The organism is Azospirillum halopraeferens DSM 3675, assembly GCF_000429625.1.
Lineage (GTDB): Bacteria > Pseudomonadota > Alphaproteobacteria > Azospirillales > Azospirillaceae > Azospirillum > Azospirillum halopraeferens.
The window spans coordinates 111,837-225,199 of sequence record NZ_AUCF01000004.1 but is presented as its reverse complement, the minus strand read 5'-3'; the positions used below and the strand labels follow the sequence as shown (position 1 = coordinate 225,199).

103 protein-coding genes and 1 pseudogene (2 of these 104 cut by a window edge) are annotated in these 113,363 nt (G+C 70.9%); 51 read left to right on the top strand and 53 right to left on the bottom strand.

The features are described 5' to 3' along the window. The 3 genes in view from G472_RS31285 to G472_RS0104755 are tightly spaced (at most 20 nt apart) and all read left to right on the top strand, a layout consistent with a single transcriptional unit that may run on beyond the window. Positions 1-164 carry the final stretch of an ABC transporter permease gene (locus tag G472_RS31285; protein WP_211100136.1) on the top strand. 676 nt of this gene lie to the left of the window's left edge, so only the last 164 of its 840 coding nucleotides appear in the window; its start codon lies off the left edge, out of view; the stop codon is at positions 162-164. 4 nt (positions 165-168) lie between these two features. Beyond that, positions 169-942, top strand: coding sequence for an ABC transporter ATP-binding protein (locus G472_RS0104760; RefSeq protein ID WP_029007456.1), 774 nt, complete (start codon positions 169-171; stop codon positions 940-942). A 20-nt stretch (positions 943-962) separates the two neighbouring features. Further along, complete coding sequence (locus G472_RS0104755) at positions 963-1,490, top strand: OsmC family protein (RefSeq protein ID WP_029007455.1); 528 nt, start codon at positions 963-965, stop codon at positions 1,488-1,490. Positions 1,491-1,515: 25 nt separating this feature from the next. On the opposite strand, the gene G472_RS0104750 is transcribed toward G472_RS0104755, so the two are convergent. From G472_RS0104750 to G472_RS31280, 3 genes are all read right to left on the bottom strand, one after another. Continuing rightward, the gene (locus G472_RS0104750) at positions 1,516-1,857 is read right to left on the bottom strand and encodes a tRNA-binding protein (RefSeq protein WP_029007454.1); all 342 of its coding nucleotides are present in this window, start codon (positions 1,855-1,857) and stop codon (positions 1,516-1,518) included. A 149-nt stretch (positions 1,858-2,006) separates the two neighbouring features. Beyond that, entirely contained in the window at positions 2,007-2,447 is a 441-nt protein-coding gene (locus G472_RS0104745; protein ID WP_029007453.1) for a phasin family protein, read from the bottom strand. Positions 2,448-2,583: 136 nt separating this feature from the next. Beyond that, positions 2,584-3,231, bottom strand: a complete 648-nt coding sequence (locus G472_RS31280) for a TetR/AcrR family transcriptional regulator (protein ID WP_051340425.1) — start codon at positions 3,229-3,231, stop codon at positions 2,584-2,586. 174 nt (positions 3,232-3,405) lie between these two features. Here G472_RS31280 and G472_RS0104735 point away from each other — a divergent pair, with 174 nt between their 5' ends. The 3 genes from G472_RS0104735 to recJ all read left to right on the top strand — a co-directional run bounded on the left by G472_RS0104735 (position 3,406) and on the right by recJ (position 6,074). Continuing rightward, positions 3,406-3,699 (top strand): hypothetical protein, encoded by a 294-nt coding sequence (locus tag G472_RS0104735; protein WP_029007452.1) that lies wholly within the window; start codon positions 3,406-3,408, stop codon positions 3,697-3,699. After that, positions 3,696-4,202 (top strand): PIN domain-containing protein, encoded by a 507-nt coding sequence (locus G472_RS37915; RefSeq protein ID WP_211100135.1) that lies wholly within the window; start codon positions 3,696-3,698, stop codon positions 4,200-4,202. Before G472_RS0104735 ends, G472_RS37915 begins: the two co-directional genes overlap by 4 nt. Before the next feature lie 81 nt (positions 4,203-4,283). Next, positions 4,284-6,074, top strand: coding sequence for a single-stranded-DNA-specific exonuclease RecJ (gene recJ, locus G472_RS0104725; RefSeq protein ID WP_029007451.1), 1,791 nt, complete (start codon positions 4,284-4,286; stop codon positions 6,072-6,074). Positions 6,075-6,080: 6 nt separating this feature from the next. On the opposite strand, the gene G472_RS0104720 is transcribed toward recJ, so the two are convergent. Continuing rightward, positions 6,081-7,970: an autotransporter assembly complex protein TamA gene (locus G472_RS0104720; RefSeq protein WP_084536445.1), complete on the bottom strand. Its 1,890-nt coding sequence runs from the start codon at positions 7,968-7,970 to the stop codon at positions 6,081-6,083. A gap of 304 nt (positions 7,971-8,274) precedes the next feature. Between G472_RS0104720 and typA the strand changes: the two genes are divergently transcribed. After that, positions 8,275-10,107, top strand: coding sequence for a translational GTPase TypA (typA, locus tag G472_RS0104715; RefSeq protein WP_029007449.1), 1,833 nt, complete (start codon positions 8,275-8,277; stop codon positions 10,105-10,107). A gap of 78 nt (positions 10,108-10,185) precedes the next feature. On the opposite strand, the gene G472_RS0104710 is transcribed toward typA, so the two are convergent. From G472_RS0104710 to G472_RS31270, 3 genes are all read right to left on the bottom strand, one after another. Next, the gene (locus G472_RS0104710; protein WP_029007448.1) at positions 10,186-10,617 is read right to left on the bottom strand and encodes a hemerythrin domain-containing protein; all 432 of its coding nucleotides are present in this window, start codon (positions 10,615-10,617) and stop codon (positions 10,186-10,188) included. Positions 10,618-10,775: 158 nt separating this feature from the next. Beyond that, the gene (locus tag G472_RS0104705; RefSeq protein ID WP_084536482.1) at positions 10,776-10,952 is read right to left on the bottom strand and encodes a CsbD family protein; all 177 of its coding nucleotides are present in this window, start codon (positions 10,950-10,952) and stop codon (positions 10,776-10,778) included. A gap of 60 nt (positions 10,953-11,012) precedes the next feature. Next, positions 11,013-11,429 carry an HIT domain-containing protein gene (locus G472_RS31270; RefSeq protein ID WP_035691068.1) on the bottom strand — a complete coding sequence of 139 codons (417 nt, stop codon included), beginning with the start codon at positions 11,427-11,429 and terminating at the stop codon, positions 11,013-11,015. A gap of 358 nt (positions 11,430-11,787) precedes the next feature. On the opposite strand from G472_RS31270, the gene G472_RS0104695 reads away from it, so the two are divergent. Continuing rightward, complete coding sequence (locus G472_RS0104695; RefSeq protein ID WP_029007446.1) at positions 11,788-14,394, top strand: glycosyltransferase family 2 protein; 2,607 nt, start codon at positions 11,788-11,790, stop codon at positions 14,392-14,394. A 68-nt stretch (positions 14,395-14,462) separates the two neighbouring features. On the opposite strand, the gene G472_RS0104690 is transcribed toward G472_RS0104695, so the two are convergent. Both G472_RS0104690 and G472_RS0104685 read right to left on the bottom strand, forming a co-directional pair. Then, positions 14,463-15,173, bottom strand: coding sequence for a response regulator (locus G472_RS0104690; protein WP_029007445.1), 711 nt, complete (start codon positions 15,171-15,173; stop codon positions 14,463-14,465). A gap of 14 nt (positions 15,174-15,187) precedes the next feature. After that, positions 15,188-17,881, bottom strand: coding sequence for a sensor histidine kinase (locus G472_RS0104685; RefSeq protein ID WP_029007444.1), 2,694 nt, complete (start codon positions 17,879-17,881; stop codon positions 15,188-15,190). 457 nt (positions 17,882-18,338) lie between these two features. Here G472_RS0104685 and kdpF point away from each other — a divergent pair, with 457 nt between their 5' ends. The 9 genes from kdpF to G472_RS0104635 all read left to right on the top strand — a co-directional run bounded on the left by kdpF (position 18,339) and on the right by G472_RS0104635 (position 29,749). Continuing rightward, positions 18,339-18,428: a K(+)-transporting ATPase subunit F gene (gene kdpF / locus G472_RS37910; RefSeq protein ID WP_084536443.1), complete on the top strand. Its 90-nt coding sequence runs from the start codon at positions 18,339-18,341 to the stop codon at positions 18,426-18,428. Between the two features lie 12 nt (positions 18,429-18,440). Beyond that, positions 18,441-20,150 carry a potassium-transporting ATPase subunit KdpA gene (gene kdpA, locus G472_RS0104670; protein WP_029007443.1) on the top strand — a complete coding sequence of 570 codons (1,710 nt, stop codon included), beginning with the start codon at positions 18,441-18,443 and terminating at the stop codon, positions 20,148-20,150. Positions 20,151-20,178: 28 nt separating this feature from the next. Then, complete coding sequence (kdpB, locus tag G472_RS0104665; protein WP_156926997.1) at positions 20,179-22,233, top strand: potassium-transporting ATPase subunit KdpB; 2,055 nt, start codon at positions 20,179-20,181, stop codon at positions 22,231-22,233. 13 nt (positions 22,234-22,246) lie between these two features. Beyond that, complete coding sequence (gene kdpC, locus G472_RS0104660) at positions 22,247-22,828, top strand: potassium-transporting ATPase subunit KdpC (RefSeq protein ID WP_029007441.1); 582 nt, start codon at positions 22,247-22,249, stop codon at positions 22,826-22,828. Positions 22,829-22,945: 117 nt separating this feature from the next. Continuing rightward, positions 22,946-23,533: a hypothetical protein gene (locus G472_RS0104655; protein ID WP_029007440.1), complete on the top strand. Its 588-nt coding sequence runs from the start codon at positions 22,946-22,948 to the stop codon at positions 23,531-23,533. A gap of 128 nt (positions 23,534-23,661) precedes the next feature. After that, positions 23,662-24,960 (top strand): ergothioneine biosynthesis protein EgtB, encoded by a 1,299-nt coding sequence (gene egtB / locus G472_RS0104650; RefSeq protein ID WP_035691065.1) that lies wholly within the window; start codon positions 23,662-23,664, stop codon positions 24,958-24,960. Positions 24,961-25,190: 230 nt separating this feature from the next. Next, positions 25,191-25,988 carry a uroporphyrinogen-III C-methyltransferase gene (cobA, locus tag G472_RS0104645; RefSeq protein ID WP_029007438.1) on the top strand — a complete coding sequence of 266 codons (798 nt, stop codon included), beginning with the start codon at positions 25,191-25,193 and terminating at the stop codon, positions 25,986-25,988. After that, positions 25,981-27,333 carry a cobyrinic acid a,c-diamide synthase CobB gene (locus G472_RS0104640; RefSeq protein ID WP_035691063.1) on the top strand — a complete coding sequence of 451 codons (1,353 nt, stop codon included), beginning with the start codon at positions 25,981-25,983 and terminating at the stop codon, positions 27,331-27,333. The genes cobA and G472_RS0104640 overlap by 8 nt, the downstream gene beginning before the upstream one ends. 121 nt (positions 27,334-27,454) lie before the next feature. Continuing rightward, positions 27,455-29,749, top strand: coding sequence for a hybrid sensor histidine kinase/response regulator (locus tag G472_RS0104635; RefSeq protein ID WP_029007436.1), 2,295 nt, complete (start codon positions 27,455-27,457; stop codon positions 29,747-29,749). Between the two features lie 27 nt (positions 29,750-29,776). Here the strand turns inward: G472_RS0104635 and G472_RS0104630 are convergent, their stop codons facing one another. From G472_RS0104630 to G472_RS31260, 7 genes are all read right to left on the bottom strand, one after another. Beyond that, positions 29,777-31,972, bottom strand: a complete 2,196-nt coding sequence (locus G472_RS0104630; RefSeq protein WP_035691060.1) for a xanthine dehydrogenase family protein molybdopterin-binding subunit — start codon at positions 31,970-31,972, stop codon at positions 29,777-29,779. Between the two features lie 3 nt (positions 31,973-31,975). Continuing rightward, a complete protein-coding gene (locus G472_RS0104625; protein WP_029007434.1) occupies positions 31,976-32,431 on the bottom strand; it encodes a (2Fe-2S)-binding protein in 456 nt (151 codons plus the stop codon). 235 nt (positions 32,432-32,666) lie between these two features. Beyond that, entirely contained in the window at positions 32,667-33,446 is a 780-nt protein-coding gene (locus G472_RS0104620; protein ID WP_029007433.1) for an SDR family oxidoreductase, read from the bottom strand. 1 nt (position 33,447) lies between these two features. Then, the gene (locus G472_RS0104615) at positions 33,448-34,143 is read right to left on the bottom strand and encodes an HdaA/DnaA family protein (RefSeq protein ID WP_342667908.1); all 696 of its coding nucleotides are present in this window, start codon (positions 34,141-34,143) and stop codon (positions 33,448-33,450) included. Positions 34,144-34,148: 5 nt separating this feature from the next. Beyond that, a complete protein-coding gene (locus G472_RS31265) occupies positions 34,149-35,246 on the bottom strand; it encodes an AI-2E family transporter (RefSeq protein WP_051340421.1) in 1,098 nt (365 codons plus the stop codon). Further along, the gene (locus G472_RS0104605; protein WP_029007431.1) at positions 35,243-35,803 is read right to left on the bottom strand and encodes a CDP-alcohol phosphatidyltransferase family protein; all 561 of its coding nucleotides are present in this window, start codon (positions 35,801-35,803) and stop codon (positions 35,243-35,245) included. Before G472_RS0104605 ends, G472_RS31265 begins: the two co-directional genes overlap by 4 nt. A 37-nt stretch (positions 35,804-35,840) precedes the next feature. Next, the gene (locus tag G472_RS31260) at positions 35,841-37,148 is read right to left on the bottom strand and encodes a DUF2066 domain-containing protein (RefSeq protein ID WP_051340419.1); all 1,308 of its coding nucleotides are present in this window, start codon (positions 37,146-37,148) and stop codon (positions 35,841-35,843) included. A 76-nt stretch (positions 37,149-37,224) separates the two neighbouring features. Here G472_RS31260 and purM point away from each other — a divergent pair, with 76 nt between their 5' ends. The 3 genes from purM to G472_RS37905 all read left to right on the top strand — a co-directional run bounded on the left by purM (position 37,225) and on the right by G472_RS37905 (position 39,217). After that, entirely contained in the window at positions 37,225-38,307 is a 1,083-nt protein-coding gene (purM, locus tag G472_RS0104595) for a phosphoribosylformylglycinamidine cyclo-ligase (protein WP_029007430.1), read from the top strand. Continuing rightward, the gene (purN, locus tag G472_RS0104590) at positions 38,295-38,951 is read left to right on the top strand and encodes a phosphoribosylglycinamide formyltransferase (RefSeq protein WP_029007429.1); all 657 of its coding nucleotides are present in this window, start codon (positions 38,295-38,297) and stop codon (positions 38,949-38,951) included. The genes purM and purN overlap by 13 nt, the downstream gene beginning before the upstream one ends. A gap of 101 nt (positions 38,952-39,052) precedes the next feature. Further along, the gene (locus tag G472_RS37905) at positions 39,053-39,217 is read left to right on the top strand and encodes an aa3-type cytochrome c oxidase subunit IV (RefSeq protein ID WP_156927019.1); all 165 of its coding nucleotides are present in this window, start codon (positions 39,053-39,055) and stop codon (positions 39,215-39,217) included. 43 nt (positions 39,218-39,260) lie between these two features. Here the strand turns inward: G472_RS37905 and G472_RS0104580 are convergent, their stop codons facing one another. From G472_RS0104580 to G472_RS0104560, 5 genes are all read right to left on the bottom strand, one after another. Beyond that, positions 39,261-40,112 (bottom strand): CheR family methyltransferase, encoded by an 852-nt coding sequence (locus G472_RS0104580; protein WP_029007428.1) that lies wholly within the window; start codon positions 40,110-40,112, stop codon positions 39,261-39,263. Continuing rightward, positions 40,109-41,296 (bottom strand): protein-glutamate methylesterase/protein-glutamine glutaminase, encoded by a 1,188-nt coding sequence (locus tag G472_RS0104575; protein ID WP_029007427.1) that lies wholly within the window; start codon positions 41,294-41,296, stop codon positions 40,109-40,111. Before G472_RS0104575 ends, G472_RS0104580 begins: the two co-directional genes overlap by 4 nt. A 107-nt stretch (positions 41,297-41,403) precedes the next feature. Continuing rightward, positions 41,404-41,769: a response regulator gene (locus G472_RS0104570; protein ID WP_029007426.1), complete on the bottom strand. Its 366-nt coding sequence runs from the start codon at positions 41,767-41,769 to the stop codon at positions 41,404-41,406. 46 nt (positions 41,770-41,815) lie between these two features. Next, positions 41,816-42,313, bottom strand: a complete 498-nt coding sequence (locus G472_RS0104565) for a chemotaxis protein CheW (protein ID WP_029007425.1) — start codon at positions 42,311-42,313, stop codon at positions 41,816-41,818. Beyond that, positions 42,310-45,060: a hybrid sensor histidine kinase/response regulator gene (locus tag G472_RS0104560; protein WP_029007424.1), complete on the bottom strand. Its 2,751-nt coding sequence runs from the start codon at positions 45,058-45,060 to the stop codon at positions 42,310-42,312. Before G472_RS0104560 ends, G472_RS0104565 begins: the two co-directional genes overlap by 4 nt. Positions 45,061-45,249: 189 nt before the next feature. On the opposite strand from G472_RS0104560, the gene G472_RS39395 reads away from it, so the two are divergent. Next, on the top strand, positions 45,250-45,423 hold the full coding sequence (locus G472_RS39395; protein ID WP_169732778.1) for a hypothetical protein: 174 nt from the start codon (positions 45,250-45,252) through the stop codon (positions 45,421-45,423). Here the strand turns inward: G472_RS39395 and G472_RS31255 are convergent, their stop codons facing one another. From G472_RS31255 to G472_RS0104540, 3 genes are all read right to left on the bottom strand, one after another. Next, positions 45,424-46,227: a nitrilase-related carbon-nitrogen hydrolase gene (locus G472_RS31255; protein ID WP_051340417.1), complete on the bottom strand. Its 804-nt coding sequence runs from the start codon at positions 46,225-46,227 to the stop codon at positions 45,424-45,426. Positions 46,228-46,359: 132 nt separating this feature from the next. Further along, complete coding sequence (locus tag G472_RS0104545) at positions 46,360-47,604, bottom strand: diaminopropionate ammonia-lyase (protein ID WP_245593393.1); 1,245 nt, start codon at positions 47,602-47,604, stop codon at positions 46,360-46,362. Positions 47,605-47,715: 111 nt separating this feature from the next. Beyond that, the gene (locus tag G472_RS0104540) at positions 47,716-48,426 is read right to left on the bottom strand and encodes a Crp/Fnr family transcriptional regulator (RefSeq protein WP_029007422.1); all 711 of its coding nucleotides are present in this window, start codon (positions 48,424-48,426) and stop codon (positions 47,716-47,718) included. Between the two features lie 169 nt (positions 48,427-48,595). On the opposite strand from G472_RS0104540, the gene G472_RS0104535 reads away from it, so the two are divergent. Beyond that, positions 48,596-48,991: a hypothetical protein gene (locus G472_RS0104535; RefSeq protein WP_029007421.1), complete on the top strand. Its 396-nt coding sequence runs from the start codon at positions 48,596-48,598 to the stop codon at positions 48,989-48,991. Here the strand turns inward: G472_RS0104535 and G472_RS0104530 are convergent. Both G472_RS0104530 and G472_RS0104525 read right to left on the bottom strand, forming a co-directional pair. Next, positions 48,963-49,505, bottom strand: coding sequence for an isoprenylcysteine carboxyl methyltransferase family protein (locus tag G472_RS0104530; RefSeq protein ID WP_029007420.1), 543 nt, complete (start codon positions 49,503-49,505; stop codon positions 48,963-48,965). The two genes, G472_RS0104535 and G472_RS0104530, sit on opposite strands and share 29 nt — an antisense overlap. Before the next feature lie 3 nt (positions 49,506-49,508). Continuing rightward, positions 49,509-50,570, bottom strand: a complete 1,062-nt coding sequence (locus tag G472_RS0104525) for a type III polyketide synthase (RefSeq protein ID WP_029007419.1) — start codon at positions 50,568-50,570, stop codon at positions 49,509-49,511. Positions 50,571-50,807: 237 nt separating this feature from the next. On the opposite strand from G472_RS0104525, the gene G472_RS31250 reads away from it, so the two are divergent. Beyond that, entirely contained in the window at positions 50,808-51,458 is a 651-nt protein-coding gene (locus G472_RS31250; protein WP_245593392.1) for a DUF502 domain-containing protein, read from the top strand. 21 nt (positions 51,459-51,479) lie between these two features. Here G472_RS31250 and recG read toward each other — a convergent pair whose 3' ends face one another. Further along, complete coding sequence (gene recG, locus G472_RS0104515) at positions 51,480-53,561, bottom strand: ATP-dependent DNA helicase RecG (RefSeq protein ID WP_029007418.1); 2,082 nt, start codon at positions 53,559-53,561, stop codon at positions 51,480-51,482. Positions 53,562-53,734: 173 nt separating this feature from the next. Here recG and G472_RS31245 point away from each other — a divergent pair, with 173 nt between their 5' ends. Beyond that, positions 53,735-54,322, top strand: a complete 588-nt coding sequence (locus G472_RS31245) for a DUF2061 domain-containing protein (protein WP_035691055.1) — start codon at positions 53,735-53,737, stop codon at positions 54,320-54,322. On the opposite strand, the gene G472_RS36740 is transcribed toward G472_RS31245, so the two are convergent. The 5 genes from G472_RS36740 to G472_RS0104485 form a co-directional block, all read right to left on the bottom strand. Beyond that, the gene (locus G472_RS36740; protein WP_211100133.1) at positions 54,312-55,337 is read right to left on the bottom strand and encodes a YheC/YheD family protein; all 1,026 of its coding nucleotides are present in this window, start codon (positions 55,335-55,337) and stop codon (positions 54,312-54,314) included. The genes G472_RS31245 and G472_RS36740 overlap by 11 nt on opposite strands. Positions 55,338-55,779: 442 nt before the next feature. Next, on the bottom strand, positions 55,780-56,463 hold the full coding sequence (locus G472_RS0104500) for a hypothetical protein (protein ID WP_156926993.1): 684 nt from the start codon (positions 56,461-56,463) through the stop codon (positions 55,780-55,782). 607 nt (positions 56,464-57,070) lie between these two features. Continuing rightward, entirely contained in the window at positions 57,071-57,520 is a 450-nt protein-coding gene (locus tag G472_RS31235) for a septal ring lytic transglycosylase RlpA family protein (RefSeq protein ID WP_084536438.1), read from the bottom strand. 72 nt (positions 57,521-57,592) lie between these two features. Further along, complete coding sequence (locus G472_RS0104490) at positions 57,593-59,011, bottom strand: homospermidine synthase (RefSeq protein ID WP_029007415.1); 1,419 nt, start codon at positions 59,009-59,011, stop codon at positions 57,593-57,595. 211 nt (positions 59,012-59,222) lie between these two features. After that, positions 59,223-60,497 carry a type III PLP-dependent enzyme gene (locus G472_RS0104485; protein WP_029007414.1) on the bottom strand — a complete coding sequence of 425 codons (1,275 nt, stop codon included), beginning with the start codon at positions 60,495-60,497 and terminating at the stop codon, positions 59,223-59,225. A 501-nt stretch (positions 60,498-60,998) separates the two neighbouring features. On the opposite strand from G472_RS0104485, the gene G472_RS36735 reads away from it, so the two are divergent. The 3 genes from G472_RS36735 to G472_RS0104470 all read left to right on the top strand — a co-directional run bounded on the left by G472_RS36735 (position 60,999) and on the right by G472_RS0104470 (position 67,170). After that, positions 60,999-63,362 carry a sensor histidine kinase gene (locus G472_RS36735; RefSeq protein WP_051340413.1) on the top strand — a complete coding sequence of 788 codons (2,364 nt, stop codon included), beginning with the start codon at positions 60,999-61,001 and terminating at the stop codon, positions 63,360-63,362. Then, on the top strand, positions 63,359-65,002 hold the full coding sequence (locus G472_RS0104475; protein WP_245593391.1) for an ABC transporter substrate-binding protein: 1,644 nt from the start codon (positions 63,359-63,361) through the stop codon (positions 65,000-65,002). Before G472_RS36735 ends, G472_RS0104475 begins: the two co-directional genes overlap by 4 nt. A 92-nt stretch (positions 65,003-65,094) precedes the next feature. Beyond that, positions 65,095-67,170 carry a YjbH domain-containing protein gene (locus tag G472_RS0104470; protein WP_029007412.1) on the top strand — a complete coding sequence of 692 codons (2,076 nt, stop codon included), beginning with the start codon at positions 65,095-65,097 and terminating at the stop codon, positions 67,168-67,170. A gap of 76 nt (positions 67,171-67,246) precedes the next feature. Here the strand turns inward: G472_RS0104470 and G472_RS39660 are convergent, their stop codons facing one another. Beyond that, positions 67,247-67,867, bottom strand: a complete 621-nt coding sequence (locus G472_RS39660; protein ID WP_029007411.1) for a hypothetical protein — start codon at positions 67,865-67,867, stop codon at positions 67,247-67,249. 216 nt (positions 67,868-68,083) lie between these two features. On the opposite strand from G472_RS39660, the gene G472_RS37900 reads away from it, so the two are divergent. After that, positions 68,084-68,248: a DUF1328 domain-containing protein gene (locus tag G472_RS37900; protein WP_029007410.1), complete on the top strand. Its 165-nt coding sequence runs from the start codon at positions 68,084-68,086 to the stop codon at positions 68,246-68,248. Positions 68,249-68,402: 154 nt separating this feature from the next. On the opposite strand, the gene G472_RS31225 is transcribed toward G472_RS37900, so the two are convergent. Further along, positions 68,403-69,080 carry a sigma-70 family RNA polymerase sigma factor gene (locus G472_RS31225; protein ID WP_029007409.1) on the bottom strand — a complete coding sequence of 226 codons (678 nt, stop codon included), beginning with the start codon at positions 69,078-69,080 and terminating at the stop codon, positions 68,403-68,405. Positions 69,081-69,764: 684 nt separating this feature from the next. Between G472_RS31225 and G472_RS31220 the strand changes: the two genes are divergently transcribed. Next, positions 69,765-70,727, top strand: coding sequence for a lytic transglycosylase domain-containing protein (locus G472_RS31220; protein WP_051340410.1), 963 nt, complete (start codon positions 69,765-69,767; stop codon positions 70,725-70,727). Here the strand turns inward: G472_RS31220 and G472_RS31215 are convergent. Continuing rightward, the gene (locus tag G472_RS31215) at positions 70,697-71,527 is read right to left on the bottom strand and encodes a protein phosphatase CheZ (protein WP_169732776.1); all 831 of its coding nucleotides are present in this window, start codon (positions 71,525-71,527) and stop codon (positions 70,697-70,699) included. The genes G472_RS31220 and G472_RS31215 overlap by 31 nt on opposite strands. Before the next feature lie 168 nt (positions 71,528-71,695). On the opposite strand from G472_RS31215, the gene G472_RS0104430 reads away from it, so the two are divergent. The 4 genes from G472_RS0104430 (at position 71,696) to G472_RS0104415 (ending at position 75,215) form a co-directional block, all read left to right on the top strand. Continuing rightward, positions 71,696-73,279: a gamma-glutamyltransferase family protein gene (locus G472_RS0104430; protein WP_029007408.1), complete on the top strand. Its 1,584-nt coding sequence runs from the start codon at positions 71,696-71,698 to the stop codon at positions 73,277-73,279. An 81-nt stretch (positions 73,280-73,360) separates the two neighbouring features. Further along, the gene (locus G472_RS31210; RefSeq protein WP_051340406.1) at positions 73,361-74,320 is read left to right on the top strand and encodes an alpha/beta fold hydrolase; all 960 of its coding nucleotides are present in this window, start codon (positions 73,361-73,363) and stop codon (positions 74,318-74,320) included. A gap of 144 nt (positions 74,321-74,464) precedes the next feature. Next, positions 74,465-74,800 carry a hypothetical protein gene (locus G472_RS0104420; RefSeq protein ID WP_029007407.1) on the top strand — a complete coding sequence of 112 codons (336 nt, stop codon included), beginning with the start codon at positions 74,465-74,467 and terminating at the stop codon, positions 74,798-74,800. Between the two features lie 124 nt (positions 74,801-74,924). Beyond that, the gene (locus tag G472_RS0104415) at positions 74,925-75,215 is read left to right on the top strand and encodes a PepSY domain-containing protein (protein WP_084536437.1); all 291 of its coding nucleotides are present in this window, start codon (positions 74,925-74,927) and stop codon (positions 75,213-75,215) included. Between the two features lie 84 nt (positions 75,216-75,299). Here the strand turns inward: G472_RS0104415 and G472_RS38675 are convergent. Together G472_RS38675 and G472_RS0104405 are read right to left on the bottom strand one after the other, a co-directional pair. Next, a pseudogene (locus G472_RS38675) lies at positions 75,300-75,452 on the bottom strand (IS256 family transposase); the annotation flags it as partial. 376 nt (positions 75,453-75,828) lie between these two features. Further along, positions 75,829-76,572, bottom strand: a complete 744-nt coding sequence (locus tag G472_RS0104405) for an SDR family NAD(P)-dependent oxidoreductase (protein ID WP_029007404.1) — start codon at positions 76,570-76,572, stop codon at positions 75,829-75,831. 89 nt (positions 76,573-76,661) lie between these two features. On the opposite strand from G472_RS0104405, the gene G472_RS40490 reads away from it, so the two are divergent. The 3 genes from G472_RS40490 to G472_RS0104390 all read left to right on the top strand — a co-directional run bounded on the left by G472_RS40490 (position 76,662) and on the right by G472_RS0104390 (position 78,685). Then, on the top strand, positions 76,662-77,213 hold the full coding sequence (locus tag G472_RS40490) for a TetR/AcrR family transcriptional regulator (protein ID WP_035691051.1): 552 nt from the start codon (positions 76,662-76,664) through the stop codon (positions 77,211-77,213). Between the two features lie 292 nt (positions 77,214-77,505). Then, positions 77,506-77,817: a hypothetical protein gene (locus G472_RS0104395; RefSeq protein ID WP_029007402.1), complete on the top strand. Its 312-nt coding sequence runs from the start codon at positions 77,506-77,508 to the stop codon at positions 77,815-77,817. Positions 77,818-77,845: 28 nt separating this feature from the next. Further along, positions 77,846-78,685 (top strand): class I SAM-dependent methyltransferase, encoded by an 840-nt coding sequence (locus tag G472_RS0104390; RefSeq protein ID WP_029007401.1) that lies wholly within the window; start codon positions 77,846-77,848, stop codon positions 78,683-78,685. A gap of 26 nt (positions 78,686-78,711) precedes the next feature. Here the strand turns inward: G472_RS0104390 and G472_RS0104385 are convergent, their stop codons facing one another. Then, on the bottom strand, positions 78,712-80,475 hold the full coding sequence (locus tag G472_RS0104385) for a methyl-accepting chemotaxis protein (RefSeq protein WP_029007400.1): 1,764 nt from the start codon (positions 80,473-80,475) through the stop codon (positions 78,712-78,714). Between the two features lie 186 nt (positions 80,476-80,661). On the opposite strand from G472_RS0104385, the gene purU reads away from it, so the two are divergent. After that, positions 80,662-81,528 carry a formyltetrahydrofolate deformylase gene (gene purU, locus G472_RS0104380; RefSeq protein ID WP_029007399.1) on the top strand — a complete coding sequence of 289 codons (867 nt, stop codon included), beginning with the start codon at positions 80,662-80,664 and terminating at the stop codon, positions 81,526-81,528. A gap of 93 nt (positions 81,529-81,621) precedes the next feature. Here purU and G472_RS39390 read toward each other — a convergent pair whose 3' ends face one another. Next, on the bottom strand, positions 81,622-81,792 hold the full coding sequence (locus tag G472_RS39390) for a hypothetical protein (protein ID WP_169732775.1): 171 nt from the start codon (positions 81,790-81,792) through the stop codon (positions 81,622-81,624). A 312-nt stretch (positions 81,793-82,104) separates the two neighbouring features. Here G472_RS39390 and G472_RS0104370 point away from each other — a divergent pair, with 312 nt between their 5' ends. The 6 genes from G472_RS0104370 to G472_RS0104345 all read left to right on the top strand — a co-directional run bounded on the left by G472_RS0104370 (position 82,105) and on the right by G472_RS0104345 (position 88,767). Next, positions 82,105-82,740 (top strand): BON domain-containing protein, encoded by a 636-nt coding sequence (locus G472_RS0104370; protein ID WP_245593390.1) that lies wholly within the window; start codon positions 82,105-82,107, stop codon positions 82,738-82,740. Between the two features lie 43 nt (positions 82,741-82,783). Next, positions 82,784-84,145 (top strand): hypothetical protein, encoded by a 1,362-nt coding sequence (locus tag G472_RS0104365; RefSeq protein WP_029007397.1) that lies wholly within the window; start codon positions 82,784-82,786, stop codon positions 84,143-84,145. Positions 84,146-84,322: 177 nt separating this feature from the next. Then, the gene (locus tag G472_RS0104360) at positions 84,323-84,850 is read left to right on the top strand and encodes a (2Fe-2S)-binding protein (RefSeq protein ID WP_051340404.1); all 528 of its coding nucleotides are present in this window, start codon (positions 84,323-84,325) and stop codon (positions 84,848-84,850) included. Beyond that, positions 84,847-85,836, top strand: coding sequence for an FAD binding domain-containing protein (locus tag G472_RS0104355; RefSeq protein WP_029007395.1), 990 nt, complete (start codon positions 84,847-84,849; stop codon positions 85,834-85,836). Before G472_RS0104360 ends, G472_RS0104355 begins: the two co-directional genes overlap by 4 nt. Next, positions 85,833-88,112: a xanthine dehydrogenase family protein molybdopterin-binding subunit gene (locus G472_RS0104350; RefSeq protein WP_051340402.1), complete on the top strand. Its 2,280-nt coding sequence runs from the start codon at positions 85,833-85,835 to the stop codon at positions 88,110-88,112. The genes G472_RS0104355 and G472_RS0104350 overlap by 4 nt, the downstream gene beginning before the upstream one ends. Positions 88,113-88,221: 109 nt before the next feature. Further along, a complete protein-coding gene (locus G472_RS0104345) occupies positions 88,222-88,767 on the top strand; it encodes an arsenate reductase ArsC (protein ID WP_029007393.1) in 546 nt (181 codons plus the stop codon). Positions 88,768-88,865: 98 nt separating this feature from the next. Here G472_RS0104345 and G472_RS0104340 read toward each other — a convergent pair whose 3' ends face one another. From G472_RS0104340 to G472_RS0104330, 3 genes are all read right to left on the bottom strand, one after another. Then, positions 88,866-89,423, bottom strand: coding sequence for an Hsp20/alpha crystallin family protein (locus G472_RS0104340; RefSeq protein ID WP_029007392.1), 558 nt, complete (start codon positions 89,421-89,423; stop codon positions 88,866-88,868). Between the two features lie 127 nt (positions 89,424-89,550). Further along, positions 89,551-90,564: a TIGR01620 family protein gene (locus G472_RS0104335; RefSeq protein WP_029007391.1), complete on the bottom strand. Its 1,014-nt coding sequence runs from the start codon at positions 90,562-90,564 to the stop codon at positions 89,551-89,553. Beyond that, positions 90,561-91,973 (bottom strand): YcjX family GTP-binding protein, encoded by a 1,413-nt coding sequence (locus G472_RS0104330; protein WP_029007390.1) that lies wholly within the window; start codon positions 91,971-91,973, stop codon positions 90,561-90,563. The genes G472_RS0104335 and G472_RS0104330 overlap by 4 nt, the downstream gene beginning before the upstream one ends. Before the next feature lie 218 nt (positions 91,974-92,191). On the opposite strand from G472_RS0104330, the gene G472_RS31205 reads away from it, so the two are divergent. Next, entirely contained in the window at positions 92,192-95,176 is a 2,985-nt protein-coding gene (locus G472_RS31205) for an EAL domain-containing protein (protein WP_051340400.1), read from the top strand. Positions 95,177-95,199: 23 nt separating this feature from the next. Here G472_RS31205 and G472_RS0104320 read toward each other — a convergent pair whose 3' ends face one another. The 6 genes from G472_RS0104320 to G472_RS0104295 all read right to left on the bottom strand — a co-directional run bounded on the left by G472_RS0104320 (position 95,200) and on the right by G472_RS0104295 (position 99,770). Next, positions 95,200-95,736 (bottom strand): PDZ domain-containing protein, encoded by a 537-nt coding sequence (locus G472_RS0104320; RefSeq protein WP_156926991.1) that lies wholly within the window; start codon positions 95,734-95,736, stop codon positions 95,200-95,202. A gap of 76 nt (positions 95,737-95,812) precedes the next feature. Beyond that, positions 95,813-96,223, bottom strand: a complete 411-nt coding sequence (locus G472_RS0104315; protein ID WP_029007388.1) for a bacteriohemerythrin — start codon at positions 96,221-96,223, stop codon at positions 95,813-95,815. Between the two features lie 318 nt (positions 96,224-96,541). Further along, a complete protein-coding gene (gene fabI, locus G472_RS0104310) occupies positions 96,542-97,315 on the bottom strand; it encodes an enoyl-ACP reductase FabI (protein WP_156926990.1) in 774 nt (257 codons plus the stop codon). Positions 97,316-97,538: 223 nt separating this feature from the next. Then, on the bottom strand, positions 97,539-97,931 hold the full coding sequence (locus G472_RS31200; protein WP_051340398.1) for a YgaP family membrane protein: 393 nt from the start codon (positions 97,929-97,931) through the stop codon (positions 97,539-97,541). A 49-nt stretch (positions 97,932-97,980) separates the two neighbouring features. After that, positions 97,981-98,826 carry a PRC-barrel domain-containing protein gene (locus G472_RS0104300; protein WP_029007386.1) on the bottom strand — a complete coding sequence of 282 codons (846 nt, stop codon included), beginning with the start codon at positions 98,824-98,826 and terminating at the stop codon, positions 97,981-97,983. Positions 98,827-98,912: 86 nt separating this feature from the next. After that, a complete protein-coding gene (locus G472_RS0104295) occupies positions 98,913-99,770 on the bottom strand; it encodes a glutamate racemase (RefSeq protein ID WP_245593389.1) in 858 nt (285 codons plus the stop codon). Positions 99,771-99,960: 190 nt separating this feature from the next. Here G472_RS0104295 and G472_RS31195 point away from each other — a divergent pair, with 190 nt between their 5' ends. From G472_RS31195 to G472_RS0104280, 4 genes are all read left to right on the top strand, one after another. Next, on the top strand, positions 99,961-100,656 hold the full coding sequence (locus G472_RS31195) for a hypothetical protein (RefSeq protein ID WP_156926989.1): 696 nt from the start codon (positions 99,961-99,963) through the stop codon (positions 100,654-100,656). Between the two features lie 14 nt (positions 100,657-100,670). Then, positions 100,671-102,332 (top strand): Na/Pi symporter, encoded by a 1,662-nt coding sequence (locus G472_RS31190; protein WP_051340395.1) that lies wholly within the window; start codon positions 100,671-100,673, stop codon positions 102,330-102,332. A 253-nt stretch (positions 102,333-102,585) separates the two neighbouring features. Next, the gene (locus G472_RS38670; protein WP_156926988.1) at positions 102,586-102,792 is read left to right on the top strand and encodes a hypothetical protein; all 207 of its coding nucleotides are present in this window, start codon (positions 102,586-102,588) and stop codon (positions 102,790-102,792) included. A 229-nt stretch (positions 102,793-103,021) separates the two neighbouring features. After that, positions 103,022-105,067, top strand: coding sequence for a methyl-accepting chemotaxis protein (locus G472_RS0104280; protein ID WP_029007383.1), 2,046 nt, complete (start codon positions 103,022-103,024; stop codon positions 105,065-105,067). A gap of 39 nt (positions 105,068-105,106) precedes the next feature. Here G472_RS0104280 and xdhB read toward each other — a convergent pair whose 3' ends face one another. After that, entirely contained in the window at positions 105,107-107,437 is a 2,331-nt protein-coding gene (gene xdhB, locus G472_RS0104275) for a xanthine dehydrogenase molybdopterin binding subunit (protein WP_029007382.1), read from the bottom strand. Continuing rightward, positions 107,430-108,899 (bottom strand): xanthine dehydrogenase small subunit, encoded by a 1,470-nt coding sequence (gene xdhA, locus G472_RS0104270; protein ID WP_029007381.1) that lies wholly within the window; start codon positions 108,897-108,899, stop codon positions 107,430-107,432. The genes xdhB and xdhA overlap by 8 nt, the downstream gene beginning before the upstream one ends. 142 nt (positions 108,900-109,041) lie before the next feature. Here xdhA and uraH point away from each other — a divergent pair, with 142 nt between their 5' ends. Next, positions 109,042-109,398, top strand: a complete 357-nt coding sequence (gene uraH, locus G472_RS0104265) for a hydroxyisourate hydrolase (protein WP_029007380.1) — start codon at positions 109,042-109,044, stop codon at positions 109,396-109,398. 79 nt (positions 109,399-109,477) lie between these two features. Then, complete coding sequence (locus tag G472_RS0104260; RefSeq protein ID WP_029007379.1) at positions 109,478-109,966, top strand: hypothetical protein; 489 nt, start codon at positions 109,478-109,480, stop codon at positions 109,964-109,966. A gap of 136 nt (positions 109,967-110,102) precedes the next feature. Here G472_RS0104260 and G472_RS0104255 read toward each other — a convergent pair whose 3' ends face one another. Further along, a complete protein-coding gene (locus G472_RS0104255; protein ID WP_029007378.1) occupies positions 110,103-111,359 on the bottom strand; it encodes a M20 family metallo-hydrolase in 1,257 nt (418 codons plus the stop codon). Positions 111,360-111,421: 62 nt separating this feature from the next. Then, positions 111,422-112,243 (bottom strand): LuxR C-terminal-related transcriptional regulator, encoded by an 822-nt coding sequence (locus G472_RS0104250; protein WP_245593388.1) that lies wholly within the window; start codon positions 112,241-112,243, stop codon positions 111,422-111,424. A gap of 229 nt (positions 112,244-112,472) precedes the next feature. Here G472_RS0104250 and G472_RS0104245 point away from each other — a divergent pair, with 229 nt between their 5' ends. Further along, positions 112,473-113,138, top strand: coding sequence for a LuxR C-terminal-related transcriptional regulator (locus G472_RS0104245; RefSeq protein WP_029007376.1), 666 nt, complete (start codon positions 112,473-112,475; stop codon positions 113,136-113,138). A gap of 2 nt (positions 113,139-113,140) precedes the next feature. Here G472_RS0104245 and G472_RS0104240 read toward each other — a convergent pair whose 3' ends face one another. Further along, positions 113,141-113,363, bottom strand: partial view of a hypothetical protein gene (locus tag G472_RS0104240; RefSeq protein WP_029007375.1) — the 3' portion only. 50 nt of this gene lie beyond the right edge of the window; the window shows 223 of its 273 coding nt (coding positions 51-273); its start codon lies off the right edge, out of view — the gene reads right to left on this strand; the stop codon is at positions 113,141-113,143.

Sequence of the window (113,363 nt, the reverse complement as noted above, 5' to 3'; positions counted from 1 at the left end):
GGCTGGGATTCCTGCTGGTGGACGGGCAGATGACCGGCCAGCCGCAGATCATCCTGGCGGCCATCGTCGCCTTCGCCGTGCTGGGCAAGCTGACCGACGGGCTGCTCGCCGCCGCGTCGCGCCCGCTCCTGCGCTGGCAGGACGGTTTCAGGCCGGAGGGATGAGGCCATGCTGACCATCGAGTCCCTGTCCAAGCGCTACCCCAACGGCCACCTCGCCCTGACCGGCATCGACCTGACGGTGCGCCCCGGCGAGATCCTGGGCGTCGTCGGCGGCTCCGGCTGCGGCAAGAGCACGCTGCTGCGCATCGTTTCCGGGCTGGAGGCGGCCACGACGGGCCGTGTGACCCTCAACGGCACGGCCGTCACCGCGCCGCGGGAGGAGATCGGCTTCGTGTTCCAGGAGCCGCGGCTGATGCCGTGGCTGAGCGTGCGCGACAACGTCGCCTTCGGCATCCGCCACCTGCCCCGGGCGGAGCAGGCGGCGCGCACGGAGGAGGCGCTGCGCCGGGTCGGCCTGATCGACTTCGCCGGCGCCTGGCCGCGCCAGTTGTCCGGCGGCATGGCCCAGCGGGCCGCGCTGGCCCGCGCGCTGGTCGGCCGCCCGTCGGTCATGCTGCTGGACGAGCCGTTCAGCGCGCTGGATGCGTTGACACGCTACGACCTTCAGGACCACCTTCTGCACCTGTGGTCGTTCGAGCGGCCGACGATGATCCTCGTCACCCACGACATCGAGGAGGCGCTGGTGCTCTGCGACCGGATCGTCGTCATGCAGCCGGGGCCGGGGCGGGTGCAGACCATCGCCACGCCGCCCCTCTCCCGCCCGCGCGACCGCGCCGACCCGCTCTTCGAGGACTGGAAGCACCGCCTGCTGGGCGAACTGAGCCGGTCCTTCCGGGAGCGCCACAGCGGCGACGAGGCTTTCCCGGCCGCCGCCATATAGAAAGAAAGGTGAGGAGAGGAATGGACGCCGAAGCCCTGCGCGCGCTGCAAGCGCCGCTGAAGGACAAGTACAAGGAGAACCCCGACGCCGCGGTGGTGACGCTGAAGGCCAGCGGGGAGCTGGACGGCGCCGCCATCGTCTGCAAGGTGGACACCGGCCGCGCCCTGGTGGAGGCCGGCCTGCACCCCGCCACGGGCGGGCCGGGCACCCAGGCGTGCTCCGGCGACATGCTGCTGGAGGCGCTGGTCGCCTGCGCCGGCGTCACCCTGAAGGCGGTGGCCACGGCGCTGGCCTTCGACCTGCGCGGCGGCACCGTGTCGGCCGAGGGCGACCTGGACTTCCGCGGCACGCTCGGCGTGGCCAGGGACGCCCCCGTGGGCTTCCGCGCCATCCGCCTGCGCTTCGACCTGGACACCGACGAACCGCAGGAGCGCATCGACACCCTGACCAAGCTGACCGAGCGCTATTGCGTCGTCTACCGCACCCTGGCCAACCCGCCGCCGCTGGAACTGGCCATCGCAACGGGCGGAGGTACGGCGGGGAACTGACCCGCCGGCGTCCGGGGGCGGGGGGCTAGAACAGCCGCCCGCCGTCGGGCACCCCGTGGCCGGGCTGGATCAGCACCACCGCGCCGTCGGCGTCGGGGACGCCCAGCACCAGGCATTCGGAGCGAAACTTGCCGATCTGCTTGGGCGGGAAGTTGACGACGCCCAGAACCTGGCGGCCGACCAGGCTTTCGGGCGTGTAATGGACGGTGAGCTGGGCGGAGCTGCGGCGCACGCCGATCTCCGGGCCGAAATCGACGGTCAGCTTGTAGGCGGGCTTGCGCGCCTCCGGATAGGGCTCGGCGGCGGTCACCGTGCCGACGCGGATGTCCACCTTCAGGAAGTCGTCGAACCGGATCGTCTCGCTCACGGGATGCCTCTCCCTCCGTTATCGGTCCTGCGGAAGGAGGGTAGCACCGCAACCACCGAACGCAACGCCTGCCAAAGGCCATGCCCGCCAAACGCAACGGGCCGCCCCTCGCGGGGCGGCCCGATCGCGGACACCGGAGACGGTGCGGCTTACTTCTTGGCGGCGGGCTTGGCCACCAGGTCCTTCAGCTCGTCCAGGCTCTCCGACACGCGCTTGGAGAGGATCTCGGCGGCCTCCGTGTTGGACTTGGCCACCATCTCCGACAGCTCCTTCATGTTGGCCAGCGCCTTCTCGAAGGCGGTCTTGACCAGCTCGGTCTGCTTGGCGGCCTTCTCCTCCGGAGTGTCGGCGGCAATCATCTGGGAGACCATGGCGTTGGCCTCCTCCACCGACTGGCGCAGGATCTCGGCCTGGCGGCGCAGCACGGCCTGGATGCCCTCGACCGCCATCTGGTTGGCAGCCTGCACCGCCTCGATGTTCTTGCGCTGGGCGGCCAGGATGGCTTCGACGTCGACGCCGGGCGCCTTGAAGTCGCTCATGACCTTCGCGAGGTCGAACTCGAGGAAAGGATTGCCGGTCGTTTTCGCCATCGTCTTGGTCCCCCGAAGGAAAGTACCGTTGTCGCGGCCGTCACCCTGACAACCAGGGAGCGGCGGTTGCAGTGCCCGAAATATAGCCACCGTCTTTGTGCATTGCAACAAAGAAGGCGCAGCGCCCCGGCGTGCGTCAGCCGGCCGCAGGCTCGGGCGTCGGCGCGGCGGGCGATGCCCGGCGGCGCCCGCGGCACAGGGTGCCGGCCAGGGATTCCGCCCGGCGCAGCTCGGCGTCCAGGGCCGCCATGGTGCGCGACAGGTCCTCGCTGTCGTCACCGACGAACACCCGCATCACCCGCGCCTGGACCGAACAGAGCCCGGCCACCAGCACCGCCCCGCCCGGCCGGTCCGGATCGATGCCGGCGGCGCGCAGCATCCACGCCATGGAGCGGGCGTACTGCCGCGCGAAGGCAAGGGCCGTCAGCGGCTCGCGCGGCAGGTCGCGCAGCACCGCCGCGAGGCCGGGCCGGTAGGGTTGCAGCGCGTCGAAGCGGCGCATCATCACGTCGAACAGCCGGTCGCGCGGGCTCTCCTCCTCGGCGCCCCCGCCCCCGGAGCCGACCGGCGGCGGCTCGCCCCCGGCCAGCACCGCAGCGTCGGCGCGGCGCGACACGCCGGCCAGCAGGGCCGGCCGGTCGGGAAACCGCCGGTACAGTTCCCCCGCGGGCACCCCGGCCGCCCGCGCCACCTCCAGCATACCCGTCCGCCGCCAGCCGCGCTCCGCCGCCAGGGCCATCGCCCGGTCGATGATGCGCCCGGAAAGATCGTCACCCTCGTCCATCGCCCGGCCTCACCACTTGGTCGCTCCGCCGCACCATCTGGGACGCCGGCACCGCTTCGGCAAGGCGGCGCCCGCGGCAGAAGGGGCGCGGCGCGGGACGGCGGAAAGCGTATGGCGCCAGCCGGCCGTGCTGGTATCCTGTCCGGACCGGAACCACGAACAGGCTCGCAACGCATGGCGCGCTACCGGATCGAAACCTCCGACGATGGCCGGTACCGCAGCGTCAAGGCTTTCACGCAAGCGGCCAATGTGCGTTTGCTGGGTGACTTTCCCGAGACGCATTCCCTTGTGACGGACGATTTGCCCGCGGACCTGCGTGAGCGCGTCGTCGCGGCCGGAGCGCGCGTGACCCGGGACCCGGGACAGGGGGGCGACGCCATGAAAGACTCCTTCGTGGCGTGGCTGAAAGCGCAGACCCCGCCGGGCATTTCCTGGACGCGCGACGACAAGTACAAGGCATCTCCTTGACCTTCGGTGTCGCCCTGGACAGCAACGTCATCCTTCACGCCATGGGCATCAACGATGCGGCGCGTCACGCCCGCGCCGTCGATCTCATCGAAAGGCTGCCGAGAGAAACCGTGGTGCTGCCGGTGCAGGTGCTCGGCGAAACGATGAACGTGCTCATCAGCCGCAAGGTCGGCCGGGAACGCTCCAGGGTCCGCGACGTGGTTGCACGATGGGACGCCCTGTTCGGCGTTCACGAGACATCGCCGTCGGCGATGCTTGCCGCGGCGGACCTCGTGGCGGACCACGGCCTCCAGGTTTGGGACGCCGTCATCCTGGCGGTCGCTGCCGAAGCCGGCTGCCGGCTCCTGCTTGTCCGAAGACATGCATCACGGCTTCGCCCGGAGGGGCGTCACCGTCGTCAACCCGTTCCGCGACGACGTCCACCCGCTGCTGCGCGCCGCACTTGCCGGCGACGGCTGATACGCCCGGACCATGGTCCCGTCCATTCGTTTCCGACGGTATGACGGCCCGGCGTCGCCCCGGTTGGCCGCCCCGCACCATATCTGCTATGGGATCGCTCCCCAGCCCCGCAGCGTCCCGGCGCCATGACCGACAGCCCGAGCTTCCTCAACGTCACCCGTTCCTTCACCGGCAAGCGCTGGCAGGCGCGCGCCTGTGACGAGCGGCGGGCGTGGGCGCTGGCGCAGGGGCGCGGGCTGCCGGAGATCGTCGGGCGGGTGCTGGCGGCGCGCGGCGTGACAGAGGAGGCGTGCGACGATTTCCTCGCCCCCACCCTGCGCTCCCTGCTGCCCGACCCGTCGCGCTTTCGCGACATGGACGCCGCGGCCGACCGCATCGCCCGGGCGATCATGGCGGGCGAGGCGGTCGCCGTGTTCGGCGACTACGACGTGGACGGCGCCACCTCGGCGGCCCTGCTGCGGCGCTTCTTCCGCGCCGCGGGGCGGGAGCTGCGCGTCTACGTCCCCGACCGCATCGCCGAGGGCTACGGCCCCAACGCCCCGGCCCTGCTGCGCCTGAAGGCGGAGGGGATCGGGCTGGTGGTCACCGTCGACTGCGGCGTCGCCGCCTTCGCGCCGCTGGAAGCGGCCGCCGCGGCGGGGCTGGACGTGGTCGTGCTCGACCACCACGCGGCGGAGCCGCGGCTGCCGCCGGCGCTGGCCATCGTCAACCCCAACCGTTTGGACGAGGACGGCGGCTATCGCACGCTCTGCGCCGCCGGCGTCACCTTCCTGACCGTGGTCGCCGTCAACCGGGTCCTGCGCGCCGCGGGCTGGTACGCCGGGGGCCGCGCCGAGCCGAACCTGATGGACTGGCTGGACCTGGTGGCGCTCGGCACCGTGTGCGACGTGGTACCGCTGACCGGCCTCAACCGCGCCCTGGTGGCGCAGGGCCTGAAAGTGATGGCGCAGCGCCGCAACCCCGGCCTGGCGGCCCTGGCCGACGTCGCGGGGGTGAAGGAGAAGCCCGACGCCTACCACGCCGGCTTCGTCCTGGGGCCGCGGGTCAATGCCGGCGGGCGCATCGGCGCCGCCGACCTGGGCGCCCGCCTGCTGTCCACCGACGACCCGCTGGAGGCGCTGGACCTCGCCCGCCGCCTGGACGAGCACAACGGCGAGCGCCGCGCCGTCGAGGCGGCGGTGCTGGAGGACGCGATCGCCCGGGTGGAGGGGCTGGCCGGGCTCGACAGTGAACTGGTGTTCGTCGCCGGCGAGGGGTGGCACCCCGGCGTCATCGGCATCGTCGCCAGCCGGCTGAAGGAGCGCTACAGCCGTCCCGCCTGCGTCGTCGCCCTGGTCGAGGGGGCCGACGGCACGATCGTCGGCAAGGCGTCCGGCCGGTCGGTGCGCGGCGTCGATCTGGGGGCGGCGGTCATCGCGGCCCGGCAGGAGGGATTGCTGCTGGCCGGCGGCGGCCACCGCATGGCCGCCGGCTTCACCGTCGCCGCCGACCGCATGGCCGACCTGCGCACCTTCCTCACCGGCCGCATCGCCGAGCAGGTGTCGGCCGCCCCGCTGGTGCCGACGCTGGAACTGGACGGCGCCCTGTCGGTCGGCGCCGTCGACGCCGCGCTGGTGGACACGCTGGCCCGCCTCGGCCCTTTCGGCACCGGCAACGCCGAGCCGCGCTTCGCCGTCGCCGATGCCCGGGTGGTGCGCGCCGACGTGGTCGGCGCCAACCATGTGCGCTGCATCCTCTCCGGCGCCGGCGGCGGCCGCCTGAAGGCCATCGCCTTCCGCGCCCTGGAGAGCGACCTGGGCAAGGCGCTGCTGACCTCGGGCGGGGCGCCGCTGCACCTGGCCGGCGTGCTGCGCGCCGACCGCTGGAACGGCCGCGAGGGCGTCCAGCTCCTCATCGACGACGGGGCCAGGGCGTGATCGACCCTAGAACGCCTGCCCCAGGCTCAGATAGAGCTGCCAGCGGGCGTCGTTGGAGTCCGGGTTGAGCGGGAAGCCGACATCCACCCGCAGCGGCCCGAAATCGGTGTAATAGCGCAGACCCAGACCAGCGCCCACCTTGAGGTCGGCGAAGGTGGGGAAGGTGCTGTCGTAGACCATGCCGGCGTCGACGAAGGGGACGATGCCGATGGTGTCGGTGACCTTTACCCGCATCTCCAGCCCCAGTTCCACCAGCGACCGGCCGCCCGAGGGATCGCCGTTGGCGTTGCGCGGCCCCACCTTCTGGAACCCGTAGCCGCGCACCGAGCCGCCGCCGCCGGCGTAATAGCGCTTGTCCGGCGGGATCTCGTCCAGCCCGGCGCCGAGGATGCTGCTCACGTTGATCCGTCCCGCTGCCACATAGTCGCCGTTGCCGGCGATGTCGTGATAGGCGGTGCCGATGATCCCCGTCGCGGCGAAGAAGGACCGGGTGTCGCCGCCCACCGGGTACCAGGGGGTGGCCACCAGCGCCACGCGGTAGCCGCGGGTCGGGTTCAGCAGGTTGTCCGAGGCGTCGTAGTTGAGCGACAGCGGCGCCCCCACCAGGACGCTCTGATAGGTGCGCTCGTCGGTGCGCGTGCGGGACCACTCCGTGGCCAGACCGTAGCCCACCCGCAGATTGTCGGTGATCTCGCGCTCCAGCGAGGCGGCGAGGATGGTGGCGACGCGTTCGTAGGCCGGCGGCCGTTCGGCCACCACCGAGAAGCTGGCGGCCAGCGTCTGGCGCACCGCCAGGAAATCGGGCTTGCGGAAGCGGACGTTGAATTGCAGGTCCGGCAACTCCAGGTCGGTGGTGCGCGCCCCCAGCCGCCCCACCTGCGCCCCGATGCGCAGGTACTCGGCCCCGCCGAACAGGTTGCGGTGGCCCCAGTAGGCCTGGGTGCCCAGCCCCTCCGCGGTGGAGAAGAACACGCCGGCGCCGATGAAGCGACGCTTGCGCTCGACCACGCTGACCGTCACCGGCGTCACCCCGTCCGGTCCCGGCGCATCGGCCAGGGAGACGCGCACAGTGTCGAACACCTCGAGCTGGGCGATCGACTGGCGCGCCCGGTCCACCAGCTCCGGCCGGTACTCCTCCCCCGGCTGCCAGGGCAGACGGCCGCGCACCAGGTCCTCGTCCACCTCCTCCAGCCCCTCCACCCGCGCCGCGCCGAATCGCACCAGCGGGCCGGCGTCGACGGTGTAGGTGATGTCCATGGTGCGGCGGTCGTGGTCGACCACCACCCGGCGGTCGGCGGCGGCGGCGAAGGCGAAGCCCTGCTCGCCCAGGCGGCTGAGCAGGCGCTCCTCGGCGGCGACCACCAGGGGCGCGCGCGCCCGCTCGCCCCGCACCAGCCCCAGGTCGGCCGGGGCGATGGCCGGCCCCGGCAGCGGCCGGCCGTCCGGCGTGCGGACCGCCACGGCGTCGAAGGTGTAGGCCGGCCCGGTCTCCACCGCGATGGTCACCGGGACCGGCGGGGCGGCCGCGGCACCGATGCGGATGTCCAGCCGGGCGTCGTAGTAGCCGGCCGAGCGCAGCGCGGTCTGCAACCGGTCGCGATCGGCGTCGGCCCGGCGCTCCAGCCCGAGGAGCGTGGGCGGCGGGTCTTCCTGCAGGTCGACCAGGGTGGAGGCCGACTCCAGCAGCGTGAGCAGGTCCTCGTCCACGCCGGTGATCCGCACCGCGTAGGGCAGCGACGGCGCCGCCTCCGCGCCCTCCGGTCCCGGCGGGAGTGCTGCGGGCGCCGGCTCGGCTGGGGCGTGGGGGTCCGCCTCCCGGGCCGCGGCCGGGTGCGTCAGCAGGGCTGCGGAGAAGGCGCCGGCCAGAAGGAGGGCGGAGCGGGCGGTGGCGGTCATCGTCCGTCGGGGTCCGGATCGTGGGAGGCGTCAGCGGGCGGGAACCCCCGGGACGGGGTCCATGATGGAAACTGTAACGGAACCCCCCTGGCGTCGCCGCGGAAAATCGCCATATGACCGTCGGCGCAGGCGGCTTGCTCCGGCCGCGCAAATCATTATATTGCGTCGCAAACCCGAACCCACCGCGGCCCTCCACACATCCTGGCGGGCCGTTTTGTCATGGGTTCGCATCCGCTCTTGCTGGGGCCCATGTCGGTGGGGCCCGTAGCCGCACAGGCCGACCGACCTAAAGACACGGGACAGCATGAACCTCCGAAACGTCGCGATCATCGCCCACGTCGACCATGGCAAGACCACGCTGGTCGATCAGCTTCTCAAGCAATCGGGTTCTTTCCGCGAGAACCAGCAGGTGGCCGAGCGCGCCATGGACTCCAACGACCTGGAGCGCGAGCGCGGCATCACCATCCTGGCCAAGTGCACCTCGGTCCTGTGGAAGGACCTGCGCATCAACATCGTCGACACCCCCGGCCACGCCGATTTCGGCGGCGAGGTGGAGCGCATCCTCTCCATGGTCGACGGCGTGGTGCTGCTGTGCGACGCGGCCGAAGGGCCGCTGCCGCAGACCAAGTTCGTGCTGGGCAAGGCGCTGAAGCTGGGCCTGCGCCCTATCGTGGTGGTCAACAAGGTGGACCGTCCCGACGCCCGCGCCCACGAGGTGCATGACGAGGTGTTCGACCTCTTCGCCTCGCTCGACGCCTCGGACGAGCAGCTCGACTTCCCCACCCTGTTCGCCTCGGGCCGCAACGGCTGGGCGACGCCGGACCTTGAGAACGGCGCGCGCGACAGCCTGGAGCCGCTGTTCGCCCTGATCCGCGACCATGTGCCGGCCCCCCGCGTCGGCAGCGAGGACGAGCCGTTCCGCATGCTGGCCACCACGCTGGAGGCCAACCCCTACCTGGGCCGCCTGCTGACCGGCCGTATCGAGTCCGGGCGCCTGAAGCCCAACCAGGCAATCAAGTCGCTGACCCGCGACGGCAAGCTGATCGAGCAGGGACGCGCCACCAAGGTGCTGGCCTTCCGCGGCCTGGAGCGCGTGCCGGTGGACGAGGCGGTGGCCGGCGACATCGTCGCGGTGGCCGGCCTGTCCCAGACCACGGTGGCCGACACCATCTGCGACACCGCCGTCACCGACGCCCTGCCCGCCCAGCCCATCGACCCGCCGACCCTGGCCATGACCTTCTCGGTCAACGACAGCCCGCTGGCCGGGCGCGAGGGCGACAAGGTCACCAGCCGCATGATCCGGGACCGTCTCTACCGCGAGACGGAGGGCAATGTGGCCCTGCGGATCTCCGACACCGAGGGCGGCGACGCCTTCGAGGTGGCGGGGCGCGGCGAGCTGCAGCTCGGCATCCTCATCGAGACCATGCGGCGCGAGGGCTATGAGCTGTCCATCAGCCGGCCGCGCGTGCTGTTCAAGACCGATCCCCTGAACGGCCAGCGCCTGGAGCCGATCGAGGAGGTCGTCATCGATGTGGACGAGGAGTTCTCGGGCACCGTCGTGCAGAAGATGGCCGAACGCAAGGGCGACCTGGTGGAGATGAAGCCGGGTGGCGGCGGCAAGACCCGCGTGGTCTTCCACGCCCCGTCGCGCGGCCTGATCGGCTACCAGAGCGAGTTCCTGACCGACACCCGTGGCACCGGCATCATGAACCGCCTGTTCCATGGCTACGCCCCCTACAAGGGGCCGATCGCGGCGCGGCGCACCGGCGTGCTCATCTCCAACAGCGACGGCACCGCCGTGGCCTACGCGCTGTGGAACCTGGAAGACCGCGGGCCGATGCTGATCGACCCCGGCGTGCCCGTCTATCAGGGCATGATCATCGGCGAGCACACCCGCGGCAACGACCTGGACGTCAACGTCATCAAGGGCAAGCAGCTCACCAACATCCGCACCACCAGCAAGGACGAGGCCGTGCGCCTCACCCCGCCCATCCAGATGACCCTGGAGAAGGCCCTGTCCTACATCGCCGACGACGAGCTGGTGGAGGTGACGCCCAAGTCGATCCGCCTGCGCAAGCGCTACCTCGACCCGAACGAGCGCAAGAAGCACCAGCGCGCCATGGCCGACGCCGGCTGATCGCGCAAGGATAGCAGAGTCGGCAAAACGCCCCTCTTCCCGGCGGAAGAGGGGCGTTTCGTCGTCACCACCCCGGTGTCACCACCCCAGCCGATCGAGTTCGGGGAACAGTTCCTCGCGCTCACGCCGCATGCGGCTGTCCAGGCGGGCGAGCACGGCGCGCGTCTCCGCCCGGAAAGTTCCGAAACGGTTGCCGATGGCGCTGATGTCGGTCCATTCGTCCACATAGCTGCGAAACACCGGGCGCAGCCCGCTCGTCTCCTCCCGGCACCGCGCCGCGGCGGCGCGCAGGTCGGGGTCGGCGTGGGCGAGCAGCCGCGGGTACAGCCCCTGCGCCTCCAGGGTCAGGTGGGTGTCGACGGCGCTGTCCAGGGCCGTCAGCAGCGCCCGCGCGTCGAACAGACGTTGCGGCGCGTCGGGGCTGTTCAGCAGGTCCAGCAGGGATGCAACGAGCCGGTCGATCTCGGCGTGTTGGCGCCGGTAGGCGCCGGTCACCGCTTCTTGTGTCACGGGACGCCTCCTTCCGGGCCGAATGGGGCCCGCGTGAAAGCGTACGCGCCGCTCGGCCGGGCGGCCATCGGACAGATTCGCGCAGGCACAAGGGAAACGGGGTAGCTCGAAGGACGTCCCGGCCACCCCGTTCCGGGCCGGCGAAGGTGCCGGAACGATCAATCCTTGCCGCGAATGACGTCCTTCACCTTGCCCGCAGCCTTGTCGATCTTTCCTTCGGTCTTGTGCTCGCGGCCTTTGCTCTCCAGGTCGCGGTTGCCGGTCACCTGGCCGGTCTGCTTCTCGGCCTCACCGGCGACCTCCTTGGCGGAACCCTTCATGCGGTCACTGTTCATGGTCGACTCCATCGGTTGCTCCGCCCCATACAACAGGCGGGGCCGCGCCGAGTCGCGCCGTCATTCCCGCCACAGGGGACGCAACGCTTCCCGGAGTCGCTGCGTCCATGCGTCGCGCTCCCCGGCCGGATAGCGGTCGGCGTGACCGGACCCCCACACCGGGCCGGGCCAGGCGGGATCGTCGCGGCGGCGCGCGATCACGTGCACATGCAACTGCGGGACGACGTTGCCGAGCGCCCCCACGTTCAGCTTGTCGGGCCGGGAGACATCCTCCAACACCTTGGAAACAAACGATATTTCCTCGATCAGCCGGACCCGGTCGGGGGCGTCCAGATGGTGCAGCTCGCGCACGTCCGGCCGCTCCGGCACCAGGATCAGCCAGGGCCAGTGCCGGTTGTCCATGAGCAGCACACGGCACAGCGGCGACACCCCCAGGGGAACCGTGTCCCCGGCCAGGCGTTCGTTCAGGCGGAACATGGCTGGATCCTCGCGTTCGGCAGCCGCGGAATAATCCGGGACCGCCCGTTGTTCATGGGGCGATGGTTGCGATGCAAGGGGAAATGTATAGAATGCGACGGACGATCTCGAATGGATCGGTCGGCGCGCAGCATCGCCGAACGCACCGTGAAGGTCGTTCCGCCCCACAAACGGGATGAGTGGGGGCGGGCGGGTTTCGCGTCGGGGGCTTCATCCAGCAACCACAGCAAGTGCCGGGGTTCGGTCCGAGGTTGGTCGGGGCGGAGACGCCGCCCGTACGCCCGCCCGGATGGCACTGGATCGACCGGGGCAACCGCGCCTGCCCCGGATGGAACATGTGCGGGGATTGCACACACCTATGCGCAAGTCAGCGATTGCGGTTCTCTTCCTGGTCATCCTCGGCAATGTCGGGGCCTGGGCACTGTGGAACCGCCCCGTTGCAGAGCGGCCGTGGGCCGGCGTCATCAACGGCGTCAGCTATACCCCATTTCACCCCGACAAGAGTCCGACCAAGCGCGACCGGCCGACGTCCGACGACATCGAAAAGGACCTTAAGGCCCTCGAAGGCTCGGTCAAGGGCGTGCGCACCTATTCGACCACCGACGGATCGGAAATGGTGCCCGCCATCGCGCGCAAGCACGGGATTCCCGTCACGGCGGGCGCCTGGATCCAGGGCCAGACCGAGATCGACGAGCCGGAGATCGCCGGCCTGATCAAGCTGGCCCGCACCTACCCCAACGTACGCCGCGTGCTGGTGGGCAACGAGGCGCTGTTGCGCGCCGACGTCACCGTGCCGCAGATGATCGACTACATCCGGCGGGTGAAGAAGAAGGTCAACGTCCCGGTCTCCACCGCGGAGCCGTGGCACGTCTGGCTGGAGCATCCGGAACTGGCGGACGCCGTCGACTTCCTGGCCGTGCACCTGCTGCCCTACTGGGAAGGCGTGCCGGTGGACGATGCCGTCGATTACGCCATGCTCCGCTACAACGAGCTGAAGACGCGCTTTCCCAACAAGCACATCCTGATCTCGGAAATCGGCTGGCCGGCCGACGGCCCGTGGCGGCGCGGCGCCGAGGCCAGCCAGGTCAACCAGGCCAAGTTCGTCCGCACCTTCCTGAACGTGGCGGCGCAGAACCGGCTCGACTACTTCATCATGGAAGCCTTCGACCAGCCGTGGAAGCGGGAGATCGAAGGCACCGCCGGCACCTCGTGGGGCATGTGGGACGCCTGGCGCAATCCCAAGTTCCCGATGATCGGCGACGTCCACGAGATGAAGAACTGGCCGGTGCTGTGCGCCGCCTCGGTCGGGCTGGCGTTCCTGCCGCTGGTGTTCTTCCTGACCCGCCGCAACGACCTGAAGTTCGCCGGTAAGTTGTTCTATGGCGCGCTGATCCAGGCGGTCGGCTCGGTGCTGGTGTTCACCTTCTCCGCCGCTTCCGCCGCCGGCCTGGCGACGACCACCGAGATCGCCTGGGGCGTGCTGATCTTCTGCCAGTTCGTGCTGCTGGCGGTGATGCTGATCGACGGGCTGGAGCTGACCGAAGTGGTGTGGCAGGAGCGCTTCCGGCGCCGCTTCCAGCCCTGCCAGGCCGCCCCCGCCCCCGACGCGCCCAAGGTCTCGATCCACGTGCCGTGCTACAACGAGCCGCCGCACATGGTCATTCAGACCCTGGACGCCCTGGCCCGCCTCGACTACCCGAACTTCGAGGTGCTGCTGATCGACAACAACACCAAGGACCCCGAGGTGTGGAAGCCGGTCGAGGCCTACTGCAAGCAGCTCGGCGAGAAGTTCCGCTTCTTCCACCTGGACAACTGGCCGGGCTTCAAGGCCGGCGCGCTGAACTTCGGTCTCGACGTGACGGCGCCGGACGCCGAGTTCGTGGCGGTCATCGACAGCGACTACCAGGTCCATCCCGACTGGCTGAAGGCGACCATCCCGCACTTCGCCCGTCCGGAGGTCGGCTTCGTGCAGTCGCCGCAGGATTACCGCGACTGGAGCCATGACCTGTTCCAGCGGATGATCAACTGGGAGTATGCCGGCTTCTTCCACATCGGCATGGTCCAGCGCAACGAGCGCAACGCCATCATCCAGCACGGCACCATGACCATCATCCGCAAGCAGGCGCTGGTGGACGTGGGGCGCTGGGGCGAGTGGTGCATCACCGAGGACGCCGAATTGGGCCTGCGCCTGTTCGAGGCCGGATACGAGTCCGTCTACATGCCCGAGAGCTACGGCAAGGGCCTCGTCCCCGACAGCTTCTCGGCCTACAAGACGCAGCGTTTCCGCTGGGCCTACGGCGCCGTGCAGATCCTCAAGCGCCACTGGCGCGAGCTGCTGCCCGGTGCCCGCAAGCTGACCAGCGGCCAGAAGTACCACTTCATCACCGGCTGGCTGCCCTGGTTCGCCGACGCGGCGCACATGGTCTTCGGTGTGGCCGGCGTGATCTGGTCGCTGGGGCTGCTGCTGTTCCCCAAGTACTTCGAGTTCCCGCCCAACGCCTTCATGATCCCGACCCTCAGCGTCTTCGCCTTCAAGGTGGCGGCGTCCCTCTGGCTCTACGAGGCGCGGGTGAAGTGCGGCTTCTGGGACAAGGTCGGGGCGGCGGTGGCCGGCATGGCGCTGACGCACACGGTGGGCCGCGCCATGTGGCAGGGCATGTTCACCTCCGGCCGGCCTTTCGTGCGCACGCCCAAGTGCGAGAACCAGCCCGCGTTCATGCAGGCCATCCTGATGGCGCGGGAGGAGATCGCGCTGCTGGTGTCCCTGTGGGCCGCCGCGCTGGCCATCGTGCTGGTGTTCGGCCACGAGAACCGCGACGCCTTCATGTGGGCCGGTCTGCTGGTGGTGCAGTCCCTGCCCTATCTGGCGGCGCTGATCACGTCGCTGATCAACGCCTTCCCCGACTTCCGCATCGGCCGCCGCCGGCCCCAGCCGGTCGCCGCCATGCCGGGGGCCGCGGACTGATCGCGGGTTGATCGGACTTCCCGGCCGGCAAGGGCCCGGGTCCCGTGATGGACCCGGGCCCTTTGCTTTTACGGTGCACCGGTGCGCAGGCGGTATCCCACGCCCGCCTCGGTCACGATCAGCCTCGGCCGGTCCGGCTCGGCCTCCAGCTTCTGGCGGAGCTGCTTGACGTAAACCCGCAGATAGGCGGTGTCGGCGACGTGCGCCTCACCCCATACGGCGCGCAGCAGTTCGGCGTGGGTCAACACATGGTCCGCGTGGCGGGCCAGGATGAACAGCAGCTCCAGTTCCTTGCGCGACAGGTGGACGCCGCGGCCGTCACGTTCGACCACCCGGCGCTCGAAATCGATGGTGACGCCGAAGGCCGTCACCGGCCGGACCGGGCCACCGTCGGGAACGCGCTGGCGCAGCGCGGCGCGGACGCGGGCCATCAGTTCGGCGATGCCGAAGGGTTTCACCACATAGTCGTCGGCGCCGCGATCCAGCGCCTCCACCTTGTCGTACTCCTGCGCGCGCACGGAGAGGACGATGATGGGAACGGTCCCGGTCGCCCGCACCGCGCTGATCACCTCCTGCCCGTCCAGGTCGGGAAGGCCCAGGTCGAGGATCACCAGGTCGGGCCGCTCGCGGGCGCACGCCTCGATTCCGGCCCTGCCGCCGTCCGCCTCGGCCACCCGGTAGCCGTTGGCGGACAGGCTGATGCGCAGGAACCGGCGGATCTGCGGTTCATCGTCGACGACCAGGATCTTCGCGGCGGTGCGGCTATCGCCGTTCGCCATGCCGGTGTCCCCGATCATTCGTCGCCCGCCGTCGGAAGCGCCGGCGGCGTCGTCAGCGGCAGCGTCAGGATGATGCAGGTGCCGGCCTCGTTGATGCCGCGTTCGGCCCGGATGCGCCCGCCGTGCGCCTCGACGATTCCCCGGCAGATGGCCAGCCCCAGGCCGGTGCCCGCCGTCTGCCGGTCACCGGCCTCGACACGGTAGAACATGTCGAAAACCCTCTCACGATCCTTTTCCGGAATGCCGGGTCCGAGGTCGCAGACCTCCACCACCACCGCCGCACCGCGTCGCCGGGCCCACACGGTGACGGGCGTGCCGGCGGGGGAATATTTGCAGGCGTTGTCGATCAGGTTGAAGAACACCTGTTCCATCAGCACCGGGTCGAGGCAGAGAATCGGCAGCCCCTCCTCCAGGTCGATCCGCACCCGGCGGCGGCGCAGCATCGACCGCGCACGCTCCAGCGCCGCCCCGACCACGTCCTGCAGATCGATCCAGTCGGTGCGCGGCTTCAGCGCCCCCGACCCGATCCGCGTCATGTCCAGCAGGTTCTGGACGAAGCGGTTGAGGCGTTCCGCCTCCTCCTGGATCGTCTGCACCAGTTCCAGGCGCTCGGCGGGCTTGAGCGAGCGGTCGTAGTTGTACAGGCTCGACGCGGCGCCGAGAATGGAGACCAGCGGCGTGCGCAGGTCATGGGACAGCGACGAGAGCAAGGCGGTGCGCAGCCGCTCGGTTTCGCTGGCGACGCGGGCCGCCTCGATGTCCGACACCAGCGTCGTGCGCTCGATGGCGAGCGCGGCCTGGTCGGCGAGCGTGTCGACGAGACGCCCCTGCTCGGGCGACAGCAACTGTCCGTCGTCGCCGATCTGCACACCCAACACCCCCACCGCCCCGCGGGCCGTGCCCAGCGGAAGGAACAGCCAGTCGGTGGCCGGCAGCGTGGCCGATCCCCGCCCGGCCCGCTTGCCATGCTCCCAGGCCCACTGCGCCGCGGCCATGGACTTGTCGTCCAGGCGATCCTCCGGCGGATAGCCGGCGCGCACCTCCAGCAGCCCGTCGGTCGGCATGAGCACCAGCGAAGCCCCGCCCACCGTGGCCGCGACGTGGTGCACGACCGCCCACAGCACGTCGTCCAGCCCCACGGCGGCGGCGACGCGGCGGTTGAAGTCGTAGAGGTTGGCGGTGCGCCGTGCGTTGGTGCGAGTCGCCTCGACCTGCGCGCGCACCCGCGCCGCCAGATTGCTGGCAATCACCGCGACGACCACGAAGAACAACATGGTCAGGGCGTTCTGCGTATCCGACACCGAGAAGGTGAATCGGGGATCCGTAAACAGGAAATTGTACGGCACGAAACTGGCCAGCGAAGCGTAGAGCGACGGTCCCAGCCCGAACCGCACCGCCACCAGCAGGACCGCCAGAAGATAGGCCAGGGAGACGTTGGGCAACGGCAGGTACCAATAGATCGGATACGCCGCGGCCGTTGCCGCGGCGACCATTCCGGTCGCCGCGAGATAGCCCGGCCAGTGGACGGGTGCCGGCGGCTCGCGCTCGGGCGCGGAGCGGGCGGCGGGCTCCTCCCCGCCGGACACCACCAGGATGTCGAAGTCGGCGCTGTTGGCCAGCACCTGCCGGGTCACCGATGGACGCAGGACGCCGAACCGGCGGCGGGGATGCGGCCGGCCGACGATGATCTGGCTGACGTTGCGCGCCCTGGCGAAGGCCATCACCTCCCGGGCCACGTCCTCCCCCTGCACCACCGCGCCTTCGCCACCGAGCTGCTCGGCCAGCCGAAGCGCCAGTGCGATCGCATCCTTGTCGGCCTCCGCCAGGGCCGCGTGCCGGTGCGTCTCCACGTACAGCGCCACCCAGGGGGCGCCGCGGCGCTCCGCCGCCCGCTTGGCCACCCGCACCAGACGCGGCGCCGAAGGACCATCCGCCAGGCAGACGAGGATGCGCTCACGCGTCGGCCAGGGGCGTTCCACCGCGTGAACGCTCCGGAACCGCAGCATCTGGGCGTCGACACGCTCGGCCGCCTGGCGCAGCGCCATCTCGCGCAGGGCGGTCAGGGTACCGGGGGTGAAGAAGTGGCCGGCGGCGCGGCGCGCCTGTTCGGGCACATAGACCTTCCCCTCGGCCAGTCGCTTGAGCAGTTCCTGCGGCGGCAGGTCGATCAGTTCGATCTCGTCGGCCCTTTGCAGCACACCGTCGGGCAGGGTCTCGCGCACCTTGATGCCGGCGATGCGTTCGACGACGTCGTTGAGACTCTCCAGGTGCTGCACGTTCAGCGTGGTATAGACGTCGATGCCGGCGTCGAGGATCTCATCCACGTCCTGCCAGCGCTTGACGTGACGGCTGCCGGGGATGTTGGTGTGGGCCAGTTCGTCCACCAGCACGAGCCGGGGCCGGCGCTCCAGGATGGCGTCCAGGTCCATCTCGCCGAACGGCCGCCCGCGGTACTCGATGGTGCGCCGGGGCAGCACCTCCAGCCCGCCCAGCAGCGCCTCGGTCTCCTGCCGTCCATGGGTCTCGGCGATGCCGACGACCAGGTCCACCCCCTCGCCCAGCCGGCGGTGCGCCTCCTCCAGCATGGCGTAGGTCTTGCCCACCCCCGGTGCGGCGCCCAGAAAAATCTTCAGCTTGCCCCGGTGTTCGCGGGTGGCCTCCTCCAGCAGGGCGTCGGCGGAGGGGCGAAGGTCCTTGTCGTCGGGCATGGATCGGATCACCGCGGAAAGTGGGAGTCCGGCTCCCTGACACCGGCGGCAGTCGGGAGAACGTCGCCCCGAGACGGACGCCTCCCTCCTGTACCGCGGGCCGCCATCTTTCCCCCATCCGTCTCGCATTGCAATATCCGTAAGGAATACCCGGCGTCATTCTCTTTGGGCAATCGTCCGGCATCGGATTTTTATGAAATCTTTATACCGCCATATGGTCGATTTACGGACTTCCGTCTCGAACATTCACGCAGATCCGTGAAAGGATGCCATCCTGCGCATGGGGCATGACCGGGAACAGGCTGCGGAGAGACACCGTCCGCCCCGCCCCGCGCCATCCGGCAACACGGAGTTGGGTATGCTCGACATTCTCTTCCCTGCGATCATCCTCGCCTTTTTCGGGCTGTGCGCACTTCTGGTGCGCGCCCTCGACCGTCTGTGACGAAGGGGTCGTTCCATGATCGTCGACCTCATCCCCGGTGGGCTGGTGGCCGTGGCCCTGCTCGGCTACCTCGGCTACGCCCTGTTCCGTCCCGAGCGGTTCTGACGGGGGGCTTCCATGAACGCTGCGGACATACTCCAGATCATCATCTTCTGCGGCCTGGTGGCCGCCCTGACCCCGGTCGTCGGGGGCTATATGGCGCGTGTCTTCTCGGGTGAGAGGGTGCCCCTCGACCGCATTCTCGGCCCGGTGGAGCGCGCCATCTACCGTATCTGCGGCATCCGTGCCGACCGGGAACAGCACTGGACGGCCTACGCCCTGGCGCTGCTGGCCGTCAACCTGGCGGGCATGCTGGCGCTCTATGCGCTGCTGCGGCTTCAGGCGTGGCTGCCCCTCAACCCGGCCGGGCAGGGTCCGGTGGCTCCGGACCTCGCCTTCAACACGGCGGTCAGCTTCACGACCAACACAAACTGGCAAGCCTACGGCGGTGAGAGCACGCTGAGCTACCTCAGCCAGATGGCCGGGCTGACGGTGCAGAACTTCCTCTCCGCGGCCAGCGGCATCGCCGTGCTGATCGCGCTGATCCGTGGCTTTGCGCGCCGGTCGGCGCGCACGGTGGGCAACGTCTACGTCGACCTGACGCGCGCCATCCTCTACGTGCTGCTGCCGATCAGCATCGTCACGGCCCTGTTCCTGGTCAGCCAGGGCATGCCGCAGAACCTTGACGCCTACACCGTCGCCGCGACGGTCGAAGGCGCGCAGCAGGTGATCGCGCAGGGGCCCGTCGCCTCGCAGGTCGCCATCAAGCAGATCGGCTCCAACGGCGGCGGCTATTTCTCGGTCAACTCGGCCCACCCCTACGAGAATCCGACGCCGCTGACCAACCTGGTGGAAATGGTCTTCCTGCTGCTCCTGGCCGCGGGCCTGACCTCCACCTTCGGTCGCATGGTCGGCGACCGGCGCCAGGGCCGGGCCCTGTTCATCGCCATGGGTCTGATGTTTGTCGCCGGCGTCGGCGTTGCCTGTTGGGCGGAACTGCAGGGCAACCCGGCGCTGATCGCGGCCGGGACCGATCCCGCCGGCGGCAACATGGAAGGCAAGGAGGTCCGCTTCGGCATCGTCAATTCGGTGCTGTGGGCGGTGGCGACGACGGCCGCCTCGAACGGCTCGGTCAATTCCATGCACGACAGCTACACGCCGCTCGGCGGCATGGTGCCGCTGGTCAACATGATGCTGGGCGAGGTGATCTACGGCGGCGTCGGTGCCGGTCTCTACGGCATGCTGATCTTCGTCCTGCTTGCCGTCTTCATCGCCGGCCTGATGGTCGGCCGCACGCCGGAGTACCTGGGCAAGAAGATCGAGGCCCGGGAGATCAAACTGGCGATGATCGCCATATTGACCATGCCGGTGGGCATTCTCGGCCTGTCGGCCCTGACCGTGGTTCTGCCCGCGGGGCTCGCCGGCATCCGGGACGGCGGCCCGCACGGCCTGACCGAAGTGCTCTACGCCTACAGTTCGGGCACCGGGAACAACGGCTCGGCCTTCGCGGGCTTCGCGGCGGACAGCCTTTACCACAACACGACGATCGCGCTGGCCATGCTGGTCGGCCGCTTCCTGGTGATCCTGCCGGTGCTGGCCATTGCCGGCACCCTGGCCGCCAGGAAGGCGGTTCCCGCCTCACCCGGCACCTTCCCGACCCACGGCGGCCTGTTCGTGGGTCTTCTGGTCGGCGTCGTGCTGATCGTCGGCGGCCTGACCTTCTTCCCGGTGCTGGCGCTGGGTCCCGTGGTCGAGCACCTGATGCTCGGCACCGGAATCGCGTTCTGAACGACCCCGGCTGCGAGGACTTCGAATCATGATTCACCGTTCATCCGCGATTTCCCTGTTCGATGCCGCGATCACCGGCCGGGCGGCGGTCGTCGCCCTGCGCAAGCTCGATCCCCGCGATCTGGTGCGAACGCCGGTCATCTTCGTCACCGCCGTCGCGGCGGTCCTGTCCACCATGCTGTTTTTGCGCGAACTCGGCGGCGGCGAGAACACCGCCGTCGCCGGCCAGATCGCCGCCTGGCTATGGTTCACCGTCCTGTTTGCCAATTTCGCCGAGGCGGTGGCCGAAGGGCGCGGCAAGGCGCAGGCAGCCGGTCTGCGCAGGACCAGGACCGAGACCATGGCCAGGAGGATCACCGGCGAAACCGACACGGCGGTCCGCATGGTGCCCGCCGCCACCCTGCGCGCCGGCGATCTGGTGGTCGCCGAGGCGGGGGACATCATCCCCGGCGACGGCGACGTGATCGCCGGCATCGCCACCGTGGACGAGAGCGCCATCACCGGCGAATCCGCCCCTGTGATTCGTGAATCGGGCGGCGACCGCTCGGCCGTCACGGGCGGCACACGCGTGGTGTCGGATCGCATCGTCATCCGCATCACCACCAATCCCGGAGAGAGCTTCCTCGACCGCATGATATTGCTGGTCGAAGGCGCCAAACGCCAGAAGACCCCCAACGAGATCGCGCTGAACATCCTGCTGGCCGGCTTGTCCATCATCTTCCTGCTGGTGGTGACGACCTTGCCGGCCTTCGCCGACTATTCCGGTGCTGCGGTCCCGGTGGTGTTCCTTGTCGCCCTGTACGTGACGCTGATCCCGACCACCATCGGTGGCCTGCTGTCTGCCATCGGCATCGCCGGCATGGACCGCCTGGTCCGATTCAACGTAATCGCCAAGTCCGGCCGCGCCGTGGAGGCGGCGGGTGACGTCGATGTCCTGCTGCTCGACAAGACCGGGACCATCACCCTGGGCAACCGGCAGGCGGCGGAGTTCATCCCGGTTGCCGGCATCGCCGAGCGCGATCTCGCCGAGGCGGCCTTCCTGTCGTCGCTGGCCGACGACACACCGGAGGGCAAGTCGATCGTCACGCTGGCCGGAGAACGCTTCGGCTTCGATCCCGCGGCCCTCGACCGCTCGGGCCTGACCTTCGTTCCCTTCTCCGCCCGGGCGCGCATGAGCGGTGTCGACATCGCGGATGCCGCCGGGAGGCAGGTGCAGATCCGCAAGGGCGCATCCGATACGATCATGGCGCTGGTCGGGCAGCGCGCCGTCGGCCGCGACCTGACCCGGGCCGTGGAACGGGTGGCCAAAGCCGGCGGCACGCCGCTGGTGGTGGTGCAGGATGACCGCACGCTGGGCGTCGTCCATCTCAAGGACATCGTCAAGCCGGGCATCCGCGACCGTTTCCGAACGCTGCGCGCCATGGGCATCCGGACGGTGATGATCACCGGCGACAACCCGTTGACCGCGGCCGCCATCGCCGCCGAGGCCGGCGTGGACGACTTCCTCGCCGAAGCGACGCCGGAGCGCAAGCTGGAGCTGATCCGCCAATACCAGGGCGAGGGCCACCTGGTCGCCATGTGCGGCGATGGATCGAACGACGCGCCGGCGCTGGCACAGGCCGATGTCGGTGTGGCGATGAACACCGGCACCCAGGCGGCGCGCGAAGCCGGCAACATGGTCGATCTGGAAAGCGATCCCACAAAACTGATCGAGATCGTCATGATCGGCAAGCAGATCCTGATGAGTCGCGGCGCGCTGACCACATTCTCAATCGCCAACGACGTGGCGAAGTACTTCGCCATCATCCCGGCGCTGTTCATTTCGGCCTATCCGCAACTCCAGGCGCTGAACGTCATGGGGCTGGCAAGCCCGCAAAGCGCCATCCTCTCCGCCATCATCTTCAACGCCCTGGTGATCGTCGCGCTGATCCCGCTGGCCCTGAAGGGGGTCGTCTATCGGCCCGCCGATGCCGCCGGCCTGCTGCGCCGCAATCTGCTGGTCTATGGCCTCGGCGGCCTCGTGGTCCCCTTCTTCGGGATCAAGGCCATCGACCTCGCCGTGACCATGCTCGGCCTCGCCTGAGGAGTGTACCGCCGTGCTGAACGAACTCCGCCCCGCCTTCGTCCTGGTGCTCGTGATGACCGTGCTGACCGGTCTGGTCTACCCCCTGGCCGTCACCGGCATCGCGCAAGCCGTCTTTCCCCGGCAGGCCGCAGGCAGCCTGATCGAAAAGGACGGCCGGATCGTCGGGTCCGCCCTGATCGGCCAGTCCTTTGCCGGTGAAGCCTACTTCCACCCCCGTCCCTCGGCGGCCGGTACGGGATACGACGCCGCCAACAGCGGCGCCGACAACCGGGGACCGACCAGCGCGGCCCTGATCGGCGCTGTCACCGACCGGATCGCGCGCCTGCGCGCCGACAATCCCCGCGGGGCCGGCCCGGTCCCTGCGGATCTTGCCACCGCATCGGGGAGCGGCCTCGACCCCCACATCTCGCCGGCCGCCGCGGCCTTCCAGATCGAACGCGTCGCCGACGCACGCCATGTCCCGGCGGCGCAGGTGCGCACCCTGGTCGAGGAGCACACCGAGGGCCGCACACTCGGCCTGTTGGGCGAGCCACGGATCAACGTGCTTCTCCTGAATCTGGCGCTGGACGAGCGACTGCCCGTGGGCCGGTGACGGCCGGCGTCCGAAGGTCCCGAATCGAACGCCCGGATTCCTTGACAGGGACCGGGCGTTTGCTACGCTTACGTTCGATGCGCCCCGCCGGGGCTGCGCGCGCCGGAGCCGCCCGCCATGGCAGACTCCAGCATCGGCCGATCCGAGCCGTTGATCCGCTCCGCCGTCGCTGTCGAGCGCGCGGGGACAGCCACCGATCGGCATCCGCAACGCCGCGAGCAGCAGGAGCGGCGCAGCAAGGAGAAGGACGCGCCCCGGCGCCGGCGCATCCACGACCTGCTGTTCGAGGAGATCGACCAGATCGACGCGCTGGAACCGGGCCAGCGCGAGCGGATCAAGCGCAACATCCGCACCCATTTCGCCGGCGCCCAGCCGGCCACCCCGGTCAATTATGGCCAGCCGCCGCCGTCCGGGGAACCGGCCGGAGACGCCGGTACGGCGGCGGAGCCCGAACACCCCGCCGGCGGTCCGCCGGCGGATGCCGACACGCCGGTCGCCGCCGACCATGAGCCGTTCGTCCGGGTCGCCGCCCCGGTCCACCCGCATCTGCCGCCCGACGAGGCGGCGGAGAACGCCCGCCTTGCCCGCCAGCTCCGCGACTGCCTCGCTCTCCACACCGAGCGCGCCCGCAAGATCGCCGTCTACCTGCACCTGCTGCTGGCACTGCATCACACCGCGCGGCCGCGGTTCGTGGTCGACGTGTAGGCCGATGGCCGCACCCGACATGTGGTTATACCTCCCCCGGAAGCGTCCGACGCCACCGCCCGCAGCCGGGCTATAGTGGCGGGGCGGAGGCCGCGCGGTCGCCGCTCGCCCGTTGACGGGAGGTCACCATGCCCGACTCCGCCATCGCCCCGGTGGGAACGCCGCCCGAAGCGTTGCGCCAATCCCTCGCTACCCGGTTCCGCAAGGCCCGCGGACGCACCGCCGAACTGGTGGCGCCGCTGGGTGCCGAGGACCTGATGGTCCGATCCCTGCCCGAGGGTGCCCCCGCGAAATGGCACCTGGCGCACAGCACCTGGTTCTTCGAGAGCCGCGTCCTGATCCCCTGCGATCCCACCTACCGACCCTTCGATCCGGCGTTCCTCGATCTGTTCGCTGCCGTCGACGACCGGTTCGGGCATCACATGCCGGCACCGACGCAGCACCTGCTGTCGCGCCCGACCGCCGCCGAGGTGATGCGCTACCGCGACCATGTGAACGGCGCGGTGCTCCATCTCCTCGACCGCATCGACGAGGGGCGGCTGGAGGATGCGGCGACGCGCATCGAGTTGGGGCTGGTGCACGAGCGCCGGCACCAGGAACGCCTGATCACCGACGTCAAGCACGCGTTCTGGAGCAACCCGCTGCGGCCGGCCTACGAACCCGACCCGCGCCCCGGCCCCGGCACCCCGTCGCCGCAGAGCTGGACCGCCCACCCCGGCGGCGTGGTGGAGATCGGCCGCGCCGAGCCGGTCCCCGGTGCCGACCACGAAGGGCCCCGCCACCGGGTGATGCTGCCACCCTTCCGGCTCGCCAACCGGCCGGTGAACTGCGGCGAGTATCTGGCCTTCATCGAGGACCGCGGCTACACCACCCCCTCCCTGTGGCTGGGCGACGGCTGGGAGGTGGCGCGCGCCGAAGGCTGGCAGGCGCCGCTCTACTGGGAATGGCGCGACGGCGGCTGGCAGGTCTTCACGCTCTACGGCATGCGCCCCCTCGATCCGGCGGAACCGGTGTGCCATGTGAGCTGGTACGAGGCCGACGCCTTCGCCCGCTGGGCCGGCAAGCGGGTACCGGCGGAATCCGAGTGGGAGGCGGTCGCCGCCGACCGGGACGCCTTCGGCAATCTGCTGGGCAACGGCAACCGCCACCCGCAGGCCGGCGGCTGCCAGGGCGAGCCGCCGTGGCAGCTCTTCGGCGACGTCTGGGAGTGGACGCGCAGCCCCTTCCTGCCCTATCCCGGCTACCGCGCACCGGAGTCCGAGCCCGTCGGCGAGGCAACCGCCGGCCGCTTCATGGCCAACCGCATGGTGGTGCGCGGGGGAAGCTGCGTCACCCCGTTCGACTACGCCACCGCCTTCACCCGCCACTTCCTCCGCCCGGCCGCCCGCACCGCCGTCACGGGCATCCGCCTGGCCGAGGACGGGTGACCCGGCCCGGCGGAGATCATACCGGGTTCGGTACGTCTTGACGTCCGAACCCGGTATCGGCCGCGACGGCGGCCGCGGCCCGATTGGGCCGAAGCCTGCGTGGCGTCTGAACGCAGCGGTCAGGATTTTCCTGACCGCGTATCACAGGTCCCGCGGGGTGCGAAGGGAGGTGGCGGACGGCGGTTTCGTGCTACGCTCGCCGCCGCCCCGCCCTCCCCGAGCGCCCGAGCATGACCGTCGACGTTCCGATCCCCGCCTCCTACCTCGTCCCCTTCGACCCCGGCAGCGTTTGGCTGGTGGGCGCCGGCCCCGGTGATCCCGGACTGTTGACGCTGAACGCCCTGCACGGCCTGCGCGAGGCCGACGTGATCGTCCACGACGCCCTGGTCGACGACCGCATCCTCGCCATCGCCCGGCCGGATGCGCGGCTGGAGCACGCGGGCAAGCGCGGCGGCCGCCCCTCGGCGGCCCAGGAGGACATCAGCCGCCGCCTCGTCGAGCTGGCGCGCGAAGGCGTGCGGGTGCTGCGCCTGAAGGGGGGCGATCCCTGCGTCTTCGGCCGCGGCGGTGAGGAGGCGGAGGCGCTGGCCGCCGCCGGCATTCCGTTCCGCATCGTCCCCGGCATCACCGCCGGCATCGGCGGCCTGGCCTACGCCGGCATCCCGGCGACCCACCGCTGCGCCAACCAGGCGGTGATCCTCGCCACCGGCTATTCGCGGGACAAGGCCACGGACTGGCGGGCCATCGCCGCCACCGGCGCGCCGCTGGTCCTCTACATGGCCTGGCGCACCCTGCCGGACATTGCGGCGGAGCTGATCGCCGGCGGCCGGGCCCCCTCCACCCCCGTCGCCATCGTCGCCGACGCCACGACCCCGCGCCAGCGGGTGCTGGAGACGACCCTGGCCACCGCCGCCGACGATCTGGCGGCCAGCGGCCTGGAGCCCCCCACCATCGTCGTCGTGGGCGACGTGGTGCCGCTGCGGGCGTCGCTGGCCTGGTTCGCCCCGGATGAGGCCGGCCATGGCTGAGGTGTCGCCGCCGGCAGCCCGCAGCGCCCCCGGTCTGGTGGTCGCGGCCCCGGCCGGCGGCAGCGGAACCTCCACGGTGACGCTCGGCCTGCTGGCGGCCCTGCGCGCCCGCGGCGTCGCCGTGGCCGCCGTCAAGGCCGGTCTCGACCCCGTGGCCCCGGCCTGGCACGCCGCGGTGACCGGGCGCCCGTCCTTCCACCTCGACAGTTGGGCCATGGGGCCGGACCTGCTGGACCGCATCATCCGGCGCGCCGGCGAGGGGGCGGAGCTGGTGCTGTGCGAGGGCCGGATGGGGCTGTTCGACGGGGCCGCGGAGCGCGGCGCCGCCGGCACCGGCGCCACCGCCGACATCGCCGCCCACACCGGCTGGCCGGTGCTGCTGGTGCTGAACGGCCGCGGCCTCGCCCAGTCCGCGGCGGCGCTGGTGCGGGGCTTCGCCGCCCACCGGCCGGACGTGCGCATCGCCGGCGTGGTCCTCAACACGGCGTCCGTGGCGCGGGACCGGCGGCTGGCCGCCGACGCGGTGGCCGCCCTCGGCATCCCCGTGCTGGGCGCCCTGCCGGACGACCCCGACATCGCCCTGCCGGCGCCGGGGGCCGGCGATCCGTCGGGGGTGGCACCCCCCGATCCGACGGCCCCGGCCGTGGCCCGGCGCCTCGACACCCTGGGCCGGCTGATCGCCGCCAACCTCGACCTGGACCGGCTGTGCGCGCTGGCCACCCCGGCTGTGTGCCGTGCCGGCGGTCCGGGTCCCGCCCTGCCGCCCCTGGCCCAGCGCATCGCGGTGGCCCATGACGACGCCTTCGGCCTGCTCTACCCCCATGTCCTGGAGGGCTGGCGCGCCGCCGGGGCGGAGTTGATGGTGTTCTCGCCGCTCGCCGACGAGGCGCCGCCGCGCTACGCCGACGCGGTCTATCTGCCGGGCGGCGCGCCGGAGCGCCACGCCGGCGCCCTCGCCGCCGCCCGCCGCTTCCGCGACGGCCTGCGGTCCGTGGCGGCCCGCGGCCCGGTCTATGGCGAGGGCGGCGGATACGCCATCCTGGGCGAGGCGCTGGACACCGATAACGGGACCTTCCCCATGGCCGGCCTGCTCGGCCTGCGCACCTCCGCCCGCGGCACCCGCCGCGACGACGGCGGATACCGCCGGGCGCGGCTGCTGGCCGACCATCCGCTGGGCGCCGCCGGGACCGTGGTGGCGGCCTGCGAAGGGGCGCACGTCACCGTCACCGATGCCGGTCTCGACGATCCGCTGTTCGCCGCGGCGGAGGCGGACGGCGCCGTCCCGGTCCGCTGCGGCGGGCGCCGCGGCACCGTGTCCGGCTCGTTCCTGCACGTTCTGGCCTGACCTTTCGGACAGGGGAGGCCGACCATCGGCGAGGGCACCCTTGCCCTTTGACCGGCGTGCCCTGCCGGTGCCGGTTACCATATGCTGCTATCGTTTCCCTCCGCCGCCCGGTTCACCCGACGTGTCCACCCTTCCTTCCACCGGCCATTTCGATCCGCTGCTCGTCGCGCTGTCCGTGGCGGTGGCGGTGTTCGGGGCCTACACGGCCCTCGATCTCGCCCAACACGCCCGCGCGGCGCGCGACCAGGGTGCCGGGCGCCGGTTCAGCGGCTGGCTGGCCGCCGCCGCCTGCACGCTCGGCGCCGGCATCTGGTCCATGCATTTCATCGGCATGCTGGCCTTCCGCATGCCGATGGCGGTCCACTACGACGTCGGCCTGACCACCCTGTCGCTGCTGCTGGCGGTCGCCGTATCGGGCGCCGGGCTGTTCGCGGTCGCCCGCAACGTGCCGCGGCGGTTCACCATTCCGGTGGCCGGCACGCTGACCGGGCTGGGCATCGTCACCATGCACTATGTGGGCATGGCGGGGATGCAGGTGCCGGCCCGCCTGACCTATGACAGCGGGCTGGTCGGCCTGTCGGTCGCGGTTGCCATCGCGGCGTCCACCGCCGCCATGTGGCTCGCCTTCCGCACGGCGCACGCGCGGCAAAGGCTGCTGGGGGCGCTGGTCCTGGGCCTGGCGGTGGTGGCGATGCACTACGTCGGCATGAGTGCCGCCACCTTCCACGCCATGGAAACGCCGCCGGTCCCGGTGCGCGTCGATGCGGCGGTCGGGCCGCCGCTGCTGGCGGTCGGCGTCTCCCTGGCCACCGTGGCGCTTCTGGGCATGGCGCTGGCCTCCTCGGTGGTCGACCGCCAGCGGGCGGCGGACCGCACGGCCGAGCATGAGGCGCGCTACCGCGCCGTCGTCGACAGCGCCGTCGACCCCATCGTGCTGATCGACGGCGCCGGCACCATCCTGTCGTTCAACCCCGCGGCGGAGCGCACCTTCGGCTACGCCGGGGCGGAGGTGATGGGCAGCAACGTCTGCGTCCTGATGCCGGAGCCCGACCGGAGCGCCCACGACGGGTACATCGCCCGCTACCGCGCCACCGGCGAGCGGCGGATCATCGGTATCGGCCGCGAGGTGACCGGGCGGCGCCGGGATGGCTCCACCTTCCCGCTGGAGCTGTCGGTGGCGGAATGGCGGGCCGGCGGCACCGTCTACTACACCGGCATCATGCGCGACATCTCCGAACGCAAGGCGGCCGAGACGGCCCTGCGCGCCGCCACCGCCGAGGCCGAGCGGGCGCGGGAGGAGGCCGTGAAGGCCCGCGACGCGGCGGAGCGCGCCGACGTCGCCAAGTCGAAGTTCCTGGCCGCCGCCAGCCACGATCTGCGCCAGCCGGTGCAGTCCCTGTTCTTCTTCGCCCACGCCCTGTCGGACCGGCTGGACGGCCACCCCGCCGCCGACATGCTGGCCAGCATGAGCGGGTCGCTGGACGCCCTGAAGGGCCTGCTGGACAGCATCCTCGACGTGTCACGCCTGGACGCCGGGGTGGTGCAGCCCAACGTGACGGAGTTCGCCCTGGGGCCGCTGCTGGCCCGCATCGCCGCGGAATACGCGCCGCGCGCCGCGGAGGCCGGCCTGCGCCTGCGCCATGTGCCGACGCGGGCGTGGACCCGCAGCGATCCCGTGCTGCTGGAGCGCGCCCTGCGCAATCTGCTGGAGAACGCCCTGCGCTACACCGTCACGGGCGGCATCGTCCTGGGCTGCCGCCGCCGCGACGGGACGCTGCGCATCGTGGTGGCCGACAGCGGCATCGGCATCCCCGCCGGCAAGCTGCCGGAGATCTTCGAGGAGTTCACCCAGCTCGGCAACCCCGAGCGCGACCGGCGCAAGGGGCTCGGCCTCGGCCTGGCCATCGTGCGCCGCCTCGCCAGCCTGCTGGGGCATGAGGTGACGGTGCGCTCGCAGCCCGGCCGCGGCAGCACCTTCGCGCTGGAGGTGCCGGCGGCAGCGGCCCGCGCCCTGCCCCGCGCCGTCAACGCCCTGCCTCCGCAGCCGGACGGCAAGGGGCTGATCCTGGTGATCGACGACGACACGGTCATCCTGGTCAGCATGCGCGCCATGCTTGAACAGTGGGGCTACGAGGTGGCGGCGGCGGTTTCCGCCGACGAGGCGATCGAGCTGCTGCTCGGGCTCGGCCGCGCGCCGCGGGCGATTCTCGCCGACTACCGCCTGCGCGAGGGCCGCACCGGCGTGGAGGCGATCCGCGACGTCTTCGGCGTGTGCGGCGTGCGGGTGCCGGCGGTGGTCATCACCGGCGACACCGCACCCGAACGCATCGCGGAGGTGGAGCGCAGCGGCTTCCGCCTCCTGCACAAGCCCGTCACCCCCGCCCGCCTGCGCGAGGTCCTGGCCTCGGCGGCGTGACCGCCGCCGGGCCGGAGCCGTGCGGCGTCAGGCCGACTCCGCACGGTCGAAGGGCAGGACGCGCACCCGCCGGCCGGTGGCGGCAGCCAGGGCGTTGGCGACCGCCGGGCCGATGGGCGGCACGCCCGGCTCGCCGATGCCGGTGGGCGGCTCGGCCGAGGGAACGATGTGCACCTCCACCGCCGGCATCTCGTCCATGCGCAGCACCCGGTAGGTGTCGAAGTTCCCCTGGTCCACCACTCCGTCGGTCAGGGTGATCTGCGAGTGCAGCACCGCCCCCAACCCGAACCCGACACCGCCTTCCACCTGGGCGCGGATCTGGTCCGGATTGACGGCGATGCCGCAATCCACCGCACAGACCACCCGCTCCACCCGGAAGCCGCCGCGCTCGTCCATGGCGATCTCCGCCACCTGGGCCACGTAGGTGTGGAACGACTCGTGCACCGCCACGCCGCGGAAGCGGCCGGCCGGCAGCGGATCGCCCCAGCCCGCCTTCTCCGCCGCCAGGTCCAGCACCGCGCGGTGGCGGGGATGGTCGCGCAGCAGGGCACGGCGGTACTCGACCGGATCACGGCCCGCCGCCGCCGCCAGCTCGTCGATCATGGTCTCCATGACGTAGGCGGTGTGGGTGTGGCCGACCGAGCGCCACCACAACACCGGCACGCCGGTCTTCGTCGTGGTCAGTTCCACCAGCAGGTTGGGCAGGGTGTAGGGCGTGTTCGAGACCCCTTCCACCGAGGTGACGTCCACCCCGTCCCGCACCATGCCCTCGAAGGGCGTGCCGGCCAGGATCGACTGCCCGACGATGCGGTGCTTCCAGGCCACCGGGTTGCCCGCCGCGTCCAGCGCCGCCCTGACCGTGTGCAGGTACATGGGGCGGTAGCGGCCGCCGGTCATGTCGTCCTCGCGGGTCCACAGCACCTTGACCGGCGCCTGCCAGTCGATGGCCCGGGCGCACTCCACCGCTTCGACCACCACGTCGCCGTCGGCGACGGCGCGCCGGCCGAAACCGCCACCGGTCATCATCACGTGCAGGCGCACCTTGTCGGGGGTCACGCCCGCCGCCCGCGCCGCCAGCGCCTGGTAGAGGTCGGGGATCTGGTGACCGCCCCACACCTCCACCACGTCACCGTCCCGGCGCGCCACGGCGTCCAGCGGCTCCAGGGCGGCGTGGGCCAGGAAGGGGAACTCGTAGGACGCCTCGATGGTCCGTGCCGCACCGGCAAAGGCGCTGTCGGGGTCGCCGCGCCGTTCCGCGACCGCGGTCGGGGGCTGTGCCGCGAGGCGCCGGTATTCGGCCATCAGGGCGTCGCTGCCGCGGGTCTCCGCCGCGGAGCGGTCCCACTCCACCGTGAGGGCCTCACGCCCCTTGAGCGCGGCGGCGGTATCGCGGGCGATCACCGCGACGCCGCGGGAGATCGGCACGACCGCCACCACGCCCTTGACCGCCCGGGCCGCCGCGTCGTCGACGGAGGCGACCGTCGCCCCGAACAGCGGCGGACGGGCGATCACCGCGGTCAGCATGCCCGGCAGGGACAGGTCGATGGTGAAGATCTGCCGCCCCGTCGCCTTGGCGCGGCTGTCGACGCGGCGGAACGCCTCGGTGCCGATCAGCGTCCAGGCGCCGGGGGGCTTGAGCGGCACGTCCTCCGGCACGGGAAGGGCGGCCGCCGCCGCGGCCAGATCGCCGAAACCGGCGCGGCGGCCGCTCGGGTGCGTCACCGCCCCGCTCGCCACCGTCACCTCGGCCGCCGGCACCTTCCACTCCGCCGCCGCCGCGGCGACCAGCATGGCCCGCGCGGTGGCGCCGGCACGGCGGTAGCGCTCGAACGACGAGGTCATGGCGGTGGACCCGCCGGTGCCCTGGGCGGCCCCGCCCCACGCCACGTTTCCGTAGAGCGCGGGGTTGCCGGCCGCCCCTTCCACCCGCACGGCGACGGGATCGGCGTCCAGCTCCTCCGCCACCAGGGTGGCGATGCCGGAATAGATGCCCTGTCCCATGTCGAGATGGGCGGACAGGACGGTGACGGTCCCGTCGGGGGCGACGGTGAGATAGGCGTTGAAGGGCGACACGGCCGCCGGCGCCGCGGATGCGGCGGGTCCGGCCGCCGCGGCGCCGGGGATGTGGAAGGCCAGCGTCAGGCCGGCGCCGGCGGCGCCGGACACCACGAGGAAGCGGCGCCGCGACAGGGGCTGCGCGGCGGCTCTGCGGAACGGCAGCATGGCTCAGGCCTCCAACAGGCGGGCGGCTTCGTGAATGCCGGCGCGGATGCGTTGGTAGGTGGCGCAGCGACAGATGTTGCCGCTCATCGCCGCGTCGATGTCCGTATCGGAGGGCCGCGGATTCTCCGCCAGCAGGGCGGCGGCGGCCATCACCTGTCCGGACTGGCAGTAGCCGCATTGCGGCACGTCCAGCGCGACCCAGGCCTGCACGACGGCGTCGGCCACCTTGCCCTCGATTCCCTCGATGGTGGTGATGCGCACGCCCTCGGCGGCGGCGAGCGGGGTGCTGCAGGCGCGGACGGGGGTGCCGTCCATGTGCACGGTGCAGGCACCGCACTGCGCCATGCCGCAGCCGAACTTGGTTCCGGTCAGGCCGAGCCGGTCGCGCAACACCCACAGCAGAGGGGTGTCCGGATCCGCATCGACCTCGTGGTCGCGACCGTTTACGGTCAGTCTCATGTGCTCTCTCCCCAATGGGCGCCGGTCAGCGCAGGCTCGGGGCGGGCCGCATCCTCAGGGTATCGGGATGGTGTTTTTCTTGTGGAGCACCCGCCGGGCGTCGAGCGGGGGATCGGCCGAGCCCGGTCCCCCTTCGCCACGCCGATGCTGCACGGCCGGCGGCGGCGGCACAATCCGGCAATTCGTGAACAGCCTGTTCAGCTCAGCCAACCAATCGGCGGGTTCGGCAGCGGTCCTACAGGGTGCCGGAATAGCCGCCGCCGTCGAGGACGATGTTCTGTCCGGTCATGAAGCCGGTGTGGGCCGAGCACAGGAAGGCGCAGACGCTGCCGAACTCTGCGGGGTCGCCGAAGCGGTGGGCCGGGTTGGCGGCGCGACGCTCGTCCAACAACGCCTCCACGCCAATGCCCTGCGCCACCGCCATGCCTTCCATGGTGACGCGCAGCCGGTCGGTTTCGAACGGGCCGGGCAGCAGGTTGTTGATGGTGACGTTGTGGCGCACGGTCTGGCGCGACAGGCCGGCGACGAAGCCGGTCAGGCCGGCGCGCGCACCGTTGGACAGGCCCAGATTGGGGATCGGCGCCTTCACCGCGGCTGACGTGATGTTGACGATCCGCCCCCAGCTCCGCGCGATCATGCCGTCCACCGTCGCCTTGATCAGGAAGATGGGTGCCAGCATGTTGGCGTCGACGGCGCGGATCCAGGCGTCGCGGTCCCAGTCACGGAAATCGCCCGGCGGCGGGCCGCCGGCGTTGTTGACCAGGATGTCCGGCTCCGGGCAGGCGGCCAGGGCGGCGGCGCGGCCCTCCTCGGTCGCGATGTCGCCCACGGCGGTGGTGACCGTAGCGCCGGTGACGGCGCGGATTTCGTCGGCAGCGGCTTCCAGCGCCTCGCGGCCGCGGGCGGTGATGGTCAGCTCCACCCCCTCGCGCGCCAGGGCCATGGCGCAGGCCTTGCCCAGCCCCTTGCTGGCGGCGCAGACGATGGCGCGCCGCCCGGCGATCCCCAGGTCCATTTCACCCTCCCTCGGTCGTGTCCTTGTCCAGGTCGTGCAGCACCGCCCGCACCAGCGGCACGGTGATTCGCCGGTGCGCCGCCAGCGACGCCCGGTCCACCGCCGCCACCACCCGGCGCGCGGCGTCCAGCGAGCGTTCCATGCGCGCCAGCAGATAGGACACCACGTCGAGCCCCGGCATGAGCTGCCGGTCGGCGAACAGCTTGACCAGCACCGCCGCCAGCAGGGCGTCGTCGGGCGGCGCCACCGCCACCGCCGGCGCTCCCTTGACGCGCGAGCGCAGGTCGGGCAGGCGCACCCGCCAGCGCGCCGGCGGCTTGCGCGCCAGCAGCAGCAGGTGCCCGCCGGCGTCGCGGGCCATGTTGTAGAGATGGAACAGCGCCTCCTCGCGCGCCTTGCGGCCGGCCACCTGCTCGGCGTCGTCGACGGCCACGGCGCGGGCGGCGTCGATCAGCGCCGGCAAGTCGGCGCCGGGCAGGTCGACCGCGCGCACCAGGGGGGCGCCGGTGCGCGCCCGCCAGACCTGCGCCAGATGGGTCTTGCCGCACCCCGCCGGCCCCCAGACGGTGAGCGCCGGGGCCGGCCAGAACGGCCAGCGGTCGAGCCACGCCACGGCGTCGGCGTTGCCGGGCGCGACCAGGAAATCCTCGCCGCCCATGGCCGGCCGGAACCCCAGGTCGAGGGGCAGTTGCGCCACGTCGATCACCGCCCCTCCACCGCCGGCCCGCCGGGCCCGCCCGGCCCGCCCGATCCCCGGTAATAGGGGCTGGACAGGTACTGGCGCAACGCAAAGCGCGTCAGCACACCGATGACCGCCGCCACCGGCACGGCAATCAGCACGCCCAGGAAGCCGAACAGGCTGGCGCCGGCCAGCAGGGCGAACATCACCCAGACGGGGTGCAGCCCCACCCGGTCGCCCACCAGCTTGGGCGTCAGGACGTTGCCCTCCACCGCCTGGCCGAACAGGAAGATCCCCACCACCAGCCCGACCCGCCACCATTCGTCGAACTGGATCAGCGCCAGCCCGGTGGAGGCGGCGAAACCGAACAGCGTGCCGACGTAGGGAATGAAGGACAAAAGGCCGGACAGCAGGCCGATCACCAGCCCGAAGTTCAGCCCGGCCATGGACAGGGCCACGGCGTAGAACACGCCCAGCGCCAGGCACACCGTCGCCTGCCCCCGCAGGAACCCGGCCAGGGTGGCGTCCACCTCCCGCGCCTGCTCGCGGATCGTCGGGGCGTGCATGCGCGGCAGCCAGGCGTCCACCGACCCCACCAGCCGGTCCCAGTCGCGCAGCAGGTAGAAGGCGACGATCGGTGTGATGAACAGCACCGACAGCACGTCGAACAGGGCCATGCCGCCGGTCAGGATGGTGCGCAGGACCCGGCCGATCCACACCACCGCCTCGCCGGCGTGCTGGCCGGCGGCGGTGCGCAGGCGTTCCACGTCCTCCGGCGACATCTCCTCCAGGGCCCGCGCGACCAGAGGCTCCACCCGCTCGCGCACGATGGCGGCGTAGTGGGGCAGCGTCTCGATCAGCAGCAGCACCTGCGCCTGCACCAGGGGCAGCAGCAGCACCACCACCGCCGCCAGCACCAGCACGAAGAACAGCAGCACCAGCGTGGTGCCCAGCCAGCGGGGCAGCCGTACCGCCTCCAGCCGGTCGACCAGGGGGTCGAGGAAATAGGCGATGGCCAGCCCGGTGACGAAGGGCAGCAGCATGCCCGACAGCACCCACAGCGCCACCGCGAACAGGGCGAAGCCGATCAGCCAGAAGCGGACCTGCTTCGCCGGGCTCACGGAAGCCCCCCCAGCCGGTCGAACAGGAAGCGGCCGCGCAGGACGTACGCCAGCCCGGACAGCACGGTGGTGCCGGCGCACACCCAGACCAGCACCCGGACGGCGTCGACGCCCCAGAAGACCGGGTCCGGAAGGCCCAGCCCCGGGGGCGCCAGCACCGCCGCGGCCAGCGCGATCTGCACCGCCGTGTTGATCTTGCTGATGCCCAGCGGCTGCATCGCCAGCGACTCCTTCAGCGTGTAGAGAAGAAGCACGCCGCCCACGATCATGGCGTCGCGGAACACCACCATGATGACCAGCCACAGCGGCAGCTCGCCCACATGGCTCAGCGCCACGTAGACGCTGACCAGCAGCACCTTGTCGGCCAGCGGGTCGAGATAGGCGCCCAGCATGGTGCGGGCCCTGAACATCCGGGCGATGGCGCCGTCCACGGCGTCGGAGATGCCGGCGACCACGAACACCCAGAACGCCCAGCCCAGTTCGCCGGACAGGATGAAGTAGACGGCCAGCGGAACGGCGAGCAGCCGCCCGAAGGTGATGATGTTGGGAATGCTCACCGGATCCCGCTCCCTCCCTGCGGTCGACCGGGGCGCGTCAGCGCACGGCCGGCGCGCCGGGAGCCGGCAGCGGCGTGCCGACGAAGCCGGACCCGGCGGGGCCGGCACCGGCGGGACCGAAAGCCCCCGCCGCCGCGGACGCGCCGGACCCGCCCTGGCGGATGACCCACGACGGGCCGGCCGACAGCGGGCGCGCCGGCAGGGTGCCGAGCTGTCCCGGCACCGCGGGTGCGGGCGGCACGGCCGTACCCGGCGCCTCCGACAGGGTCAGGTTGCGGCGGGACAGCGCCTCGCGCAGGCGCCCCACGTCGCCGCGGTAGTGCAGCATGACCACCGCCTCGCCCCGGCTGAGCGACAGGATGTCCAGGCGGGTGACGGCGTTGATGCCGTCCAGCCGGCGCCGCGTCTCCAGCCAGTCCGCGAGGGAGGCGACGGGCACGGCGGCGTACAGGCTCTGCTCCGGCCCCGCGGCCACCGTGTTCTCGCGCCGCCAGGCTTCGTCGAGGGCGGCGGCGGTGAAGACGACGGCGCGGTTCAGCAGATCCTCCGGCCGGTCCGACGCGTCGGGCCGCACCGGGACGCTCTGCTGCACCCGGTCCCCGTCGGCGCCGTAGCGGGTGACCTCCACGGTCATGCCGCGGGCCACGTCGGGGCCGCCGGCCGGCAGTTCGGTGCGCGCGACCACGGCGCCCGAAGCGTTGTAACGCTGGACGATCCGCGACAGAGCGTCGGCGTTGCCCTCCAGCGCGTCGCCGACGCCGATGGCGGCGATGTCGTCCAGCTCGCCGTCGGGCACCAGCAGCGGCACCAGCGACGCGCCGGGCTCGCGCGCCTCCCATGCCTCGCGCCAGGCGGTCCGGTCCTCCCACAGCACGGGGCGCCCGTCCACGATGGTCACCGGCAGCACCACCAGCGGGCGGGTCGGCGGCTCGACGTAGCTGGCCGTGCTGCCGGCCAGCAGGTCGCGCACCGGCTGCGGCCGGAAGCGCACGGTGTAGGTGCCGACGTAGCGGGTGGCCGACACCCTCTCGTCGGCGATCTCGAAGCCCTGGACCAGACGGAAGAGGTCGGTGTCCGACACCGACGGCGCGCTCCCGGCGCCGGGGACGAGGCGGCGGTACAGCTCGTCCCAGCCCTTGCGCTGCGCCTCCAGGATAGCGCGGTCGCGGGCGGCGTTGGCGTTGGCGGCGGACACGTCGACGGCGATGCCCGAGACCGTGAAGGCCGCATCCCCCGCCGCCGCACCGGTCTGCGCCCGGGCGGCGACCGGGCCCAGCAGCCCGGCGAGGATCAGGATGACGGCGGCGAGGCCCGGCCAAAGGGACCGGCGGCGGCGGTGGAGCATTGCAATGCCTTCCGATTCGAGTATGTTCGGCCCGTTCCGTTGGCCCGGTATATAGCCCAGCCCAAGCGAGGATACCATCAGCACCCAGCCCAATAACACGTCCGACGCCTACAAAGAGGCAGGCGTGGACATCGACGCGGGCAACGCGCTCGTCGACGCGATCAAGCCGCTCGCCCGATCCACCGCGCGTCCGGGATCCGATGCGGGACTCGGCGGATTCGGCGCGCTGTTCGACCTGAAGGCGGCCGGCTACACCGACCCGCTGCTGGTCGCCACCACCGACGGCGTCGGCACCAAGCTGAAGGTGGCCATCGCCGCGGGCAAGCACGACACGGTCGGCATCGACCTGGTGGCCATGTGCGTCAACGACCTGGTGGTCCAGGGCGCCGAGCCGCTGCTGTTCCTCGACTATTTCGCCACCGGCAAGCTGGAGGTGGAGGCCGGGCGCGCCATCGTCTCCGGCATCGCCGAGGGCTGCCGGCAGGCGGGCTGCGCCCTGGTCGGCGGCGAGACGGCGGAGATGCCGGGCATGTACGCCGGCGGCGATTACGACCTCGCCGGGTTCTCGGTGGGCGCCGTGGAGCGCGCCCAGGCGCTGACCGGCGCCGGCGTGGCCGAGGGCGACACGGTGCTGGGCCTGGCCTCGTCGGGCGTGCATTCCAACGGCTATTCCCTGGTCCGCCGGCTGGTGGACACCGCCGGCCTGTCCTACGCCGCCCCCGCCCCCTGGGCGCCGGGGCAGAGCGTGGGCGAGGCGCTGCTGACGCCGACGCGCATCTATGTGAAGAGCGCCCTGGCGGCGGTGCGCGCCGGCACGGTGCGCGCGCTGGCCCACATCACCGGCGGCGGCCTGACCGAGAACATCCCGCGCGTGCTGCCCGACGGGCTGGGCGTCACCCTGGACGCCGCGACCTGGACAGTGCCGCCGGTGTTCGGCTGGCTGGCCTCCACCGGCGGGCTGTCGGCGGCGGAGATGGCGCGCACCTTCAACTGCGGCATCGGCATGGTCGCCGTCTGCCCGGCCGACCGGGCGGCGGAGGCGGCGGCCATCCTGCGCGGGCACGGCGAGACGGTGTTCGAGATCGGCCGGGTGGTGACGGTGCCCGCCGGGGGGCCGCGCGTGACGGTGACGGGGACCGGAGCCACATGGCCCGCCTGAAGCTGGGCGTCCTGATCTCCGGCCGTGGCAGCAACCTTCAGGCCCTGATCGACGCCGCGGCCGACCCCGCCTACCCCGCCACGATCGCCCTGGTGCTGTCCAACAAGGCCGACGCCGCCGGGCTTCAGCGGGCGGCGTCGGCCGGCATCCCCACCGCGGTCGTCGACCACCGCGCCCACCCCGGCGACAAGCGCGCCTTCGAGGAGGCGATGGACGCCGAGCTGCGGCGGGCCGGCGTGGAGCTGGTGTGCCTGGCCGGCTTCATGCGCCTGCTGTCGGACTGGTTCGTGGAGCGCTGGCGCGACCGGCTGATCAACATCCACCCGTCGCTGCTGCCCTCCTTCAAGGGTCTGGATACCCACGCCCGCGCCCTGGCGGCCGGCGTGCGGCTGCACGGCTGCACGGTCCACGTCGTCCGCCCCGCCATGGATGAGGGGCCGATCGTCGTGCAGGCCGCCGTGCCGGTGCTGCCCGGTGACGACGAGCACACCCTGGCCGAGCGGGTGCTGGCGGCCGAACACCGGATCTATCCGCTGGCCGTGCGCCTGTTCGCCGACGGCCGCGCCCGCGTGGAGGGCGAACGCGTGGTCATCGACGGCGCCGCCGCCGATGCCGGTTCCGCACTGGTCAACCCGGCGCGCTGATAAAGGCCCAGCGCGTTGATAAGGCTTGCCGAAGCCGTCCGCGATCTCCACTATCCTCCGCAAAAATCGCGTACCGAAAGAGGAGGGGTGAGATGTCGGTCATGAACGATCACGGAACGGGCAACCATTTCCCGAGCGACCCGCGCGTCAGCGACGAGTTCGTGCGCGAGCGGGCGGCGGAGTGGACCGCCTTCACGCGCTTCACCACCTACGGCGTCGTCGCCGTCGTGGTGCTTCTGCTCCTGATGGCACTGTTCCTCCTGTGACGGCCGCCCCTCTCCCGGTGACCGCCGGGGGAGGGGGGTTCGCTTATCCCGCCGCCTTCAGGCTGCCGGCGTTGAAGCCGGGACCGCTGGACAGGGTGTAAAGCCCGCGCTGGCCGTCCACCGGCTTGAAGCGGTCGGTGATGCCCAGCACCGTTTCCGCACCGCCCAGGTACAGCACGCCGTCGGGCGCCATGATGCGGGCGATCGCCTCCAGCACCCGACCCTTGGTCGGCTGGTCGAAGTAGATCAGCACGTTGCGGCAAAACACGATGTCGAACTGCCCCAGTCCGCCCAGGTCCTGCAGCAGGTTCCATTCCCGGAAACTGACCATCTGGCGCAGGTTCGGGTTGATCTGCCACTTGTCGCCCATCTGTTTGAAATGCTTGACCAGCATCTGGATGGGCAGGCCGCGCTGCACCTCGAACTGGGTGTAGATGCCGGACTTGGCGCGCTCCACCATTTCGGCGGATATGTCGGTGCCGACGATGTCGATGCGCCAGCCCGCGGTGCGGGTCGCCTCGTCCTGCAGCAGCATGGCCAGCGAATACGCCTCCTGCCCGCTGGAACAGGCGGCCGACCAGATGCGGATCTGCCGCTTGGCGGCGCGCGCCGACAGGAACGCCGGCAGGACGACCTGACGGAACTGGTCGAAGGGCTTGGTGTCGCGGAAGAACGACGACTCGTTCGTCGTCATCGCCTCCGTGATGTCGCGCAGCAGGGCCTCGTCCTTGCGCGTGCGCACGGTCGTGGCCAACTCGTCCAGGCCCTTCATGTTCCACTTGCGCGCGACCGGCATCAGCCGCGACTCGAGCAGGTACGCCTTATCCTTGGTCAGCACCAGGCCGGAGCGCTGCTTCAGCAAGGTGGCGAACATGTCGAAGTCTTCGACTCTCATGCTGCCGTCCTCAACGCAAACTTGCGGATGTAAGGCCCGATTTCCTTCAGAGGCAGAACCGCGGTGCACAGGCCGGCCTGCGCCACGGCTCCCGGCATTCCCCAGACGACGCTGGACGCCTCGTCCTGGGCGATCAGAGTGCCGCCCTGATTGACCACCTCGGTGCAGCCCTTCAGCCCATCCTGCCCCATGCCGGTGAGGATGCAGGCCAACACCTTGCGCGCACCGTAGGCGCGCACGATGGAGCGCATCATCGGATCGACGGCCGGCCGGCAGAAGTTCTCCGGCGGGTCCTTGCTGAGTTGCAGGACGTTGCTGCCGCCGCGGTTGGCGACCAGCATGTGGAAGTCGCCGGGCGCGATGTAGCAGCGGTTGGCAACGATTGCCTCGCCGTCCTTCGCCTCGGCGGCGTCCAGGCCGCACTGGCGCGAGATGTGTTCGGCCAGGATGGTGGTGAAGGTGGCGGGCATGTGCTGGGTGATCAGGATGGGCTGGGTCACCCCGCCCTTCAGGTGCGACAGCACCTCGAACAGGGCCTGCGGGCCGCCGGTCGAACTGCCGATGGCGATGATGTCCGGTCGGGCCGGCGCCGCGACCGCGGGGCGGACGGTGACCGTCGCCGGCTCGCGCGGCCGCAGGGCCCCGGTCAGGGTACCGGGGGCGCCCGGGGCGCGCAGCGGCGTCAGCGGGCGGTTGTCGCCACGGGTGCGCGACCCGGCGCGGCGCGCGGCACCGCCCAGCGCCTTCACCTTGGACACGAGTTCGCGCTTGAAGTCGTCGGCGTTGCCGACCTCGCGGGTCGAGGTCGGCTTGGGGATGTAGTCCGCCGCCCCCGCCTGCAGGCACTTCATGGAGATGTCGGCCCCGCGCAGGGTCAGCGTCGAGGCCATGATGATCTTCACCTGCGGCGCCACCGCCAGCAGCTTCGGGATGGCCGTCAGCCCGTCCATGACCGGCATTTCGATGTCGAGCACGACCACGTCGATGGTGTTTCGCTGAAGCGAGCTGATCGCCATCTGCCCGTCGCCGACCGACGCGACCACGCGGATGTCGGGATCACCTTCCAGCGCCCGGGTCAGCAACCCGCGAATCACCGCGGAATCGTCGACCACCATCACCCGGAACGGATCGGGGCTGGCGGGTCGGGCGGTGCCGGCGGCGGCGCTTTTGAAGCTGTCGGACATCCCTTGTTCGGACCTTTTGCGATGGTGCGGCGTGCGAACGCCGGGTTGCCGTGACGGCCCGCCCGCACGCCGTCGGACCGCAGGCGGGCGGCGAAGCCGGATGCGGCCTACAGCAGGCCGACCTGTTCGAACTTCGTCTGGATGATGTCGCTGTCGAAGGGCTTCATGATGTACTCGTTCGCCCCGGCCGACAACGCCTCCTGGATGTGGGCGAGATCGTTCTCCGTCGTGCAGAAGACGACCTTGGGTTGATCCCCCCCCGCCATCTTGCGCAGTCGGCGCAGGAACTCGATCCCGGTCATGACCGGCATGTTCCAGTCCAGCAGGATGGCGTCCGGCATCTGGCGGGCGCAGGCCTCCATGGCCTGCTTCCCGTCCTCCGCCTCGGTGCAGACGAACTGCAGCTCCTCCAGGATCTTGCGGGCGACCTTGCGGACCACGCGGCTGTCGTCGACCACCAGACAGGATTTCATCACTTGCGCCCCGGCTATCGTTGGCATTGCGGCGGCCGCTGCGCCGTCAGGCCGCTTCCATGGTGGTGAAGTTCAGCAGCCGCGGAACGTCGAGCACGACCATCAATTGCCCGTTCAGACGGTAGATGCCTGTCGACACCTCGCGCCAGCGCGGATCAAGGGTCGCCGGGTTGCGCTCGAAATCGTCGTTGGAGAGGCTGAGCACCTCGCCCACCGAATCGACCATCAGGCTGTACAACTCGCCCCGCAGGTCGACGACGATGCTCATCCCGGGCTTGTTCCTGAGACGGCCCGGCAGGTTGAGGCGCAGCCGCACGTCGATCGCGGTGACGATGCGCCCGCGCAGGTTCAGCGACCCCGCCACCTCCGGCGGGGCCAGTGGGATGCGGGTGATCTTCTGGTGGCCGAGGACGTCCTGGACCTGCAACACCGGGATGCCGAACAACTGATCGGCGATCGTCATGGTGACGTAGTCCTGGTTGCCCCCGGAGACCACCTCCTCGCCCCGGGTCTTCTTGGCGGGGACCTTGGCGTTCGGGCTCATGCGGCACCTTTCTGTTCAGAGAGGGTCTGCTGGAGGGTGTACAGCAGGGCGTCGCGGTCGAACTTGGCGACGTAATCGGTGAAGCCGGCCTGGCGCCCGCGGTCGAGGTCGCGCGGCGTGGCATGGCTGGACAGGGCCACCAGCGGAACGTCCTGCCAGCGGCTGCCGCGGCGGATCGCCTGGGCGAAGTCGAAGCCGCTCATGCCCGGCATCTCGATGTCGGAGACGATGACGTCAAAGGTCTCGCCCGCCTCGCACAGCGCCAGTGCGTCCGTGGCGTTCTCCACCGCCGTCACGTCGTAGCCGGCGACCGACAGCAGCGGCGTCAGCAGGTTGCGGAAGAACGGGCTGTCGTCCACCAGCAGCACCCGCTGGGTCTTCTCCTCCTCGAACGCGTCGCTGGAGGAGCCGAACCAGTCCTTGTACGCCTGGGTCAGGAAGAAGCCGGCGTCGATCACCTCCGTCGCCTTGCCCGCGATGATGGCGGACCCCATCAGGCCCGGACGCTCGGCGGTGAGCTGGACGACCAGCTTCTCCTCCACGATGTCGACGATCTCGTCGACGATCAGGCCCATGGACCGGTCGCCATCGGCGAACACCAGCACCGGCTGGCGCCCTTCGTTGCCGAGAATGAAGGCGGGATCGATGGGAACCAGCGGCATCAGCTTGCCGCGGTACTGGACCACCGGCAGGCCGTTGGACATCTCCACCGCCGTGAGGTCCACGTCCTCCAGGCGGGCGACCAGCGACAGCGGCACCGCCTTGGGCGCCCCGGCACCGGCACGGAACAGCAGCAGCGCCATCTTGTCCTCGTTGCGGGACGCCTGGACGGCCATGGCCTCCTTGGTCACCGCCTCGCTGCCCATGGCCATCTCGCCGGTGGCGGACGCGATGCCGTTGGGGTCGAGGATCATGATGACCGACCCGTCGCCCAGGATCGTGTTGCCCGAGAACATCTCGATGTGGCGCAGGATGGGCGCCACCGGCTTCACCACGATTTCCTCGGTGTCGAACACCCGGTCGACCATGATGCCGAAGGTGTAGGTGCCGACCTGGGTGACGACGATGAACGTCTCGTCGTCGGTCTTGGTCTTGCCTTCCTCATCCTCCAGCCGCAGCAGCTCCTGCAGGCTGACCAGCGGCAGCAGGCGGTTGCGCAGGCGCAGCACCGGCGTGCCCTTCAGCCGCTCGATCGTGTGTTCGCTGTCGGCGGCGGCCCGCACCAGCTCCACCACGCTGATCTGCGGGATGGCGAAGCGCTCACCCGCGCACTCCACGATCAGGGCGGAGACGATGGCCAGCGTCAGCGGGATCTTGATGACGAAGGTCGAGCCGCGGCCCTGCTGCGACTTGATCTCGACGGTGCCGCCGATCTTCTCGATGTTGGTCTTGACGACGTCCATGCCGACGCCGCGCCCCGACACGCTCGTCACCTTGGTGGCGGTCGAGAAGCCCGGCTTCATGATGAACTGGATGATCTGCTGATCCGACATCGCGGCCAGTTCGGCCTCGGTGGTGATGCCGTTCTGCAGGGCCTTGGCCTTGATCTTGTCGATGGCCAGGCCTTTGCCGTCGTCCTGGATCTCGATGATGATGTGGCCGCCCTCGTGATAGGCGTTCAGCGTGACGCGGCCGGTCTCGCTCTTGCCCGCCTTCAGGCGTTCCGCCGGGGTCTCCAGCCCATGGTCGGCGGAGTTGCGGACCATGTGGGTCAGCGGGTCCTTGATCAGCTCCAGCACCTGGCGGTCCAGCTCGGTGTCGGCACCGAGCATCTGGAGGTCGATCTTCTTGCCCAGTTCATGGGCGAGGTCGCGGACCAGGCGCGGCAGCTTGGCCCAGGCGTTGCCGATGGGCTGCATGCGCGTCTTCATGACGCCTTCCTGCAGCTCCGACGTCACGTGGTTCAGGCGCTGCAGGGGGGCGGCGAACTCGCTCTCCTTCTGGGAGCGCAGGATCTGCAGAAGCTGGTTGCGGGTCAGCACCAGCTCCGAGACCATCGTCATGAGGTTTTCGAGCAGGTCGACGTTGACGCGGATGGTCTGCGCCGCGACCGCCGATTCCTTGGGCTGGTCGCGCACGTCGTCGCCGCCGCCGTTGGCCTGGGCGGCCGCGGGGACGGGCATCCGCGACGGGGCGGCGGCGGGCGCCGTCTCCGGCTCCGGCACCACCAGGTCCTGGGCGGGATCGTCGGCGGGGGCGGACTCCGCGGCGACGGGGGTCAGCGCCGTGCCCGACGGCCCGGGGGCGGCGTTCCAGGCGGCCTCCAGCTCCTCCAGCGACACCCGGTCGGCGTCGGCGGCGGCGACCGCGGGGGCGACGGGTTCCGGCGGCGGCGGGGGCGGCGGCGGGGCAGCCGAGGCGGCGGCCAGCTTGCCCTCGGCGCAGGCGTTCAGGCGCTCGATCAGCGGCAGGTCGTCACCGGGCGGTTCGGCCTCCGTCGCCTCCAGCACCGCCAGCAGCCCCTTGATGGCGTCCAGGGCCTGGAGAATCAGCGACACCGCCTCGGGGTTGATGGTCAGTTCGCCGTCGCGGAACTTGCCCAGCACGTTTTCCGACGCGTGCGCCACCTTCTCCAGCCGCGGCAGGCCGAGAAAGCCGCAGGTGCCCTTGATCGTGTGGACCAGACGGAAGATGTTCGACAGCAACTCGGGATTGTTGGGATTCTGCTCCAGCCGCACCAGCTCGACGTCGAGCACCGAGAGGTTTTCGTTCGTTTCCGTCAGGAATTCACTGAGCAGATCATCCATGATGCAATTCCCCGGGCCTTATGGTTTACGCTCCGCCCGGCCGCGGCAAGCCGGTGGCGGACGGCGTCGGACGGCCGTTGATCCGACCCTTCCAGCACTGGCGGAGCGTGTCAAACACTGATTAAGAGAGGGTTACCCGGTGTTCACGCACCGGCCATCCATCGCGGCCATTGCGACAGGGAAATGACTATGACCGATGAAGAACTGGCCCGCGCGGTGCGCGAGGCCGTCGCCAACCTCAATGGGACGCTCGCCCTGGCCGCCCGCCAGAGCCTGGCGGTGCACCTGCGCACCACCTCCCACCAGACCGCCCACGGGGTGGAGCAGATCGTGGTGGAGGCGAAGATCCTGAAGCAGCTTTGATCAGGTCCGCTCCCGCAGGGCGGCGCCCGGCTCGGGCGCCCGTTCCAGGTGGCGTTCGGCCAGGCGGGCGTAGAGCGCGGGGCGGCGCTCGGCCAGATAGTCCATGGCACCGGGGCCGGGGCGCCGCCCCGCCGGGTCAAGGTCGGCCACCACCAGCCCGCATGCGGCCGCACCGGTGTTGACCAGCGGCCGCCCGTCGGGGCCGAGGACGCGGCTGTCGGCGCCGGCCGCACAGGCGACGAACACCCGGTTCTCGCAGGCGCGCGCCGCCACCAGCAGGCGGGAGGGCGCGCCGGCCGCCGATACGGGCAGCGCCGGCAGGGCGATCACATCGCAGCCGCGCAGGGCCAGGTCGCGGGCCGGTTCGGGGAAATCGGCGTCGCAGCCGATCAGCACGCCCACGGTCATGCCGCCGATGCGCGCCACCCCCGGCATGCCCTGTCCGGCCGCGAAGCGCCCCTTCTCGTGGGGACCCGGATGGGCCTTGCGGTAGGTGCCGAGCGGCACCCCGTCGGGGCCGATGACGGCGGCGGCGTTGTAGACGGCGTTCCCCGCCCGCTCGGCGAAGCCGAACAGCAGGGCCACGCCGGCGTTGCGCGCGGCGGTGCAGGCGGCGGCCAGCGACGGCCCGTCGAACGGCTCGCAGCGGCCGTGGCCCCCGTCGGCGCCGCACAGGAACAGTTCCCCCAGCACCAGCAGATCAACCTGCGCGGCGGCGGCGGCGGCGGCGCAGCGGTCGAGCAGAGCCAGGTTGTTGGCGGCGCCGTCCGGCGTTCCCGCCGCCGGGGCGATGGCGATCCGCATCCTCGTCGGTTCCCCCTTCGGGCGTGTCTCATGGGGGCCGGTCCGAAGCCGCCCCTTCATGGAACCAACACGGATGCGGCGAATTTATTGCTTCGCCGGCCGATTGTCACACCGACGGCCCATGTGTGCTTCTCATCCCGCCGCTACGGCGGCGGGAGGGCGGCCCACCAGCCGTTCGTAGACGGCGGGGTCGCTCGCCCCCTCGGTGCCAAAGACCAGGACGCGGGCGTCCGGCCACAGCCCCAGAGCCGCCCGCGTGTCGGCGTCACACAGGGCGCAGAGCAGGCCGGCCAGCCCGGCCGCCCCGGACTCGCCCGCCACCACCGGCCGGTCGCCGTCCGTCCCGTCGGCCAGGCGGCGCATGGTGGTGATGGCCGCCCCGTCGGGGATGGCCAGGAAATCGTCGGCCGCCCGCTCCAGGATCGCCCAGGCCAGCGGCGAGACGGCGCCGCAGGCCAGTTCCGTCATGACGGTGGCGGGAGCGCCCGGCGCCGGCACCGGCCGCCCCGCCTCGGCGCTGCGCAGCAGGCAGTCGGCGCCGTCGGGCTCCACCACCACCAGCCGCGGCCGGCCGCGCCCCCAGCTTTCCCACAGATGGCCGGCGACGGCGGCGGGCAGCGCCCCCATGCCGCCCTGGATGAACACGTGGGTCGGACGTTCGCTGGCGGGAAGCTGGGACATCGCCTCCTCCACCATCAGGGTGTAGCCCTGCATGACATCGCGGGGAATGTCCATGTTGCCGGCGTAGGACGTGTCGGAAACGACCATCCACCCCTGCGCCTCCGCGTCCGCGGCGGCCCGGCGGACCGCGTCGTCGTAGGTGCCGTCCACGGACACAAGGCGCGCGCCGTGCGCCTCGATGGCGCGCCGTCGTCCCTCGGTCGCGGCGGCCGGCGCGTAGACGACGCAGCCGCAGCCGAACGCCCGCGCTCCCCAGGCGACCGACAGGGCGTGGCCGCCGTCGCCGGCGGCGACCGCGGTGATGGCGCGGGTGAGACGGCCGTAGCGCCCGACCACCAGGTCGAGCGCGGTGACCGGCACCCCCGGCGCCCGCGCCGACACCTCGCGCATCAGCAGGCGCAGCACGGCGTAGGCGCCGCCCAGCGCCTTGACGCTACCGATGTCGAAGCGCGCGCTTTCATCCTTGTACCACAGCCGGTCGATGCCGGCGGCGCGGGCCATGCCCTTGAGCGAGCGCAGCGGGGTCGGCGCGTATCCCGGCCAGGCGGCGATCTCCGCCCGCATCTCCTCGAAGGCGGCGCGGCTGAGGATAGCGCGGTCCGCCGATCCGTATGCCCCCTCCCGATCGACGCGGGGGTTGTGCACCAGACGGGGCGAACAGGGGGGCAGCAGCTCGGCCATGGCGTCCTTCTCCACGCTCCGGATCCCAGCAAAGCCCATAGCGCGCCGCCGGGCACCGGGCAAGATGTCGCAGGGTATGGCCACCGTTCAGCGCCCAATGGCCGGGAGGCAGCGCCGCCGCTGCGGTCAGCCCCGGCCGCGGACGTGTTCGACCATGGCTTCCAGTTCGGGCAGGTCGTGAAGGATCAGGGCGTGGCCACGGCGTTCGACGAGGCCGTCGCGGGCCAGGTCGTTCAGCACGCGGGCCACCGTTTCGCGGGTGGTGCTGACGCGGGCGGCGATGTCCGCGTGCACCGGGGCGGGGTCGATGACGGCGGTGCGGCCGTCCGCCGCTGCGGCGCGGCGGGCCAGGCGCAGCAGTTCGGCGTGGACGCGGTTGTTGGCGGCCAGCGTGCTCAGCTCCATCACCCGTTCGGTGGTGCGGCGGCCGATGCCGGCCAGGCGCCGCATCACCGCCAGGGCCAGGTCGGGCCGGCCGGTCACCAGGGTGCGGAAGGGGGCAGCCGCGAGATGGGCGATCAGGGTGCCCTCGTCCAGCGCCACCACCGAGGCGGAGCGGGGCTGGCCGTCCACCGCCGCCATCTCCCCCACCAGCCCGCCGGCGGCGATGTCGTCGAAGCTGATCTCGCGGCCGTTGGCGGCGTGGCTGACCACCCGCACCCGCCCCTCCACCACGAAACAGACGTCGCGCCCCTCGGATTCCTGGTCGAGCACCGGGTCGCCGGCGCCGTAGCGCAGCCAGCGGCAGCGGCGGGCCAGGGCGGCGCGCTCCGCCGTGTCCAGCGGCGCCAGAAGCGCGATGCCCTCCAGCGATCCCGCGGCCGCCCCCTCGATCATCGTCCGTGCGCTCCAGACCCCACACGGGGCGGAGCATACCCGAGCCGGTGCCGCCGTCCAGCCCGCCGTTGCCCGTTGCCGCCGGTGCTGTGACCAAAAGCGGTCGATAACTCTCCGTTAACCCCGAGCACCGGACAAGGGGCGGGCATCGTGGTCAGGAGCCGACAGCATGAATCTCTCCATTCCCCGCGCCGATCGCGTCGACGGGCAGCGCCTGCTGTCGGTGGTCGCCATCCCCCTGGCGGCGGCCGTCGCCATGGCGACGGCGGTTGCCGCCACCGGCGCCTCCGACCCCATCGCCGAGGCCGGCGGGGCCTTCGCCTTCGTGTTGGGCTTCGTGAAGTTCTGCTACCTGGCGGTGGGCATGGCCCATCTGTCGGGCGCGGTCGCCGAGCGCACCAACGGCGGCCTGCCCGCCGGCCTGTGGCTGGACGAGGCCGGCGGCGGCACCCGCTCCCCGGCCCCGCCGCCGGGCGCCGACCCGTTCTGGTACGCCTTCCCCAACCACGTGGACGGCGCCGCCATCGCCCTGGCCGTCACCACGATCTGCTTTGCGCTGAGCTGACCGGGCCGGCGGGCGCGGCGCGCGGCGCCAGCGCCCGCTCCTCCACCCGGATGCGGTGCCACGTCAGCGGCACGTTCAGCAGGCTGAACAGCACCGCGATGGCCACCTGCCCCATGGCCAGCGGCAGCACCGCCAGCTCGGCCGCGACGATCAGGTAATTGGGGTGGCGCACCAGGCGGTACGGCCCGCGCCGCACCAGCGGCGCCCCCGGCAGCGTCACCACCCGGGTGGTCCAGAACCGCCCCAGCGACGCGATCACCCACACCCGCCCCGCCTGCAACAGCACGAACAGGGCGAGCAGGACGCCGTTCACCGGCGCATCCGCCGGCACGGCCGCGAACAGGGCCACCAGCCAGGCGGCGTGCAGCGCCACGAACAGGGGGTAATGGGCCGCCCCCTCTTCCCGCGCGCCCGCGGCCAGCAGGCGGGCGGTGTTGCGCCGGGCGAGGACCAGTTCGATCAGGCGCTGGGCGGCGACCAGCAGCACGATGAGCTGAGGCAAGCCGAACTCCATGGCTCACGCCTCCAGCAGCAGCAGGCCGGCGGTGAAGCCGGGACCCAGCGCGGTCATCAACTGACGCCCCTGCGCTCCGGCGGCCAGACGCCGCTCCAGCACGAACAGCACGCTGACCGCCGACATGTTGCCGCAGGCGCGCAGCACCGCCCACGCGTCGTCCAGGCCGTCGGTCACGGGGTCGAAGGCGTCGCGCAGGGCGTTCAGCACCTTGGCGCCGCCGGGGTGGCAGACCAGCCCCGCCAGGTCGCCAACCGCCAGGCCGCGGCGCGCCAGGAACGCGTCGGCCACGGGGCGGAAGCGGGTGCGCACCAGGGCCGGGATGTCCTGCGCGAAGATGACACCCAGCCCGTCGTCCTCCACCCGCCAGCCCATGATGCGGCGGGTGCCGGGCCAGGTGTGTTCCCCCTGGGCCACCAGCGCCGGCCCCTCCCCCGCCGCTGTCCCGGCCGGGGCGCTGCGCACCAGCGCGGCGGCGGCGCCGTCGGCGAACAGGGCCGTGGCCACCACGTTGGTCGGCGTCGCCTCGGCGGCGCGGCAGGCCAGGGTGCACAGTTCCACCACCAGGAACAGCACCGTCGCCCCCGGCATGGCGCGGGCCATCTGCGCCGCCCGGCCGAGGCCCAGCACCCCTCCGGCGCAGCCCAGCCCGAAGATGGGCAGGCGCAGCGTGTCGGGGCGGAAACCCATGCGGTCCAGCAGCAGGGCGTCCAGGGTGGGGGTGGCGATGCCGGTGGTGGTGACGCAGACGATGGCGTCCACCGCGTCGGGCCGCAGACCGGCGGTGTCCAGGGCGTCCTGCGCCGCCCGCTCCAGCAGGTCGAGCGCCCCCTCCTCGAAGGCGGCGGTGCGTTCGGGCCAGCCGCGCGGCTCCAGGTACCACGCCAGCGGGCGGACGGCGTAGCGGGCGGCGATGCCCGCGTTGGGGAAGACGGAGGCCAGCCGCTCGAAATCGCGCAGGCGCGGCCCGTACATGACACGCGCGGCCTCCAGCGCCTCCTCCTGGGAGATGCGGTGGGGCGGCAGGGCGGTGGCGAGCGCCAGCAGGCGGGGATCATCGGTCATCGCCCCGGTATGTCGCGACTCCGGCCCTCCGCCGCCATAACCCGCACGGCGGATCGGCCAAGCGGACTAACCATGCCACCCGGCGCAAAGACCGTTGAGCGGGAACGGGTTCCTGTATCACTATGGCGCGTTTTTGATGTGAGGACGGGCGTGAACACCAGTGACGAGAGCGCAGAGGAGGCGGCCCCGCCGCCGTCACCGCCACCACGGCCGCCACGACGGGAGGGAATGTCACTGATGGGACGCCTGCGCGCCTATTTCCTGGCCGGCGTTCTGGTCACCGCCCCGATCGCCATCACCGTCTATCTCGGCTGGTGGTTCATCTCGTTCATCGACGGCACGGTGCGGCCGCTGATCCCGGCCCGCTACAACCCGGAAGCCTACCTGCCCTTCTCGCTGCCCGGCATCGGCGTCGCGGTGCTGATCGTCGTGCTGACGCTGATCGGCGCCTTCGCCGCCGGCTACGTCGGCCGGCTGCTGCTGCGCCTGGGCGAAGGCGTGGTCGGCCGCATGCCGGTGGTGCGCAGCGTCTACGGCGCCACCAAGCAGATCGTCGAAACGATCCTGGCCAACAAATCCACCGCCTTCCGCGAGGTGGTGATGGTGGAATTCCCGCGCCACGGCATGTGGTCGCTGGGCTTCATCACCGGCCCCGCCCACCCCGAGGTGCAGCGGGTGTCGAGCGAGGAGATGGTGAACGTCTTCATCCCCTGCGCCCCCCCCACCGCCGGCTATCTGGTGATCATGGCGCGCAGCGAGGTGGTGGTGCTGGATATGCCGGTGGAGGACGGGCTGAAGCTGGTGGTCTCCGGCGGCATCGTCAGCCCGCCCGACCGCCACCCCCGCGCGCTCAAGGACGTCCCGCCGCCGGAACGCCGGCGGGCGTGACAGGGGGCGTGAGCCGATGGCTCACCCCGACCGCAGGGTCCGGGCGGCGGCGTCCCGTTCGAACAGGTACAGCAGCGTGCGCAGGGCCTGACCGCGCGGGCTTTGCAGATCGGCGTCGCGCTCCACGATCAGGCGGGCATCGTCGCGGGCGGCGGCCAGCAGGTCGTCATGCTCCGCCAGGTCGGCCAGGCGGAACTCCGGCAGGCCGGACTGGCGGGTGCCCAGCAGTTCGCCGGCACCGCGCAGGCGCAGGTCCTCCTCGGCGATGACGAAGCCGTCCTCCGTCTCGCGCAGGGTCTTCAGGCGCCGGCGGGCGGTCTCCGTCAGGTGCGGGTCGAACAGCAGCAGGCAGGTGGAGGGCTTGTCGCCGCGCCCCACCCGGCCGCGGAGCTGGTGGAGCTGGGCAAGGCCGAAGCGTTCGGCGTGCTCCACCACCATGACGGTCGCCTCGGGCACGTTGACGCCCACCTCGATCACCGTGGTGGCCACCAGCACGTCCAGCCGCCCCTCGGCGAAGGCGGCCATCACCGCGTCCTTGTCCGTCCCCTTCATCTTGCCGTGCACCAGCCCCACCCGATCGCCGAACAGGGCGCGCAGATAGGCGTGCCGCTCCGTCGCCGCGGCCAGGTCGAGTTGCTCGGACTCGTCCACCAGCGGGCACACCCAATAAACGCGCGCCCCCTCCCCCACCTTGCGGCGGATGCCGGCCGCCACCTCCTCCAGGCGGTCCAGGGCCACCGTCACCGTCTGCACCGGCTGCCGGCCCGGCGGCTTCTCGGTCAGGCGCGACACCTCCATGTCGCCATAGGCGGTGAGGGTCAGGGTGCGCGGGATCGGCGTCGCGGTCATCACCAGCACGTCCACCGCCCGCCCCTTGCCCGACAGTTGCAGGCGCTGGTGGACGCCGAAGCGGTGCTGCTCGTCGATCACGGCCAGGGCCAGGTCGCGGAAGGCCACCTCCTCCTGAAACAGGGCGTGGGTGCCAACGACCAGCGGCAACTCCCCCGACGCCGCCCGCTCCAGCACGCGGGAGCGGGCGCGGCCCTTCTCCCGTCCGGTCAGCACGGCGATCTCCACCCCCGCGGCCCAACACAGGGGCGCCAGCGTCTCCGCGTGCTGGCGGGCGAGGATCTCGGTGGGCGCCATCAGGGCCGCCTGGTGTCCGGCCTCCACCGCGTTCAGCATGGCCATCAGGGCCACCACCGTCTTGCCGCTGCCCACGTCGCCCTGGAGAAGGCGCAGCATCCGCCGGTCCGCCGCCATGTCCGCGTCGATCTCGGCCAGGGCGCGCTGCTGGGCGCCGGTCAGGGCGAAGGGCAGCGCCGCGGCGACCCGGGCGCGCAGGCGCCCGTCGCCGGCCACGGCGCGGCCGGACAGGCGGCGCTGCTGAAGGCGGACCAGGGCCAGGGCAAGCTGGTTGGCCAGCAACTCGTCATAGGCGAGGCGGCGGCGCGCCGGTGCGGACGGCGTCAGGTCGGCCTCTTCGGTCGGGGTGTGGGCGCTGCGGACGGCGTCGCGCCACGCCGGCCAGCGCTGGCGCGCCAGCCACGCCGCGTCCTGCCACTCCGCCAGGTCGGGCAGGTCGTCGAGGACGGTGCGGATCGCCTTGCGCAGGGTCTTCGCGGGCAGGCCGGCGGTCATGGGATAGACGGGTTCCACCGTCTCGATCCCGGCACGCTCCTCCACCGGCACCACGGCGTCGGGGTGCGTCATCTGAAGGGTGTCGTGGAACCACTCCACCCGGCCGCTCACCACCACCGTGCGGCCCTGCGGAAGCTGGCGCTGGATCCACTCGCCGCGGGCGTGGAAATAGACCAGCTCCAGCACCCCCGTCTCGTCGGTGCAGCGCACCTTGTAGGGGTGGCGGGGGGCGGCCGGCGGGGCGTGGCCGTCGACCCGCACGGTCAGGGTGGCGATGCGGCCGCCCGGCGCCTCGGCGATCTTCGGCGCGAACCGGCGGTCAATGAGCCCCGATGGCAGGTGCCACAGCAGATCGACGGCGTGCGGTCCGGCCAGCCGCTCGGCCAGCCGCGCCAGCTTGGCTCCCAGGCCGGGAAGGCCGGCGAGCGGACGAAAGAGCGGGAAGAGAATGGCGGGACGCACCGGCGCACCATGCTGGGGAACATCGTCGGCCCGGAGGGCCGGCCCATTCAATCCCGTGCCGGGCGTCCTGCGTCAAGTGTGCCGGTCCGTGCAACGGTCGGCCGAATCGGGTTGCGGCAGCGCAATTGTTCGTGACAGGTTGCGCTCCGTTGACGATCGATCGAGGAGTGGTGATGCCCCGCCCGACCGCCGCCCACCTGCTGGCCGCCTGCACCGCGGCCGCCCTGCTGGCCGCAGCCCCCGCGCGGGCCGAGCCCAATCCCGAACCGCCGCCGGCGGCCGTCGCGGAACCGAAAGCTGCCTTTTCCCTCTCCGGCCTGGAGGAGTGGGAACGGATTCTCTACAAGACTGCCAGCTACCAGACCCTGTCGGTGCTGAACGACCTCGCCATCGTCGCGGCACTCAGCGGCAGCATGGCCGCCGGCGGCGTGCTGGCGGCGACCACCGCACTGACGGAGCCGGTGCTCTACTATGCCCATGAATCGGTGTGGGCGGGCATCGCGCAGGAGACCGGGCAGTCCAACGCCGAACTGCTGCCCTACAAATCGGCCACCTATGCCACGGCCAACATGGGGCGGGTGTTCGTGGCAGGCATGCTGGTGATGAACAATCCGGCGCTGGCCGCCGGTTATGTGGCGCTGGGCGCCATCAGCGACACCCTGACCTACGCCGCCAACGAAACGGTGTGGAACTACCTGACGCTGGAGGAGGAGGAGCCCTTCTCCATCACCTCCCTGCTGCCGCAAACGCTCATCCCGTAAGCAGCGCCACCTCGCCCGCCGCCACCGGACGGCGGGCGAGGTGGCCGGCGTAGGCGACGGCGAGGCGCGCCCGCTCGAACTCGTGGTGGCGGCTCTGGGGGTGGGTGTTCACTTCGACGATCCAGGGCCGGCCGCCGCCGTCGACGACCAGGTCAACGCCCAGTTCGTCCAGCGCGCCGCCGTAGCGGGCGTCCACCGCCCGGGCGGTGGCCAGCCCCAGCGCGCGCAGCGCCTCCACGCGGGCCGGCGCCTCCGCCTTCAGGGCGGCGAAGAAGCGCTCCGGGTCCCCCTGATAGCCGCCGCAACAGGTGTTGGCGACCAGCCCGCCCGCTTCCGACAGGCGGATGTAGGCGCGCACCACCGTCCACTCCCCCTCCCCGTCCTTGTGGACGTGCACGCGCACGTCGAAAGACCGGTTGTCCCGCGTCCGGGACGACACGAAACGCTGGAGTATCCACGGGCCGGCGGACAGCCGCGCCATCAGCCCGGCGGCCACCGTGTCCACCGTCGCCGGCCGCTCGCCGCTGCGGCACCGCACGCGCAGGCCGCCGGACCGTTCCGGGATCAGGAAATGGATGTCGCGGCCGCGCCGCCCGCGGGCCGGCTTGGCGACGGCGCTGCCATGCTCGGCCAGGAAGCCGCCGACGCGGCGGGCGAGTCCCTCGACCCCTTCAACCGCCGCCATGGCGCGGTCGAGGCCGGCGTAGGGGATGACGTGCCCGGCGACCGGCGAGGCGGCAAGCAGCCCGGCCACCGCCACCTTGTCGGCGATGCGGCTGGTGGTGAAGGGGGCGACCCGGCGCAACGCCGCCGCCGCGGCCAGGTCGGCGCCGGGGGACGGATGCACCGGGTTCATCACCACGTGCGGCAACGGCCAGATTGCGTCCCGCCACCCCTCGGGTCCGAGGGAGAGCCCGCACACGCCGGCGTGCCGGAGGTCGACCCCGCCGGTGCCGAAGGCCACGAAGTCCATCCCCTGCACCAGCGCCTCCGCCGCCAGCGCGCGCAACCTCACCGGCTCAACGGCCTCCAGTGGAGGCCGGGCGGCGGTAAAGAGCCCGATCAGGACGCGTGGCGGCATCGGCCGGAACCATGCGGACGTGAGGGTATCGTCCACGATACGCAGAGGCCGCGCATCCCTGTCAAGCCGCAGCCGGCGGTCGTATGCGGGTCGGGAGAGGGGGAAGGAGGAGGGTGGGACGGGGCGTGCTCGGAGCCGGCCTCGGGGGAAGGCCATCAAGGGCCCCGGCAACGCCCCGCCACCCTGTGCACGGACGGCGGGGACTCGTCCGGCGGTATCCGCGGCCGAGGGAGGAAGGGCGCCGCGGAGGAGATCGCGTCCGTGGCAGCGGACGCCCGGGTCACCGGCGCCGCGTGAGGGCTCGCGGCCGTTGCCCGTGCCATGGACTGTAGCCATCCCCGGCTGTCGCGGCGATGGCGGGATCATGAACTGGGGTTCATGTTGCCGGACCGGCCTCCGGGGGTGCAGCGACCCGAGCCTCGGCGCTGATTCTGCGTTCGACCTCATCGGCGAGACGCTGGAACAGCCGCGCGATGCAGACCAGCGCCTCGATCTGCGGGTCGCGATGAGCGAACATAAAACGCAGGTCGCTCACCACCGCCCCGATGCCGCTGATCTCGAACACGCTGGCCGGAAGATCCAGGAAGTGAGTCAGAGCGTGATACGCGTAATGCTCGTTCATCTGGAGAATGATCTTGTCCTGATCGCGCCCGGACTCCGGAATCGCCAGTTCGGCGATGAACACGGGCCTGTGTTTGGCGATCAGCCGCGCCAGAAGGGATGCCCGACGGCTCCTGTCACAACCGCCATCCTTGTTGTGAAACTGACGTATCTGCTTGAGGTCATTGGCATAAATGTAGCAGACCTTCCACAGCGTCGTATGATTCAAATAGAATCCATCGACGCCGTAATTCTCCCGGTAGGCTTCCTTAATAGTATCGAATACAAAAACAAGATCATTGTAGCGATCCTGGATAAACTGTTTCTCGTACGCGCAGTACGAGCCCCATTCCATGGGCATGGCACGACATGTAGCGTCGTCATCGGTATCGCATTCACCGCGATCGTCTATATCGCAAACCAAATTCTTTGGCTGCTGCGCGCCGGAATCTTCAACCATGGCGGGCATTTTTCTCGCATCAAAAGGCAGATTGGCTTTGGTCGGACCAAGCCAATCTGCCTGTTATTCGGAATTCGAGGGGGAGTTACGACTCGACGAGGTGTCGCGCAGACGCCAGGACGCGTGCTTTTGCGCGCTTGTTCGCCTCTTCCGCATTGTGCCGTTCAAAGCCGTTCGGCCGACTCTCAGCGACGCAAGCATGGAAACCGGCGTTGCGCAGAATGCCATCGGCATCGGTCTTTTCCGCCGTAGGGCGAACCGTCGGTGATGGCACTAACGCGGTTTCATTCTCGGACATATCTGGAGCCCCGATCCTCTCCGTTGCAAAGACAACGAGGGGCGCACCGCATTCATGGTGCACCCATCGACGGCGCTGACATCAGCGCCGGGAAAGGATACCTCCAGATGCGGCGGAGGTCTATGATAAAGCACCGTCTCCGCAACTTTACGACGAGTGATAAGAAAGAAGCACCGCCTTTGCAACGGAAGGGTACCGAATCATCCCGATAAATGCACACTTAGGGCGGAGGCAACCCGCATCAAGTGGATGAATATCGCATTTTTCGAATTTATGGCAATCGTCCTGATTCGGCCGGAACGTCCGTTCCTACTCCGCTGACAGCGTCTCGATGGTTTCCTCGACGCGGGTGCGGGCGCGGTCGGTGGGCTGGTCGGAGGGGCGGACTTCGATGCGCACCGGGGCCGTGCCGTCGTCGATCATGTCGAGCTGTTCGGCCGCGTGCTCGGACAGGTCGATGACGCGGTTCCGGGCGAAGGGACCGCGGTCGTTGACGATGACGTCGACGCTCTCCCCCGTCTCCTGGTGGGTGACGGTGGCGCGGGTGCCGAACGGCAGCCGGGGCGAGGCGGCCGTGGGCTGGGTCTTGTCGAAGGTCTCGCCGCTGGCGGTCGTGCGGCCGTGGAAGCGGTCGCCGTAGAAGGACGCCTCGCCCTCCTGGACGATCACCGGTTCACCGCCGGGACCGCGCTCCACTTCCAGCGCCGCGGCCGGCACGGCCGCCAGGGTGAGCACAACAAAAATACAACGCATACGCATGAAATACCCTCCCCCGTCCGGCCGGGATCAACGGCCGGACGGGGAAGAGGTTCCGATACTTTTCCGGCCGTGTCAGACCACGCGGAAGTTCTTGAACTGCCAGGGGTCGTCGGTGTCCACGTCCTCCGGGAACAGGCGGCCGCGGTCCTGCAGCGGGGTCCAGTCGCCGTACACGCCGACGACGTCGCCGAGATAGGGGTTGGCGATCTCCAGGATGCGGCGGAAGTCGATCTCGTCCGGCTCGACGATGCCGCGGTCGGGGTTCTCGATGGCCCAGATCACGCCGGCCAGCACCGCCACCGTCACCTGCAGCGAGGTGGCGTTGTTGTAGGGGCAGAGCTGGCGCGCCCGCTTGATCGACAGGCGCGAGCCGTACCAGTAGGCGCCCTTGGCGTGACCCATCAGCAGCACGCCCAGCTCGTCGACGCCGCGCACGATCTCGTCGATCATCAGCCGCTTCTCCGGCTGCATGAACCAGTTCTTGCCGGCCAGCTCATGCACCGACAGGACCGCGTCATCGCAGGGGTGATAGGCGTAGTGGACGGTCGGGCGGTAGCGGACGTGGCCGCCCTCGCGAGCCGTGAAGTAGTCGGCGATGGAGATCGCCTCGCTGTGGGTGATGAGGAAGCCGTGGAACGGCCCCTCCAGCGGCGTCCAGGTGCGCACGCGGGTCGAGGCGCCGGGGCGCATCAGGTAGATGGCGGAATCGCAGCCGAACTCGTGGCGGCGGCCGTCGGGCGGCAGCTCCTTCTCGTGGCTGCCCCAGCCCAGCTCGGCGGGCTGGCAGCCTTCGCCGACGAAGCCGTCGATGGACCAGGTGTTGACGAACTCGCCCACCTTCTTCGGCACATCGGACACCTGGGTGTCACGCTCAGCGACGTGGATGACCTTGACGCCCAGACGCTCGGCCAGCGCGACCCAGCCCGCCCGGTCGGTCGGAACCGTGGCGTCGACACCGGTGTCGCGGGCGATGTTGACCAGCGCCTGCTTCACGAAGTGCGACACCAGCCCGGGGTTGGCGCCGTGGGTGAGCACCGCGGTGGCGCCGCCGGCGAAGCCCGCCTTGTGGGTCAGCGCCGATTCGCGCAGCGCGTAGTTGGAACGCAGGCTGGGCGTCAGCGACGGATCGGTGTAGCCGCCGGCCCACGGCTCGATGCAGGTGTCGAGGTAGAGCGCGCCCACACGGTGGCAGAACTCCATCAGCGCCACCGACGACACGTCGACCGACAGGTTGACCAGGAAGTCCCCCTTGCCCAGCATCGGCTCGAGAACCTGCGCGTAGTTCTCGCGCGTCAGCGGCAGGTTCACGAAGCGGACGTCGTACTCGTCGGCCTCGGCATGGCCGCGCTCCTCGGCGGTGATGATGGTGACCTGCTCCGGCTTCAGGTCGATGTGACGGAACAGAAGGGGCAGGACCCCCTGTCCGATCGAACCGAATCCGACGATGACCATACGGCCGGTGAACGCGCAATGCTTGGTGGTAAGGGACATGAACCTGTACTCCCGGGGGCTGGCGAATGCTCTCTTTCGTTGCGGGTGCCCTTCCCGGCCCGATGTCCTGCGCCCTGAAGCCGGGCGCAGCACGCTGTCGCAGCCAATACCAGCCCGCCCCGCTGTCCTCTGAAGCGAGGAGCGGGGACGGACCGGGAAGGATGATGGTGACCTTTCTAGCAGAGACCTCTTCGAAGTGCGACGCGGCTCGTCACGCCGCGCGCACGCTGACCTCGTGGCCCGGCGTTTCCAGCAGCGGCCGGTCCGCCACTTCGATCAGGCGGGCCTGGTCGAAGCCGTTGAAGGCGGTGCGCAGGCAGCCGCCGTACGCACCGAGCTGGCCCAGCTCGATCCAATCGCCGACCTTGATGTCGGCCGGCAGGAGGAACGGCCCGTTCATCCGGTCGGCGCTGTCGCAGGTCGGCCCGTAGAACGAGAAGCCGGCGGCCGGCGCGTCGGTCATCGCCTCGAACGGGCGAATCAGGCGGGCCGGGAAGCGGAAGCCGGGAACGCCGGCGTCCGACAGGCTGCCGTACACGCCATCGTTGATGTAGAGCACGTCACCGGCGCGCTTCATCACCTGCACCACCAGCGAGACGCCGGCGGCCACCAGGGCACGCCCCGGCTCGCACCACACGCGGGCGTGGGCGGGCAGGTCCAGCTTCGCCACGCCGCGGGCGATGGCGGCCATGAAGTCGTCCAGCGGCGGCGGCGTCACGTCGGGATACGACACCGGGAAGCCGCCGCCCACGTCCACCACGTCGATGCTGACGCCGGCCTCGGCGATGACGCGCCCGGCCAGTTCCAGCGCCCGCTCGTAGGCGGCGGGGTCGAGCATCTGCGAGCCCACGTGGAACGACACGCCGATCTTCGGCGCCACCGTCCGCACGGCGCGCAGCAGGGCCACCGCGTCGGCCGCCGCGGCGCCGAACTTGCCGGACAGGTCGTAGACGGCGTTGCCCCTGGGCAGCGCCAGCCGGACGATCAGGCCCAGATCGGCGGCGTGGTCGGTCTCCTCCAGGATCTTGGCCAGCTCCTCGGCGGAATCGAGCACGAAGTCGCGCACGCCGTACTGGTGATAGGCGGCGCGGATGGCCTGCCGGCCCTTCACCGGGTGCATGTAGTGCAGCACCGCCTGCGGGAACATCTGGCGCACCAGCCGCACCTCGCCCGGCGACGCGACGTCGAAGTGGCGCACGCCGCCGTCCCACAGGGCGCGCAGCACCGCCGGCTCCGGGTTGCACTTCACGGCGTACAGCACGTCGCCGCCCACCGCCCCGCCGAAGGCGTCGACGAAGACGCGCGCGGTGTCGCTCACCACCGCAGGGCGGATGCAGTGCATCGGCTCCTCCGGGCGGTGCAGGGCGACGGCCTGCGCCACGGTGGGGCGGCGGCCGGTCGCAGCGGAGCCGGTGGCGGGGGTGGTTCCGGCGGTGACGCCGCGGCGCAGCGGCGTGACGGCGGAACGGGAACGGATGAAGCCCATGGCGCACTCCTTCACCGGGCGCGGCGCGGCGGCGCAGCCCGTGAACACAAAGAACGGCCCGTTGCGGCACACGATGGGCCGCAGGCGGGAACGTCGGGATTTGTGGAAAAGGGACGGAAATCAGCCGGATCGAACGCACGCCGGGTTCCGAGAACTCCGGTCGTTCAAAGCGTCGATATCCGGCTGGGGCTTACCGTCTACTGACCCTGCCGTGGCGACGGGACAACATACTGACCTCCCTCTCGGGACCGGCCCACGAAGACCGGCTCTGCCAAAAAGGACGCGGTACGTCGTTGCATAACCACAGAGGGCCATAGGCACGTGCGAAGTGCGTCGTTCCGTCTACATACGCGATTCGACGCGGGATTCAAGGGATATTTTCGGGTCGCCCGCGACGGCCCCGCAGCCGCCGGATGCCGCTCCCGGTAAAGGTGTCGGAAACCCTCGGCGGCGTAAGGTAGGGTTTGTGCGTTCCGCAGCCGAGGCGTTCAACCCAGCGCAATGAGAATCACCTACCGGATAGCGACCGTCGGCGGCATCCCGGTGGCCACCGCGGCGTTCATCGCCGTCTTCGCCGGCTGGCTCCTGCACCGGGCGGAGCAATCGCGCGAAGCCGCGGCACTTGCCGCGACCGCCTACCGTGACATGATCGTCGCCAACGCCGCGCGCAACGACTACATCCACGCCCCGCCGGGGGACCGCGGTGCGCCGCTGGACGGGTTCCGGGTGGCGTCGCAGCGCGTCGGCGACTCGCTGGATCGCCTCGCCCCGCTGGCCGGCGAGCACCAGGAGGCGGAGGCCATCGCCGCGGCGCGGCGCGCGCTGGACCGCCACACCGACCGCATGAACGAACTGGTGCGCATCGTCGCCGAAAGCGACGCCCTGATCACCGACATGGCCGCACAGGAAGCCGTCCTGCTGACCCTGACCGACCAGGCACGTCGGCGCCAGCACGCCTCCGGCGCCGCCCTGCTGGACAGCCTGGCCGCGGCGGACAGCCGGCTGCGGGCCAGCCGTGCCATCGTCGACCGCCTGCACGACTTGCGCGAGGCGCTGCTGCGGGCCCGGTTCGCCCTGGTGCCCCCGGCCGCGGATGCCTCCGACGAACAGCGGCGCTTCGCCCGCCGGGACGCCGAGGTGGCGGTCGGCCGGGTCATCCGCACGCTGGAGGCGCTGCGTCCGGCGCTGGCGCAGGGCGGGGAAACAGACGACGACGCCGGTGCCGATGGCGGGCACACCCTGTACGCCGAGGCCCGCGGCGAGTTGGCGGAGTTGCAGGCGGTACTGGAACGCGACGGCCGGCCGGAACCGCTGATGGCGCGCTTCGACGCGGTGGTCGCGCGCATGCTCAAGGTGGCCGACACCGGCTACACCGCGGTGCAGGATGAGGTGGCCGGACTGCTGGCCTACTCCGTCACCGCCAACGCGGTGGAGCGGGAAACCCAGAACGTGGCGGTGCGCACCCTGGACTTCAGCGCCCGCACCGGCCGGGCGCTGGCCCGGCGCGACACCGGGGCGCTGCTGGCCGTTCAGGCCGACAGCGCCACGCTGCACCGCAACGTGGCGGAGCTGCCGATCTCGCCGCTGATCCAGGACGAGATGCTGACGGCGATCGGCGCCTGGCGGGCCGGACTGAAGCGCACCACCCTGGGGCTTTCCCATCGGAACGAGGCCATCGCCGTCATGGACGCCGACGCCGGTGCCGTCACCGATGCGGCCCGCCGCCTCAACGACCTGTTCCAGGAGCGGGCGGTCCGCAGCGCCGGACTGCTGCGCCCCGTACTGGCGGCCGGCGCCACCGGCGGCCTGCTGCTGGCCGCCGCCGCCGCGCTGCTGGTGGCGCGTGGCATCACGCGGCCCCTGCAACGGTTGCAGCGGACCACCCTGAGGCTGGCCCGCGACCCGCACGACGGGCCGGTCACCGACGGCGTGGAGCGCCGCGACGAACTGGGCGACATGGCCCGGGCGATGGCCCGCTTCGCCGACGAGATCGCCCGGCGCGAGGACGAACTGCGCCGCGCCAGGGACCGTGCCGACGCCACGCTGGCCGAACTGCGCCGCACCCAGGCCCATCTGGTGCAGGCGGAGAAGCTGGCGGCTTTGGGGCGGATGGTGGCCGGGGTGGCGCACGAGATCAACACGCCGCTCGGCGTCACCCTCAGCGCATCCACCCTGATCCAGGACCGGCTGCCCCGCATCGTCGCCGCGCTGGAGGCCGGCGAGCTGCGGCGCAGCGAGCTGGCCACGTTCCTCGACGACCTGTCGGATGCGGCCGACCTGCTGACCTCCAGCACCGTCCGCACGGCGGAGATGGTGCAGCGCTTCAAGCAGACGGGCATCGTGCCGACGCAGGCCGCGCCCGTCCGCTTCGACCTGAGGCAGCACCTGGAAGGTGTGCTGGCCGGGCTGGAGCCGGTGCGGGCGGCGGCCGGTGTGACCGTCCGCCTGGACTGTCCGGAGGGGATGACCATCGACGGCCATCCCGACGCGCTGACCCTGATCACCACCCACCTGCTGGAAAACGCCGTGACCCATGCCTTCGCCCCCGGCAGCCCCGGCACCGTCGCCATCACCGCCCGCGGCACCGGGGACGGCGGGGTGGAGCTGGTCTTCGCCGACGACGGCAGGGGAATCCCCGAGGCGGACCGGGACCGCGTCTTCGACCCCTTCTTCACCACCCGCCGCGACCGGGGCTTTCTCGGCCTGGGCCTGCACGCGGTGCACAACACCGTGACCCTGGCCGGCGGCAGCATCGAGCTTGCGGATGGGGCCGGGACCGGTGCCCGCTTCGTCGTCCGCCTGCCGCCCGCCACACCGTCCCCCGCCGCCCCGGCCGAGCCCGTCACCGAAGGAGTCACGTCATGAGGCAATACCGCCGCGCCGCCGCCCCGGTCCTCCTCCCGGCCCTCGTCATGGCCCTGGCCGCGACCCTCGCCCCGGGAGCGGCGGGCGCCGCCCCGGGGAGCGGAGCCGGCACCCTGGTCTATTGTTCCGAGGGCAACCCGGAAAGCCTGAACCCGCAGGCGGTCACCACCTCCACCGGCATGGACGCGGTGATCCCGCTGTACGACACGCTGGTGGCGTTCCGGCCGGGCACCACCGAGATCGTGCCGGCGCTGGCGGAATCCTGGACGGTGTCGCCCGACGGGCGGGTCTACACCTTCGCCCTGCGCCGCGGCGTGCCGTTCCATGACATGGAGGGGTTCACCCCGACCCGCCCGCTCACCGCCGCCGACGTGGTGTTCTCGGTCGAGCGGCAGTGGAAGCCCGACCATCCGTTCCACCGGGTGTCGGGAACCGACTATCCCTTTTTCACCGACATGGGGCTGCCCACCCTGCTGGAGCGGGTGGAGGCGCCCGACGACCACACCGTGCGCTTCACCCTGAAGGAACCGGAAGCCCCCTTCCTCGCCAACCTGGCGATGCCCTTCATGGCGGTGCTGTCGGCCGAGTACGCCGCCGCCCTCGCCGCCCGCGGCACGCCGGAACGGATCGACCTGGCGCCGGTCGGCACCGGCCCGTTCCGGTTCGTCGCCTTCCAGCCCGATGCCGCGGTGCGCTACCGCGCCTTCGAAAAGCACTGGCAGGGGCGGCCGCGGCTCGACAGCCTGGCCTTCGCCATCACCCCGAACGCGGCGGTCCGGTACAACAAGCTGCGGGCCGGCGAATGCCACGTCATGGCCGCACCGGGTCCGTCGGACCTCGACCGCATCCGCACCGACCCGGACCTGCGCCTGCTGCGGCAGGAAGGGATGAACGTCAGCTATCTCGCCTTCAACACCGCGCGCGCGCCTTTCGACGACCGGCGGGTGCGCCGGGCGCTGGCCATGGCGGTGGACCGGCGCACCCTGGTCGACGCCGTGTACCGGGGGGCCGGACAGCCGGCAAGGAACCCGATCCCGCCGACGCTGTGGGCTTACGACGACGAGGCACAGGACCTGCCCTACGATCCCGCTGCGGCCCGGCGGCTGCTGGCCGAAGCGGGACACGCCGACGGGCTCGCCATCGAACTCTGGTACATGCCGGTCACCCGCCCCTACATGCCCAACGCCAAACGGGTGGCCGAGATGATCCGGGCCGACCTGGAGACGGTGGGCGTCACCGCCGACCTGAAGACGGCGGAATGGAACGCCTACCGCCACGCCCTGTCCATGGGCGAGCACCAGGCGGGAATCCTCGGCTGGAGCGGCGACAACGGCGATCCCGACAATTTCCTCCACGCGCTGCTGAGCTGCGCCGCCGCCCGGCCCGGCGGCGGCAACATGGCGCGCTGGTGCCACACCGGCTTCAACGACCTGATCGAGCGGGCCAGGCGCACCGCCGACCCGGCCGAGCGCACCCGCTTGTACCGCGACGCGCAGCGCCTGTTCCGGGACGAGTTGCCGTGGATGCCCATCGCCCATTCCGTGGTCTTCACCGCGCTGCGCCGGGAGGTCGAGGGGTACGTCATGAATCCCTTCGGCCTGCACGTGTTCAAGGACGTCGGACTGACGCCCGATCCGTGACGGGCAAACGGGTGGCGCATTTAATAGGTTGCATTCGTATGCCGAATCCATGAAGGATCGGACGCGATACCGACCTGCGCAGCGACCATGGCGTGAGCCTGACCGCACGACTCCTCGCACTCCCGCTCGCCGCCCTGTGCGCCGCATCCGCCGCGGCGCAGGAGCTGCATCCGTCGCGGTCGGACTGGGGCGGCATCGGTCTGCTGCAAACCCCGACCGCCCGCTTCGACACCCCCGGCCGGCTCACCACCGGCTACACCGCGCTCGGCTCGGTGCACCGCCATCTGGCCCTGGACGTGGCCCTGATGCCATGGCTGGAAGTGGGCCTGCGCAGCACGCTGTATCCGAGTTGGTTCGGAATCGCCGAGCCGGGAGTCGACGCCCGCATCCGCCTGCTGCGCGAAGGACCCTGGTGGCCCGCCCTGGCCATCGGCGGGCGGGACGTCACGGGGTCCGGCCCCGAGGTGCCGGGGGCCGGCCGCTTCGCCGGGGAGTACCTGGTCGCGTCCCGACGCATCCACGCCGTCGACCTCAGCGTCGGCATGGGCTGGGGGCGGCAGGGCGGCTACGGCCACCTGCGCAACCCGCTGGCCGTCCTGGGCGGCCGCTACGCCCGCGACCGTGACCCCTTCGATCCGCGCAGCCGCGGTCCCGCCGCCTGGTTCACCGGCGACCGGGTGGCCCTGTTCGGCGGGGTGGAGTGGCACACGCCGGTGGACGGCCTGTCGCTGAAGCTGGAGTACAGCGGCGACAGCTTCCGCTCCGAACAGCAGGACGATCCGGCCTTCGTGCCGGGGTTGCCGGTGAACGTCGGGCTGGCCTACCGGCCGTGGCACTGGCTCGACGTCGGGGCGGCGTTCGAGCAGGGGCACCGGGTGATGCTGCGCGCCTCCCTGACCCTGGACCCGGCCGCCCTGTCGGTCGCGCCGCCGCTGCCGCCGCCACCGCGGATGGAGGGGCGGCCGTCGGCCGGCGCGGCGGGGTCGCGGGACGCCTACGCCGAGGCGCGCACGGCCGGCCTGCCGGTGCGCGCGGTCCGGTTCGCCGGCACGCCGACCCTGTGGCTGGAGCCGGACCCCGGCCGGCCGGCGGCGCCGGAGGTCGGGCGGGCCGCCCGCGTGCTGGCCGACGGGGCGCCACCCGACGTGGAGGCGGTCACCGTGGTCACCGCCGCCCGCGGCCTGGACGGGGTGGCCCTGACGCTGCGCCGGCGTGCCATCGAGGCCGCAGCGCGCCGACGCGGCAGCGCCGAAGAGATCTGGCGGGACGCGCGGGTCGACCCGGCCGGTGCGGCCGGTCCGCCGCCGCACTGGCCGGTGCGGTGGGACGTCGCCCTGCGCCCGACGATGGAGCAGAGCCTGTCGGAGCACGTCACCCCGCTGGCCTGGCGCGCCTACCAGGACGTGTCGCTGGCGGTGGAGCCGCTGCGCGGCGTCGTGCTGGGCGGCGGTCTGCGGATCAATCTGGCCAACACCCTCGACCTGCTGAACGCCGAGGTGCTGCCGGCTCCCTACCCCGTGCGCAGCGACGCGGCCCTGTACGCCCGCCCCCCGGCGGTTCTGGAGCACGCTCACGTCACCTGGCTGGGCACGCCCCGCCCGGACTGGCATGCCCGCTTGTCGGCGGGCTATCTGGAGGAGATGTTCGGCGGTCTGTCCGCCGAGGTGCTGCACAAACCGGCCCGCGCCCGCTGGGGGCTGGGTCTGGAACTGGCCAGGGTGTGGAAACGCCCGCCGGGGGACCCGTTGCGGGTTTGGACCGACATCGGCATCACCACCGGCCACGCCGCGTTCCACCTGGATTCGGCCGATGCCCGCACCGGCGTCACGCTTCGGCTGGGCCGCTACCTCGGCGGTGATGCGGGCGGCACGCTGGAACTGATCCATCGCTTCGCCGGCGGAGCGCGCCTGTCGGCGCATGCCACCTGGACGGACGGTCCGCGGGAGGGGCAGAGCGTCATCGGCGGCCGTCTCGACCACGGCATCGTCCTGACCCTGCCGCTGCAGGCGTCCGGCTGGCTGCCGCCCGACAGCGCGGTGCGGGTCACCGCCCGCACCCTCGGCCGCGACGCCGGCCAGCGCCTGCGCCCGCCCCTGCCGCTGGCCGAGGTGCTGGAGCCGGCCGGGTACGGCGCCCTCGCCGGAAGCTGGCGGGACATCACCCGCTGACGCCCGCACCCGACGCCGGCATCCGGCGCCCGGTGCCGGGGACATTCCCCCGGCCGGGCGCCGGAAACGTGCGCCGTCAGCGCAGGGAGCTGATGGTGCCGGCGTTGGGGTCGAGTTCGACGGTCATCCACTCGCCGCCGCGCGAGACGTCGGCCACGTAACGCTCGCCCACCTTGCGGAAGTCGCGCACACCCTCGAACCCGAAGGCGGCGAAGTTGTTCAGCAGAGTGGTCTGCATCAGTTCCAGACGGTTCTGGTCGGGGGCGTTGCGCTGTTCGATGCCCGACACGTCGTCGATGCGCGCCAGCACGCGGTCGCCACCCATGGCGCCGCCCATGGTGCCGGCGCCGCCCATGGTGCCGGTGCCGCCCGTGGTGCCGGTTGCGCCCGTGGTGCCGGTTGCGCCGGTCATCCCGGGCTGGCCGGCCGGTCCGGTGGCGCCATAGTCCGCAGCACCCGCACCGGGTGCGCCCTGGTACGCACCGCCATAGCCGGGAGCCGTCGTCCCGGCGGCCGCGCCCGGCATGGTGGAATGGCCGTGCGGCATCGTAGACGCACCGGGGCTGCCCATCGGCGCCGTCTGATGCATCGAGCCGGCACCCATCCCGTCATGGGGCATGCCGCCGGTCTGGGCGAGGGCCACCGGGGCGGCGGCGAGGGTCGCCGCGACGGCGGCGATCGTAAGTGTACGGTTCATGATCCTCTCCTCCCCTCGGTCAACAAGGGACGGGCCGCGCCCCCTGGCGCGGTCCCGCCCCCTCAACAGGATCGGGCGGCACCGGTTGCATCCTCCGTGTCGGTAAACCGGAAGAAGCCGGCGGCTTCACCCAAGCCGGGAACCTGCGACGGGGGAATTGTGTTCATCGCTCACAAGGGCCGCGGACGGCGCGGTCTGCGCGTCAGGGAGGGTCGGATGCTGTATTGGGCTCTGGTGTTCTTCGTCATCGCGCTGGTGGCCGGGGCCTTCGGGTTCGGCGGCATTGCGGCGGCCTCCTCCGGCATCGCGCAGATCCTGTTCTTCCTGTTCCTGGTGCTGTTCGCCGCCAGCCTGATCCTGGGTCTGGTCCGGCGCCGCTAGACCCGGTCGGTCGCGGCCATTGCTGCGACCGTGTCCGTCGGCGCCCGCATCCGGTGGGTCATCGGATGCGCGAGTACCCCAAGCCTCTCGATGTTAGCCTCAGACTGCACGGCAACGCCTTCGGGCGTTGCCGTTTCTTTTTTGCACCTGAGGGTCAGGCTTCGCCCGCGTCGTCGTCGCCGGGAGACTTGCCTTCCATCAGCAGGCGCAGCGCGCGCCGCCCGCGCGACAGGCGGGACTTCACGGTGCCGATGGAGATGCCCAGGATGTCGGCGGCTTCGCCGTAGCTGATGCCCTCCAGGCCGATCAGCAGCACCACCTCGCGCTGCTCGTTGGGCAGCAGGGCCAGCGCCCGGCGCAGGTCGCGCAATTCCAGCCGCACGAACTGGGAGCCGTGGGCCGAGCCGACCGCCGCCTGCCCCTCGCCGTCGATATCGACCACGGTCTGGCGGCGGCGGATGCCGTTGATATGCAGATTGCGCAGGATGGTGAACAGCCAGGCCCGCAGGTTGCTGCCCGGCCGCCAGAGGTGCAGACGGCTCAACGCCCGTTCCAGGCACTCCTGAACCAGATCGTCGGCCAGCGTGGCGTCGCGCACCATGGCGCGGGCAAAGCGGCGCAGGCGCGGGATCTCCTGCTCGATGCGGGCAATCACCTCGGGATCGGGCGGCGCGCCGGGGTCCGGCAGGGCTCCGCCATCCGGAAGGCCGCCATCCGGGGGACCATCGTCCGGTACCGCGTGCTGCGCCGCGCCGCGGGGCGGATCAACCTCCACCGCCAGGACCGGTTCGGCGGACGACGCTTGCAAGGATCGCGCGACGTGGTTCGCCATGGATAACGGTGCCTCCCAGAACTGCGACCAAAGGACGAAGAAAGAGGCTTCCGCTGCCACGGAAAAAGCCCCCGGTCCGGCTGACGGCTCGGTTCGCATGTGGTATCGCCGGATTTCCCAAAGACAATCGCGAGCCAGTCAGTACGTAATGAGTGTCGAACGACGGCGCCAGTTGGGAAAAAGGCTAGGTCGAGATTCAAACCTGCGAAAAGTTCTGCATCCGATACCACACCGGGATGCCATTGGTAATGGTTTTACCTGCCGTTCGTCAGAACGACGAGGGCGATAGAGGGGATGATGGGAGTGCCCACAAAGAAAAAACCGGAGGCCATCGGCCATCCGGTTTTGTCCAGGATCTGCGAGACAGCGCGGTGCCGGCCCATTGTCGATGCGCGGTGCGCAACCCTCCCTGTTTCCAACGCCGGCGGCTCGTTGCGTCCGCTTGGGCGGCGATGGCTTGCCCTTTTCGCCGGGGTCTTTCGTTTCTCGTTCGGCCGGTCACCTCGGCAATCCCGCTTAGCCGTCACCTTACCGAACTCTCCGGGCGGCGAACATCCCGACCTTGGAAATAGCTCCGGGCGCTTCCGGCCTACGCCTTACGGGTGTGGCCGGGAGCGGTTCCGCCCGGAACGCGGCCATTCCCGCGGTGCCCCCACCCGGAAACCACAGGAGCGCGTCCAGACGATGATACTCAATGCCCTGGGGCTTCTTCTCGCCGGAGCGGTGGCGCTCGTCCCGCACACCGCCGCTGCCGGTCCCGCCGACCGTACGGTCCGTGCCCTGGAATCCATCGCCGCCAAGGGCAGCGCGCGTGCCCAGTTCGAGCTGGCCGCGATCTACGAAAACACCCGCGGCCCGGCGCGCAGCGCCCGGCGCGCGCTCCGGTACTACTGCAAGGCAGCCCGGCAGGACCACGTGACCGCGGCCTACCACGCCGGCCGCATGCTGCTGAACGGCAGCGGCGCCACGAAGAATGAGGAACTGGGCCGTGCCTGGCTGCGCCGCGCGGCGGCGCTGGGCTCCACGGCGGCGGCCGGGGTGGTGGGAAAGGTGGCGTCGGCACCCCGCCCGACGCAATGTGCGCCCTACACCGGGTCCGCCGGCGGCATCCGCATGCCGCCCGCGGAGGTGAAGGCCATCGTTCACCGCCTCGCTCCCACCTACCGCCTCGACCCCGATCTGGTGCTGGCGGTGATCGCCGTGGAATCGGGCTACCGGCCGGGGGCGGTTTCGTCCAAGAACGCCATGGGGCTCATGCAGCTCATCCCGGCGACGGCGGCCCGCTTCGGCGTCAAGGACCCGTTCAATCCGGAGGAGAACATCCGCGGCGGCATGAAGTACCTGCGCTGGCTGCTCGCCTACTTCAAAGGCGACGTCACACTGGCGCTGGCCGGTTACAACGCCGGTGAGAACGCCGTGCTGCGCCACGGCGGCGTGCCGCCGTACCGGGAGACGCAGGACTATGTGGTCAAGGTCGCCCGCCTCTACGCCGGCACCCGGCACCCCTACGATGCCACCGTCGTGGCCGCCGCCGCCCTGGTCAGCACCCGCACCCCCCGCGGCGGCCGCGAGGAGGTGCCGGAACTGTCGCGGGCCGCGGTCGGCGGCCGGGCCTTTCAGGTGAAGAGCGCGTCGATGGACGACTGATCGAGCGGCACCGGGACGTCATCGTCCGTCCCTTTGGCCGCCGTCACGGCCGGGACCGGGGCCGGAGCCGGCGATACCGGCGGCGCCGAGGGTGCGGGGGGCGCCGGTGCCGCACCGTTCAGCAGGCGGTCGACCTCGTCCTGGTCGACGCCGCTGTCGGTGGGGCCGTTCAGCAGGTGGGCGTCCGGGCGGGCGTCCTGCACCGGCGCCGGTGCCGGCGCCACGCCGTCGACGCCCCAGATCCCCATGATCGCCATGATCCGCTGTTCGATGTAGCGCAGGGCGTTGACCACCTTGGTGGTGCGCTGTCCGGTCAGGTCCTGGAAGGAACAGGCGGTGAAGATCGTCGTCACTTCGGCGTCCAGGGTGTCGCACAGGGACGCCGGCCCGCCCTCGCGGCGCAGCGCCGCCGACGCTTCCAGGATGCGCTCGGCCGCGCCCAGGATCTCGATGGAGGCCCGTTCGGTCGACAGCACGATGGCGTCCAGTTCGTTGGCGGCGGTGGCGATGCGGTCGGCGCCGTCGCCCTCGGGGCGGATCGCGGCGATTTCCCGGCGGGCCCGGACGATGGACTCGCTCATGTCCAGCAACTCGTGCCGCAGCACGGAGACGTGACGCACGGCCGCCGCCGCCTCGTCGTGGCGCCGCCAGGCCTCGTGCAGCGATCCGACAAGATCGCGCACCTCGTCGATGCCCATGATGCGAGCCCGGCGCGCGTGCTCCGCCAGGAAAGCGCGCCCGCTGGGCGTGCGGGCCACGAACGCCTCGAGCCGGCGGTACTCCTCGTCCGGCAACGTCACCCCGTTTCCCATTGCGCCCTCGCCCCGCCACCGCTTTGCGCCGCCGCATCCCGCCACGGCGGCGCGCAACGAACGCGCCCCCGCGGACCCGTGGCATTTTTCCGCGAATTGGTCCCTAATACAACAACGCCGCCGCGACCGTCGCCGCGGCGACGGGAGACAGGGGTGATGCGCGATTTCCAGCGACCCGGCCGTTCGACGGCCTACGCCGAGCGCGGCATGGTGGCAAGCTCCCACCCGCTGGCGACACTCACCGGGCTTGACGTCCTCCGGGCCGGCGGCAACGCCATGGACGCGGCCATCGCCGCGGCGGCGGTGCTGTGCGTGGCCGAACCGCACATGACCGGCATCGGCGGCGACGTCTTCGCCCTGTACGCCCCCGCCGCCGGCGGCGTGCTGGCGCTCAACGGGTCCGGCCGCGCCCCGCAGGCGGCAACCCCGGAGCGCATGGCCGCCCTCGGCGTCGGCTCGATCGGGCCGGACAGCGTGCACGCGGTGACGGTGCCGGGGGCGGTGGACGCGTGGTGCCGGCTGCACGGCGATCACGCCACCCTGCCGCTGGACCTGCTGCTGGAGCCGGCGGCGGCCCTGGCCGAGGACGGCTGCCTGGTGCAGCCCCGCGTCGCCCGCGACTGGGCGGCCGGAGCCGCGCGGCTGTCCCGCCTGCCGGCCACCCGCGCCCTGCTGCTGCCGGGCGGCCGCCCGCCGGCAGAGGGCGACCGCTTCCGCAACCCCGCCCTGGCGGCGACGCTCCGCCGCATCGCCCGGCACGGCCGCGCCGGCTTCTACGACGGGCCGGTGCTGGACGATCTGCTGACCACGCTGCGCGCCTCGGGCGGCCTTCACACCACCGACGATTTCGCGGCGCAGCGGTGCGAGTACGTCACCCCCATCGCCACCACCTACAACGGCTTCACGGTGCACGAGTGCCCGCCCAACGGCCAGGGGCTGGCAGCGCTGATGCTGCTGAACACCCTGGCGGGCACGCCGGCCGACGCGCCGGAGGCGTCGGAGGCGGACCGGGTGCACTGGCTGGCCGAGGCGACCAAGCTGGTCTACGGCGAGCGCGACGCGCTGCTGGGCGACCCGCGGTTCACCCTGGTGCCGGTGGACGCGCTGCTGGGCAGCGCCACCGCGGCGCGGCTGCGCGCCCGCATCGCCGGCGACCGCTCCCTGCCGGACCCGGCGCCGCTGTGCGAGCCGCATCGCGACACCATCTATCTCTGCGTCGTCGACCGCGACCGCAACGCGGTGTCCTTTATCAACTCCCTGTTCGACGCCTTCGGGTCGGCCATCGCGGCGCCGCAGAGCGGCGTTCTCTTCCATTGCCGCGGCCGCGCCTTCCGGACCGAGCCGGGACACCCCAACAGCATCGCGCCGGGCAAGCGGCCGCTGCACACCATCATCCCCGGCATGGTCACCCACAACGGGCGCACGATCATGCCCTTCGGGGTCATGGGCGGGCAGTACCAGGCGGTCGGCCACGCCCAATTCCTGATGGACACGCTGGGCCGCGGCCTCGACCTGCAAGAGGCGGTGGACCGGCCGCGCAGCTTCGTGGAAGACGGGGTGCTGCGGCTGGAGACCGGGCACGACCCGTCGCTGCTGCCGGCACTGCGCGCGCGCGGCCACCGCGTCGAGCGGGCCGCGGGTCCCATCGGCGGCGCCCAGGCCATCCGCGTCGACCATGACCGCGGCATCCTGATCGGCGCCTCCGACCCGCGCAAGGACGGCATGGCGCTGGGGTGGTGAACGGGAACTCTTGGGCGGGCGGGGGCGTTGCAAACCCGGACGGCACGGACCGTTCCCAACCGCCGAAGGAGTTCCCCGACGATGCGCAGCGGACTGACCCTGGCGGCCGGCATGCTGGCCGGTCTGTGGATGGACACCATGCGGCGAACGGCCAACGCCGAAAGCGCCCACCCGCCGCTGGGTTCTTTCGTGGACGCCGGCGGCGTCTGCCTGCACGTTCTGGAGCGCGGCCGGGGCACCCCGGTGGTGCTGGTGCACGGTGCCGGGCTGCTGTCGGACGACATGGCGCTCGCCCTGCTCGACCGGGCCGGCGCGGCCTGGCACACCATCGCTGTCGACCGCCCCGGCCACGGCTACAGCGACCGCCCCCGGGGTGCCGCGTCGCCGCGGGCGCAGGCGCGCCTCCTGCATGACGCCCTGGTCGCCATGAACGTGCGCAAGCCGGTCATCGTCGGCCATTCCCTGGGCGGCGCCGTGGCGCTGGCCTATGCGCTGGAATTCCCCTACGAGACCGGCGGACTGGTGTTCCTGGGCGGCTATGCCTACCCGACCCCGCGGCCCGACTTCGCCCTGTTCGCCGCCCCCGCCGTGCCGGGCGTGGGCCAGGTGCTGAGCCGGACCGTGCTGCAGCCCGTCGACCGGCTGATGCTGCCGGGCCTGATCGAGCGGATATTCGCGCCCAATCCGGTTCCCGACTATTACCGGCTGATGCCGACCGAGCTGATGCTGCGTCCCGTGCAGATCGAATCCTCCGCCGCCGACCTCGCGGCGCTCATCCCCGCCACGACTGAGATGGCGCCCCGCTACGGCGGCATCCGCTGCCCGGTGGCGATCCTGGCGGGCGAGGAGGATCGGATCGTCGATCCCGCCGACCATGCGGTGCGCCTGCACCACGACATTCCCGGCTCTACCCTGCATCTCCTGTCCAGCACCGGGCACATGCTGCATCACGTGCGCCCCGATGCGGTGATCGCCGCCATCGAACGGATCGTCCGCGCCGCCGGCATCGACGCGGTGCACGAGCAGGAGTACGGGCGCTGAGCGACCGGTACGGCGGTGCGTCCCGCCCCCGGCGGACGGCATAGGCGGGACGTACGGCCAAGCCCATGGTTAATACTTTGGTTACGGAAAGATCCGTAAGCTGCGGGCGGTTCATCATTCCCTTCCTTTACGAAGGACCGCCCGATGCCCATGTCCGCCGACGTCGATACCATCGAACGCACCTCCATCGTCGCGTACACCCTCCTTAAGGAACTGCACGAGGTGTTGGCCAAGCCCAAGGCCCCCGACGACGTGACGCTGGGCGTTCTCATGGGGCTGGCGATGTTCCTGGACGAGAAGGTCGGGCCGATGCGGGCCAAGCGGCTGATGACCGAGGCGCCGACCATCGTTCTGAAGACCGATGCCCACGTCACCGCCGAACAGATCCATCGCATCCTGCCCATCCTGCGCGCCTTCGGCGATCATCTGAAGGAGATGCCGGCGGTGGCGCAGCGTCCGGTGGACGGCGAGCTGCTCTGAGCGGCGGCGTCGACGGGGCCGTTCCGTCGGTTCCCGCCTCTCCCATCGGTACAGGGGAATAAAGGTCCCGTATCCGACATGATCAGGGGGAGGCGATCGACACCGGACGAGAAGGGACACCGACATGACGACCGCACGACGCATGGCCATCGGGCTCGGAACCGCGAACCTGACGGCCCTGGTGCTGATCGCCGCCGTTTCGGCGAACGACGGGTCCTGGGGCACCGGCTTCCGCTCCCTGCCCCCGGACGCCCTTCCCGTCTCGGAGGTGGCGCGCAAGCTGGAGCACCAGGGGCTGGCGCGCATCTACAAGATCGAGGCGGACGGCAGCACCTACCACGTGCGCGCCGTCGACACCGTCGGCCGTCGCGTGGAGGTCAGCGTCGACCCCCGCAGCGGCATCGTCGTCCGCTGACCCCGGCGCCCACAGTGCGCAAGCGGCGCAGAGGAGTCCATCCGGCAGGCACCGAGCTATGCGGGAAAATGGGTGACGGGTCGATCAGGCGGCGTTCTGTGATGCGGTGTCGGTGACCTCGATGCCGTCGCGGAAGGTGACGCCGCGGATCACCTTGGGCAACAGGTTTTCGCCCCGCAGGCGGCGCCGGGTCTTCGCCGCGGCGGTGATCAGCTTGAACACCATCAGCTTGGCGGTCTCACCTCCGCCTCGATCGCCTGCTCCAGCAGCCGACGGGCGCCGGTTGCGCGGGATGCCGGTCAGCGGGTCGTCGATCTCCTCCGGCTGACGCAGCCGGACAACCTTGCTATCCTCGCTCATGGCGTATCGCTCCCTCGCGGAGGTTCCGGCAGGCTTCGTCACCCGCCTCGATACGCCGCCCTCCTCAGACCGTCATCACCCGGTTTCCCGCATAGCTCTGACCCATTTCATGAGACCTTTGTGACATCATCAGGGTCTCATACCGACGGCATCAGAATGATGCCGTCGGTATGCCCCTATCGATCAATGCAAGGCATTGATCTGTCGGGTTTCACGGCCGGAAACCAATGGAACGGATCTTTTTCCGGCCGTATCACACGGCTACAAAACCTCCATCGACCATCAGCTCCGCTCCACCGACGAAGCTGCTTTCGTCCGATGCCAGAAACATCACCGCCTTCGCGACTTCATGGGTCTCCGCCAGCCTGCCGAACGGGATGGCGCCCTTCATCCACTCCTCAGCGCCATCATTGCTCTGCAGATAGGTCTTCAGTGCCGGGGTCAGAACCATGCCCGGCGAAACCACATTCACCCGAATGCCTCTGCTTTTCAGGTCGGTGGTCCAGGTGCGCGCAAAGGATCGGATAGCGGCCTTCGTGGCGCTGTAGACGGACAGATTGGGGAAGCCTTTGCTTCCCGCGCCAGACCCCGCCAGCACGATGGAGCCGCCAGCGGACATCAGCGGCAGGGCCTTCTGCACGGTATAGACGGTTCCCCTGACGTTGATATCGAACACGCGGTCGAAATGGTCGTCCTCAATGCCGCCGACGGGCGCCGACTCGGATACGCCGGCATTGGCGAAGACCACGTCGACGCGACCGTGATCGCCCCTGATCTGCGCATACAAGCGGTCGAGGTCGGAAGGAGCGCTCACATCCCCCCGAACACCAACAACACCATTGCCGATGTCGACGAGTGCGTCCTTGAGGCGCGCTTCATTGCGGCCGGTGATGTAGACGTGGGCACCTTCGGCCGCGAAGGCCTTGGCGGTGGCCAGACCAATGCCATCCGTCCCGCCCGTGATCACCACGACCTTGTCGTTGAATCGCTCTGCCATGCTTTTCCCGTTTCCATTAACCGGAGGATTGCTCCACTTTATATACGGAGGTATCCTCCGCTTGGCAAGCCGGTAACGAGGGGATTGTTTTGAACGATGACGCCCCATTGCGGGCCGATGCCCGGCGGAACCGGGAACGCATTCTCGCGGCGGCTGAGGACGTGTTTCTGGAGCGAGGAGCCAACGCCGCTCTGGAGGAGGTGGCAAAACGTGCCGGCGTTGGCATCGGGACGCTCTATCGGCGATTCCCGACCCGCGAGGATCTTCTCGCGGCGACTTACAGCGCCCGGTTCCTGACATTCGCGGAGACCAGCCGATCTCGGGATGCCGAGCTCGATCCCCTGAGCGCCATGCGCGTCTATCTGGAAGAGCTGGTGCAACACACCAATGTCTATCGCGGCCTTGCCGCATCGCTCGGAACGGTCCTACAGGTCGGGACGCCCGGATGTGTCGCTACCGGCGAAGAGGGTGTCCGCCTCCTGCGCCGAGCGCAAAAGGCGGGCGTGATTCGATTTGATATCGATTTCAACGATATTGTATGCATAGCGACCGCGATCTCGCTCGCGACCGAGCAGGACAACTCGAAAGTTCGCATCGCCCATTTGGTGAGCGTGTTTATGAATGGGATCGGCATCCGTTGACGTTCCCGAGAAAAAACCGGTTCACGAAACCGGGACCACATTGCCGGGTGTTTCAAGGCCAGCTTTCGCCAGGGACACCCCAACAGTCAGTCTGCTCGCGGCCCCGAAGGTCTCCGCGCCGGTTTCGTTACGCATTCCGAGCAAAATCCAGGGTGTCATGCCGGCCACCGGATAGGGCGCGGCAGCGGCACCGCGTCCGGGTCATAGCGCCGGTCGGGCGGCGCTTGACCGGGGGGCGGATTGGGCCGATGCTGATGGCGAAGTCCGTTTCATCGGATGATCGGCAGCGGGCATGGACTGGCTTACGGCATTCTCCGTCGTGGCGCTCATGGCCGGCGTGACCATCAGCACGGTGGTGCTGGTGGCCGTCGGGTCGATCCGGCGCACCCTGAACGAGGGAACGCTGCGCCAGTCGCAGCAGATCCGGCGCCTGAGCGAAGCCGTCGCCGCCCTGAACCATCAGAACCAGGTTGCCCAGACCCGCATCCAGGCGCTGACCGAGGCCAACCGCCGTCTCTCCGACGATCTCGCCGCCCTGGGCGAGCGCGTGGCCGAGCGTGACGCCGACCGGACCGCCGCCGGCATCCAGCGCCTGCTCCATTGATCCCCACCCCTTCGACGGTTTCCCGCCCATGACCCTGCCCCCGCCGGTCGACGGTTCGGCCGAACGCACACGCTGGTCGGCGGCCGCCGGTCACTGGGACCGCTGGGCCGATCCCATGGCCGAACTGGCGGATAAGCTGAACCGGCCGCTGCTCGACGCCGCCGGGGCCGCTCCCGGCCACCGCATCCTCGACCTGGCGTCGGGCGCCGGGGAGCCCGCCCTGTCGGCGGCGCGGCGCGCCGGTCCGGACGGGCTGGTCGTCGGCACCGACCTGGTCCCCGCCATGCTGGCCGGGGCGGTGCGCCGTGCCGCCGACGCCACCCCCGCACCGGCCTTCCTGGCGGCGGACATGCTGCACCTGCCCTTTCCGGACGGCCTGTTCGACGCGGTCACCTGCCGCTTCGGCCTGATGTTCGTTCCCGACGCCGTCGGCGCCCTGGCCGAGGCGCGCCGCGTGCTGAAGCCCGGCGGGCGGCTGGCGATGATGGTGTGGGGGCCACGGGCCGACAACGCCCTGTTCGATCTGGTCGGCACGGTGGTGGAGGAGCGGCTGGGCCCCGATCCGGTGCACCGGCTCGACGCCCTCTTCCGCTTCGCCGCACCGGGCAGCCTCACCGCCGCGCTGGAACGGGCCGGCTTCGCCGACGCGGGGGAAACGGCGCTGACGCCGGTGCGCCGGGCGCCGCGCGGCCAGCCGGTGTGGCAGGCGACGCTGGCCATGACCTTCGGCCCCCGCATCGCCCCGCTGACCGAAGTGGAGCGCGCCGCCCTGGACGCCGCCCTGGCCGACCGCTTCACCGCCCGCGCCGAAGGGGACACGGTGCCGCTGCCGGCCCATGTGCGCATCGGCACCGGACGGCGGGAGTAAGGCGGAAATCGCGGGCGGCGGGAGTCTCACGCCCGCAGCTTGAAACGGCCCACCAGCCGGTCCAGGTCGGTGGCCAGGCGGCCGAGTTCGCCGGCCGCCGCCGCCGTTTCGGTGGCACCGCCGGCGGTGTCCCGCGCGACGCCGGCCAGGAAATCCACTGACTCCTTGACGATCCGCGCCTGAGCCGAGGTCTGGGCGGTGTCCTTGGCCACCTCCCTGGCGGCACCGGCGACGCGGGCGACGTTGCGGCCGATTTCCGACGTGGCAGCGCTCTGCTGGTCGACTTCGTGGGCGATCGAGGCGGCGATGGCGTCGATCTGCCCGATCACCTCGTTGATCGATGTGAGGGCCCCGGCCACCCGCTCCATCATGCGCGCGACCTCGTCGATGGAGGCGACGCTGCGATCCGTCTGCTCCCGGGTCGTGGTGATCTTGCGCTCGATCTCCTCCGTGGCCTTTGCGGACTGGGTGGCGAGGCTCTTGACTTCGCCCGCCACCACCGCGAAGCCCTTGCCGGCCTCGCCGGCGCGCGCCGCCTCGATGGTGGCGTTGAGCGCCAGCAGGTTGGTTTGCGCGGCGATGTCGGAAATCACCTTGATGACCGCGCCGATCTCGCCCGACGCCCGGGCCATCTCGCGGATGTTGTCCACCGCCTGGCGGATGGCTCCGTCCGCTCCGTCGAGAACGGACCGCGCCTGCTCGGCCGCCGCCGCCGCGCTGTGGGACACCCTGGCGCTGTCGGTGGCGTGGCGCGCCACCTCTGAGATGGACGCCCCCATCTCCTCCGCCGCCGCGGCGACCGCTTCGGCGTTGGCCGCCAGTTCCTCGGCGATGGAGGACAGGTCGTCGACGGCGCCGGCTACGCTGTTGACCGCCCGGGTGATGCTCTCGGCCCGTTCGTTCATGCGCTCGGCGTTGCGGCTCATGTCACCGGCCGAGGCGTTCAGCTCCACCGACGCCGAGGCGACGGAGGCGCTGGCCTCGCCGACGCGGGCGATGCTGGCGCGCAAGGTGCCGATCAGCCCGTTGAAGTCGCGCGCCATGGTGGCCAGTTCGTCACGGCCGTCGACACGCGCCTCGCCGGTGAGATCACCGGTGCCGGCCGCGGCGATCACCGCCTGCATACGGGGAATCGGCCGGACGATCGCCCGCCCGATCAACAGCGTGGCGATGACGCCGGCGATCATCACGGCCAGCGATGCGCCGATCAGTTCCCGCGCCACTTCGGCGAAAGCGGCATCCACGTCGTCGATGTAGATCCCCGTCGCCACCACCCAGCCCCACGGCGCGAACGTGCGCACGTAACTGAGTTTGGGCATCGGCGTCTTGTCGGGATCGCCGGGCTTGGGCCAGGCGTAGGCGGCGAAGCCGCCCTGCGGGTTTGCCCGGGCGGCGTCCAGCATGGCGCGGATGAAGTGGACGCCGTTGGGATCGGTGACCCCGGTCAGGTCGCGCCCCACCAGCTTCGCATCGGCCCCGTGCCCCAGCACGATGCCGGCCCGGTCCAGGACGAAGAAGTATTCCTGACCGCTGTAGCGCAGCGCGCCCAGCGCCGCCAGAGCCGCCGCCCTGGCCTCCGCCTCGGGCATGCGGCCGCCGCGGGCTTCCGCCTCGTAATGGCTGATGAGGGTGGAGCCCACCTCCACCAGGTTGCGCACCTTGGCCTCGCGATCGGCCATCATCTGGCCGTGCAGGGTGGCAAGGGCCATGGCCACGATCACCGACAGGCCGATCAGGCTGACACCGAGGATCAGCCCGATCCTGGCCTTGATGCTGAGACGTCCGAACATCCGGTTCTCCCCTGACGGTTCGCCACGGGACCGATGATTCGCCTTCAATGCTTAAGATTATCCTTGCGCGTGACGGGCAACGTTATGACCTGCCGCATGGCCGGTCTGCGTCAGCAATGATGCATCCGCCGGCCAACCGTGGTAGTTGGGGTGTCCCTCACCACGACCGCATCGCAGATCACGCGCATGTCCGAATCCGGCTCCGAATTCATCCTCACCATCTCGTGCCCCGATACCGTCGGCATCGTCTTCGCCGTGTCGGGCTTTCTGGCCGAGCGGAACTGCAATATCTTCGACAGCGCGCAGTTCGGCGACCGGAGCAGCGGCCTGTTCTTCCTGCGCGTGCATTTCGCCCGCGGCGAAGGAGCCCCGGACCAGGTGGCGCTGGAAGCGGCCTTCGCCGAGACCGTGGGCAGGCCGTTCCGCATGACCTGGAAACTGCACGACGCCACCCGGCGCCAGCGGGTGCTGATCATGGTGTCGAAGTTCGGCCACTGCCTGAACGACCTGCTGTATCGCTACCGTATCGGCTACCTGCCCATCGAAATCCCGGCCATCGTGTCCAACCACCGGGACTTCTACCAACTCGCCGCCTGGCACAACGTGCCCTTCCACTATCTGCCGGTGACCCCCGACACCAAGGCGCAGCAGGAAGAGCGGCTGTGGGAGATCGTGGAGCAGGAGAAGATCGACCTGGTGGTGCTGGCCCGCTACATGCAGGTTCTGTCACCCGGCCTGTGCGACAAGCTGGCGGGTCGGGCGATCAACATCCACCATTCCTTCCTGCCCAGCTTCCGCGGCGCCAAGCCCTACCAGCAGGCCCACGACCGCGGCGTCAAGCTGATCGGCGCCACCGCCCACTACGTCACCGCCGGGCTGGACGAAGGACCGATCATCGAGCAGGAGGTGGAGCGGGTGGACCATTCCATGACCGGCGAGGATTTCGTCGCCATCGGCCGCGACATTGAGAACGTCGTGCTGGCCCGCGCGGTCAAGTACCACGTGGAGCACCGGGTGCTGCTGAACGGCAACAAGACGGTGGTCTTCCGCTGAGCCCCCGAGGCTGAATCCCAAAGAAAGCGCCCCCCGACCGATTCCGGTCGCGGGGGCGGCCTCACGACGGCCGGACGCCGCAGAAAAGCGGAATCAGGCCTCGGGTGGGAAGTGTTCGAGTTCGCGGCGCAGCGTCATGGCCTTCTGGCGGAGCGCGGTCAATTTGCCGAGATCGGGAGCCGGACGGCGCCCTTCCTCCTCCAGCCGCTCTTCCACCTCACGCTGCTCCTGCCGGATGATGTTGAACAACACGTTCTTCAACATCGCAACCTCCCGAGCTGGTTGCATCAATTTTACTACGAGTCGAGCGATTATTCAAGGAAGCGCTCCGCAGAGTCCATTCCTCTTCCGACTCTGTCCCTGAGAACAGCGTTTCCAAATTTTAACCACAAGTCATAGGGGCGGTACGCTTGAAAATGTCGCCGGGCACTCCCATTGGTTACCCCATCCGTTCGCAGATGCGATGGTGGCGTCGGGACGGTGCGGACCTGCTCCGGTGGCGGGTGGAACCTGCGTGCATCACCCTTGGATAAAGTGATGAGACGACGAGAAACCCATTGCATTCCGGACACAGGCGTGACTTTTTCGCGCCGCCCGCTGTCGCAGCGGGATGCGGGACAGGGGGTTGATGTGTCGGGGTGGTGGCGTCAGTGGGCGGTGGTCGCAGTGGCCGTGATGGCCGTGGCGGGGGCCGGCTGTGCGCCGATCGCCATCGGCGGGGCCGCGGTGGGGGCCGGGGTGGCCGCGTCCCAGGACCGCGGTCTGGGCGGCTTCATCTCCGACGCGGAGATCCAGGCGCAGATCAATCACCTGTGGTTCCAGCATTCGATGGACCTGCACCGCCGCCTCGACATGACCGTGGACAACGGCCGGGTCCTGCTGCTCGGGCGCGCCAGCGATGCGCAGATGCGCCTGGACGCGGTCCGCCTCGCCTGGCAGGTCCGCGGCGTCCGGGAGGTCATCAACGAGATCCAGATCGACACCGCGTCGGGCATGCTCGACAGCGCCCGCGACACCTGGATCTCCACGCAACTGCGCGGCAAGCTGACCTTCGACGGCGCCATCCGGTCGCAGAACTACTCCATCGATACCGTGAACGGCGTGGTCTACCTGATGGGCGTCGCCCGCAACCAGGAGGAACTGGACCGGGTCGTCGACCATGCCCGCCGCCTGCCCTACGTTCAGCGAGTCGTCAGCCACGTCAGTCTCTGAGCGCTCCAGACCATCCTTCGCCCCGAAGGCCGGAAGACCCGCAATGGCCCCACTGCGCACCGCCCTGTTCCGCTCGGCCCGCCGCTGGATCGCCGCCCTGGCGGTGGCGGTGCTGGTCGCGGCGCTGCCCGGCGGCGCGGCGGTCGCCGCCGACCCCGGTGCGGCCAACCGCCTGTTCGTGCAGGCCATGCAGATCATCCGGCAGGCGGACAACACCCTCGACATGGCCGAGGAAAGCCGGCTGCTGAAGGACGCGGACAAGCTGCTGAGCGAGATCGTCACCAAGTACCCGGAAAGCGACCTGGCGGTGCAGCTCGTCACCAACCAGTTCGTCGGCGATTTCGATTTCTACGAGTTCCGCACGCGCATCAACGCCCTGGTGTGCAATGAGCCGCTGTCGTCGCTGTGCTTCCTGCACCGCATCGGCGACATGCTGCCGCCGGTGGAGACGCCGATCACCGCCGCGCGCTGGGACTGGCTGTCGCTGGCCGTCGCCTACGACCTGCTGGGAGACGGCGGACGCGCCCGCGAGATCGTGGCCCCCTTCGTCAGCGCCGTGCGCCGCGGCAACACCGCCGCCTCGTCGGGCCAGGACCTGTTCGTGGCGCGCGCCCTGGCTCTGATGGGGCAGACACAGCTGGCCCTCGACATCACCCGCCGGATCGACGACTGCTCGACCCGCATCTACAACCTCGTCGACATCGCCAAGGCGTCCATCTGGCGCGGCGACAGCGGCGGGCTGGCCGGAACCCTGGCCGAAGAGGCCAAGCAGTTCGCGAACGCCCGCGGCTGCGCGTGGGAGCTGGGGCTGGTCGCCCAGGCCCTGCTGCGCGCCGGCAAGGAAGGGCCGGCGCGCACCCTGTTCCTCAACACCGTGGAGACGCAGTTCTCCAAGTTCCGCGAGACGCGGGGCGAGTGCTGCCCGCCCGAACTGGCGGTCGCCGCGTCCGAGCTGGGCGACGCCAACCTGGCGCTCGGCCTGCTGCGTACCGTCCAGGATGAGAACCCCTGGACCGTCCCGGTGGTGCTGGGCCGCCTGTCCCTGCGCGGGGAAAGCGCCGTGGCGCTGGCCTATGCCGAGCAGATCCAGGATACCGACGTGCAGGGCGAGGCGCTGGCCGAACTGGTGGAAGCCGCCGTGCGGCGGGACGACAAGGCCGGCGCACAGGAGGTCATGAAACGCCTGAACGCCCTGGCGGAGGAGCACGCCAGCCGCCGCCCCGGTCTGCTGGCCCAGCGGGCCAAGGCGGAACGGGTGCTGTACGCCGACGGACGCTGGCGCAACAGCTTCCAGCAGGCGCTCAACGCTGCGGAGCGGGCCAGCAACTTCGTGCGCCGCGACGTCGGCGCGCCCTTGCTGGCGGCCCTGGTGCGCATCGAGACCGGCCAGCCCATGCTGGATTGATACGGCCGGAGAATGATCACGTCCGTCGTTTTCCGGCCGTGAAACCCGACCGATCAATCCAAGGCAGAGATCGATGTGAGCGGACCGCCCCGGGGCGGGGCGCAGGCGCAACCGCGACGTCGGAGCGCACCGGCCGTTGTTGATGGGATCACGCGCCCATCAACCCCCGGAGCCGCCATGCCCGATTCACCCCGGTCCACCCGCCCGGCCCCGCCGCCGGAGCCGGTGGCCGTCACCCTGACGGTCAACGGGGCAGAGCGCACCCTGAAGATCGCACCGTGGACCAGTCTGCTCGACGCTCTGCGCCTGCACCTCGATCTCACCGGCACCAAGAAGGGCTGCGACCACGGCCAGTGCGGCGCCTGCACGGTGCTGGTGGACGGCCGGCGGATCAACGCCTGCCTGACGCTGGCGGTGATGCAGGAAGGCCGCAGCGTCACCACCGTGGAGGGGCTGGCGCGGGGCGATGCTCTGCACCCGCTCCAGGAGGCGTTCATCGCCTGCGATGCCCTGCAGTGCGGCTATTGCACGCCGGGCCAGCTCTGCTCGGCCGCCGGCCTGCTGGCCGAGGGCAAGGCGCGCAGCGATGACGACATCCGTGAGCTGATGAGCGGCAACATCTGCCGCTGCGGCGCCTATCCCGGCATCGTCGCCGCCATCCGATCGGTGATGAACCGCCGCGCCACGGACGGAGACGCACCATGAGGCCGTTCCGCTACGCCCGGGCCGCCCATCTGGACGACGCCATCGCCGCCGGAAGTGAGTCCGGGACCGCCTTCGTCGCCGGCGGCACCAACCTGTTCGACCTCATGAAGGCGGACGTCCTGCGGCCCGACACCCTGGTCGACGTCTCGCGCCTGCCGCTGGACACCATCGACGACACGCCCGACGGTGGCCTGCGCCTGGGTGCACTCGCCCGCAACGCCGACACCGCCTACGATCCGCGGGTGCAGAGCCGCTATCCCATGCTGGCCCGGGCCATACTGGCGGGTGCCTCGCCGCAACTGCGCAACATGGCGACCAACGGCGGCAACCTGATGCAGCGCACCCGCTGTTATTACTTCTACGACACCGCGACACCCTGCAACAAACGCGCCCCCGGCAGCGGATGCGGCGCCATCGGCGGCGTCAACCGCATCCACGCCATCCTGGGGGCGAGCCCCTCGTGCATCGCCGTCCACCCCTCGGACCTTTGCGTCGCCCTGGCGGCGCTGGCCGCGACCGTACGGGTCACCGGTCCGGACGGGGAGCGCACCGTTCCCTTCGCCGCGTTCCACCGCCTGCCCGGCGACACGCCCGAACGGGACACGACCCTGGAGCCGGGGGAACTGATCACCGCCATCGACCTGCCACCGCAGGGGTTCGCCGCACACTCCACGTATCTGAAGGTGCGTGACCGCGCCTCCTACGCCTTCGCGCTGGTCTCCGTGGCGGCGGCGCTGGATATCGACGGCGGCACCATCCGCGAGGCCCGCCTCGCCCTGGGCGGCGTCGCCCACAAGCCGTGGCGGGATAGCGGGGCCGAGGCAGCGCTGGCCGGCAAGCCGGCAACCCCGGCCACCTTCGCCGAAGCCGCCGGGATCGTGCTGCGCGATGCCCGCGCCCACGACCACAACGCCTTCAAGATCGGGCTGGCTCGTCGCGCCATCGTGCGTGCGCTGACCGAGGCCGCCGGAGGGAAGCATCCATGATCGCCAAGCCGCGCATTCCCGACCTCCTGCCCGAACCCGGCGGTCCCGTCGGCCGGCCGGTGCCGCGCGTCGACGGCCGGCTCAAGGTCACCGGGGCCGCCCGTTACGCAGCGGAACACCCGGTTCCCGGTCTGCTGCACGGCTATGTGGTCTCCGCCGCCATCGCACGCGGGCGGATCACCGGCATCGACACCGCCGCCGCCCTGGCGGTGCCCGGCGTCATCGAGGTCTTCACCCACCGCAACCGGCCCGATCTCGCCCGGTTCGACCGCACATGGCAGGACGGGGACGCCCCCCGCGGCTCCCCCTTCCGCCCCCTCTGTGACGACGAGGTGCAGTTCTCGCTCCAGCCCGTTGCCCTGGTGGTGGCCGACAGCCCCGAGACCGCGCGCTACGCCGCCCGGCTGGTGGAGGTGACCTACGAGGCGCGGGAGCACCGCACCGACCTGCACGCCCACCGGCACGACAGCTTCACCCCGGGCAAGGCAAAGGGTGGGTTCGAGCCGCCGCCGCCGCCGCGCGGCGACCCCGACCGGGCGCTGGCGCTGGCGGATGTGCGCATCGACGCCCGCTACACCCAGGCGACCGAGCACCACAACCCCATGGAGATGCACGCCACCACCGCGGTCTATCACGATGACGGGACGCTGACCGTCTACGACAAGACGCAAGGGGCGCAGAACACCCGCTCCTACATCTGCAAGGTCTTCGGCCTGCCCGCGTCGGCGGTTCGCGTCCTCAACCCGTTCGTCGGCGGCGCCTTCGGGTCGGGGCTGCGGCCGCAGCACCAGCTTTTCCTGGCGGTAATGGCGGCCACGCAGCTCCGGCGCCCGGTGCGGGTGGAGCTGTCACGGCCGCAGATGTTCAGCTTCGGGCATCGGCCCGAGACCATCCAGCGGGTGGCGCTGGGGGCCCGGCGCGACGGCCGCCTGACCGCCCTGATCCACGAGGCGGTGCAGGAATCCTCCCGCCATGAGACCTATGTGGAGATCGTGGTGAACTGGTCGGGCCAGCAATACCGCTGCGACAACGTCCGGCTGGATTACCGGCTCGTCCGCCTGGACCGCGCCACCCCGCTGGACCAGCGTGCGCCCGGCGCCGCCACCGGCGTGCCCGCCATCGAGATGGCCATGGACGAGCTGGCCTTCGCGCTGGACGTGGACCCCGTCGACCTGCGGCTGCGGAACTACACGGACACCGACCCCAACACCGGCAAGCCCTTTTCCAGCAAGGAATTGCGCGCCTGCTTCGCACAAGGGGCGGAGCGGTTCGGGTGGGCCCGCCGCCGGCCCCGGCCGCGCTCCATGCGCGACGGCCGGGAGCTGATCGGCTGGGGCGTGGCGGCCGGGGTGTGGGACGCCATGCAGGGTCGGGCGACGGCGCGCGCCGTGCTCGGCCTCGACGGGCGGCTGACGGTGTCCAGCGCCACCGCCGACATCGGCACCGGCACCTATACGGTGATGAGCCAGATCGCCGCCGAGGTGCTGGGCCTGCCGGTGGAGGCGGTGACCTTCCGTCTCGGCGACTCGGACCTGCCCACCGCCCCCATCGAGGGCGGCTCGTGGACGGTGTCCACCGTGGGATCGGCGGTCAAGGCGGTGTGCGACCGGGTGCGCGCCCGCCTGTTCGACCTGGCGTCGGCCATGGACGGCGCACCCCTGGGCGGGGCCGGCGCCCGGGACGTCACCTTCGCCGGCGGCCACATCGTGGTCACCGCTGATCCGGTGCGGCGCGTCTCCCTCACCGACGTGATGCGGTCCGGCGGCCTGCCGGCCATCGAGGAGGAGGCGATGTCCCTGCCCTACATGGTCGCGCGCTCGCGTCACACGCTGGGCACCCACAGCGCGGTGTTCGCCGAAGTGCGCGTGGACGAGGACCTCGGCACCGTCCGGGTGACCCGCGTCGTCAGCGCCATCGCCGCCGGGCGCATCATCAATCCGCGCACCGCCGCCAGCCAGATCAGCGGCGCCGTCGTCTGGGGCATCGGCATGGCGCTGGAAGAGGAGACGATCTTCGATCACACGCTGGGCCGCTGCATGAACCACGACCTCGCGGAATACCATGTGCCGGTGAACGCCGACGTGCCGGAGATCGACGTGATCTTCGTGGACGAGCGCGACACCGTGGTGAACCCCCTGGGGGCCAAGGGCGTGGGCGAGATCGGCATCGTCGGCGTTCCCGCCGCCATCGCCAACGCCATCTTCCACGCCACCGGCGTGCGCGTGCGCGACCTGCCGATCACCCTCGACAAGATCCTGATGCGGCAGGAGGAGTAAGCGTCACCGCCCCCGCGGTTGCACTCGCCGATCTGCAACAAAACCTTTACTTGGCCTCGGGCGGCCGCCGCGCCAAGGTGCGGCACCGCAACCGTGGGGGCCCCCGGACATGAGCGCGACGCCGGACAAAACCTACACCGTCCTGTTCCTGTGCGAACACAACTCGGGACGCAGCATCATGGCGGAATGCCTGCTGCGCCGCTGGTCGAACGGGCGGTTCGCCGCCCATTCCGCCGGAAGCCGACCGAGCGGCGCGGTGAGCCCGTACACCCTGCGCATCCTGCAGTCCTTCAACCACAAGACCGACGGGCTGCACTCCAAGAGCTGGGATGTCTACACCGGCCCGGACGCCCCGGCCTTCGACTTCGTGTTCACGCTGTGCGACACCATCGCCGCGGCCTCCTGCCCGGAATGGCCGGGCCGGCCGATGACGGCGCACTGGGGCATCGAGGATCCGTCGGCCACCGACGGCGGCGAGGAGCGCATCCTCAAGGCCTACCGCCGTGCCTATGTGGAGTTGGAGAGCCGCATCAAGATCTTCAGCAGCCTGCGCGTCACCGCGCTCGACCGTCTGGGGCTGCAAAGCCGGTTGAACCAGATCGGCAGCCATCGGGCGGAGCGCGACGAACTGGTCCAGGCCGGCGCCTTCGGGTGACCCGGACATGACGCGCCCCTCCCCCGGTGACGGGCCGGGGGAGGGGCGCCAGCGAACACGAACCGGACGACCCTCTGCCGTCCTGACCATCGGTCCCGTCAGTGCGTCGTCGCGGGGCCGGTCTCACCGGCACCGCCGATCGGGATCTGGCGGACCCGCGCCCTGACCTCGGCAGTCCTGGGCAGGGTGATGGTCAGCACGCCCTTGTCGAACGTGGCGGAGACCTTCTCGGGGTCGACCGTCTCGGGCAGACGGAACGACCGGGTGAAGGAGCCGTAGCTGCGCTCGACCAGGTGATAGCTCTTCGCTTCGTCCTTCTCCTCCTTTTCGGCCCTCTTCTCGCCCTTCACGGTCAGCACGCCGTCCAGCAGCGTCAGCGACACGTCCTTGTCATCCAGGCCGGGCAATTCGGCCGTGATGGTCAGGGCTTCCGCGGTTTCAGTGATGTCGACGTGAGGCATCACCACCGGCGGCGCGGCACCGCGCAACCGGCCGAACGGCTGCCCGAAGGGTGTCAGAGTCCCGAACATGCTGTCGAACATACGGTCCATGCGCTCCCGCATCTCGACGAACGGATCGAAGGTGCGGCGCGGCGCAGGAACGCTGCGCGTGGTGCCGGACTCCACCGGCATCGCGGTTTCGATCTTCTCGGCCATGGCATCCCTCCATCCATGAGGAACGGCGCCGGAAGCGTCGGAAGGGGCGAACCCCTTCGCCCCGTACTATAGCACCACCGGTGCACGCGGGGATGCGGCGCGACAGGGGTGCGGCACCCTGCCGCGGTCACAGCACCTGTTTGGGCAGCGTCAGCAGCTCCGTCCGGATGCGGCCCAGGCTTGGGCGGTTGTGCGGGCCGAAGGCGACGGGGCGGCAGGTGTGCATGGCGGTGATGCCGACGCGGGCCGTCAGCAGGCCGTTGATGACCCCCTGCCCGACGCGCGTGGAGATGGCCGCCGCCAGCGACCCGCCCAGCGCGTCCACCGCCACGTGGTGGGCGCTTTCCGCCACGCCCGCCACGGCGAGGTTGGCGAGCATGCGGCGCAGCAGGCGCAGCGACCCGAAATAGCCGGGCCGCACGCCGTAGAGGGTGGCGATCTCCCGCACCAGCTTCAGATTGCGCCACAGCACCACCGCCAGGTCGATCACCGCGGCGGGCGACAGGGCGGTGGCAATGGCGGTGTCCCGCGATGCGCGCAGGGTGAGCTGGTAGGCGGCCCGGTCCAGGCCGGCCAGCACCTCGCGGTCGATCAGGCGCACCACCTCGGCGTCGTCGTGAGCGTCGGTGATGGCGTCCTTCAGGCGGACCAGCACCGGTTCCAGATCGGGGCGGCCGTCGTAGAGGCGGGCGAGCGCCCCGGCGAAGCGGTCGCCCTCGCCATGGCCGGCCTCGCCCTCCAGCCGGTCGGCGGTGCCGCGCAGCTCCTCGATGCGGCGCAGCCGCCGCAGGCTGCGCAGTTCCCGCAGCAGCATGGCGCCGGCGGACACCACCGCGACCGATACCGCCGCAGCGACCAGGACTCCCAGCGCCAGGCTGGTGGCAAAGGACCGGGCCAGCAGGTCGGCGGTGTCGAACCCCAGCGCCACCGCGACGATGGCCGCCAGCGCCCCGGCCAGCCAGCGCCCGACCCGGCTGCCGCCGGCACCGCGCATGGCGCGCACCGCAGGCAGGCGCTCCACCTCCGGCTCGACGCCGGGAACCGGTTCGGGCGCCTCCTCCTCCACCGGCAGCGGCGCGGACCCGTCAGGGTCCAACTCCATGGGGGCGATCCAGTCGCGGTCGCGGGTGGATTCGGTCATTCCAGGTAATCCCCCAGCAGGAACTGCAGCGCCTGGTCCAGGCGGACGTGCGGCAGGCCGCGGCCGTCCGCCCCCGCCCCGGCCGGCGGCTTGAAGCTCAGGAAGCTGTAAGGACGCTCGCGGCCCGGCGGGAACACCTCGTGCCCCGGCGGGATGTCGCCGGGGAACAGCACCGTCGGCCGGTCGCGCCCGACGGGAATGCCGCGCACGCAGCGGAGCTGCCGGCCCTCGTGTTCGGTGATGACGGTGTCCGTGCATTTCAGCGACGCCAGGGCCATGGTCTCCACCGCCGCCCCCTCGAACCGGATGTGGGAGCGCGCCTCGGCGACGAAACCGTCCAGCAGCGTCTTCAGGTTGCCGTGCTGGCTGGCGGCGATGTGGTCGGCCTTGGTGGCGGCGAACAGCACGCGGTCGATGCGGGTGCCCAGCAGCCAGTCGAGCCAACCGGAACTGCCGTGGCGGAACGGCTCCAGGCTCAGTTGCAGCGCCCGTTTCATGTCCGCCAGGCCGATCGGCCCGGCGTTCAGGGCGCCCAGCACGTCGATCAGCACCACCTGCCGGTCCAGGCGGGCGAAATGCTCGGTGAAGAACCGGCGGACGACGGAGGTCTTGTAGGCGTCGTAGCGTTCCTCCATCAGCGCCCACAGGGAGTGGCGGCCGCGCCGATCGCCGGGCAGCGGGCAGAAGGTCAGCAGCGGCGCGTTCTTCATGTCGCCCGGCTCGACGAAGCGGCCGGGCTGGATCAGGCTCAGCCCCGGCTCGATGCGGCGGCAGGCGTGGAGATAGGCGGTGTAGAGCGCGGCACCGCGGCGGGCGTCCTCCTCCTCCGCCGGAGCGGCCGGGTCGATGGAATCGGCCCAGGCCAGCCAGTCCGCCGACAGCGGTGCCCGGGGCGGATGGCGGGCCATATCCAGGGTCATGGTGCTCCACTGCGCGAAGCTCAGGCGCAGCAACGGCAGGTCGAGCAGCCATTCGCCGGGGTAGTCCACCACCACCAGGTTCAGTGTCGACGCCGTCTGCACCGCCCGGCGCAGGGCCGAGCCCGGCCGGTAGCGGATGGCAAGGCGAAGCTGGCTGATCCCCCGGGTCGGCTGCGGCCAGTCGGGAGCCGGACCGGTGAGGGCCTCCAGGTGCCGCTCGTACTCGAAGCGGGGCACATCCGCGTCGGGCTGGGGCTTCAGCCGCGCCGCCCGGAAGCGCCCCGACGCCATGACATCGAGGAACGGCAGCCGGCCGGCCTTCAGCAGGTTGTCCACCAGCGCGGTGACGAACACCGTCTTGCCGGCACGCCGCAGGCCGGTGACGCCCAGGCGGATTTCCCCTTCCAGCATGCGGCCGGCGGCGTCGCCGAGCTGGTCGAACAGGCGGGTGCCGGCGCCGGTGAGGTCGGTCAGGTCTTGGATTCGCACGGTTCGGCACGCTCCGTCGTGTGGCGGGGGGCGACGCATTCCTTATAGGCGAACCCCGGGATGACGCAACCCGGACGGCATTCGCACGGGCACCCCGGCAATCGTCATCAATCGGCAGTGAAACAAACGCCCAAACCAAATATGATACCTTCGGACCCACAACCGCCGGGACCGGTCCATCGGGAACCGGCGCCTCTTCGTATGGACAACCCCGCCCCATGGCAACGTTGCCGCTGATCGAACCGCCTCAGCAGCGCACCCGTCGGTCCGGCGGGCGGGCGGACCCGATCGGTGCCGGAGACGACGTCCGCGACGTCGCATCCCGCAGCGCCGGAGGCCGCGGCGGTGACGGGTCGCCCGGCCCGGAACGGCTGCCCATGCGCCGGCGCCTGTCCTACAAGCAGGCCCGCAACACCGTCCTGCTGACCCTGGTGCTGGGCCTGCTGGTGGCGACGGGACAGATCATCGTCGACCTGATGCACCTGGAGCGGCGGACCGACGTCCTGGTCAACCAGGTGATGCGCACGGTGCACGAGCCGGCCGCCGAGGCGGCTTACGGCTTCGACCGGGACATGGCGGGCCGCGTCCTCGACGGGCTGTTCGCCTATGAACCGATCGTGCTGGCCGAGCTGCGCAACGATTTCGGCAGCGTGCTGGCCCTGCGGGAGCGGCCGGCGGAGAGCGGCACCCGCGCGTGGCTGGCCGAACACCTGCTGCCGCGGGAGCTGGAGTACGCGCTGCCGCTCACCGTCGTGCGCAACGCCCTGGACGTCGGGGTGCTGCGGGTGCGGCTGGACCGGACGCTGATCGCCGCCGAATTCTTCGAACGCGCCTCGGTCACCCTGTGGGCCGGCCTGCTGTGGACCGTCGGCCTCGCCACCATCCTGGTGGTCAGTCTGCACGTCGCCGTGACCAAACCTTTCCTGCGGGTGTCGCAGCAACTGGCCCGCATCGACCCGGCCCGGCCGTCGGAGACGCTGGTGACCATCCCGCCCCGTCATGACGACGATGAACTGGGCATCCTCGGCCGCAGCATCAACGGGCTTCTGCTGCGACTCGGCCAGTCGCTGGAACGCCACCGTCGCGCCGAGGACCGGGTGCGCGAGCGGGAGCTGCGCCTGCGCGGGATCATGGAGAACGTCGCCGACGGCATCGTGACCATCGACACCTGCCACCGCGTGGAGACGATGAACCGGGCGGCCCTGGAGCTGTTCGGCTACCGGGCGGACGAGGCGGCCGGCCTGCCCTTCGACCGCTGCCTCGCCGACGGAGACCTGCCGCATGTGCTGCGCGCGCTGGCCCGCTCCCTGCACGCCCCGGACGAGCGCAGCGACGTGGTCCGCCAGGAGCTGACCGCCCGGCGCAAGTCCGGCGAAACCGTGCCCATCTCCTTCTCCGTCAGCCAGATGCGCCTCGGCGACCGGGTCAGCTTCATCTGCGTCGTGCGCGACATCACCGAGCGCCGGGATGCGGAGCGGGCGCTGATGGAGAGCGAGCAGCGCCTGAAGCTGGCCGTCACCGCCACCCGGTCGGGTGTGTGGGACGCCGACCTGCGCACCGGGCGGGTGTGGTGGTCGCCGGAGTTCGTGGCCATGCTGGGCTACGCCCCCGACGAGCTTCCGATGGACCGGGGGGAAACCTGGGAGGTGCTGATCCACCCCGACGACCGCTCATGGACGGCGGCGCTGGCCGAGCGGTATCTGAGCGGCGAGATCACCGAATACGCACCGGTCTACCGCATGCGCCGCAAGGACGGGAGCTGGGTGTGGATCGAGGCGCGCGGGCAGTGCCTGCGCGACGGCGACGGCGTCGCCCATCGCTTCACCGGCACCATGACCGACGTGACGGAGCGCAAGCGCTTCGAAGAGCAGCTCATGTACATGGCGACGCACGATCCGTTGACCGGGCTGCCGAATCGGACGCTTCTGCAGGACCGGCTGACCCACGCCATGGGCCTGTCCCGCCGCAAGGGCACCGGCCTGGCCGCCCTGTCCATCGATCTGGACCGTTTCAAGCTGGTGAACGACAGCCTGGGCCACGAGGTGGGCGACCGGCTGCTGAAGGCGGTGGCGCAGGCGATCGCCGGGGCCGTGCGCTCCACCGACACCGTCGGCCGCCTGGGCGTCGACGAGTTCCTGGTGATCGCCGAGGACCTGGCGGAACCCAAGGACGCCGGCCGCATCGGCATGAGCGTCCTGGAAGCCCTGGCCAAACCGCTGGAGGTGGGCGGCCACTCGCTGTTCGCCACCGCGTCGGTGGGCATCTCCACCTTCGACGGCCGCGACGAGGACGACGCCACCGACGTGGCGGCGCTGTTGCGCCACGCCGACACCGCCATGCACTCGGCCAAATCGGGCGGCGGCAACACCCTGCGCTACTACCGTCCCGAGATGAACGAGGAGGTGGCGGCCCGCCTGGCCCTGGAACGCAGCCTGCGCGACGCCATCGAGCGCAACCAGTTCGAACTGGTCTATCAGCCCAAGGTGGACGTGGCGACCCTGCGTCTCCTGGGGCTGGAGGCTCTGATCCGCTGGAAACACCCCGAGAAGGGATACATCCCCCCCACGATCTTCATCCCCGTGGCCGAGGAGACGGGTCTGATCGGCGCCATCGGCGACTGGGTGCTGCGCACGGCGCTGGACCAGATCGCCCGCTGGCGTGCCCGGCAGATCGCCCCCTTGCCCGTCGCGGTCAACATCTCCGTCCGCCAGCTCACCGACGAGTCGGCTCTGCGCACGGTGCGCAGCCTACTGTCCGAAACCGGCATCGATCCCGGCCTGCTGGAGCTGGAGGTCACCGAGACGACGATGATGGACAACATCGATTCCATCGCGGAAACGCTGCACGCCCTGCGCGACCTGGGGGTGGGCGTGGCGGTGGATGATTTCGGCACCGGCCATTCGTCCCTGGCCTACCTGCGCCGCCTGCCGATCACCGCCCTGAAGGTGGACCGCTCCTTCATCGACGACGTCATCGCCAACCCCGACGACGCCGCCATTGCCGCGACCATCATCGCCATGGGCCGCCAGCTCGGCCTGAAGGTCGTGGCCGAGGGCATTGAAACCGCCGAGCAGCTTGCCTTCCTGCGCCGCCACGCCTGTGATGAGGCGCAGGGCTATCACATCGCCCGACCGCTGCCGGCGGAGGAACTGGAGACCCGCTTCCTGGACGGCGGCCGCTGGCGCGAGGCCCATTCGGCCTGACCCGTTCCCGGCCGCCGTACGGGTCAGCGGCAGGACGGCCGCGCGCCGCTGCCGAACAGGGACTCGCCCAGCCACGGCAGGACGCCGGGAGCGGCGTCGGTCGCCGTGCCGGCCAGCGGCACATCGGCGAACAGCCGCGCCCGGGTGCCGCGCCGCAGCAGTTCGACGCGCACGGTCTGCCCCGGGGCGTGGGCGCCCAGAAAGCGCCGGAGGTCGTCTGCGGTGGCGAAGACGGTGCCGTCCACCGCATACAGGATGTCGCCGCTGCGGATACCGGCCGCCGCCGCCGCCCCGCCGGGCTCCACCACCATGACCCGCGCTCCGGCGAACCGGGTGCCGTCCGGCAGACGATAGGCTCCGGCCGGCCGCAGCGTCACCCCCAGCGCGCCGCCCCGCCCGGCCAGCCGGGCGGCCGCGGCCGGATCACACAGGCCGTAGGCGCCCGCCTCCGCGGCGGTGCCGTTTCCGGCGTCGGCGCCGGCCGGCAGGACGGCCAGTCCCATCAGGCAGGCCGCCCCGAGCAGCGAGCGCGCCCACCCGGCGTATCGTGTCCGTTCCACCACAGCGCACCCCCGCGTCCAGCCAAGCAACGGAGCGGAGCATAGTGCATCCGGGGGCCCGTTGGGCACCGCTTCGCTACAGCCAGACCCCGCGCACGTAGGGTGTGATCTGGGTGTCCTGCATGATGATGTGCCGCACCAGCCATTCCGCGGTGAAGGTGTAGATCCGCTCGGCATGCTCGTGGTTGGGCGTCCTGGCAAAGGCATTGGAAAGATCGCTGATGGCGCGTACACCTTCGGCATGCTGCTGGCGGTGTTCGGCCAGCCCGGGGTACTTCACCGCTTCCATGATCTTTTCTTCGCGCGCGAAATGCTCACGCGTGTACTCCAGCAGCTTCACCAGGATGACGGCGACCCGCTGCGGCTGGAAGACGCGCGCGTTCAACGCCGTATCGAGCTGGTTCAGGTACTCGATCAGGTGCTTGTGATCCTCGTCGATGGACGGCTGCCCAACGCTGAGCTGCCGCCGCCACATGATGGCACCCATGGCTCCTCCGGCTCGTCGCTGCCGCGGATGATCGTCCGGCGCGCGCGATGAAACCGAAATGTCGCTTCGTTGTCGTTTGATCTGCCCTGCGGATGATCCGATCCGGGGGTGCATTCCTGCGATGAAACGGCAACGATGTTGACCACGGTGCGGCGGCCGGCGGATGGTCCGACGGTCCCGATTATTGCTCGGGTAACTCTGTGCCCACTATGCGACGGAGAAGCCGGTGGAAAAAACCATCCGCTCGTCTGACGTCAATTTGACGCACCCACGGCGGGGAGCGGTCCGGCAATCCGCACCGCCCCCCGCCGCCGGCCGTCACCCCATGATGTTGTAGCCGGCATCCACATAGATCAGCGAGCCGGTGACCGCCTTCGCCGCATCGCTGGCCAGGAAGGCGGAGTAGGCGCCCACATCCTCGATGGTCACCAGACGCTGCTGCGGCGCCCGGTCGGCGGCCTTGGCCATCAGTTCGTCGAAATGGTCGATGCCCGACGCGGCGCGGGTGGCCAGCGGGCCGGGCGACAGGGTGTGCACGCGGATGCCCTTGGGTCCCAGCTCGTACGCCAGATACCGGGTGACGCTCTCCAGCGCCGCCTTCACCGGGCCCATCAGGTTGTAGTTCTCGACGACCTTCTCGGCGCCATAGAAGCTGACGGTCTGCAGGCAGCCGCCCTCGGGCATCAGCGGCTCGGCCAGGCGGGCCATGCGGATAAAGGAGTGGCAGGAGACGTCCATGGCCATCATGAAGCCGTCACGCGAGCAATCGGTCACGCGCGCGTGCAGATCGTCGCGCGGCGCGAAGGCGATCGAATGCAGGACGAAGTCCAGGCGGCCCCAGGTGCGGGAGATTTCCGCGAACACCGCTTCCAGCTCGCCGCCGACGCGGACGTCGCAGGGCATGAAGATGCCCGCACCCAGTTCCTCCGCGACCGGGCGGACGTGCGCCTCGGCCTTGGCGTTGAGATAGGTGATTGCCAGGTCTTCGGCACCCAGATCCTTGCACGCCTTGGCGCAGCCATAGGCGATGCTGCTCTTGTTCGCGATGCCAACGATCAGGCCGCGCTTTCCCTTCAACGACGTCATCGACATGTCCGCAGATTCCCTTGTCGCTCGGGTGAGTTCCGTTCGGGTGGTTCGCGTGGTGGTCGGGCCGGCCGGGCGCGCACCGGGTTTGTGCGGCGCACCATAAACCACTCGCAACCGCGGCGCAACTTGCGACAAGTGAAATGAAATCTTCATGCTACCGTGGCTGCGGGCAACGACCGCACCGCAGCACACGGTATGGATGTGCATGATGTTCGGCGGGGATGGTTCAGGCGGTTCCGGGCGTGTAGGAGGGCGGATCGCTGGCGGGGAACGACTCCTCGGACGCCTCGTCGACCTTGTCCCCTTCACCGGGCTCGCGGTAGATGTCGCCGGGGTGGCGGGCGTAGGGGTGACGGCCCTCCTCCACGTCCGCGTTGGGAATGCCGGCGCCGCGCCGCGTCCCCGCCAGTCCGTAGAGCGGGCAGTAGCCGGTCAGGCCGCGCGCCACCAGGGCACCGCCGGCCAGGGCCAGGGCCGCGCCGGCCAGGTTCGGCCGCCGCATGCCCAGGGCGGCCAGGACACCGCCGCTGACCAGCGACACCAGCCGTTCGGTATGGCCGACGTTTATGATGCGATCGAGATCGTGATCCTGTTCGTAATCGTCGGATCGGTTCGCCATCGCTGCCTCCTCGTGAAGTCCTCGTGGTCCGCGGCCGCTCGGATGGCCGTCACTGCGCCGGGGCCGGCGGCCCCTCGGACTCCGCTGCGGGCGTGTCCGGCTCGGGCGTGTCCGGCGCGGTCTGAACGGGCTGTTCAGGCTCTTCCAACCGGTGGGTCAGCCGCTCGACGCTTTGCGACAGGCGCATGACCTCCTGTTCCAGGCGGGACACCGCCTCGGCGTTCCGCCCGGCCTGCTCGACCTGGCCGGCGAGGATGGCGCCGCCCTGGAGCCAATAGGGCTCCACCCCGTAATAGGTGTGCAGCGCCAGCGCCCACTGCCGGTCGGACATGTCGGGGCGGTGGTCGCGGGTGTACTGCGGAGCGGTCACCAACCGTTCACGGGGCACCTTCAGCACCAGCCCCTCGCCGCGCACCCCCGTCTCGAAGACCGCCCAGGGAACCGGGAAATAGCGCTCCCCGATGCCGAGGAAACCGCCCAGTTCGACCACCGCGTAGGCGATGCGGCCGTTGCGCGGGTCGACCACCACCTCCTGGATCGCCCCCACTTCCTCGCCGTCGGCCCCGCGAAGCTGCAAAGACCGTAGCCCGTCGGCGGAGAGCAGGCGCGGCGTTCGAATGGTCTCCGCCACCCCCAGGGCATGGCGCACCACGCGCGCGCAGGCATCGGCGTTGCCCGCCTGCGCCAGGGTCCGTGCGGCCTGGCGCAGGCTGTCCAGCTCGGCCAATTCGTCGCGCGTCAGGGCAGGCAGCGGCACCGCACCGCCTTCCAGCGCATCGACCTCCTGATCCAGCCGGGACAGTGGCTCGTCGCACGACGGCTGTTGCGCGCGCGCCGGTTGCACGGCGGCGAGCACGCCCGCCGTCAGGACGGCGACGAGCAGCATCGATCGCATCGGGGTCTCCGCCTCGCGTGAATCCTGCCCCATGAACACGACGGCCAAGCCGGAGGTTCCCGGCGGCGCCGGATGTCATCGGCGGATCAGGGGCCGACGCCCTCGAAGGGCGTCCGCCGGCCGAAGAAACGGCCGGCCAGTTCCCCCACCCGAACGGCGTCGCCGGTGGTGAGAAAACGCAGCGTCTCGCCCGGCGGCATCGGTGCGGGCAGGAAGCGGGGATGCCGTTCCAGATAGTTCTCAAGGGACCGGGCAACCAGGGTGGGCTGGCACAGCACCTCGACGCCCGGCGGCAGGGCCCGGGCGAACAGGTCGGCCACCAGCGGGTAATGGGTGCACCCCAGCACCACCGTGTCCGGCGGCACGCCGCCCAGTGTTTCCATCAGGCCGGCGGCGTAGCGGGCGACGTGGGGCTCGAGCACCGCATCGGGCGCTCCCTTCTCGATCAGCGCCACCAGCTCGGGGCAGGCCTGCTGCACGACGCGCACGTCGGGCGCCCGTTTGCCGATCTCGCGGGGGTAGGATCCGCTGGCCACCGTCGGCACCGTGGCGAAGATGCCGACGGTGCGCGGCTCGTGCGGGCGCTCGGGCGGTGGCTCCTCGACCATCCACGGCACGCGGGTGATCGCCTCCACCATCGGCACCAGCACGCCCAGCACGTTGCAGCCGGGATGGCGGCCGGGCAGCCAGGTCCGCTGCAAACGGCGCAGCGCCACCGCCGCCGCGGTGTTGCAGGCCAGCACGACCAGCCGGCACCCCTGGTCGAACAGCCGCTCCACCCCGCGCAACGTCAGGGCATAGATCTCCTCGTCCGTGCGCGCGCCGTAGGGTGCGGCGGCATGGTCGCCCAGAAAGACGAAGGGCCGCTCCGGCGCGGCCTCGGTCAGGGCCCGCAGCACCGTCAACCCGCCGTGTCCGGAATCGAAGACACCGATCGCCGCCAAGACATCCGTCTCCCCGCCCTGCCGCCGCCCCCTGGCGCGCGGACCGTCCACGGGAAGCACGATTCCCACCGCCGCATCAAGGGTGAACGTGGCGCGCCCGGCGGTCGGGGTGCGGTGGACAACGTAAGATTTCCCGCTGTACACCCAAGCCATGCGGGCGCCGATGATCGGCGGCGGGATGGAGGGACCGATGCGCGAAGCGGTGCGGACACCGACCTACGGAGGTGCGGGTGACAGGCGGCGGTCGATCATCGCCCTGGCGGGAACGTTGATCGCGGTCTTCGTGGTGAACAGCCTGATCGGCCTGTTCGCCATCCGCTACGCCGGCGACGCGGAGGGCCGCGACCGGGAGGTGCTGGCGCGTCTCGCCCATGCCGCCGACACCGCCCGCGAAGCGCAGGTCGCCTTCAAGATCCAGGTCCAGGAATGGAAGAACATGCTGCTGCGCGGCAGCGATCCCGGTGACGCCGCGCACCATCTCGCCGGATTCGAGGCGCAGGAGCGACGCGTGGCCGAACAGCTCGGCCAACTGGCCGCCGTGGCCGCCGACCTCGGGCTCGATGCCGCGGAGGTGCGGGCAGCGGCGGCCGAACACGAAGCGCTGGGCCGGCGCTACCGGGCGGCGCTGGAGGGCAGCGACCGCAGCGATCCCGCCGCCGTCGCGGCGGTGGACCGGGCGGTGCGCGGGATCGACCGTCCGTTCGACCGGACGATCGATGCCCTGGCCGAGGCGGCGCGGGCGCGCGCCGACGCGGTGCGCGCCACCACCGAGTCCGCCCGGATGGAGCGCTACGACACGCTGCGCACGGTGGCGGTCGCCAGCATGCTGGTGGGGGTGGCGCTGGTCGGCATCATCCTCGTCCGCGCCACCTGGCGCCGGGACTGACGGGGAGACGGCGGGTGGATCTGTTCGCCACGCTGTTCGGCGGTCTCGGGCTATTCTTCACCGGGGTCAAGCTGATCGGCCGCAACCTGCAGCACATGGCCGGACGGCGGTTCCGGGCGGTCCTGGGTCGGGCAACCGGCAACCCGGTGCTGGCGGCGGTTGCCGGCACGCTGCTGGGAACGCTGACCCAGAGCACCAACGCCGCGACCTTCATCGTCATCAACCTGATCACCGCCGGGGCGATCGGCGTGCGCAGGGCGCTGCCGCTGGTGGCCTGGTCGAACCTGGGCACCTCGGTGCTGGTGCTGCTGGCCGTGCTGGATCTGCGTCTGGCGGTCCTCTACCTGCTGGGCGTCACCGGCATCGGCTATTACCTGGACCTGGACAAATCGGCGCGCTATCGGCACGCACTGGGGGCCCTCCTGGGACTGGGCACCCTGTTCCTCGGCCTGTCACTGCTCAAGAGCGGCGCCGCCCCCTTGCGCGACGTGGAATGGGTGCAGGCGGCCGTGCGCTTCGCCGCGTCGTCGGAGGCCCTGTTGCTGCTGGTGGGGGCGGCGGTGACCATGGTCGCCCAGTCGTCGGCCACCGTCTCCATGCTGGCAGTGACCATGGCCGGCGCCGGCCTGATCGGTGAGGCGGAAACCATCATGGTGGTGCTGGGCGCCAACCTCGGATCCGGGCTCACCACCTTCCTGATGGCCGGAAACCTGGCGGGCACGCCGCGCCAGCTCGGCATCTTCCAGGCTCTGTTCAAGGCCCTGGCGGTGGCCCTGCTGCTGCCGGTGTTCCTGGTGGAGGAGTTGTACGCCCTGCCGCTGCTGCGCCACGTCATCGACGATTCCGTCAGCGGCCTGACCCTGCGGGTCGCCTGGGTGTTCCTGGCCTGCCAGATCGTTCCGGCGATCCTGCTGCTGCCCTTCTACGGCCCGGTGGCGCGCCTGCTGGACCGGCTGTCGCCGCCGTCGCGGGGCGAGGTGCTGGCACGGCCGCGCTTCCTCTACGACCAGGCGCTGATGGACGCCGAATCGGCCCTGGAACTGGTCGAGAAGGAACAGGCGCGGCTGGTCCGCCACCTGCCCGACTATCTGGACGGCGTGCGGGACGACCGGGTCGGCGGCGCGTCGGTTCCCTGCGCCGAGCTGCACGCCGCGACCCGTGCGGTGGCGCGCGCCATCGACGCCTTCCAGACCGAACTGCTGGACGGCGCGATGGCCCGGCCGGGGCTGGAGCGCGGCATGCGCCTGCAATCGCGCCAGGACGTCTTCGTCTCCCTTGCCGACAGCGTGCACGAACTGGCGACCCTGATCGACGGCGCCCCCGACGGCGCCGGGGCCGACCACCGCCTGACCCGCGCCCTGGTGGAGAGCCTGCACGCCCTGCTCGACACCCTCGCCGACACGGTGGACGCGCCCGACCCGGCCGACGTCGATCTGCTGATCGCCCTGGCGTCCGACCGGTCGGAGCTGATGGAACGCACCCGCGCCACGCTGCTGCGCACGGACGCCCCGTCGTCCGCCGCCGCCCGCCAGGCGCTGTTCGCCCAGACCGCCCTGTTCGAACGCATCGTCTGGCTGATCCGCCGCTTTGCCCTGCTGCTCCGCCCTGCCGGCACCGACGGGACGGAGCCGTCCCTGGCCATGGAAGCAACCGCCGATGAGATGGGGTCGCCCTGAGAACGGAGCGCAGGGTGATCCCCCCGGCGGGCGAAGCGACATTTTCATTTCAAACGTCGAAATAATTAACCCGGACCGCAGTTCATTTCGTTCGGATCGAAGATGACGTCTTCGGACAGACCCCACCGCAACCGTTGAATGTCACAATGCATTAAAGACGACGGTAATCATTGATTTACATATGTTCGCCGATGGTGCGCCCCGCCGCGCGTACCATCGTGGCAACGCCTTCGTCCATCGACCGAGGTCAGCGATGAACACCACCGTTCCGCGCTCCGGGGCGCCCGATCCATTGGCCGATCTGCGCGTGACGGCGCGGCTCGGCTTCAGAACGGTGCTTGCCGGTCCGACGGGCCGGGGTCTGCCCGGCGGCGGCGCAGACGGGACGGCCGCGACGAACCGGTCCCGAAAGTTCGCGCAATCGCCAATCACTCGCAAACGTCATAAAGTTTCCACCTGATTGATTTTTTCTTGTCATTGCCAAGCGTTTTCTTTCGGCCGATCTTATTGATTATTAGAACACATCTGAACCCATCGCAACTAATCCCGGTATGTACTGCGGATTCGACTTGTAAGCAGAACACATACGATGTTACTCTCTTTGCTTACAGCACGTTCGACTTTTCCGACGGCGGAGGAGGGTGTTTGCCTTCCGATCGCGCCGGCGCAGCTTCAGGAGGCCCCGGGTCATGACCGGCTCAGACACCCCCCGTTCCTTCCGGTCGGTCCTCGCCGACCTCAGGGTCCGCACCAAGGTTTTCATCGGCTTTGGCATGGTCCTCGGCCTGCTGATCGGCCTGGGCACCCTGTCATGGTGGGAAACCAGGGAGAGCGACGAGCATTTGGCCGAGTACCGTCGCCAGGCAGAGATTGCTTTGCTCTCCGCCCGATCCGATACGGCGCTGTTGCAGGCGCGTCTGGCGGTGACGCGGTTCTACGCGTTGGGGGCGCAGGATGACGTCAACGCCTTCCAGGCTGCCCATGGCGACATGGAGCGCCTGATCGCCGAAACCAAGGCAAAGGTGCGGTCACAGGAAAACCGCCGGGATGCCGACCGCTTCCTGGAACTGGAGAAGCAGTACGCGGATGCCTTCGCCCGTCTCGTCGACCTGCGGCGCCGGCAGGAGTCGCTGACCACGTCGATCATCGACCAGACGGGTGCCACCATCCGTTCCACCCTTACTGCCATCCGCGAGGCGGAGGCGACGGCGCGCAACGTCGATACCCTTGTCGTGGCCGCTGCCATGGACAGCCAGTTCCTGCTCGCCCGCACCATCGCCGCCCGTTATGCGGTGAGCCGCAATCCGGAGGACCGCACCAGGGTCGCCGCCATCCTGAAGACGACCGGCGAGCTACTGCAGAGCCTGCGCGGCCTGCCGCTCGCCGATGGCCAGGCCGAGCGCATCGCCAAGGTGGAGCCCCTGCTGCCGGTCTATGCCGCCGGCTTCGAGGATCTCGCCAATTCCCTGATGGACATCGACGCCCTGGTGGTCAACCCGCTCGGCACCATCGGCAATGAGTTGACCCAACTCTCCGGGTCCATTCGCGGCCGTGCCACCGAATACCAGGAGACGGTCGCCACAGCCGCCGCCCGCAACAGCGCCGAGGCCGAAACCACGGTCATCGTTGTCTCGGCCATGGCCATCGCGTTCGGACTGCTTCTGGCGTGGCTGATCGGCCGCGGCATCGCCGGTCCGGTGACCTCCATGACCGATGCCATGCGCCGCCTGGCCGGCGGCGACACCACCGTCGCGATCCCGGCCATCGGCCGCAGGGACGAGATCGGCGCCATGGCCGGGGCCGTGCAGGTCTTCCGCGACTCCATGGTTCGCACCCGGCAGATGGAGGAGGAGGCCAAGGCCGCCGAGGAACGTGCCGCCGAGGAGCGCCGCACCGCCATGATCCGCCTGGCCGACGGCTTCGAGGCATCCGTGCGCGGCGTCGTCGACTCCGTCGCGGCGGCAGCCGGCGACATGCAGGGGGCTGCCACCGCCCTGTCCTCCACCGCCACCCGGACCAGCCAGCAGGCGGCCACGGTCGCCGCCGCGGCCGAGCAGGCGTCGGCCAACGTCCAGACCGTCGCCAGCGCCACCGAGGAGCTGTCGGCCTCCATCAGCGAGATCGGCCAGCAGGTCACCACCTCCGCCCGCATCGCCGGCGAGGCGGTGAGCGAGGCGGAGCGCACCAACACCACCATGCGCGAGCTGGTCGACGCCGCCCAGCGCATCGGCGAGGTGGTGTCGCTGATCACCGGCATCGCCGGCCAGACCAACCTGCTGGCGCTCAACGCCACCATCGAGGCGGCGCGGGCGGGCGAGGCCGGCAAGGGCTTCGCCGTGGTGGCGTCGGAGGTCAAGGCGCTGGCCACCCAGACCGCGCGGGCGACGGACGAGATCCAGGCCAAGGTGCGCGAGATCCAGGGGGCGACGGAGGGCGCGCGCGGCGCCATCGACGGGATCGGGCAGACGATCACGCGCATGAACGAGATCGCCACCGCCATCGCCTCGGCCATCGAAGAGCAGGGTGCGGCCACCCGCGACATCGCCGAGAACGTAGCGCAGGCGGCGCGCGGCACCGGAGAGGTGTCGGCCAACATCGTCGGTGTCAATCAGGCGGCGTCGGAGACCGGCAGTGCGGCGTCGCAGGTGCTGGGCGCCGCCGAGGGGCTGACCCGCCAGGCCGAGACCCTGCGCACCGAGGTCACCCGCTTCATCGCCACCGTGCGCGCAGCGTGAACGGCAGCGGGGGAGGCGCCCGGCGTCTCCCCCGGTCCGCTATCCCCGGCCCCGCAACGCCTCGCAGGCCATCAGCACCCGCTCCGGCGTCGCCGGAGCGTCGAGGCGTACGGGGTGCCTGTGGCCGCCGACGGCGGCGATGGCGTCCTTCAGCGCCAGCCAGCCGGACAACGCCAGCATCAGCGGCGGCTCACCCACCGCCTTGGAACGGTGGATGGTGTCGGCGCGGTTGGGCCGCGCGTCGAACAGGCGGACCCGGAAATCCGCCGGCAGGTCGCGTCCGGTGGGGATCTTGTAGGTCGAGGGGGCGTGCGTCTTCAGACGCCCCTTGGCGTCCCACCACAGCTCCTCGCAGGTCAGCCAGCCCAGCCCCTGGACGAAGGCCCCCTCCACCTGCCCGCGGTCGATGGCCGGGTTGATGGAGCCGGAGCAGTCGTGCAGCAGGTCGGTGCGGGTGAAGCGGTACTCCCCGGTGTACGTGTCGACCAGCGCCTCGCTGACCGCAGCGCCATAGGCGAAATAGAAGAAGGGCGTGCCGCGGCCGGACGCGCGGTCCCACCAGATCTTCGGCGTCTTGTAATGCCCCGTTGCCGACAGATGGACCCGGTTGAGGAACGCCAGCTTCGCCAGCTCGGCGAAGGTGAAGGCGTGGTTGCCGGCGACCACCCGGTTGTCGCGGAACACCACGGCGTCGGGCGGCACCTTGCAATGGTCGGCGAGGAACGCCACCAGCCGGTTCTTCACCGTCAGCGCGGCGATGCGCGCGGCCTGGCCGTTCAGGTCGGTGCCGGTGGACGCGGCGGACGGCGGGGCGTTGGGCACCTTGTCGGTGACGCTGGCGGTGACGCGCAGCCGGTCCGCGTCCACCTGGAACTCGTGGGCGACGATCTGGGCGATCTTGGTGTGGATGCCCTGCCCCATCTCCGTGCCGCCGTGGTTCACCTCCACCGATCCGTCGGCGTACACGTGCACCAGCGCCGACGCCTGGTTCAGATGGTGGGCGGTGAAGGAGATGCCGAACTTCACCGGGGTGAGGGCCAGCCCCTTTTTCAGCACCGGGCTGCCGGCGTTGTACGCGTCGATGGCGGCCCGGCGGGCGCGGTACTCGGCCGTACGTTCCAGCTCGTCCAGCAGCTCCGGCAGGATGTCGGCATCCTCCACCCGCATGCCGTAATGGGTGGTGTCCCGCCCCGGACCGCCGTAGAGGTTGGCGCGCCGTACGTCCAGCGGGTCGCGCCCCAGCGCCCGCGCGATCTCGTCCACCACATGCTCGATCGCCGCCATGCCCTGGGGACCGCCGAAGCCGCGGAAGGCGGTGTTGGACACCGTGTTGGTGCGGCAGCGGTGGCCGATCACGGTGGCGTCGGGGATGAAGTAGGCGTTGTCCGCGTGGAACATGGCCCGGTCGACCACGCCGTTGGACAGGTCCAGCGAGATGCCGCAGCGCGCCGCCAGCTCCAGGTGCAGGGCGCGAATGCGCCCGTCGTCGTCGAAGCCGACCTCGTAGCGGGCCAGGAAGTCGTGGCGCTTGCCCGTCATCACCATGTCGGTGTCGCGGTCCAGGCGCAGCTTCACCGGCCGTCCCGTGCGCACCGCCAGCACGGCCGCCAGCGCCGCCACGTGGGCAGCCTGGGACTCCTTGCCGCCGAAGGCGCCGCCCATGCGCCGGCATTCCACGGTCACCGCGTTCATCGGCCGGCCCAGGGTGCGGGCGACGATGTGCTGCACCTCCGACGGATACTGGGTGGAGGCGTGGATGCGCAGCTCCCCCTCCTCGCCGGGGATGGCGTAGGCGATGTGGGTTTCCAGATAGAAATGGTCCTGCCCGCCGATGCGCAGTTCGCCCGCCAGGCGCTGCGGCGCGGCGGCGAGAGCGGCGACGGAGTCGCCGCGCCGCATGGTCAGGGAGGGGGAGACGAACAGCCCCTTCTCCAGCGCCTCCCCGATCTCCAGGACCGGCGGCAGATCCTCGTAGAACACTTTGACGAGCTGCGCGGCCTCGCGCGCCCGCGCCGGCGTGTCGGCGGCCACGGCGACCACCGCCTGGCCGGCGTAGCTCACCAGATCAGGGGCCAGGATGGGGTCGCCGGGTTCCACCGCACCCACGTCGGGGTCGCCGGGGACGTCGTCGTGCACCAGCACGGCGTGGACGCCGGGCGCATGCCGCGCCGCCGCCAGATCCATGCCGAGGATGCGGGCGTGCGCCCGGTCGGACAGGTGCAGCGCCGCGTGGAGCGTTCCCGGAAGTTCCGGCAGATCGTCCACGTACGGGGCGGTTCCGGTGACGTGCTTGCGCGCGCTGTCGTGGGCAAGCGCCGTATGCACGTCGCCGCGGATGGTGCGCACGGGGTCGGCGCGGCCGTCAGCCATGGACGTCCTCCAGGGCGTACGCCTCCTCGCCGGTGGTGTAGCGGTGGAACCGCAACAGCAGGTTTCGGGCGACGGCCGCGCGGAAGTCCGACGAGGCCCGCGCATCGGTGATGGGAGAGAAGTCCAGGGACAGGGCCTCGGCCGCCGCCGCCGCGGTCTGCGCGGTCCAGGGCCGTCCGATCACCGCCGCCTCGGCGGCGCGGGCGCGGGCGGGGATCGCGGCCATGCCGCCGTAGCCGGCGCGGAACCCGGTCACCCCCCCGGCATCGTCCAGACTCAACCGGAAGGCGGCGCACACGGCGGAGATGTCCTGGTCGCGCCGCTTCGACACCTTCCACACCGCGAACCGCTCGCCGGGGTCCGGGAAGGGGATGCGGATGCGCTCCACGAACTCCCCCGCCTGCAGCACGGACGTGCGGTAGCCGGTGTAGAAGCCGTCGAGCGGCACCACCCGGCGCACTCCGTCCCGGTTCAGCACCAGCTCCGCGTCCAGGGCCAGCAGGGCCGGCATGCTGTCGCCGATGGGGGAGCCGTTGGCGACGTTGCCGCCCAGCGTGCCGGAGTTGCGCACCTGCGCGGCGCCGATGCGCCGCACCAGCGCGGCGAACGCGGGAAGATGCCGGTCCAGGGACGGCAGCAACGCGGCGTAGGTCGCCGCGGCGCCGATGTCCAGATGGTCGGCGGCCTCCGTCACGCGGTGCAGCTCGGCCACCGGCTCCAGGTGGATGAGCACGGGCAGGCTGCGGTGCCCCTTGGTGACCCACAGCCCGACGTCGGTGGCGCCGGCCACCAGGGTGGCGTCGGGGTGGCGGGCGTACAGGGCCGCCAGGTCGGCGACCGTGCGCGGCGCCAGGAACGTCCCGCCCTGGCCCGACACCTCCAGCGTCCCCTCCCGCTCCACCGAGCGCAGGAGCGCAAGGATTCCCGCCTCGGAGCGCTGGAACCGGTCGGTCACGTCGATATGCGGCCGCATGCGCCGCGCCGCCTCCAGGATCGGGCGGTAGCCGGTGCACCGGCACAGGTTGCCGGCCAGGGCGTCGTGGATGGCCGGATCGTCCGGCGCGGCGCCGGCGTGGTACAGGGCGAACAGGGCCATGGCGAAGCCCGGCGTGCAGAACCCGCACTGGGAGGCGTTGGCCTCCAGCAGAGCCTGCTGGACCGGGTGCAGGTCCCCGTCCTCGTCGGCCAGGTCCTCGACGGTCAGCAGCAGCTTGCCGTCGATCATCGGCAGGAACAGGATGCAGGCGTTGACGGCGCGGTAGCGCACGGGCGGTCCCGCCTCGCCGTCGGGCGTGCGTTCGCCCAGGACGACGGTGCAGGCACCGCAATCCCCTTCCGCACACCCCTCCTTGCTGCCGCACCGGCCGTTCGCGCGCAGCCAGTCCAGCACGGTCGTGGTGGGGCTGACCCCTCTGACCTCGACCACGCGCCCGCCCATGACGAAGCGCACCGATCCCGACATGGTCCCTCCCGCCGGTTTCCACCCGGTCATCATGGGGGATCGGGGTGCGGGCCGGCAAGCACCGCCCTTGCCCGCCCGCCGACGGCCCCCATACTGTGCCCACAGCCCGCGGACCCCGCAGAAGCCGAAGAGGAGACCATACATGGGCCGCCTGACCACCCACGTGCTCGACACCGCGCACGGCCGCCCCGCCGCGGGGATGATCATCGCGTTGCAGACCCTGGCCGAGGACGGCGCGTTCCGCCTGCTGAAGCAGGTGGAAACCAACGCCGACGGCCGCACCGGCGAACCGCTGCTGGACGGCGACGCGCTGCTGGCGGGCACCTACCAGCTCGTCTTCATGGCCGGCGACTACTTCCGCCGCATCGGCGTCGACCTGCCCGATCCGCCCTTCCTGGACCATGTGCCCGTGCGCTTCGGGATCGCCGACCGAACCGCCCATTACCACGTGCCCCTGCTGGTCAGCCCCTACGGCTTCTCCACCTACCGCGGAAGCTGATTCGTTTCCGCGATTTCGTTGATGACACGTACCGTTCGTTGGTCCACCATTCCCATACGAACACGAACGGAGTGCGGGCATGCGGGAGATCGCCATCGCGGTGGGCTACGCAACCACCCTGGCGCTGGCGGCCGCGGCCGGCCACGCGGGGTTCACCACCCTTCTCGACCTGCGGGCCGAGGCGGAGGCCGGCACCCTGGCGGCGCTGTGCGCCGCCGTCGCCGCGGCGGTCGCCTGGCCGCGCGGCCCGCTGGAGCGCGTCCAGGCCCGGCCACGCGCGGCCCTGGAGATCGGCAGCCGCGCCGCCGGCCTGTTCTACCTGCTGTTCACCGCCGTCACCGTGGTGCAGAACGCCGGCCCCTATTTCGCGCAGACCAGCGGGATGGCGGAGACGGTGATGGTGGCCCTGTTCAGCCTGCCCATGGTCGTGCTGTTCGCCACCGGCGCCATGATCTGGTCCACCGCCGGGGCCGGTTTCTTCCTCTCCATCCTCCTGGCCCGGCTGTGGCTGCGCCTGGCCCGCACCCCGGCGTCACACCCCGGGGGCGTCCACCCGCGCGCGGGCTGAGCACCGGCCCGCCGGCACATCATACGGTTTCCGCCTGAAGGCTTTAACCGTATGCCCCTTTCAATGAAGGCCTGCGGCCTTCATCTGTCGGGTTCGACGGCTTCCAACCGATCCTACGGATCTGCCGGAAGCCACATCACTCCGCCAGCCGCACCAGCCCCTCGGCCAGCACGCGCGCGCCGGTGGCGAGGTCGGCGGGGGCGGCGGATTCGGCGGGATGGTGGCTGACGCCGCCGGCGCAGGGCACGAACAGCATGCCCGTGGGCGCCATGGCCGCGAGGTAACCGGCGTCGTGCCCGGCACCCGAGGGCAGGTCGCGGAAGGGCACGCCGCAGCGGACGGCGGCATCGCGCAGCACCCGCAGCACCGGATCGGCGAAGACCACGGGAGCGGACGCGGAGGTTTGCGTCACCGTCACCGCGCAGCCCCCGGCGGCACTGCCGGCGAGCGGGGCCACCCGGTCGCCCAGGTCGGTCAGCCGGGCCGCGTCGGGGTGGCGCAGGTCGATGGTGAAGAACACCCGCGCCGGCACCGTGTTGGGCGAGCCCGGCTCCACCTCGAACCGGCCGATGGTGAAACGGGTGACGTCCGCCTCGTCCTCCAGCGCCCGGCGCAATTCGGCGACGATGGCGTGGGCCGCCATGAAGGCGTCGCGGCGGCGGGCCCGCGGCGTGGTTCCCGCGTGCGCCGCCTCCCCCGTCACCTCGACCGCGAACCAGCGGCAGCCCTGGATGCCGGTGACGATGCCCAGCGGCAGCCCCTCCTCCTCCAGCACCGGCCCCTGTTCGATGTGGGCTTCCACATAGGCGTGCACCGCCGCATCGGCGGGGCGGATCGCCATCTCCGGCTCCCCGGCGAGGACGGCGGCCAGCGCCTCGCGCGCCGTCATGCCGTCACGATCGACGGCGGCCAGCGCGGTTTCCAGCGCCAATGCACCGGTGAACACGGCGGAACCCATGCAGCCGGGCTGGAAACGCGCGCCCTCCTCGTTGGTCCAGGCGACCAGTTCCACGGGGCGGCGCGTCGATATCCCCGCGTCGTTCATGGCGTGCAGCGCCTCCAGCCCGGCGATCACGCCGTAGGCGCCATCGAAGCGCCCGCCCATGGGCTGGGTGTCGAGGTGGGACCCGGTGAGCACCGGGGCAGCGTCCGGATCGCGCCCGGCGCGGCGGACGAACAGGTTGCCGATGGGATCGGTGGCGACCGCGAAGCCGAGGTCCCGCGCCCACCCCGCGACCAGGGAGCGGGCCTGCGCGTCCTGCATCGACAGGGCCGGCCGGTCCACCCCGCCGTCGGGGCGGGCGCCGACGGCGGCCAGCGCCATCAGCCGCCCCCACAGGCGCCCCTCGTCGACCGCCGCCGCCGCGCCCTGTTCCGTATGCCCGTCCGCCATCAGATCCTCCCGTTCCGCGTCCTCCCCTTATCCTACCCCGCCGCGCGGGGGGCCGTCCCGCATCACCCGTGGTCGGGGAACCAGCCGCTGCGGGCCGCCACCACCGCCACCTGGGTGCGGTTGCGCACCCCCAGCTTCTGCATGATGGCCCGCACATGCACCTTCACGGTGCCCTCCAGAACGCCCAGTTCGCGGGCGATCTCCTTGTTGGAGTGGCCGGCCAGCAGAAGCTGGAAGACGTCGCGCTGGCGGTCGGTCAGCCGTTCCGCCGGTCCGCCGCCGCCGCGGGCCGCGCCCGGCGCCACCGTGCCGCCGAGCACGGCGCGCGGCAGCGGCAGGAACGTCTCGCCCGTCAGGGCCAGCGAGATCGCGTGCTCCAGCACCTGCGTCGAACTGGTCTTCAGGATGTAGCCGCGCGCGCCAAGGCGCACGCTTTCCACGATGTCGCCCACCTCGTCGGAGGCGGAGATCACCAGCAGCGGGGTGTCCCCCAGCGCCTCCACCATGCGCCGCACCCCTTCCCGGCCGCTGCGGTCCGCCAGGTTGAAGTCGAACAGCACCAGCGTCAGGCCGGGCGTCCCGGTGACGACGGCCAGCGCCTCGGCCAGGGTGCCGGCCTCGATCACCGAAGCCCCGGGCCGGATCTCACGGACCGAAAGCGCAAAACCGTGGCGGACCAGCGGATGACCGTCCACCACCAGGAACGTCTGCCCCTGCCCGCCGTGGACCCGGTCGCGTTCCGCCGGACGAACCCGTATTTCCATCGTGTCGTCGCCTTCCTTGTGCCGCACCCGCAGCGGCCGCGTGCAGACCGCCGCCCCGGTTCCGTCGCCGTCCGGCGCCGAACCGTCGTTGCGTCGTTCACTGTCGACATTCACATCCATCGACGATCGCCTACACTATCGTTTGAGGTATCCGCCAAGATCGAACGGCGAAGTTCCTTGCAGAGCGTGTGCGCGCTCTCGTATAAATCACCATCCTCATGAAGGTAAAGCACGCTTTCCTCTGAACGTCCACTTGCTTTTAATAACTTTTTAAGTATCGTGTTGGGCGCGCCTTTCACTCGGTACCATCGCTCCAAGCGACAATCGACAACGAACCGGAGGAGCAACGATGCCCACCCCCTGGGATACGATGCTGGTGGATCACGACCGTCTGTTCTCGGCGGCGCTCGGCGCGCTGATCGCCAACGGCCCCTTCAGCATCGGCCATTACGCCGCGACGGCCGACGAGGCGCTGGCCGCCATCGCGGCCGGCGCCGCGCCGGACCTGATCGTGCTGGCAGCACCGGCGGCCGCGGGCGACGAGCCGGCGGGGCTGCGACGCCTGCGCGCGGCCTGCGACGCGCGCATCGCCGTGCTGGCCGACACCCTGTCCGACCGCCCGCTGAGCCGCGCGCTCGAGGCCGGCGCGGACGCCTATCTGGACAAGGCGATGTCCAGCGAATCCCTGTTGCGGGCGTTGCAGCTCGTCATGCTGGGCGAGGTGGTGTACCCGACGCACGTGGCCAGCCTGCTGATGGCCACCACCAACGAGCGTCCGGTCGCGCCCGTGCTTCCCGCCCTGTCCGGCAACGAGCTGTCCCGGCGCGAGGTGCAGATCCTGCGCTGCCTGCTGGCCGGACAGTCCAACAAAGCCATCGCCCGCCATCTGCACATCACCGAATCAACGGTGAAGATGCACTTCAAGAACGTGATGCGGAAGATCAACGCCCAGAACCGCACCCAGGCGGCGGTATGGGCCATCCAGAACGGCCTGTCCCCTCTGATGAGCGCCTGATCTCACGACCGCACGGGGTCGTTCAGCTCGTCGAAGGCGGCCTCCGGCGGGCCGCCGTCCTGCGCCACGTCGATGATCCGCTCGTGGGTGCGCAGGCTGCCGAGGATGGTGTCGCTGGGGCCGTTGAGGTCGACGTCGAGGGTCACCGCGGTGAAGCCCTGCGGGTCCTCGCGCCGGCCGGCGGCCCGCGCCGGAGCGACCGACCGCACGACGCCGAGCATGGCA

Coding starts and splice junctions, on each gene's coding strand:
- G472_RS0104745 (WP_029007453.1), bottom strand. CDS start 2,447: ATGGCGAAAACGACCGGCAATCCTTTCCTCGAGTTCGACCTCGCGAAG.
- G472_RS0104335 (WP_029007391.1), bottom strand. CDS start 90,564: ATGACCGAATCCACCCGCGACCGCGACTGGATCGCCCCCATGGAGTTG.
- G472_RS0104625 (WP_029007434.1), bottom strand. CDS start 32,431: ATGAGACTGACCGTAAACGGTCGCGACCACGAGGTCGATGCGGATCCG.
- uraH (WP_029007380.1), top strand. CDS start 109,042: ATGGGCCGCCTGACCACCCACGTGCTCGACACCGCGCACGGCCGCCCC.
- purU (WP_029007399.1), top strand. CDS start 80,662: ATGTCCGAATCCGGCTCCGAATTCATCCTCACCATCTCGTGCCCCGAT.
- G472_RS0104300 (WP_029007386.1), bottom strand. CDS start 98,826: ATGCGATCGATGCTGCTCGTCGCCGTCCTGACGGCGGGCGTGCTCGCC.
- egtB (WP_035691065.1), top strand. CDS start 23,662: ATGCCCGACTCCGCCATCGCCCCGGTGGGAACGCCGCCCGAAGCGTTG.
- G472_RS0104690 (WP_029007445.1), bottom strand. CDS start 15,173: ATGGCGAACGGCGATAGCCGCACCGCCGCGAAGATCCTGGTCGTCGAC.
- G472_RS0104430 (WP_029007408.1), top strand. CDS start 71,696: ATGCGCGATTTCCAGCGACCCGGCCGTTCGACGGCCTACGCCGAGCGC.
- xdhB (WP_029007382.1), bottom strand. CDS start 107,437: ATGGCTGACGGCCGCGCCGACCCCGTGCGCACCATCCGCGGCGACGTG.
- G472_RS37905 (WP_156927019.1), top strand. CDS start 39,053: ATGAACGATCACGGAACGGGCAACCATTTCCCGAGCGACCCGCGCGTC.
- G472_RS39390 (WP_169732775.1), bottom strand. CDS start 81,792: ATGTTGAAGAACGTGTTGTTCAACATCATCCGGCAGGAGCAGCGTGAG.
- G472_RS0104360 (WP_051340404.1), top strand. CDS start 84,323: ATGCCCGATTCACCCCGGTCCACCCGCCCGGCCCCGCCGCCGGAGCCG.
- G472_RS37900 (WP_029007410.1), top strand. CDS start 68,084: ATGCTGTATTGGGCTCTGGTGTTCTTCGTCATCGCGCTGGTGGCCGGG.
- G472_RS31195 (WP_156926989.1), top strand. CDS start 99,961: ATGCGCGAAGCGGTGCGGACACCGACCTACGGAGGTGCGGGTGACAGG.
- G472_RS0104485 (WP_029007414.1), bottom strand. CDS start 60,497: ATGGGCTTCATCCGTTCCCGTTCCGCCGTCACGCCGCTGCGCCGCGGC.
- recJ (WP_029007451.1), top strand. CDS start 4,284: ATGACCGACAGCCCGAGCTTCCTCAACGTCACCCGTTCCTTCACCGGC.
- G472_RS31205 (WP_051340400.1), top strand. CDS start 92,192: ATGGCAACGTTGCCGCTGATCGAACCGCCTCAGCAGCGCACCCGTCGG.
- G472_RS0104255 (WP_029007378.1), bottom strand. CDS start 111,359: ATGGCGGACGGGCATACGGAACAGGGCGCGGCGGCGGCGGTCGACGAG.
- G472_RS31225 (WP_029007409.1), bottom strand. CDS start 69,080: ATGGCGAACCACGTCGCGCGATCCTTGCAAGCGTCGTCCGCCGAACCG.
- G472_RS31220 (WP_051340410.1), top strand. CDS start 69,765: ATGATACTCAATGCCCTGGGGCTTCTTCTCGCCGGAGCGGTGGCGCTC.
- G472_RS0104525 (WP_029007419.1), bottom strand. CDS start 50,570: ATGACCGATGATCCCCGCCTGCTGGCGCTCGCCACCGCCCTGCCGCCC.
- G472_RS31210 (WP_051340406.1), top strand. CDS start 73,361: ATGCGCAGCGGACTGACCCTGGCGGCCGGCATGCTGGCCGGTCTGTGG.
- G472_RS0104385 (WP_029007400.1), bottom strand. CDS start 80,475: ATGTTCGGACGTCTCAGCATCAAGGCCAGGATCGGGCTGATCCTCGGT.
- G472_RS31250 (WP_245593392.1), top strand. CDS start 50,808: ATGGGACGCCTGCGCGCCTATTTCCTGGCCGGCGTTCTGGTCACCGCC.
- G472_RS0104315 (WP_029007388.1), bottom strand. CDS start 96,223: ATGGGTGCCATCATGTGGCGGCGGCAGCTCAGCGTTGGGCAGCCGTCC.
- G472_RS0104620 (WP_029007433.1), bottom strand. CDS start 33,446: ATGGACCTGGGGATCGCCGGGCGGCGCGCCATCGTCTGCGCCGCCAGC.
- G472_RS0104245 (WP_029007376.1), top strand. CDS start 112,473: ATGCCCACCCCCTGGGATACGATGCTGGTGGATCACGACCGTCTGTTC.
- G472_RS0104735 (WP_029007452.1), top strand. CDS start 3,406: ATGGCGCGCTACCGGATCGAAACCTCCGACGATGGCCGGTACCGCAGC.
- G472_RS0104760 (WP_029007456.1), top strand. CDS start 169: ATGCTGACCATCGAGTCCCTGTCCAAGCGCTACCCCAACGGCCACCTC.
- G472_RS0104630 (WP_035691060.1), bottom strand. CDS start 31,972: ATGCTGCCGTTCCGCAGAGCCGCCGCGCAGCCCCTGTCGCGGCGCCGC.
- cobA (WP_029007438.1), top strand. CDS start 25,191: ATGACCGTCGACGTTCCGATCCCCGCCTCCTACCTCGTCCCCTTCGAC.
- typA (WP_029007449.1), top strand. CDS start 8,275: ATGAACCTCCGAAACGTCGCGATCATCGCCCACGTCGACCATGGCAAG.
- G472_RS39660 (WP_029007411.1), bottom strand. CDS start 67,867: ATGAACCGTACACTTACGATCGCCGCCGTCGCGGCGACCCTCGCCGCC.
- kdpF (WP_084536443.1), top strand. CDS start 18,339: ATGATCGTCGACCTCATCCCCGGTGGGCTGGTGGCCGTGGCCCTGCTC.
- G472_RS0104535 (WP_029007421.1), top strand. CDS start 48,596: ATGAATCTCTCCATTCCCCGCGCCGATCGCGTCGACGGGCAGCGCCTG.
- G472_RS0104475 (WP_245593391.1), top strand. CDS start 63,359: ATGAGGCAATACCGCCGCGCCGCCGCCCCGGTCCTCCTCCCGGCCCTC.
- kdpA (WP_029007443.1), top strand. CDS start 18,441: ATGAACGCTGCGGACATACTCCAGATCATCATCTTCTGCGGCCTGGTG.
- fabI (WP_156926990.1), bottom strand. CDS start 97,315: ATGTCGATGACGTCGTTGAAGGGAAAGCGCGGCCTGATCGTTGGCATC.
- G472_RS0104705 (WP_084536482.1), bottom strand. CDS start 10,952: ATGAACAGTGACCGCATGAAGGGTTCCGCCAAGGAGGTCGCCGGTGAG.
- G472_RS0104580 (WP_029007428.1), bottom strand. CDS start 40,112: ATGAGAGTCGAAGACTTCGACATGTTCGCCACCTTGCTGAAGCAGCGC.
- G472_RS0104565 (WP_029007425.1), bottom strand. CDS start 42,313: ATGAGCCCGAACGCCAAGGTCCCCGCCAAGAAGACCCGGGGCGAGGAG.
- G472_RS0104720 (WP_084536445.1), bottom strand. CDS start 7,970: ATGACCGCCACCGCCCGCTCCGCCCTCCTTCTGGCCGGCGCCTTCTCC.
- G472_RS0104755 (WP_029007455.1), top strand. CDS start 963: ATGGACGCCGAAGCCCTGCGCGCGCTGCAAGCGCCGCTGAAGGACAAG.
- G472_RS0104640 (WP_035691063.1), top strand. CDS start 25,981: ATGGCTGAGGTGTCGCCGCCGGCAGCCCGCAGCGCCCCCGGTCTGGTG.
- G472_RS0104685 (WP_029007444.1), bottom strand. CDS start 17,881: ATGCCCGACGACAAGGACCTTCGCCCCTCCGCCGACGCCCTGCTGGAG.
- G472_RS31235 (WP_084536438.1), bottom strand. CDS start 57,520: ATGCGTATGCGTTGTATTTTTGTTGTGCTCACCCTGGCGGCCGTGCCG.
- G472_RS31280 (WP_051340425.1), bottom strand. CDS start 3,231: ATGGACGAGGGTGACGATCTTTCCGGGCGCATCATCGACCGGGCGATG.
- G472_RS0104420 (WP_029007407.1), top strand. CDS start 74,465: ATGCCCATGTCCGCCGACGTCGATACCATCGAACGCACCTCCATCGTC.
- G472_RS0104340 (WP_029007392.1), bottom strand. CDS start 89,423: ATGGCCGAGAAGATCGAAACCGCGATGCCGGTGGAGTCCGGCACCACG.
- G472_RS0104530 (WP_029007420.1), bottom strand. CDS start 49,505: ATGGAGTTCGGCTTGCCTCAGCTCATCGTGCTGCTGGTCGCCGCCCAG.
- kdpB (WP_156926997.1), top strand. CDS start 20,179: ATGATTCACCGTTCATCCGCGATTTCCCTGTTCGATGCCGCGATCACC.
- G472_RS0104655 (WP_029007440.1), top strand. CDS start 22,946: ATGGCAGACTCCAGCATCGGCCGATCCGAGCCGTTGATCCGCTCCGCC.
- G472_RS0104365 (WP_029007397.1), top strand. CDS start 82,784: ATGGCCCCACTGCGCACCGCCCTGTTCCGCTCGGCCCGCCGCTGGATC.
- G472_RS38670 (WP_156926988.1), top strand. CDS start 102,586: ATGAACACCACCGTTCCGCGCTCCGGGGCGCCCGATCCATTGGCCGAT.
- xdhA (WP_029007381.1), bottom strand. CDS start 108,899: ATGTCGGGATCGGTGCGCTTCGTCATGGGCGGGCGCGTGGTCGAGGTC.
- G472_RS0104490 (WP_029007415.1), bottom strand. CDS start 59,011: ATGTCCCTTACCACCAAGCATTGCGCGTTCACCGGCCGTATGGTCATC.
- G472_RS0104500 (WP_156926993.1), bottom strand. CDS start 56,463: ATGGTTGAAGATTCCGGCGCGCAGCAGCCAAAGAATTTGGTTTGCGAT.
- G472_RS0104350 (WP_051340402.1), top strand. CDS start 85,833: ATGATCGCCAAGCCGCGCATTCCCGACCTCCTGCCCGAACCCGGCGGT.
- G472_RS0104405 (WP_029007404.1), bottom strand. CDS start 76,572: ATGGCAGAGCGATTCAACGACAAGGTCGTGGTGATCACGGGCGGGACG.
- G472_RS0104540 (WP_029007422.1), bottom strand. CDS start 48,426: ATGATCGAGGGGGCGGCCGCGGGATCGCTGGAGGGCATCGCGCTTCTG.
- G472_RS0104250 (WP_245593388.1), bottom strand. CDS start 112,243: ATGGATGTGAATGTCGACAGTGAACGACGCAACGACGGTTCGGCGCCG.
- G472_RS0104415 (WP_084536437.1), top strand. CDS start 74,925: ATGACGACCGCACGACGCATGGCCATCGGGCTCGGAACCGCGAACCTG.
- G472_RS36735 (WP_051340413.1), top strand. CDS start 60,999: ATGAGAATCACCTACCGGATAGCGACCGTCGGCGGCATCCCGGTGGCC.
- G472_RS0104280 (WP_029007383.1), top strand. CDS start 103,022: ATGACCGGCTCAGACACCCCCCGTTCCTTCCGGTCGGTCCTCGCCGAC.
- G472_RS31200 (WP_051340398.1), bottom strand. CDS start 97,931: ATGGCGAACCGATCCGACGATTACGAACAGGATCACGATCTCGATCGC.
- G472_RS0104260 (WP_029007379.1), top strand. CDS start 109,478: ATGCGGGAGATCGCCATCGCGGTGGGCTACGCAACCACCCTGGCGCTG.
- G472_RS0104395 (WP_029007402.1), top strand. CDS start 77,506: ATGGACTGGCTTACGGCATTCTCCGTCGTGGCGCTCATGGCCGGCGTG.
- G472_RS0104575 (WP_029007427.1), bottom strand. CDS start 41,296: ATGTCCGACAGCTTCAAAAGCGCCGCCGCCGGCACCGCCCGACCCGCC.
- G472_RS31245 (WP_035691055.1), top strand. CDS start 53,735: ATGCCCCGCCCGACCGCCGCCCACCTGCTGGCCGCCTGCACCGCGGCC.
- G472_RS0104570 (WP_029007426.1), bottom strand. CDS start 41,769: ATGAAATCCTGTCTGGTGGTCGACGACAGCCGCGTGGTCCGCAAGGTC.
- G472_RS0104345 (WP_029007393.1), top strand. CDS start 88,222: ATGAGCGCGACGCCGGACAAAACCTACACCGTCCTGTTCCTGTGCGAA.
- G472_RS0104560 (WP_029007424.1), bottom strand. CDS start 45,060: ATGGATGATCTGCTCAGTGAATTCCTGACGGAAACGAACGAAAACCTC.
- G472_RS31270 (WP_035691068.1), bottom strand. CDS start 11,429: ATGTTCCGCCTGAACGAACGCCTGGCCGGGGACACGGTTCCCCTGGGG.
- G472_RS31255 (WP_051340417.1), bottom strand. CDS start 46,227: ATGCGGATCGCCATCGCCCCGGCGGCGGGAACGCCGGACGGCGCCGCC.
- G472_RS31260 (WP_051340419.1), bottom strand. CDS start 37,148: ATGCTCCACCGCCGCCGCCGGTCCCTTTGGCCGGGCCTCGCCGCCGTC.
- G472_RS0104695 (WP_029007446.1), top strand. CDS start 11,788: ATGCGCAAGTCAGCGATTGCGGTTCTCTTCCTGGTCATCCTCGGCAAT.
- G472_RS0104355 (WP_029007395.1), top strand. CDS start 84,847: ATGAGGCCGTTCCGCTACGCCCGGGCCGCCCATCTGGACGACGCCATC.
- G472_RS39395 (WP_169732778.1), top strand. CDS start 45,250: ATGACCGATGAAGAACTGGCCCGCGCGGTGCGCGAGGCCGTCGCCAAC.
- G472_RS0104390 (WP_029007401.1), top strand. CDS start 77,846: ATGACCCTGCCCCCGCCGGTCGACGGTTCGGCCGAACGCACACGCTGG.
- purN (WP_029007429.1), top strand. CDS start 38,295: ATGGCCCGCCTGAAGCTGGGCGTCCTGATCTCCGGCCGTGGCAGCAAC.